Origin of the sequence: Cronobacter muytjensii ATCC 51329, assembly GCF_001277195.1 — a bacterium.
GTDB lineage: Bacteria > Pseudomonadota > Gammaproteobacteria > Enterobacterales > Enterobacteriaceae > Cronobacter > Cronobacter muytjensii.
This window is the reverse complement of record NZ_CP012268.1, coordinates 3,831,763-3,947,105: the sequence shown is the minus strand read 5'-3', so window position 1 is coordinate 3,947,105 and position 115,343 is coordinate 3,831,763. Positions and strand designations below refer to the sequence as shown.

The 115,343-nt window shown below is 57.2% G+C and carries 96 protein-coding genes and 3 pseudogenes (2 of these 99 only partly in view); 59 read left to right on the top strand and 40 right to left on the bottom strand.

Annotation, left to right across the window (positions count from 1 at the left end):
• The 35 genes and pseudogenes from AFK63_RS18045 to AFK63_RS17885 all read left to right on the top strand — a co-directional run.
• Positions 1 to 811, top strand: the 3' portion of a protein-coding gene (locus AFK63_RS18045; protein ID WP_082319602.1) for a type VI secretion system Vgr family protein. The gene continues 1,394 nt to the left of window position 1, outside the view; only the last 811 of its 2,205 coding nucleotides appear in the window; the start codon falls outside the window, past its left edge; it ends in the stop codon at positions 809 to 811.
• 1 nt (position 812) lies between these two features.
• Entirely contained in the window at positions 813 to 1,145 is a 333-nt protein-coding gene (locus AFK63_RS18040; protein WP_038866215.1) for a DUF3592 domain-containing protein, read from the top strand.
• A gap of 16 nt (positions 1,146 to 1,161) precedes the next feature.
• Entirely contained in the window at positions 1,162 to 1,527 is a 366-nt protein-coding gene (locus AFK63_RS20845) for a DUF3592 domain-containing protein (protein WP_071603754.1), read from the top strand.
• 147 nt (positions 1,528 to 1,674) lie between these two features.
• The gene (locus tag AFK63_RS18035) at positions 1,675 to 4,215 is read left to right on the top strand and encodes a DUF2169 family type VI secretion system accessory protein (RefSeq protein ID WP_038866214.1); all 2,541 of its coding nucleotides are present in this window, start codon (positions 1,675 to 1,677) and stop codon (positions 4,213 to 4,215) included.
• Positions 4,212 to 5,282, top strand: coding sequence for a pentapeptide repeat-containing protein (locus tag AFK63_RS18030; protein ID WP_038866213.1), 1,071 nt, complete (start codon positions 4,212 to 4,214; stop codon positions 5,280 to 5,282). The genes AFK63_RS18035 and AFK63_RS18030 overlap by 4 nt, the downstream gene beginning before the upstream one ends.
• Before the next feature lie 9 nt (positions 5,283 to 5,291).
• Positions 5,292 to 5,897: a DUF3540 domain-containing protein gene (locus AFK63_RS18025; protein ID WP_007679143.1), complete on the top strand. Its 606-nt coding sequence runs from the start codon at positions 5,292 to 5,294 to the stop codon at positions 5,895 to 5,897.
• Between the two features lie 5 nt (positions 5,898 to 5,902).
• On the top strand, positions 5,903 to 6,295 hold the full coding sequence (locus AFK63_RS18020) for a DUF4150 domain-containing protein (protein ID WP_007679141.1): 393 nt from the start codon (positions 5,903 to 5,905) through the stop codon (positions 6,293 to 6,295).
• Positions 6,296 to 6,472: 177 nt separating this feature from the next.
• The gene (locus AFK63_RS18015) at positions 6,473 to 6,919 is read left to right on the top strand and encodes a hypothetical protein (RefSeq protein ID WP_053531590.1); all 447 of its coding nucleotides are present in this window, start codon (positions 6,473 to 6,475) and stop codon (positions 6,917 to 6,919) included.
• Between the two features lie 156 nt (positions 6,920 to 7,075).
• Entirely contained in the window at positions 7,076 to 9,214 is a 2,139-nt protein-coding gene (locus AFK63_RS18010; RefSeq protein ID WP_053531589.1) for a type VI secretion system Vgr family protein, read from the top strand.
• Between the two features lies 1 nt (position 9,215).
• Positions 9,216 to 10,367, top strand: a complete 1,152-nt coding sequence (locus AFK63_RS18005; RefSeq protein ID WP_038866201.1) for a DUF2169 family type VI secretion system accessory protein — start codon at positions 9,216 to 9,218, stop codon at positions 10,365 to 10,367.
• Positions 10,360 to 11,655: a PAAR-like domain-containing protein gene (locus tag AFK63_RS18000; RefSeq protein WP_038866199.1), complete on the top strand. Its 1,296-nt coding sequence runs from the start codon at positions 10,360 to 10,362 to the stop codon at positions 11,653 to 11,655. The genes AFK63_RS18005 and AFK63_RS18000 overlap by 8 nt, the downstream gene beginning before the upstream one ends.
• 97 nt (positions 11,656 to 11,752) lie before the next feature.
• Positions 11,753 to 12,433, top strand: coding sequence for an ankyrin repeat domain-containing protein (locus AFK63_RS17995; protein ID WP_038866197.1), 681 nt, complete (start codon positions 11,753 to 11,755; stop codon positions 12,431 to 12,433).
• A gap of 221 nt (positions 12,434 to 12,654) precedes the next feature.
• Positions 12,655 to 16,620, top strand: coding sequence for an RHS repeat-associated core domain-containing protein (locus AFK63_RS17990; RefSeq protein ID WP_053531599.1), 3,966 nt, complete (start codon positions 12,655 to 12,657; stop codon positions 16,618 to 16,620).
• The gene (locus AFK63_RS17985) at positions 16,617 to 17,015 is read left to right on the top strand and encodes a hypothetical protein (RefSeq protein WP_038866186.1); all 399 of its coding nucleotides are present in this window, start codon (positions 16,617 to 16,619) and stop codon (positions 17,013 to 17,015) included. Before AFK63_RS17990 ends, AFK63_RS17985 begins: the two co-directional genes overlap by 4 nt.
• 166 nt (positions 17,016 to 17,181) lie before the next feature.
• Complete coding sequence (locus AFK63_RS17980; RefSeq protein WP_038866184.1) at positions 17,182 to 17,574, top strand: DUF2750 domain-containing protein; 393 nt, start codon at positions 17,182 to 17,184, stop codon at positions 17,572 to 17,574.
• Positions 17,575 to 18,617: 1,043 nt separating this feature from the next.
• Entirely contained in the window at positions 18,618 to 19,685 is a 1,068-nt protein-coding gene (locus AFK63_RS21690; RefSeq protein WP_236613127.1) for a hypothetical protein, read from the top strand.
• 90 nt (positions 19,686 to 19,775) lie between these two features.
• Positions 19,776 to 20,288, top strand: a complete 513-nt coding sequence (locus AFK63_RS17965) for a DUF4265 domain-containing protein (RefSeq protein WP_236613126.1) — start codon at positions 19,776 to 19,778, stop codon at positions 20,286 to 20,288.
• A 298-nt stretch (positions 20,289 to 20,586) separates the two neighbouring features.
• On the top strand, positions 20,587 to 21,024 hold the full coding sequence (locus AFK63_RS17960; protein WP_236613128.1) for a hypothetical protein: 438 nt from the start codon (positions 20,587 to 20,589) through the stop codon (positions 21,022 to 21,024).
• Positions 21,025 to 21,757: 733 nt separating this feature from the next.
• Positions 21,758 to 23,686: a type VI secretion system Vgr family protein gene (locus tag AFK63_RS17955; protein WP_053531598.1), complete on the top strand. Its 1,929-nt coding sequence runs from the start codon at positions 21,758 to 21,760 to the stop codon at positions 23,684 to 23,686.
• The gene (locus AFK63_RS17950) at positions 23,683 to 24,114 is read left to right on the top strand and encodes a DcrB-related protein (RefSeq protein ID WP_038866164.1); all 432 of its coding nucleotides are present in this window, start codon (positions 23,683 to 23,685) and stop codon (positions 24,112 to 24,114) included. The genes AFK63_RS17955 and AFK63_RS17950 overlap by 4 nt, the downstream gene beginning before the upstream one ends.
• Positions 24,115 to 24,116: 2 nt before the next feature.
• Positions 24,117 to 28,745, top strand: a complete 4,629-nt coding sequence (locus AFK63_RS17945) for an RHS repeat-associated core domain-containing protein (RefSeq protein WP_071882538.1) — start codon at positions 24,117 to 24,119, stop codon at positions 28,743 to 28,745.
• A 2-nt stretch (positions 28,746 to 28,747) separates the two neighbouring features.
• The gene (locus AFK63_RS17940) at positions 28,748 to 29,290 is read left to right on the top strand and encodes a hypothetical protein (RefSeq protein ID WP_038861128.1); all 543 of its coding nucleotides are present in this window, start codon (positions 28,748 to 28,750) and stop codon (positions 29,288 to 29,290) included.
• Between the two features lie 136 nt (positions 29,291 to 29,426).
• Positions 29,427 to 30,815 (top strand): annotated as a pseudogene (locus tag AFK63_RS17935) (RHS repeat-associated core domain-containing protein); the annotation flags it as partial.
• Entirely contained in the window at positions 30,789 to 31,208 is a 420-nt protein-coding gene (locus AFK63_RS21685; protein ID WP_282830769.1) for a hypothetical protein, read from the top strand. The pseudogene AFK63_RS17935 and the gene AFK63_RS21685, both read left to right, overlap by 27 nt.
• 11 nt (positions 31,209 to 31,219) lie before the next feature.
• Positions 31,220 to 31,756 (top strand): hypothetical protein, encoded by a 537-nt coding sequence (locus AFK63_RS17930; RefSeq protein WP_038866153.1) that lies wholly within the window; start codon positions 31,220 to 31,222, stop codon positions 31,754 to 31,756.
• A 238-nt stretch (positions 31,757 to 31,994) separates the two neighbouring features.
• A pseudogene (locus AFK63_RS20820) lies at positions 31,995 to 32,688 on the top strand (RHS repeat-associated core domain-containing protein); the annotation flags it as partial.
• 18 nt (positions 32,689 to 32,706) lie between these two features.
• Complete coding sequence (locus AFK63_RS17920; protein WP_038866151.1) at positions 32,707 to 33,060, top strand: hypothetical protein; 354 nt, start codon at positions 32,707 to 32,709, stop codon at positions 33,058 to 33,060.
• 203 nt (positions 33,061 to 33,263) lie between these two features.
• Entirely contained in the window at positions 33,264 to 34,211 is a 948-nt protein-coding gene (locus AFK63_RS21865; protein WP_456062136.1) for a hypothetical protein, read from the top strand.
• A 256-nt stretch (positions 34,212 to 34,467) separates the two neighbouring features.
• Positions 34,468 to 34,836: pseudogene (locus AFK63_RS21860) on the top strand (RHS repeat-associated core domain-containing protein); the annotation flags it as partial.
• A gap of 343 nt (positions 34,837 to 35,179) precedes the next feature.
• Complete coding sequence (locus tag AFK63_RS17910; protein WP_038866142.1) at positions 35,180 to 35,632, top strand: hypothetical protein; 453 nt, start codon at positions 35,180 to 35,182, stop codon at positions 35,630 to 35,632.
• Between the two features lie 239 nt (positions 35,633 to 35,871).
• Positions 35,872 to 36,822 carry a hypothetical protein gene (locus AFK63_RS17905; protein WP_038866140.1) on the top strand — a complete coding sequence of 317 codons (951 nt, stop codon included), beginning with the start codon at positions 35,872 to 35,874 and terminating at the stop codon, positions 36,820 to 36,822.
• An 89-nt stretch (positions 36,823 to 36,911) separates the two neighbouring features.
• Positions 36,912 to 37,271 carry a hypothetical protein gene (locus AFK63_RS17900; RefSeq protein ID WP_038866137.1) on the top strand — a complete coding sequence of 120 codons (360 nt, stop codon included), beginning with the start codon at positions 36,912 to 36,914 and terminating at the stop codon, positions 37,269 to 37,271.
• A gap of 140 nt (positions 37,272 to 37,411) precedes the next feature.
• Positions 37,412 to 37,828: a hypothetical protein gene (locus AFK63_RS17895; protein ID WP_038866117.1), complete on the top strand. Its 417-nt coding sequence runs from the start codon at positions 37,412 to 37,414 to the stop codon at positions 37,826 to 37,828.
• A 184-nt stretch (positions 37,829 to 38,012) separates the two neighbouring features.
• A complete protein-coding gene (locus tag AFK63_RS17890) occupies positions 38,013 to 38,453 on the top strand; it encodes an SMI1/KNR4 family protein (RefSeq protein WP_038866115.1) in 441 nt (146 codons plus the stop codon).
• Positions 38,454 to 39,043: 590 nt separating this feature from the next.
• Positions 39,044 to 39,451 carry a DcrB-related protein gene (locus tag AFK63_RS17885; RefSeq protein ID WP_038866112.1) on the top strand — a complete coding sequence of 136 codons (408 nt, stop codon included), beginning with the start codon at positions 39,044 to 39,046 and terminating at the stop codon, positions 39,449 to 39,451.
• A gap of 60 nt (positions 39,452 to 39,511) precedes the next feature.
• Here AFK63_RS17885 and tpiA read toward each other — a convergent pair whose 3' ends face one another.
• A complete protein-coding gene (gene tpiA / locus AFK63_RS17880) occupies positions 39,512 to 40,279 on the bottom strand; it encodes a triose-phosphate isomerase (protein WP_038866110.1) in 768 nt (255 codons plus the stop codon).
• Between the two features lie 106 nt (positions 40,280 to 40,385).
• Complete coding sequence (locus tag AFK63_RS17875; RefSeq protein WP_038866108.1) at positions 40,386 to 40,985, bottom strand: YiiQ family protein; 600 nt, start codon at positions 40,983 to 40,985, stop codon at positions 40,386 to 40,388.
• Positions 40,986 to 41,099: 114 nt separating this feature from the next.
• Here AFK63_RS17875 and AFK63_RS17870 point away from each other — a divergent pair, with 114 nt between their 5' ends.
• Complete coding sequence (locus AFK63_RS17870; RefSeq protein WP_038866105.1) at positions 41,100 to 41,519, top strand: DUF805 domain-containing protein; 420 nt, start codon at positions 41,100 to 41,102, stop codon at positions 41,517 to 41,519.
• Here the strand turns inward: AFK63_RS17870 and fpr are convergent, their stop codons facing one another.
• The 5 genes from fpr to AFK63_RS17845 all read right to left on the bottom strand — a co-directional run bounded on the left by fpr (position 41,520) and on the right by AFK63_RS17845 (position 47,320).
• Complete coding sequence (fpr, locus tag AFK63_RS17865; RefSeq protein WP_038866103.1) at positions 41,520 to 42,266, bottom strand: ferredoxin--NADP(+) reductase; 747 nt, start codon at positions 42,264 to 42,266, stop codon at positions 41,520 to 41,522.
• Positions 42,267 to 42,359: 93 nt separating this feature from the next.
• Positions 42,360 to 43,370, bottom strand: a complete 1,011-nt coding sequence (gene glpX / locus AFK63_RS17860) for a class II fructose-bisphosphatase (protein ID WP_038866101.1) — start codon at positions 43,368 to 43,370, stop codon at positions 42,360 to 42,362.
• Positions 43,371 to 43,480: 110 nt separating this feature from the next.
• The gene (gene mtlR, locus AFK63_RS17855; protein WP_038866099.1) at positions 43,481 to 44,020 is read right to left on the bottom strand and encodes a mannitol operon repressor MtlR; all 540 of its coding nucleotides are present in this window, start codon (positions 44,018 to 44,020) and stop codon (positions 43,481 to 43,483) included.
• A 48-nt stretch (positions 44,021 to 44,068) separates the two neighbouring features.
• A complete protein-coding gene (mtlD, locus tag AFK63_RS17850) occupies positions 44,069 to 45,217 on the bottom strand; it encodes a mannitol-1-phosphate 5-dehydrogenase (protein WP_038866097.1) in 1,149 nt (382 codons plus the stop codon).
• A gap of 186 nt (positions 45,218 to 45,403) precedes the next feature.
• Positions 45,404 to 47,320 carry a PTS mannitol transporter subunit IICBA gene (locus AFK63_RS17845; protein ID WP_038866095.1) on the bottom strand — a complete coding sequence of 639 codons (1,917 nt, stop codon included), beginning with the start codon at positions 47,318 to 47,320 and terminating at the stop codon, positions 45,404 to 45,406.
• A 533-nt stretch (positions 47,321 to 47,853) separates the two neighbouring features.
• Between AFK63_RS17845 and AFK63_RS17840 the strand changes: the two genes are divergently transcribed.
• The 4 genes from AFK63_RS17840 (at position 47,854) to yiaY (ending at position 53,179) form a co-directional block, all read left to right on the top strand.
• On the top strand, positions 47,854 to 48,462 hold the full coding sequence (locus tag AFK63_RS17840; protein WP_038866093.1) for a glutathione S-transferase: 609 nt from the start codon (positions 47,854 to 47,856) through the stop codon (positions 48,460 to 48,462).
• 119 nt (positions 48,463 to 48,581) lie between these two features.
• Complete coding sequence (selA, locus tag AFK63_RS17835; RefSeq protein ID WP_038866090.1) at positions 48,582 to 49,964, top strand: L-seryl-tRNA(Sec) selenium transferase; 1,383 nt, start codon at positions 48,582 to 48,584, stop codon at positions 49,962 to 49,964.
• Complete coding sequence (gene selB, locus AFK63_RS17830) at positions 49,961 to 51,808, top strand: selenocysteine-specific translation elongation factor (protein WP_038866088.1); 1,848 nt, start codon at positions 49,961 to 49,963, stop codon at positions 51,806 to 51,808. The genes selA and selB overlap by 4 nt, the downstream gene beginning before the upstream one ends.
• A 219-nt stretch (positions 51,809 to 52,027) precedes the next feature.
• Positions 52,028 to 53,179 carry an L-threonine dehydrogenase gene (gene yiaY, locus AFK63_RS17825; RefSeq protein ID WP_038866085.1) on the top strand — a complete coding sequence of 384 codons (1,152 nt, stop codon included), beginning with the start codon at positions 52,028 to 52,030 and terminating at the stop codon, positions 53,177 to 53,179.
• Positions 53,180 to 53,203: 24 nt separating this feature from the next.
• Here yiaY and AFK63_RS17820 read toward each other — a convergent pair whose 3' ends face one another.
• A complete protein-coding gene (locus tag AFK63_RS17820) occupies positions 53,204 to 54,076 on the bottom strand; it encodes an ROK family protein (RefSeq protein ID WP_038866083.1) in 873 nt (290 codons plus the stop codon).
• Positions 54,077 to 54,232: 156 nt separating this feature from the next.
• Here AFK63_RS17820 and AFK63_RS17815 point away from each other — a divergent pair, with 156 nt between their 5' ends.
• Positions 54,233 to 54,835 (top strand): LysE family translocator, encoded by a 603-nt coding sequence (locus tag AFK63_RS17815; protein ID WP_038866082.1) that lies wholly within the window; start codon positions 54,233 to 54,235, stop codon positions 54,833 to 54,835.
• Positions 54,836 to 54,857: 22 nt separating this feature from the next.
• Here AFK63_RS17815 and AFK63_RS17810 read toward each other — a convergent pair whose 3' ends face one another.
• On the bottom strand, positions 54,858 to 56,825 hold the full coding sequence (locus AFK63_RS17810; protein WP_038866080.1) for a glycoside hydrolase family 127 protein: 1,968 nt from the start codon (positions 56,823 to 56,825) through the stop codon (positions 54,858 to 54,860).
• 11 nt (positions 56,826 to 56,836) lie between these two features.
• Positions 56,837 to 58,240 carry an MFS transporter gene (locus tag AFK63_RS17805; protein ID WP_038866077.1) on the bottom strand — a complete coding sequence of 468 codons (1,404 nt, stop codon included), beginning with the start codon at positions 58,238 to 58,240 and terminating at the stop codon, positions 56,837 to 56,839.
• 261 nt (positions 58,241 to 58,501) lie between these two features.
• On the opposite strand from AFK63_RS17805, the gene AFK63_RS17800 reads away from it, so the two are divergent.
• Positions 58,502 to 59,326 (top strand): AraC family transcriptional regulator, encoded by an 825-nt coding sequence (locus AFK63_RS17800; protein ID WP_038866074.1) that lies wholly within the window; start codon positions 58,502 to 58,504, stop codon positions 59,324 to 59,326.
• 377 nt (positions 59,327 to 59,703) lie between these two features.
• Here AFK63_RS17800 and fdhE read toward each other — a convergent pair whose 3' ends face one another.
• The 4 genes from fdhE to fdnG are packed head-to-tail and all read right to left on the bottom strand — an operon-like array spanning position 59,704 to position 65,227.
• Positions 59,704 to 60,633, bottom strand: coding sequence for a formate dehydrogenase accessory protein FdhE (fdhE, locus tag AFK63_RS17795; RefSeq protein ID WP_038866071.1), 930 nt, complete (start codon positions 60,631 to 60,633; stop codon positions 59,704 to 59,706).
• Complete coding sequence (fdoI, locus tag AFK63_RS17790) at positions 60,630 to 61,265, bottom strand: formate dehydrogenase cytochrome b556 subunit (protein ID WP_038866069.1); 636 nt, start codon at positions 61,263 to 61,265, stop codon at positions 60,630 to 60,632. The genes fdhE and fdoI overlap by 4 nt, the downstream gene beginning before the upstream one ends.
• The gene (fdxH, locus tag AFK63_RS17785) at positions 61,262 to 62,164 is read right to left on the bottom strand and encodes a formate dehydrogenase subunit beta (protein WP_007711061.1); all 903 of its coding nucleotides are present in this window, start codon (positions 62,162 to 62,164) and stop codon (positions 61,262 to 61,264) included. The genes fdoI and fdxH overlap by 4 nt, the downstream gene beginning before the upstream one ends.
• 12 nt (positions 62,165 to 62,176) lie before the next feature.
• A complete protein-coding gene (gene fdnG / locus AFK63_RS17780; RefSeq protein WP_144420913.1) occupies positions 62,177 to 65,227 on the bottom strand; it encodes a formate dehydrogenase-N subunit alpha in 3,051 nt (1,016 codons plus the stop codon).
• A gap of 165 nt (positions 65,228 to 65,392) precedes the next feature.
• On the opposite strand from fdnG, the gene fdhD reads away from it, so the two are divergent.
• Together fdhD and AFK63_RS17765 are read left to right on the top strand one after the other, a co-directional pair.
• On the top strand, positions 65,393 to 66,238 hold the full coding sequence (gene fdhD, locus AFK63_RS17770; RefSeq protein WP_038866066.1) for a formate dehydrogenase accessory sulfurtransferase FdhD: 846 nt from the start codon (positions 65,393 to 65,395) through the stop codon (positions 66,236 to 66,238).
• Between the two features lie 127 nt (positions 66,239 to 66,365).
• Positions 66,366 to 66,575, top strand: a complete 210-nt coding sequence (locus AFK63_RS17765; protein WP_007711067.1) for a YdgH/BhsA/McbA family protein — start codon at positions 66,366 to 66,368, stop codon at positions 66,573 to 66,575.
• Between the two features lie 38 nt (positions 66,576 to 66,613).
• Here the strand turns inward: AFK63_RS17765 and AFK63_RS17760 are convergent, their stop codons facing one another.
• Together AFK63_RS17760 and AFK63_RS17755 are read right to left on the bottom strand one after the other, a co-directional pair.
• Entirely contained in the window at positions 66,614 to 66,937 is a 324-nt protein-coding gene (locus AFK63_RS17760; RefSeq protein WP_038866144.1) for an AzlD domain-containing protein, read from the bottom strand.
• Positions 66,937 to 67,599, bottom strand: coding sequence for an AzlC family ABC transporter permease (locus AFK63_RS17755; protein ID WP_053531588.1), 663 nt, complete (start codon positions 67,597 to 67,599; stop codon positions 66,937 to 66,939). The genes AFK63_RS17760 and AFK63_RS17755 overlap by 1 nt, the downstream gene beginning before the upstream one ends.
• A gap of 101 nt (positions 67,600 to 67,700) precedes the next feature.
• Here AFK63_RS17755 and AFK63_RS17750 point away from each other — a divergent pair, with 101 nt between their 5' ends.
• The 4 genes from AFK63_RS17750 (at position 67,701) to AFK63_RS17735 (ending at position 72,891) form a co-directional block, all read left to right on the top strand.
• Positions 67,701 to 68,249 carry a helix-turn-helix domain-containing protein gene (locus AFK63_RS17750; RefSeq protein ID WP_038866038.1) on the top strand — a complete coding sequence of 183 codons (549 nt, stop codon included), beginning with the start codon at positions 67,701 to 67,703 and terminating at the stop codon, positions 68,247 to 68,249.
• A 74-nt stretch (positions 68,250 to 68,323) separates the two neighbouring features.
• Positions 68,324 to 69,331: a substrate-binding domain-containing protein gene (locus tag AFK63_RS17745; protein WP_038866035.1), complete on the top strand. Its 1,008-nt coding sequence runs from the start codon at positions 68,324 to 68,326 to the stop codon at positions 69,329 to 69,331.
• A 117-nt stretch (positions 69,332 to 69,448) separates the two neighbouring features.
• Positions 69,449 to 71,572: an alpha-galactosidase gene (locus AFK63_RS17740; protein WP_038866033.1), complete on the top strand. Its 2,124-nt coding sequence runs from the start codon at positions 69,449 to 69,451 to the stop codon at positions 71,570 to 71,572.
• Between the two features lie 56 nt (positions 71,573 to 71,628).
• Positions 71,629 to 72,891: an MFS transporter gene (locus tag AFK63_RS17735; protein WP_038866053.1), complete on the top strand. Its 1,263-nt coding sequence runs from the start codon at positions 71,629 to 71,631 to the stop codon at positions 72,889 to 72,891.
• A 125-nt stretch (positions 72,892 to 73,016) separates the two neighbouring features.
• Here AFK63_RS17735 and rhaM read toward each other — a convergent pair whose 3' ends face one another.
• The 9 genes from rhaM to rhaB all read right to left on the bottom strand — a co-directional run bounded on the left by rhaM (position 73,017) and on the right by rhaB (position 82,897).
• Positions 73,017 to 73,331: an L-rhamnose mutarotase gene (rhaM, locus tag AFK63_RS17730; RefSeq protein ID WP_038866031.1), complete on the bottom strand. Its 315-nt coding sequence runs from the start codon at positions 73,329 to 73,331 to the stop codon at positions 73,017 to 73,019.
• Positions 73,328 to 74,476: a lactaldehyde reductase gene (gene fucO / locus AFK63_RS17725; protein ID WP_038866029.1), complete on the bottom strand. Its 1,149-nt coding sequence runs from the start codon at positions 74,474 to 74,476 to the stop codon at positions 73,328 to 73,330. Before fucO ends, rhaM begins: the two co-directional genes overlap by 4 nt.
• A 71-nt stretch (positions 74,477 to 74,547) precedes the next feature.
• A complete protein-coding gene (locus tag AFK63_RS17720; RefSeq protein ID WP_038866026.1) occupies positions 74,548 to 75,558 on the bottom strand; it encodes an ABC transporter permease in 1,011 nt (336 codons plus the stop codon).
• Positions 75,555 to 76,556 carry an ABC transporter permease gene (locus tag AFK63_RS17715; protein WP_162140037.1) on the bottom strand — a complete coding sequence of 334 codons (1,002 nt, stop codon included), beginning with the start codon at positions 76,554 to 76,556 and terminating at the stop codon, positions 75,555 to 75,557. Before AFK63_RS17715 ends, AFK63_RS17720 begins: the two co-directional genes overlap by 4 nt.
• Entirely contained in the window at positions 76,556 to 78,067 is a 1,512-nt protein-coding gene (locus AFK63_RS17710; protein ID WP_038866022.1) for a sugar ABC transporter ATP-binding protein, read from the bottom strand. Before AFK63_RS17710 ends, AFK63_RS17715 begins: the two co-directional genes overlap by 1 nt.
• Positions 78,068 to 78,245: 178 nt before the next feature.
• Positions 78,246 to 79,238: a rhamnose ABC transporter substrate-binding protein gene (gene rhaS, locus AFK63_RS17705; protein WP_038866020.1), complete on the bottom strand. Its 993-nt coding sequence runs from the start codon at positions 79,236 to 79,238 to the stop codon at positions 78,246 to 78,248.
• A 99-nt stretch (positions 79,239 to 79,337) separates the two neighbouring features.
• On the bottom strand, positions 79,338 to 80,162 hold the full coding sequence (rhaD, locus tag AFK63_RS17700; RefSeq protein WP_038866017.1) for a rhamnulose-1-phosphate aldolase: 825 nt from the start codon (positions 80,160 to 80,162) through the stop codon (positions 79,338 to 79,340).
• A gap of 9 nt (positions 80,163 to 80,171) precedes the next feature.
• Positions 80,172 to 81,428 carry an L-rhamnose isomerase gene (locus AFK63_RS17695; protein ID WP_038866015.1) on the bottom strand — a complete coding sequence of 419 codons (1,257 nt, stop codon included), beginning with the start codon at positions 81,426 to 81,428 and terminating at the stop codon, positions 80,172 to 80,174.
• Positions 81,425 to 82,897, bottom strand: a complete 1,473-nt coding sequence (rhaB, locus tag AFK63_RS17690; protein WP_038866012.1) for a rhamnulokinase — start codon at positions 82,895 to 82,897, stop codon at positions 81,425 to 81,427. Before rhaB ends, AFK63_RS17695 begins: the two co-directional genes overlap by 4 nt.
• 301 nt (positions 82,898 to 83,198) lie before the next feature.
• Here rhaB and rhaS (AFK63_RS17685) point away from each other — a divergent pair, with 301 nt between their 5' ends.
• Positions 83,199 to 84,035, top strand: coding sequence for an HTH-type transcriptional activator RhaS (gene rhaS, locus AFK63_RS17685; RefSeq protein ID WP_038866045.1), 837 nt, complete (start codon positions 83,199 to 83,201; stop codon positions 84,033 to 84,035).
• A gap of 71 nt (positions 84,036 to 84,106) precedes the next feature.
• Positions 84,107 to 84,958: an HTH-type transcriptional activator RhaR gene (gene rhaR, locus AFK63_RS17680; protein WP_038866010.1), complete on the top strand. Its 852-nt coding sequence runs from the start codon at positions 84,107 to 84,109 to the stop codon at positions 84,956 to 84,958.
• Here the strand turns inward: rhaR and rhaT are convergent.
• Positions 84,955 to 85,992: an L-rhamnose/proton symporter RhaT gene (gene rhaT / locus AFK63_RS17675; protein WP_038866008.1), complete on the bottom strand. Its 1,038-nt coding sequence runs from the start codon at positions 85,990 to 85,992 to the stop codon at positions 84,955 to 84,957. The two genes, rhaR and rhaT, sit on opposite strands and share 4 nt — an antisense overlap.
• Before the next feature lie 372 nt (positions 85,993 to 86,364).
• On the opposite strand from rhaT, the gene sodA reads away from it, so the two are divergent.
• Both sodA and yiiM read left to right on the top strand, forming a co-directional pair.
• Positions 86,365 to 86,985, top strand: coding sequence for a superoxide dismutase [Mn] (sodA, locus tag AFK63_RS17670; protein ID WP_032967551.1), 621 nt, complete (start codon positions 86,365 to 86,367; stop codon positions 86,983 to 86,985).
• 70 nt (positions 86,986 to 87,055) lie between these two features.
• Positions 87,056 to 87,733 (top strand): 6-hydroxyaminopurine reductase, encoded by a 678-nt coding sequence (gene yiiM, locus AFK63_RS17665; RefSeq protein WP_038866006.1) that lies wholly within the window; start codon positions 87,056 to 87,058, stop codon positions 87,731 to 87,733.
• A gap of 114 nt (positions 87,734 to 87,847) precedes the next feature.
• Here yiiM and lldD read toward each other — a convergent pair whose 3' ends face one another.
• From lldD to AFK63_RS17635, 6 genes are all read right to left on the bottom strand, one after another.
• Positions 87,848 to 89,053 carry an FMN-dependent L-lactate dehydrogenase LldD gene (gene lldD, locus AFK63_RS17660; RefSeq protein ID WP_038866004.1) on the bottom strand — a complete coding sequence of 402 codons (1,206 nt, stop codon included), beginning with the start codon at positions 89,051 to 89,053 and terminating at the stop codon, positions 87,848 to 87,850.
• The gene (gene lldR / locus AFK63_RS17655) at positions 89,050 to 89,838 is read right to left on the bottom strand and encodes a transcriptional regulator LldR (protein WP_038866002.1); all 789 of its coding nucleotides are present in this window, start codon (positions 89,836 to 89,838) and stop codon (positions 89,050 to 89,052) included. Before lldR ends, lldD begins: the two co-directional genes overlap by 4 nt.
• Entirely contained in the window at positions 89,835 to 91,490 is a 1,656-nt protein-coding gene (gene lldP / locus AFK63_RS17650; protein ID WP_038866000.1) for an L-lactate permease, read from the bottom strand. The genes lldR and lldP overlap by 4 nt, the downstream gene beginning before the upstream one ends.
• Before the next feature lie 368 nt (positions 91,491 to 91,858).
• Positions 91,859 to 92,221: a YibL family ribosome-associated protein gene (locus tag AFK63_RS17645; protein WP_038865998.1), complete on the bottom strand. Its 363-nt coding sequence runs from the start codon at positions 92,219 to 92,221 to the stop codon at positions 91,859 to 91,861.
• Positions 92,222 to 92,350: 129 nt separating this feature from the next.
• Complete coding sequence (glpK, locus tag AFK63_RS17640; RefSeq protein ID WP_404825896.1) at positions 92,351 to 93,868, bottom strand: glycerol kinase GlpK; 1,518 nt, start codon at positions 93,866 to 93,868, stop codon at positions 92,351 to 92,353.
• Between the two features lie 19 nt (positions 93,869 to 93,887).
• Positions 93,888 to 94,736: an MIP/aquaporin family protein gene (locus tag AFK63_RS17635; protein ID WP_038865996.1), complete on the bottom strand. Its 849-nt coding sequence runs from the start codon at positions 94,734 to 94,736 to the stop codon at positions 93,888 to 93,890.
• Between the two features lie 434 nt (positions 94,737 to 95,170).
• Between AFK63_RS17635 and zapB the strand changes: the two genes are divergently transcribed.
• Positions 95,171 to 95,410: a septal ring assembly protein ZapB gene (zapB, locus tag AFK63_RS17630; RefSeq protein ID WP_007667757.1), complete on the top strand. Its 240-nt coding sequence runs from the start codon at positions 95,171 to 95,173 to the stop codon at positions 95,408 to 95,410.
• Positions 95,411 to 95,460: 50 nt separating this feature from the next.
• Here zapB and rraA read toward each other — a convergent pair whose 3' ends face one another.
• From rraA to priA, 7 genes are all read right to left on the bottom strand, one after another.
• Positions 95,461 to 95,946, bottom strand: a complete 486-nt coding sequence (gene rraA, locus AFK63_RS17625; RefSeq protein WP_007729210.1) for a ribonuclease E activity regulator RraA — start codon at positions 95,944 to 95,946, stop codon at positions 95,461 to 95,463.
• A gap of 92 nt (positions 95,947 to 96,038) precedes the next feature.
• Positions 96,039 to 96,971, bottom strand: a complete 933-nt coding sequence (menA, locus tag AFK63_RS17620) for a 1,4-dihydroxy-2-naphthoate polyprenyltransferase (protein WP_038865990.1) — start codon at positions 96,969 to 96,971, stop codon at positions 96,039 to 96,041.
• A gap of 180 nt (positions 96,972 to 97,151) precedes the next feature.
• A complete protein-coding gene (gene hslU, locus AFK63_RS17615) occupies positions 97,152 to 98,483 on the bottom strand; it encodes an HslU--HslV peptidase ATPase subunit (protein WP_004385733.1) in 1,332 nt (443 codons plus the stop codon).
• A gap of 9 nt (positions 98,484 to 98,492) precedes the next feature.
• Positions 98,493 to 99,023 carry an ATP-dependent protease subunit HslV gene (hslV, locus tag AFK63_RS17610; RefSeq protein ID WP_032967548.1) on the bottom strand — a complete coding sequence of 177 codons (531 nt, stop codon included), beginning with the start codon at positions 99,021 to 99,023 and terminating at the stop codon, positions 98,493 to 98,495.
• A 91-nt stretch (positions 99,024 to 99,114) separates the two neighbouring features.
• Complete coding sequence (gene ftsN / locus AFK63_RS17605) at positions 99,115 to 100,149, bottom strand: cell division protein FtsN (RefSeq protein ID WP_038865987.1); 1,035 nt, start codon at positions 100,147 to 100,149, stop codon at positions 99,115 to 99,117.
• Between the two features lie 86 nt (positions 100,150 to 100,235).
• Positions 100,236 to 101,270, bottom strand: coding sequence for a DNA-binding transcriptional regulator CytR (gene cytR / locus AFK63_RS17600; protein WP_038865984.1), 1,035 nt, complete (start codon positions 101,268 to 101,270; stop codon positions 100,236 to 100,238).
• Positions 101,271 to 101,428: 158 nt separating this feature from the next.
• On the bottom strand, positions 101,429 to 103,624 hold the full coding sequence (gene priA, locus AFK63_RS17595) for a primosomal protein N' (protein WP_038865981.1): 2,196 nt from the start codon (positions 103,622 to 103,624) through the stop codon (positions 101,429 to 101,431).
• Positions 103,625 to 103,827: 203 nt separating this feature from the next.
• Here priA and rpmE point away from each other — a divergent pair, with 203 nt between their 5' ends.
• On the top strand, positions 103,828 to 104,040 hold the full coding sequence (gene rpmE / locus AFK63_RS17590) for a 50S ribosomal protein L31 (RefSeq protein WP_004385728.1): 213 nt from the start codon (positions 103,828 to 103,830) through the stop codon (positions 104,038 to 104,040).
• Between the two features lie 92 nt (positions 104,041 to 104,132).
• Here the strand turns inward: rpmE and metJ are convergent, their stop codons facing one another.
• The gene (gene metJ / locus AFK63_RS17585) at positions 104,133 to 104,450 is read right to left on the bottom strand and encodes a met regulon transcriptional regulator MetJ (RefSeq protein WP_038865977.1); all 318 of its coding nucleotides are present in this window, start codon (positions 104,448 to 104,450) and stop codon (positions 104,133 to 104,135) included.
• Positions 104,451 to 104,731: 281 nt separating this feature from the next.
• On the opposite strand from metJ, the gene metB reads away from it, so the two are divergent.
• The 5 genes from metB to AFK63_RS17560 all read left to right on the top strand — a co-directional run.
• Positions 104,732 to 105,886 (top strand): cystathionine gamma-synthase, encoded by a 1,155-nt coding sequence (gene metB, locus AFK63_RS17580; RefSeq protein ID WP_038865973.1) that lies wholly within the window; start codon positions 104,732 to 104,734, stop codon positions 105,884 to 105,886.
• A 9-nt stretch (positions 105,887 to 105,895) separates the two neighbouring features.
• On the top strand, positions 105,896 to 108,328 hold the full coding sequence (locus AFK63_RS17575) for a bifunctional aspartate kinase/homoserine dehydrogenase II (RefSeq protein ID WP_053531587.1): 2,433 nt from the start codon (positions 105,896 to 105,898) through the stop codon (positions 108,326 to 108,328).
• Between the two features lie 320 nt (positions 108,329 to 108,648).
• A complete protein-coding gene (gene metF, locus AFK63_RS17570; RefSeq protein WP_038865957.1) occupies positions 108,649 to 109,545 on the top strand; it encodes a methylenetetrahydrofolate reductase in 897 nt (298 codons plus the stop codon).
• 379 nt (positions 109,546 to 109,924) lie between these two features.
• Positions 109,925 to 111,589, top strand: coding sequence for a ShlB/FhaC/HecB family hemolysin secretion/activation protein (locus AFK63_RS17565; protein WP_038865954.1), 1,665 nt, complete (start codon positions 109,925 to 109,927; stop codon positions 111,587 to 111,589).
• A gap of 12 nt (positions 111,590 to 111,601) precedes the next feature.
• Positions 111,602 to 115,343 carry the 5' end (the start) of a hemagglutinin repeat-containing protein gene (locus AFK63_RS17560; RefSeq protein WP_050568187.1) on the top strand. 9,143 nt of this gene lie beyond the right edge of the window, so only the first 3,742 of its 12,885 coding nucleotides appear in the window; it begins with the start codon at positions 111,602 to 111,604; its stop codon lies off the right edge, out of view.

The window sequence follows — 115,343 nt, the reverse complement described above, 5'->3', positions numbered from 1 at the left end:
CATGGGCTTTATGACCCGCAGTAAAGACGGACATCGCGACAATGCCAGCTATCTTTTCTTTGAAGACAAGATGGGCGATGAGTTGCTGGATATGCATGCCGAGAAAAACATGAATATCTCGGTAGAAAACGACAAAACAGTCGCGATTGATGGCAGCCGCACCACCACTATCGGACGTGAGCAAAAAGACGAAGTGACGGGCGATGCTTCTTTCCATTATGGAAAAACGCGAACAACGACTGTTGAAGATGTTGAAACCAGAACATTAAATAATAGTGAAATCACTAAAATTAATAATGGACGTAAGCTTGAGATAACTAGTGGCGGGGATGAAAGCAAAATAACTGGGAATGCTACGTTGCATCTGGATGGCGATAAGAAAGAGACTGTGAATGGGAAAAAAGAAGAACATGTGACAGGTGCAGTCAATGTGAAAATTGATGGTGCATGGACACAGGTCACTCAAGGGGAAGTATTAATAAAATCTCCTAAATTGATTAAAATTCATAGTGATACCAAGGTCATGATTGAGGCACCTGAGTTTGAACATAAAGATAATAAGAAGACGCGAGAATCAAATGTTGTAATGGAGTTTATTAATCAAAGTTTTTCTACTCAGACGTTTGGTGCTTCCTATAAATTTGCAGATGCTGGAGTTACTCAATTTGGTGCTGAAGTAAAAGGAATAGTATATTCAGACACTTATTTTGATCTGGCTACTGAAAAAGGCAAGGTTACGCTTAATAGAGGGCTTCGCGTTGTAAACGACGTCCTAAGCATAAAACTAGCCCGATTAAATATTTGGAGTTGATATGACAACGAAAGTTATCGTCGCGATACTGTTAGTAGGTTTTTTTGTATACACGATTGGCAAGTCCTTTTATAACGATGCATTGATCCGAAAAAAAGGAACAATTGTTACAGCGGTGGTTTTAAAATCAGTGCAGTTAAGCAGTAACGAAACTGGTAATATAAACGGTTCTTTTGTCGTAAAGTTCAATGACCCTAAAAAAGGAGAAAGAGTGGTTGGATTCGAATCGACGATTCCCCAGTTATATGCGCCTCGTGTTCAACCTGGTTGTGAAATACAACTAAGATATCTCGGGGATGGCGATATAGTGAAGGCGAATTTCATTTTTGAATAAGGGATGAAGATAAAAAGTGCACTGGATTTTGTACGTTGTTTACGGCATTCCGATTGGGTTGTTTAGTTTTCTGATTGGTTATTTATTGATTCGGGACCGGAAGAGAAATCGCATTAAGCAGAACATACAGTGCAATGGTGTCGATACCACGGCGGTCATCACCAAAGCCCGGAGTCGTTCAGGTGGTGCGGGATGTCTCAACATTACGCTTGAAATTACCTACCGCACTGAAACAGGAGAAGAGGTTCGTAACCGGGCCGATGCGGTAATTAATGCTATGGATACGGCAAATTACCAGCCCGGAAAAACCGTTGCGTTGCGCTATCTGAAAAGCGATCCGTTAAAGGTAATTTTGGATATTCCTCATCCCTTGCGCCGTTGATTTACCGTTGCCGCCAGCGCGTACAGAGACTGAGAAAGACCTCATCCTCTGGTTAACGCACTTATAAAAATAAGGCGTCAGTCATTTTCCTTCAGGGCTGTTGAGCTCTGTCTCTGCTTTCTTTGTCGTTCATAAAGGACACATGGCATGAAAATCGTTAAGCCCCTGCGCCTGAGCGTACTGAACCGGCCTTTTCGCTGGGAGGGGAAAAACTATCTGGGCGTATCGGTTATTGCCCTCGCGGACATGGGGCCCAGCCCGAAACTGCGACCGGAGGTTGAACTCTGGCAACTGGCGGCGAGTGAGCTGCAAACCAGCGGTGGGATTATCGACATGGCCATCCCGAAAGTGCGCGCCGAGTTTCTGGCGACCGGCCATGCCTACACCCACCATCAGCAGGAAAAAACCGCCTGCGCGGTGCGTATTGATGTGGAGAACCTTAGTAAAACGCTGGCCGTCTTCGGCGATCGCTACTGGGCGGGCAGCAAGATGACGATGCCCCGGCCTTTTGATGAGATGCGTCTTGACTGGAGCCGCGCCTACGGCGGCGAAGGTTATGAAGAAAACCCGCACGGCGTCGGGTTCCGGCCCGAAATCCATCAGGGGCATGAGTTTCGTCGTCTGCCGAATATCGAACCTTTCGAAGGGCGCATGATATCGCCGAAACAGAAGCCGGAGCCTGCAAGCTTCGGGCCGCTGGATATTCTCTGGCCGCGCCGGTTCGGCCGCATGGGCAAAAAGTATGACGCCAGCTGGCTGCAGAACGATTTCCCCGGCTTTGCGAAAGATATCGACTGGAAAGTGTTTAACGCCGCAAGCCCTGACCAGTGGTGGCAGGATCGGGATACGCTGCCGCCGCAGGCAAAATGGCGCATCTGGAATATGCACCCTGAAAAGCCGCTTCAGGAGGGCGCGCTGCCGCCGTGGCAGGCACGCTGCTTTATCAATCGCCAGCGTGGCGATGAAACCCTTTTTGAAGAGGTGGCGCTGCGGGCGACCACCGTCTGGTTCTTCCCGCATCTCGAACAGATGATGCTGATCTGGCAGGGGCACATCCGCATTAATGAGGATGATGCGGCTGACGTGCTGCAACTTCTGCCAGCGATGGAAAAGGTGGGCGCATCGCGTTCGGTCAATCACTACCGTAAAGTGCTGGCCCAGCGTATGGATAAAGAGAAAGGGGCGCTGTTCGCCTTTCGCGAGAAAGATCTGGTGCCGGAGGATGCTATCGGTCCCTGGATCGACAGCGAAGTGGAAGAGTCCGCCAGCCCGATGCGCGACAACATGAATAATCGCGCCAGTCAGCTTCGCGAGCAGCACCGCGCCCGTATTGAAGCCAGCGGCGGTGACGTAAACGATCTGCTGGGAGATTTCGAAGAGCCCGCAATGCCGAAGCTGGATGAACTCCCCGAGTTTATCGAAAAGATGGAAAAGCAGGCCGCAGAGATGCAGGCGAAAGCCGAAGCGCGTAAACGTGAAATGGAAGCGCGTTTCCCGCAGGGAAATAACGAAGATGACCAGCCGCGCGGCCCGGAGGCCATGCACCGTATGCAGGAGATGCTATATCGCAACCGCGACAGCCTCGGTGAGAAGAAGCTGGCGCAAAGTCGCGACGCGCTGCATCAGATGTACCTGATGTCCGTTCAGCACCAGCCGCCGGCACGACGCCTGAAAGGCGATCTGGCGCAGATTATCCGTCAGCGCGCTGAACGTACCCTGGCGCAGGGCGGGGATTTCAGCGGTATGGATCTGACGGGCGTGGATTTCTCCGGTATGGATTTGCGTGGTGCGAATTTCAGTAAGGCGCTGCTGGAATGCGCCGACCTCAGTCAGTGCCAGCTGGACGGGGCGAATTTCCACGGTGCGGTACTGGCGCGGGCCGAGCTGCATCATGCCTCACTGCATGAGTGCAATTTCGAAGGCGCAAGCCTGTCGCTGGCCCAGTGCTGCCACAGCGATTTTAGCGGCGCACGTTTTAAAGACACGCAGTTGCAGGAGGCTCTGCTGGATGACTGCACGTTCGACGACGCCACGCTGGAAGGGCTTCTGTTACGGGAAACCTGGTTTACCCGCTGCCGGTTCCACCGGGCAACGCTCGACAGCTGCGTCTTCCTTGAGTTGACGTTGCCGGGGCTCGATTTCCACCAGGCGCGTCTGCATAAGACGACGTTTGTGAAATCAACGCTCGAAGCGGTGAATTTCAGCGAAGCGATGCTGGACGGCTGCTCCTTTGTGGAAACGCACGCCGACGAGGCCCGCTTTGTCAGCGCGACCTGGATAACCTGCGCGGCGGCATCGGAAAGCACGTTCAACCGTGCCGATTTCACCCATACGACGCTGCGGCAAAGCAACCTGCGCCAGACGGCGCTGTGTGGCGCAAGCTTTGCGCTGGCAAAACTTGAGAACACCGATCTCAGCGAAGCCGACTGCCGTGGCGCCAGTTTTGAGCGCGCCTGTATGGTGGGCAGCATGTTTATTCGTACGGATTTCCGTGGGGTGGATTTTACCAACGCCAACCTGATGGGGGCGTTGCTGCAAAAAAGCCAGCTGGGCGGGGCGGATTTTAACGGCGCTAATCTGTTCCGCGCGGATCTTTCCCAGTCGTTCACGAATGATGAGACCCGCATGAACGGCGCGTTTACCAAACGCGTAAAAACCCTGCCGAAGCGTGACGGAGAAGTGGTATGACAACGCTCAGCGCAGCGGAGCTGCAACAGAAAATCAAAAACGGCGAAGCCATCAGCGAACTCGCATTAGACGGGCTCGATTTACAGGGCTGCGATCTGTCGGGAGGGATTTTTCAGGACGTGTCGTTCACTGGCGCTAACCTTCGCGACGCAAAGCTACATGAGACGCTTTTTACCGAATGCACGTTGGATCAGGCGACTCTCAGCGGCGCGCATCTGGAGCAGACGGTCTTTAACCAGTGTGAGCTTAATAATATTCACGTGCGTGAAACGACGCTTAAAGAGTGTGTGTTCAACCAGTGCGCACTCAGTGGCAGCGATTTTTCACATAGCGCGTTGTTAAGCACGCAGTTTATGAACTGTACGCTTAACGACAGTCACTTCATGCAGGTGCAACTCGACCGTAGCGTCTTTTTTGAATCGCCACTGGAAAACGTCGTACTTAGCGGCTGCCAGAGTTTGATGGCCACGTTTTATGGCATCGATTTGCGTACCACGTCGCTGGAGCACGGCACGTTTGAGCGAACCGTGTTTTTTGACTGCGACCAGCGCGGCAAAAACTATTCGCAGCAGCAGTTTGTCGGTTGCCAATTTACGGACTGCCAACTGGAAGGCGCGCGGTTTGAAGGCGCGCAACTGCCGCAGTGCAATTTCAAAGGCGCAACGCTTAAAGGTGCTCAGCTTCAGCGCGTTAACGCCAGCCAGGCGCTGTTTATGGAAGCCGATCTGAGCGAGGCGCAGTGCCAGAACAGCGTGTTTGATCAGGCGATCTTTGTGGGGGCGTTGCTGCAACAGACAGACTTCAGCCACAGCCGGTTATTCCAGTGCATTTTCCAGCAGGCGAGTGCGGCGGGTGCCCGGTTTATCCAGAGTGACCTGACCTACAGCGACTTTTCCGGTGCCGATCTGCGTCTTGCCGATTTACGCGGCGCCACTTTTTCCCGCACCCGTTTACACCGGGCGCGCCAGGACAATGCCCTGTTTTCCAATCGTCAGGGCATTCTGGAATATGACGAAGAATTATTGACGGCTGAAGCCTGGAGCGCGCAGCGCCAGAGCCGTATCTAAGGAGAGAACATGAGCAATATTAATCACAAGCTGGCCCAGACGATTACACCGCCTGTTCAGGCGTCCGGCACCGTTACCCACTGTTTCGCCGACGGCAGTCTGATGGTGGAAAGTGAAGGCCGCGGCTGGCATTGCCGCCGCGCCGCCAGTTGCGTTATCGCGCCGCAGGCGGGCGATACGGCGCTGATTGCCAGCGTCGATAATCAGCTTTGGTTGCTGGCGGTGCTGGAGCGCGCCAATCCCCAAAGCGCGGAGCTTAGCGTACCGGGCGATCTGCATATCCGCAGCGCAGGTGAACTCAGCCTCAGCGGCGAGGCGCTACGCGTCAGCGCGCAGCAGGGCGACTGCCACATCAGCGAGATGAAATACAGCGGCGATAAGCTCTCGGCATGGGTAAGCCTTTCGCGCATCGTTGGCAAGCGCGCGGAGTCAGTCTGGCAGACGGTAACGCAGATAAGCCATAACCTGTTTCGCTCCACACGGCAGACAGAGCAGGTGCGCGCAGGCCAGCTGGATATGAAAGCTGAAGATTACGCACGACTGCATGCGCACAATACGGTGATTACGTCCAAAGCGATCACCAAAGTCGATTCTGAACAGATCCACATGGGGTAATCACTATGTTCGCTAACTGCCAGCTGTTTGGCATGGATTTGGCGTTTCCGGACGTCTGCCTGACGCCAATGCCTGCACCAACGCCGATCCCTTACCCTGATATCGCACTCGGCCCAACGGCCATCCCCAATGCGCTGAATATTCTCTTTATGGGTATGCCCGCGCATAACATGGCAACGGTCACGCCGCTCACCAACGGTGATAACCCAGGTGTAGCGACGGGTGTCGCCTCAGGTACGGTCATGGGACCGTCGCGCCACCTGACGGGCGCGTTTACCGTGCTGCTTAAAGGTACGCCCGCCACGCGCCTGACCAGCGTCAGCCTGCAAAACTCAACCAACGCTGTGGGAATGCGTATTGTCCCAAGCCAGTTCAAAGTATTAATGCTCGCCCCCTGATTCGGCGACTGGTCGCTCAGAGAAAAGTCCCCGGAGCCGGGCTTTTGCCGCAGGCAGGGGCCCGGCTTTTCTGCCTGAAGCCTGTGCAGAGCGCTGTTTTTAAGACCTAAAAAACGCGGGTGACGCGTGCTTTTATACAATTGACTGGCGATGACTTACGCTATCAGAGGCAACGGAATGTTCTTTGCAGTATTTGTTTTTTTCATGGCGTGTGCGCTGTATATCATCTGGAAAGGTAAAACGTCCTTTACCCGCAGGCAGTGGCTTTTCTTTGGTCTTAAGCTTATCGGCATTTTTATTCTTTTCGGCGTCGTCTCTTTCGTTTTTCTCGCGATGGCGCTCGTCTGGAATATTATCTCGCCTGACGCAGCTGAACATTATTCATGCACTGTGTTTCTGTCAGCCATGGTGCTGTGGGGATTACAGTTTGCTGCTGTGTGCATAAACACGCAGTTTTTTCTTATTATGAAATTTCATGAGAATTTCAATCAGGATAATTATCAGACAATACAGTCAGCCGTTAAAAATGTCCGCCCGCTGGCGCCATTACTACTCAGGGTGGCGCTTTCGCTGGGCGCCGCGCTGATTTATTACGGGATATGGCTAGACCAGTTTCATCCGTAATGACAGGGTACACAAATGGCCCTGGCAAAAGAAAAAGTAATCGTTTCTTAACGTCATCACGGTAAACAGGTAGCGCCTGGTTACTGGCCATGCGCGTATTCGCCAGTAAACCCCCTGGCGGACCTGTCATGTTCCCCTGCTATATGGACTGAAGTTATGCTCAACCGAATCACCGTTCAGCTCCCGGTCGAGGGGCTGCTTTTCTGGAAACTCTCCGGGCGCGAGTCGCTGTCGGAGCCGTTTTTATTCACCCTGACGCTGCTCGGCACCGACGCACGCGCCGAGCGCAGCGCGCTGCTGGGCCAGCCGGTGACGGTGACCATCCCGACCCAGGCGCTGATGACACCGCGCTACCTTAACGGCAAGGTCACCCGCGTGGCGGTGAGCGCGGTGGAGATATCGGGCACCCGCTACGCGGCGTACGAGCTGACGGTGGAGCCGGACCTGTGGCCGATGCAGCGCGACCGCAACCTGCGTATCTTCCAGGGCCAGACGGTGCCGCAGATAGTGAAGACGTTGCTGGGCGAGAGCCGGGTGAACGTCGAGGAGCGGCTGTCGGGGAGCTACCGGGTGTGGGAGTACTGCGTGCAGTACCAGGAGAGCAGCCTGGACTTCATGAGCCGCCTGCTGGAGCTGGAGGGCATCACGTATCACTTCCGCCACGAGCAGGACCGCCACACGCTCATTCTTACCGACGCGCCGGGGCAGTACGAGCCGTTCCCGGGCTACGAGACGATTCCGTACCACGTGACGCCGTCGGGCGGCACCACGGACGAAGAGGGCATCAGCCAGTGGGCGCTGGAGGACAGCGTGACGCCGGGCATCTACAGCCTGGACGACTACGACTTCCGCAAGCCGAACGCGTGGCTGTTCCAGGCGCGGCAGAACCCGAAATCGCCGCAGCCGGGGAGCATCGACGTCTACGACTGGCCGGGGCGCTTTGTGGAGCACGGCCACGGGGAGTTTTACGCCCGCATCCGCCAGGAGCGGTGGCAGGTGGAGCACCGCCAGACGCAGGGCACGGCGACGGCGCTGGGTATCGCGCCGGGGCACACCTTTGTGCTGCGCAACGCGCCGTTCTTCGGCGACAACGGGGAGTACCTGACCACCGTTGCGCATTACCACTTCGAGGAGAACCGCTACGCGAGCGGGGCGGACAGCAACACCATTCACGAGACGCGCTTTGAGGTGATACCGGCGGACGTGCCGTACCGCCCGGCGCAGAAGACGCCGTGGCCGCGCACGTACGGCCCGCAGACGGCGAAGGTGGTGGGCCCGCAGGGCGAGAGCATCTGGACCGACAAATACGGCCGGGTGAAGGTGAAGTTCCACTGGGACCGTCTGTCGAAGGGCGACGACACCAGCTCAAGCTGGGTGCGCGTGTCGAGCGCGTGGGCGGGCCAGGGCTTTGGCGGGGTACAGATACCGCGCGTGGGCGACGAGGTGGTGGTGGACTTCATCAACGGCGACCCGGACCGCCCGCTGATAACGGGGCGCGTGTACAACGAGGCGAGCATGCCGCCGTGGGCATTGCCGGCGGCGGCGACGCAGATGGGTTTCTTAAGCCGGTCCAAAGACGGCTCGCCGGACAACGCCAACGCCCTGCGCTTTGAGGATAAAGCGGGCGAGGAGCAGGTGTGGCTGCACGCGGAAAGAAATATGGATACCGAAGTGGAGAATGATGAAACCCATTCGGTCGGCAGCAACCGCACAAAAACCATCGGCGCGAATGAAACCACGACGGTGAAGAAAAACCGGACGGAAACGGTCGTCGAAAATGAAACCATCACGGTACACCAGAACCGTACCGAGACGGTGGACGGCAATGAGACGATCACTATTCATTCCAACCGGACCGAAACGGTCGATCAAAATGAAACCGTGCGTATCGGCCAGAACCAGAGCGTGACCGTCAACGGCGCGCAGACGCTGCGCGTCGATAAAACCAAAACGGAGACGATAGCGCTCGCCTCCATGCTCAACGTCGGGCTCGCGCAAAATACCAATATCGGCGCGGCGTATGTCCTGAACGTCGGGGCGGGCTGGATGACCAACGTCGGCGCGATGCAGATGCACAACGTGGCGCTCAAATATTCGGTGAATTCGGGCAAAGATCTCAGCCTGTCGGCCGGGACGACGGCAGATTTCAGCGCGGAAGAGAAAATAACGCTGGTCTGTGGGGAGTCGATGATTGTGCTGGAGCAGAACGGCACCATCACGCTGAGCGCCAATAAGATCAAGCTCGTCGGTGAAAAAGTCATCGATATCGACGGCACGGAAATCAACATCAACTGATATGGAAAACTTTACTAATCTCAGCGCCTTTCCGGCCATGCTGTTCGATTCGTTCGACCAGAACGACCACGGCTTCAGTACGGTGGTCGCCAGAGTCAGTTACGATCTTGATATCGCCACAGGCGCGCTGACGCTCTGTGACGATCAGGGCGAACTGATTGAGCAGGATATGCATTACGGCGAGCCGGGCTACAGCAGCGTAAGGTTTGAAAGCGATCTGGCGCCCTATAAGCCCTGGATGGATGTCGTGATTAATGCGAATGCCTGGGCACCGCAGGATAAGCCAGCGCGGAGCTTTACCGTCGGCGCGCAAATTGGCGACACGACGCGCCTGCTGCGCATCCACGGGCCGCGGGAGTGGTGGAAGGTCGTGGCGGGCTGGAGGCTGACGGATCCTGAGCCCATTCAGACACTGGCGTTACGCTATGAATACGCGGCTGGTGGCTTATACACGCTGCCTGACGGTCATGTTATCGCTGCCCAGGAAAATACGACCGGCATGGGGTGGTACCCGCGCGAGGTCAGAAAACATCTCAAAAAAGACAGGTTACCCGCTCCGCAGATTGAGTGGGTCACGCAGCCGGTGAAGAAAATCGATGAAGCCGGGCTTGCCGCCGGGTTTGGCTTTTATGGTCGCGGCTGGCAGGGACGCATTGAACATGCGGGCACCTATGATGAAGAGTGGAAACAGCACCGGCACCCTTTTTTACCGAAGGATTTCCGCTTTGATTACTGGTGCGGCGCGCATCCGCTGTTGCAGTTTCCTTTGCCCGCACCGTTAAGCGCGGTACCGGTGACGCTAAAATACCTTATCTCCGCGCGTGACAAAGCCGATCAGGAGATTCGTTTTCAGGTGCCGGTTGAAAGCCTGTTCGTTTTTATCATGACGCAGAAAGGCGCCGGGGTCGCGCAGGATATGGCGCTCGATACGCTGGTGGTGGATGTGCCTTCGCGTAAAGTGCATTGCAGCTACCGCACCGTCATGTCGGAGCTGATGGAGCCGGTGATGACCGAGCTACGCTTTATTGCCCGTGGCGAAAGAGCGGCGCAAATAGCGCGCGCGCGTCAGCTGAATAACGATCGTGAATCAGCGGATTTTGTCCCATTGCCCCCTTCATTATTAAACCTGAAGGAGAAAGGCGCCCATGGCTGAGAACTTTGCCGCCCGTAAAAACGGAAAATATAAGCTGGTTGGCCTGGCGCCCGATTTGTGTTTCACGCCGGGCATCCAGCCGCCGGTGCCGTACCCGGTCACGGCAACGCTTGACCCTGCTAAAAGCACCGTCGATTCGGTGAATTTTGGCAGTAAGCCCGCGTTTGTGTATAACCAGAGCTTTGTACCAACCACGATTGGCGATGCGGCCGGACGTAATAAAGGGGTGGTGAGCGGTACGGTGGAAGGCGACTGCTGGTCTATTGAACACAGCCCGGATACCAACGTCGGCGGGCACCCGCTTAACCGCGTACAGGATACGTTCGCCATGAACGGTAAAGCCAACGGCGGGCGCGGCGGGAACTACACCAAGAAAGAGACCTGGGAGCGGCGCAAGGCGCTTATCGCGAAGGGCAAGCAAAGCAGCGACCCTAAAGCGCAGGCCGCGGCGCAGCGGCTTGAGCAGAATAACGTCGCGGTGGAAAAGGCGCGCCTCGCTGATTACGTTTACGAACCGCGCGACCCGTCGAAACCGACGCCGGAAATCCCGACGGGCTGGAAAGATATCTCTAACGACCCGCAGGCGCTCGCAAAATACAACCTTTCGCCTAATGACTTACGCGAGAACGGCGCACCGCAGTTTCGCGCGCGGATGTATGAGCCAGACGAAGCCGTGTTCGGCAAAGATATGTCGCCCTCGGTGGTTTTCCGCGGCACGCAGTCGGGGCCGGACTGGGGCGTCAATGCTAAACAGGCGTTTGGGGTCAGCAACCCGTACTATAAAAAGGCGGTTGAGATTGGCACCTCGTTAAAAAGGGCGAAGACGCCTGTCGACTGTGTCGGGCACTCGCTGGGCGGCGGGCTCGCCTCCGCCTGTTCGCGCGCCAGCAACAAGCCGGGCTGGACCTTCAACGCGGCGGGCCTTAACGGCGGAACGGTGGAGAAGTACGGCGGTAAAATTCTTGAGAAGAATGTGACGTCTGAGAATATCAACGCCTACCGGGTTAAAGGCGAAGTGTTAACCGGCCTCCAGGAGCCCGGCGTGCTGGGCACCCTGGGCCTCGTGGGCGGGCTTGGCGCGCTGGGCGCAAAATTTGGCGGCCTGTTTGGCGGGCTCATTGGTGCCGGGCTCGGGCTGGTTATCGCCGCACTCCCGGCGGCGGTGGGTAAAAAACATGATATGTCGGGCGGCAAAGGCAACCCTGTGAATCGCCACTTTATGAGCGAGGTCATCCCCTGTATCGAAGCAGAAAAAGCAGAGGATGAGGCTATACTGATGGCTTTATAAGGAGCTCAAAATGAAAACATTTCGAAGGCTAATTTGCAGTCTCCTCGCAGGGCTGGCACTCTTCTCTGTTGTAATACCTGGTCACGGAAGCACGAATATGAAACAAGCAGCGCCGGAAGTTTATTTTAGCGGCACGCAATTACAGCTCGCTCAGGCGATTGCTGAGCATAATCTGTCTGAGGTAAACGCCTTATCAAAGAGCACGGATTTAAATAAACCCGGCAGTCAGGAAATGACCCTACTGATGTATGCGCTGTTAGAGGCGACTAACGGCGATGCGAAATCGCTGGAGATTGTGACGACGCTTGTGAAGGCGGGCGCGGATCCGCTACAGGATATCCCGGATTTCGGCAGCCCGGCGGCGGTGATGGCGAGCTCAAACAACCCTGCCTATATCAAAGCGCTGATTGACGGTGGCCTTAGCCCTAACGCCATGACCAACTACCAGCCATTAATTTTTAACGCCGCCTCAGACAATTCGTTTGCCGTCCTGAAGTATTTATTATCGGCGGGTGCTGATGTTAATAAAACCGACAGTGCCGGTAAAACGGTATTAATGTCTGCACTGGCTGGCATGGAACTGGATCAGGTTGAGTATTTGCTGAATTATGGCGCTAACCCCAATATTGAAAACCAAAATGGCTTAAATTTTGGAAAGATGCTTTCAGATGTTATTGAGCGCGAAAAAGACAGTAATAAAAGAACCATCGATAAATTAGAAGAGATTCGTCAGCTTGCCATTCGCAAAGGGTTACACTGGCCCCCTGCTGATGACTGAATGAAATCTCACAATCATTATCGCTCCTGTTCGGGGCGATAATTTCATTCCTGACTTATATCTACGCTTTATTGCCTTTAATAGTAAATGCGTCTTTTTCTATGGCGCAAAATAAAGGTATTGCGGCAATATCTGAAAACAAAGTATTCGTTATATTTTTTCAGAGCGATAAAAATTTCAACATTCTGTTAAGAACACGCAATCCATCGCAGGGAATTTACATGGCGACAGGAAATACTATCGGAAAACTGCAATATGCGCCCGCGCCGAAAGGCAGCGTAAAAGCGGGCAGCGCCAACCCCCCGAAAAAGAAAAGCTGGTGGGGCGAGTGGGGCGATATTGTTCATACCGGGCTGGATATCATAGGCGCGGTGCCGGTGCTGGGCGTCGTGGCCGATGGCGCGAACGCGGCGATTTATGCCGCTGAAGGCGACTATGGCAACGCGGCGCTATCCGCGGCCTCAGCGGCGGCGAACTTTGTGCCCGGCGGCGGTGCGGCGTTCAAAGCCGGTAAGATGGCGGCCAAAGCCGGTAAAGCTTTAGAAGCGGCGAGCGCGACAAAAGGGCTGGTCAAAGAAACCGCGCAGTTTGTCGAAAAATCTGCCGTCAAAGCCGAACGAAAAGCCGCTAAAGAAGGCGCGGAAGATGCCGTAAAAGCGAAAAAAGCGGGCAGTGAGAAGGGCGGCAGCGATAAAGGCAAAGCCAAAAAAGAGACCGAGCCGTGCAAAATACCGAATACCGCAGGCGTGACGCCGCTCGTCGGGAGCCCGGTCAACGCTATTCTCGGTATTAAAATTCTTTTCGGGGATGAAGATAACGACTTCGCCTTCCCGGCGTCGGTCCCGCTCAACTGGCAGCGCTATTACTTCTCTGATGAAACCGGTAATGGCTGGCTCGGGCAGGGATGGTTTTTACCCCTCTCGCTGGAGGTTCGCGCGCAGGATGACGTGCTGTTGTTTATCGACGAGCAGGGGCGCGAAATCGAGTTCCCGTGGCCGGAGCCGGGACACCCGCCGAAACTGCACCGCTACGAACAGCTTTCGCTTTCGCAACCGCTGCCCGGCGAGTTCTGCATCGCGACCGCCGATGAAGCGAGACGCTGGCATTTTACGCATCAGGCGCAGCCGGGCCGCTGGCTGCTCTCAGCGATAAGCGACCGCCACGATAACCGGTTAACCCTGCATTACAACGCGCATCATCAGCCCGAGCAGGTTATCGACAGCGCCGGGCGGCGGTTCATTATTCATTTCACCCGGCTCGCGCTTGCCGGTGACGACACGGCAGACCGCATCACCGGCGTCAGCGTCTGTCACCCTTCCGACCCGCTCCATGCTGAAAACCTCTGCCGCTATGACTACTCGCCGCAGGGCGATTTAATCGCCGTCAGGAATGGCCAGGGTGAGGTGCTGCGTGAGTTCCGCTACCGTAACCACATGATGGTGGCGCATCGTCTCGCCGGTGAGATGGAGTGCTTCTACCACTACGACAAACATGACCCTTCCGGCAAAGTGCTGGCGCATCGCGACAGCCTGGGCGGTGAATGGCGGTTTGAATATGGCGCCGACAGCACGACGGTGACCGACGCGCTGGGGCGCGTCACGCGTTACGATTTTGACGATAACCATGAGCTGCTGGGCTACAAAGACGCGGCTGGCGGCTACACCCGGTTTCGTCGCAACGTGCGCGGGCAGATGACCCACTTCACCGATCCGGCAGGCAGAACCACGCGTTACCGCTACGATGAGCGCGGCAACTGCACCGCCGTTACCGGGCCGGACGGGCAGATGACGCGCATCGACTACCACGAACGCTGGAACCTGCCGGTGCGCGTCACCGATATGCAGGGCGGCACGCGGGAGTTCGCCTATGACGTGGCGGGCAACCTGATCCGCGAGATGGATGAGCTTGGCCGCATTACCGAATATAACCATGACGATCGCGGGAACCTGGTGCGCGTGCGCGATGCCGCATCAGGCATTCAGCGCCTCGTCTGGAACAGCGCCGATTTTCTTATCAGCCACACCGATTGCTCCGGGCGTACCACCACCTTCGGCTATGACAAATATGGCTGGCTGAAAGAACAGACGGACGCGGCGGGCAACCGCACGCTGATAAACAACCGGCAGGATGGTCTGCCGCGCAGCATTGTTCACCCGGATGGCGCGACGGAGACGTTTGAGTTTGACCGCTGGCAGCGTCTTACCGCCTGGCGGGACGCGCAGGGGCAGATGACGCAATGGCAACTGGCGCCGGATGGCCTGCCGCTGGCGCGTACCGATGCGCTGGGCCACCAGGTGAAATATGAATACGATCTGGCGCGCCGCCTGACCACGCTGGTTAACGAAAACGGCGCGCGCTACGAGATGGAATATGACGCGCGCGATTATCTGATCCGCGAAACCGGGTTTGATGGCTGCACCACGCGCTACCGTTACGATGCAGGCGGCTTCCCGACGGCGCGGGAGGAAGAAGGCAACGGAGACGGCAGCGTCATCCGCACGCATTACCAGCGTGACGACGCCGGACGGCTGGTGGAAAAACTGGTGGCGCGCGGCGGCGAGGCGCAGTGGCAGCGCACGCGTTACTGGTATGATTCACTTGGGCGGCTGATTGCCGGCATCAACCACGGCGGGCGCGTGGAGCTGGAGTGGGATGCCGCCGGGCAGCTGACGCTTGAGCGCAACCTCATTCGCGGCGTCAGCCATGAGCTACGTCATCAGTACGATGAGCTCGGCAACCGCACCGTCACCACCCTGCCGGATGGCCGCGAGCTGAAAAACTTCTACTACGGCAGCGGCCACCGTATTCAGGTGAACCTCGGCAGCCGGGTTATCAGCGAAAGCGAGCGCGACGTGCTGCACCGGGAAGTTCGCCGCACGCAGGGCACCCTCAGCAGCGAGTATGTGCATGATGAGATGGGGCGGCTGGTCAGCCAGCGCGCCGGGCGCAACGGGAAAATCGCGGTGGCGCGTGATTACGCCTGGCGGCGCGACGGCCAGCTGTTGCAGATGGTGGATAAATACACCGGCGAGCATCGCTACGACTACGATGCGCTGGGCCGCCTGACCCGCGCCCGCGATGAGCATTTCGCCTTCGACCCGGCCCATAACCTCCTGAGCGACACCGCTGCGGCGCCGCTGCACGACAACCGCCTGCGAGTTTATGAGGACAAACGCTGGGAGTATGACAACTTCGGCAACGTCACTACCAAACTGACGGCGCGGCACACGCAGCAGCAGTTCCGCTGGAACGCGGAGCATCAGCTGGCGGAAGCCGTCACGGTGCGTAACGGCGCAGAGCAGCGCACCACGTATGGCTATGATGCCTTCGGCAGACGCAGCTGGAAGCAGGACGCCTTCGGCGTGACGACCTTTGTGTGGGACGGCAACCGCCTGCTGAGTGAAACGCGCGGCGGGCACAGCCATCTCTGGATTTACGAAGACGACAGCTTCGCGCCGCTGGCGAAAATCAGCCTTCGCAGGGGCGACACCGAACACGACGCAGAGGTGTACTGGTATCACAACGATGTATCCGGCATGCCGCGCGAGCTGACGGGCGCGGGCGGTGAAATCGCCTGGCGGGCCGAATACCGCGCGTGGGGCAATACGCTACGCGTTGAGCATATCGCAACCCGGACCGGCGAGCCGGTATATCAGCCGTTACGCTACCAGGGGCAGTATTTCGATGCCGAGACGGGTTTGCACTATAACCGTTTCCGCTACTATGATCCTGACGCGGGGCGCTTTATCAGCCAGGACCCGATAGGGCTCGCGGGCGGGATAAATCTTTACCAGTATGCGCCGAACCCGCTGGTGTGGGTGGATCCGCTGGGGTTGGCCTTTAGACATGTACCTTTGACAGAAGGCGTGGTTTACAGGCAAGGTAGTAATACGCCAGCTAACATGACTCCCAGACCAGGAAAAGATACGAACCCGTTAAAAAAACCTGGGTTGAGCACAACAATAGAAAAACCCTCTGGTAAATCGATACCTCTTGATGTGGCTAAATTAAATGAAGCCGGTTTCGATGTGATACAAGATGATATCGATCATGCATCCGTTAGGCCTAAAGGTGATGCTGATTTGAATAAACTAAATGATTGGGCGAACAGCCGCCCCGGAATAGTCGATGGCGGTAGTGGACCCATTCATGAAAACACTAATAAAGTCAGGAAATGTATTTTATGAGAAAAGAACTCTATCAATCCGTAATTAATGTAATTCTTCAAAAGTTGTCTTTTTATGACTTCGTTTTTAGCTCTTATGATGAAGTGTGTTTAATAGATATAGGGTGTAGATCAAAATCAGATAATCGCACTTTGTATCTTAGCTTATTATTGAAATCTGACTTGGTTGTGGATGATAAACCGGATGAAATTGTATACGAAATAATGTGTATTAAAGACAATTCACACTCCATTTGTATATCTGCTGATTTAACCTATGGTGATGGCGCTTATCATAAAAAGTGGGATAGAATTTTGATAGATGAATCGGGCAATATAAATAATGTTTTTGATGATTTTTTTTCAGGGGTAGAAAGTGAAATCACCATGATGATTTCTTCTGTTACAAAAATATAAATAGTCTTGTTAAACTTGTGCTTTTTCGGTAGAGGTTATTACGTGTTTATTTAAAAGAGGTGCAATGTATTGTTAATTATTTTTACTTTCATTATTTTTAAAATAAACATATGCATTAATAATGATTTTTAACAGCTAAATTCAACTGGCGTGGATTGCCCGAAACATGAAACTTTTAGAACAAGAAATTAAAGCTTTATTAAATAAAAATGCCAAGGAACGATATGTATATTTCGTAAAAAAAGTGGTTGACTGGGAGTGTGCATGGTCTTTAGGCGATGAATCAGGTTATGCAACCACAGAAGATAACAAAGCACAAACATCACTGCCTCTTTGGCCAGCGAAAGAGTACGCTCAGGAATGTGCAATAAATGAATGGAAAAACCTTTCAGTAAAGAAGGTTCACCTGAACGAACTTCTTGATGAGCTGCTTCCCCAATTAATTGATGATGAGATTGATATAGCGGTTTTTATGGCACCCAATGAAACCTGCGTCCCTGTGCTATCAGCCATGAATGTATTAACCGATTTATTGAAAGAGTGCGAGAAATATAAATAATTAGAAAGGGAAGTAGTCCAATAATCTGGATGCGAGAGCAGTAAAAATGCGTAGGCTTAATAATCTGTTAATTAACAGGATGTCAGGATGATTTCACGAAATTATTCGAATGCTATTATTTCTCTTCTATCGCTTTGCTCCGAATCTACTTTAAACTCTTGGTCTTTCCAACAGCAAAATTTAATTGTTAATCTAGCAACTTATAATGATGAGAAACTGATTATTACAATAAAAACTGATACGGTTCAATCCGCGAACATATCAACAAATACTATTTTAAATACATGCATGCTAAAGATAACTGATATGCATGAGATGCTTGAAACCAGTAATGGTTACTATATTCAACCAAAAAGATTCTGTGATTTAATGAAACAGTGTGAAAGCAGTTACTCTCTGTTTTACGGCAGGAACAAGACCTTTCGATATCGTCTTGCATTTATAGGTAGCATCACTTTTCTAAGTTGCCCTGTAAGTTCTTTAGAGCATTGTATAAATTGGGTGTCAACATAACTCCAGCAATTTTTAAAGTTATTGTTTGAACGTTGATATTTATTTCGGCTTCTTCCTCGTTTGAATAAGCGGGATGACTTTCTTCGTATAGTCAGTATGAAAATAGAGGTTCTATATGTCTCTGGATTTCTTTGCAAGCGAGCACCAGAGTTTGATTAGTAAAGACACGCCTTGTTATTGCATGGATGAAAAGATTCATAAAGAAATATTTTCCTCACTCAAGGCTAACGAATCATATAAAATACTTTCCAGATTCAAAGATTATTATCATGATTGTATTATTCTTTTTAATCAACTGGATACATTGTTGATAGAATTAAAAGATGTTAATGTCGATGATGATTTAGCTCATGAACAAATCATTAACTTTATTGATTTTATAAATAGTGCGAAGAAACACAGGCATAACATATATGCATATAGCGACTAGTAAAATTATTACGGCTGTTAATGAAAATATTATTATAAAATGGATCATATAACTCTATATCCAGTTCATATTTAAATTTAGCTCTCATGAAGGATAGTTTATGAAGAACGAAATGGATTTCGCTTTTTATTTACCGATAGTTGATGGTTTGCTACAGGGGGGGAATAACCTTTCCACTAAATTTGATTATTTTTATTGCAATGATGGAACAGTCCAACTCTTTTTTAGTAAAAGTGAAGATGAAACTTTTTGCGAGTGGGATTTGAATCTTCAACCTGAAGATCCCCATTATAAATCTAACCCTGACTCGATAATACTTTTAAAAAATAAATTCCCTCTTTTGAGCGTCTATGATGAACAAGTTTTCCATCATATCATTTTTGCGATTAACTCGATTACAACGGTGCCGAAATTAACAAAACACAATTCTATAAATGCATTTATGAAGTTATATTGTTTTTTTCAGTTATCAAATAGCAGAAGAGATGAAAGAAATTCGGCTCCAGAGATAAATAATAATAACTTTTTATTCCGACTTTTCATGTTCACACACCCTGTGAATGAAGAAACTTTAAATGCGTTCACGTTAGACAATTCAGGTAAGATCGTTCATATCCCCTCAGGCATATTGTTAAGAGATTATGCATCAGCGTATTACGATTATTTTATAGAGCACTATGACCAACTATCTTCGCAGATAGTAATTGAAGCCAAGGAGATTGAAGCGGCTAAGATACTCCATCTTTCTCTGGTAGATATAATTGAAATGGGGAGCTCTAACTTGAAAATACCCGCCCCAGCACTGCGGGTTGACATGAAATTAATCAATGACGCGCTTTTTTTTACAAAGGTTTACTCTGACGACAGAGAACGTATAGTGCGTACTATTACCACCTTTCTACAAGGAAAAAATACTCACGAGGAGACGTGCCTGAACTTCCTTTTGCAAAACTTCGTGGTTTATATTCTACGTATGGATTTTAAGGAAATATATAACCTGTTAAATTCATTCTCGCAGGCAGAGCAAAAACAGCTACTTATCAATCAACTCTTCAAACGAGCTACATTCATTAAATGGATAATGGATGAGAAAAGTATTTCTTTTGATAGAATTAAAGATATAACCTGCTTTTTTGATGACGAAGCGAAGAAGATGTACAGGATCTAATTTTCAGGTTATAAAATCATTAACGACGTTCGATTTGTCTCCACGATGTTGATGTTTGGAACACCTGGAAACGTGTCTATGGAGGCGTATTTGACAAGCAAAAGTGAATTCATAAAAGTCACGTTTCGTCTTATTCAGGATGAGGACGGCTATCCGCCGGTATCTTATGAATCGGTTTGGTTGCAAAGAAATAGTAATGGCGAGTATGAACTTGATAACATACCCCTCTATATCTATGGCGTCAGTAAAGGCGATGTGATTACTTTTCAAAAAAGCAATGATGAGTATGTGGTTAGTGGAATAGCAAAGCGAAAAGGGCATTCTACACTGCGTATTTATATTAATGAGGCGCAGCAGAAAGAGATCGTGATTTCTGCGTTACAGAGCCTGGGCGGACATATTGGCACTTCAGCATCCGCCGCATTATTTAGCCTCGATATACCCAGTGATATTCCTTTTTTACGTATTGATGCATTTTTGAAAAGTAAATATGACGACGGAATTCTTGATTACGAGGACGCCTGCCTTCAGCATGGCGATATAGATCCAATAAGAGTGAGCGAATGCGAGAGTGTGTTTAACATCGCCTGTACAACGCCCTGACGGACAAGGCGACGGGTATGCCAGAGATTTTAAAGCCATTTGTATCACTCACGTCCGAGCGTAAAGATACAACAGTGGTATGCTTCTCAGATAACCATTTTAAGCAAATTGATTCAGGAAACGTTTTCAGCGCTATATGCAGATTTACGGCATGGTTTGAGTGCCGGATGACGACGCGCTTTCAGGCTCTTCAGCGATGAGCCACCTTAATACATACAGAGTAAACATGGGAATAAATAAAACTACCGTTGCCGTCGCCTTCCTGGTGGCGTTGAACTCTGCCAGTGCCGTGGCTGATATGCGCCCGGCTTCGCTGTGGGATTTTATTACCGTGATGCGCTCATCCTTAGCGGATATCAATGTCGCGACGCTTAACCGCGCGCCTTTAAAATTTCATCTCATCTCGCAGAACGAGTACATCAATTTTTACGGCGCTGACGATGTCGCGTTTGCGGCGGCGGGAAGGGCTACGGATATTGAATTAAGGCTCAGTAGAGATCCGCAGGAGAAAACGCTGCTATGGATATCGCACTGGCAGGGCCCGTGCCTGACGCTTAGTGAAATCAAAAAGCACTACCCGACGCTCACAATTACAGACACCCCACGCGGCCACTCGGAAAACGAAGTGACCAGCTACACCACGCCTGCCGGTGCGTCTGGCGAGGCCGTGACGTTCAGCTTCACCGTCAAAGTGCCTTATTGCCTGAGCGATGTCATTATTAGCCGGGGGGCGTAACGGCGGGCGCGCGTGCCAGCGGTATCGATTCGGCGTAATGCGTGCGCATAAAACCCCTCAACACCCATCGCCACACGCCGCAGACGTATCCGTCTCACCGCTCCAAAACGCGCCTCGCCATACAATGAGCGGTAAAATAAGCCGGTATTTTCCCGACCCACCATAATTAGGGGTTCCCTTAAGTGAAATATTATTCTTTCTTATAAAGAACCCTTTCGCTGTGCGGTATTGCAAAGCTAAACCTCTTTCCTTTATGAATATTTCAGCGCGTTATTAATGACACGTTCTATAAAAACCTCCCGCCTTTATTCCGATTTTATCCCAGCTTTCAACTCGACCAAATATTGGAATAGGAATAGTCTGCATATGAAAAACAATGGCGGTTTTTTGCCGGGCGACTTATTGGTATATTTACACAGCGAGCGCGCGTCGGTTTCTATAACCCCTAATAGCCGCTTCGTTATCTGACATTTCCTGATACGACTGGCCGCAGGCGACGTGTACGACACGAGCGTACCTGCGTCGGCGGTAGCCGTAGCCGTATTATGAAATTTCATGCAACCTGCGACGTGAATTAACTAAAACTGCAAAGTGTTTCTGGCAGAGTGTCTCCTGCGCTGTCAGAGCCCTGAAAATAGTGCGTCATTTGCTGCTGTGCTGTGATTGATGTAGAGCATAGCCTGCTGGACTCCGGCTCTGGTTTGCACCGCACAGACACATAGGGATGGAAGTTATGCTCAACCGAATCACCGTTCAGCTCCCGGTCGAGGGGCTGCTTTTCTGGAAACTCTCCGGGCGCGAGTCGCTGTCGGAGCCGTTTTTATTCACCCTGACGCTGCTCGGCACGGATGCACGCGCCGAGCGCAGCGCGCTGCTGGGCCAGCCGGTGACGGTGACCATCCCGACGCAGGCGCTGATGACGCCGCGCTACCTCAACGGCAAGGTGACCCGCGTGGCGGTGAGCGCGGTGGAGATGTCGGGCACGCGGTACGCGGCGTATGAGCTGACGGTGGAGCCGGACCTGTGGCCGATGCAGCGCGACCGCAACCTGCGTATCTTCCAGGGCCAGACGGTGCCGCAGATAGTCAAAACGCTGCTGGGCGAGAGCCGGGTGAACGTCGAGGAGCGGCTGTCGGGGAGCTACCGGGTGTGGGAGTACTGCGTGCAGTACCAGGAGAGCAGCCTGGACTTTATGAGCCGCCTGCTGGAACTGGAGGGCATCACCTACCACTTCCGCCACGAGCAGGACCGCCACACGCTGATTCTCACCGACGCCCCCGGCCAGTACGAACCGTTCCCGGGTTACGAGACCATTCCGTACCACGTGACGCCGTCGGGCGGCACCACGGACGAAGAGGGTATCAGCCAGTGGGCGCTGGAGGACAGCGTGACGCCGGGCATCTACAGCCTGGACGACTACGACTTCCGCAAGCCGAACGCGTGGCTGTTCCAGGCGCGGCAGAACCCGAAATCGCCGCAGCCGGGGAGCATCGACGTCTACGACTGGCCGGGGCGCTTTGTGGAGCACGGCCACGGGGAGTTTTACGCCCGCATCCGCCAGGAGCGGTGGCAGGTGGAGCACCGCCAGACGCAGGGCACGGCGACGGCGCTGGGTATCGCGCCGGGGCACACCTTTGTGCTGCGCAACGCGCCGTTCTTCGGCGACAACGGGGAGTACCTGACCACGGTTGCGCACTACCACTTCGAGGAGAACCGCTACGCGAGCGGGGCGGACAGCAACACCATCCACGAGACGCGCTTTGAGGTGATACCGGCGGACGTGCCGTACCGCCCGGCGCAGAAGACGCCGTGGCCGCGCACGTACGGCCCGCAGACGGCTAAAGTGGTGGGCCCGCAGGGCGAGAGCATCTGGACGGACAAATACGGCCGGGTGAAGGTGAAGTTCCACTGGGACCGTCTGTCGAAGGGCGACGACACCAGCTCAAGCTGGGTGCGCGTGTCGAGCGCGTGGGCGGGCCAGGGCTTCGGCGGGGTGCAGATACCGCGCGTGGGCGACGAGGTGGTGGTGGACTTCATCAACGGCGACCCGGACCGCCCGCTGATAACCGGTCGCGTGTACAACGAAGCGAGCATGCCGCCGTGGGCATTGCCGGCGGCGGCAACGCAGATGGGCTTTTTAAGCCGCTCGAAGGACGGCTCGCCGGACAACGCCAACGCCCTGCGCTTTGAGGATAAAGCGGGTGAGGAGCAGGTGTGGATCCAGGCCGAGCGCAATCTTGATACGAAAGTGAAAAAAGATGAGACCCACAGTGTCGGTGGCTCGCAAATACTTGCCATTAAGCAGGATTACACCGGCAAGGTGGAAGGCAAACACGAACACGCCATCCAGATGACGCGCAACGAACTGGTGGGTGGGCAGTACGACATCAAAGGCCAGGGCACGGTGACCGTTTCTTCCGCGACCGGCATCCGTCTGGTCACGGGCGATACGGTACTGGAGCTGGGTGCGAACGGCGAGGTCAATCTTTACTGCTCGAAATTCGCGATCAACGCCAGCGGCACAGGACAAATCAATACCGGCGGCACGCTTGATCTCAACCTCAAGGATCCGGACAAAGCGCCAAACGTCGCGCCGACGCCCGCAGACATTCAGAACGAAGTGGCAAAAACATTTAACCCCGACGGAGAAGGGCAGGCATGAGCGACGTGAAATATACGCTATCAGAAGGGACGCTGACGCTGCCGGAAGCCGTACAGGATCGCAGCATGACAATATTGTCACTGCCGAAAGCGGGCGCGTCGCTGGTGCTGACCCGCGCGTGGGACGTGAAGCCTGGCGACGAAGAGGCGTACCTGAAAAGCCAGGTCGCCAAAATCAAACGCGACATGAAGAAGTTTACCGGCGGCGAGGTGCAGGACACCCAGGTCGGTGGCCGGCCCGCACAGGAAGTCGCCATGCGCTTTGAAAACCACGGCGTGACGGTTCATGAACAGCTGGCGACCACGATGCTGGACGACCATCTGCTGGTGATGGCGATGAGCCGCACCGCGCCGTTTGATGAAGACGCGCTGGCGTTATGGGAATCCATTAAAGCGGGTCTGGAGTTTACGCCTGGAGAGGGAGCATAAGCGTGTCCGAACCGTTAGCTGCCCGTTATCAGGACCCGCTCATCCACAGCTCTCTGCTCGCCGACGTTGTCAGCGGTGTGGTCGAAGGGGCCATCTGTCTTGCCGCGTTTACGGCGGGTATGGCGATGATGACGACCGGGCTTGGCACGGTCGCGGGCGTTGTACTGATTGCCGCGGTTTTTACCAGCGGCGTCGCGGAAGACGCAGGCGATCTGGTCGGCCAGGGGGTCGATGCCGTGCTGGATTTCTTCGGCTGGCGTGGGCCGCCGGATGCCATTATCACCAGCGGCTCGCACAATGTTCATATCATGGATCTCCCTGCCGCCCGTGCGGCGGGTACGGTCGATCATGATTATCTCAATACGCCTATCCCGGCAGAGAGCTTTGCCGATAAGGCGAAGGCGTTCGCGATAAACACGGCGGTGACCATTCTCGAAGTGGCGCAGTTTACGCTGCACCCGCTTGATAATCTGGCGGCGGGAGCCAACGGGATTGCCAGCAGCGGCTGGCAGGGCGTGAAAAATTTCGCGGGCAGCGTCTGGGATAACTTAACCCAGCCGGTCGTGGCGGGGGCCAGCCCTTTTGCTAAAGAAGCGCCGCTGGATACCGTCGAATGCACCAAAGGCCATACGGTCACTGGCGGTAACTTCCTGGCGGAAGGTTCGAAAAAAGTGCTGATCAACGGTCAGCCCGCGTGCCGTGACGGCGATCGCAGCACCTGCGAAGCAAAGATAAAAGTTAAAGAAAACACGCGCGTGCGCATCGGCGGCGAGAGCATTGTGGTGCGCGATATCCGCAGCGGCAAAAATTTCTGGGCGCGGCTTATCGGTAACGCTATCGGCAGTCTCGGGCCTGGGATCGTGCGCAACCTCAGCGCAGGCTTACTGAAGACCCTCTTCAGCCGCCAGATACTCAAAGCGTTTTGCTGTCAGCTTGCCGCCGATCTCGCAATGGGATTAACCACGCTCGGGCTGATCCAGGCCGGGAAAGTCGGCAGTGAAGCGCGCCATACGCAGCACCCTGTCGATATCGCCAGCGGCGCGAAAATCCTCGCGGGCGGCGAAGACCGCGATTTCACGCTGGAAGACCGTATTCCGCTCATCTGGCAGCGCATCTACAACAGCCGTAATCTCGCGACCGGTATGCTCGGCACCGGCTGGCTGCTGCCGTTTGAAACCCGCTTCTTCCGCCTTGAGGACAATACGTTTATCTGGCGCGACATGTCGGGCCGCGATCTGGGCTTTGGCGAGCTGAACCCCGGCGACGTGGTGGATTATCTCGAAGACGGTATCACGCTCTATTACACCGTGACCGGTACGCTGATGCTCCAGATGGCGAGCGGTGAATACCATGTCTACGAGCCAGACCCGACGAGCCCTGGCGAATGGCGTCTGTTTCGCATCTACGATCGCCACGAGAACTGCCAGTACTACAGCTGGGACGAGCACGGCAGGCTGGTGCGTATTTCCAGCGACAACGAGGCGCTGGATGTCGAGCTTGCTTATGAGAACGCGCATGGCCGTCTCGCCAGCGTGCATCAGGTTTGCGCCGGCGAGCGCCGCCTGCTGGTGACTTACGGCTATAACGAACACGGCCAGCTAACCGACGTGACCGACGCCGACGGCATCGTCACGCGCCGCTTCGGCTGGGACCGCGCCAGCGACATGATGGGCTGGCACAGCTACTCCACCAACCTCAGCGTGCATTATCAGTGGCAGCCCGCCGCCGATGCGCCCAACTGGCGCGTGTGCAGTTATCAGGTGCTGGATGACCAGGATAACGTGCTGGAGCGCTGGCGCATCGACGCCGACGAGGCGAAACGCTGCGCGACGGTGAGCTGCGACGCGGGCTTCTCAACGCGCCACTGCTGGGATTTCCTCTACCGCATCACCGAGTTTACCGACCGCAACGGCGGCGTGTGGCGCTACGAGTGGGCGGACTACGCCGAACTGCTGAAGGCGGCCACCACGCCGGACGGCAGCCGCTGGGAATATGGCTACGACGAGCACGGCAACCTGACGGAAGTGCGCGACCCGCTCGGCAACAGCACGTTCACCACCTGGCACCCGGTATTCGCGTTCCCGCTGAAGGAAGTGCTGCCGGACGGCGGCACCTGGCAGTATGAGTACAACGCGCGCGGGGACGTGGTCTCGCTCACCGACCCGAAAGGCGGCGTGACGCGCTTTGAGTGGAACGAGCAGGGCGACCTCGTTAAGCAGACGGACGCGCTGGAGAACACGCACCGTTTCTGGTGGAACGAGCGCGGACAGCTGGTGCGCGACGAGGACTGCTCCGGCAACCAGAGCCACCGGCTGTACGACGCGGCGGGGCGACCGCTGAGCGCGGCCGATGCCGAAGGCAACACCGACCGCTGGACGCTCACCGCGGCGGGGCGTCTGCGCACCTGGCGGCGGGCGGACGGCCGCGAGACGCACTACGAATATGACAGCGCCGGGCTGCTGTGCGGGCAGGACGATGACGGGTTGCGCGAGCGCAAAGTCACGCGCAACGCGCGCGGGCAGGTGGTGAGCGCCGCCGACCCGGCGGGCCACCTCACGCGCCTGCGCTACGACCGCTTCGGCCGCCTGACGACGCTGATTAACCCGAACCGCGAGAGCTGGCGCTTTGAGTATGACGCCACGGGCCGGCTGACGGGCCAGCGCGACTACGCGGGCCGCCTGACGGAGTACCGACACGACGCGCTGGGCCAGGTGACGGAGGTGATTCGCCATCCGCTGCCGGGCAGCGGAGAGGCGCCGCTGGTCACCGCGTTTGAGTATGACGTGCTGGGGCGCCTGACTGCGCGGGAAACCGCCGACCACCGCACCGAGTACCGCCACGACACGCTGTCGCTGGAAATCCGCCGCGCCACCCGCGCCGAATGGCGCAGCGCGCTGCTGGAAGAGCGGGAGCCTGAATGGGATGCTGTGCTCATCTTCACCCGCAACGCGGCGGGCGAGCTGGTGAGCGAGGAGAACCACGGCGGGAAATTTGAGTACGAGTACGACGCGCTGGGCAACCTCAGCAGCACGCGGTTCCCGGACGGTCGCGAGCTGGCCAGCCTGCGCTACGGCACCGGGCACCTGCTGGAGATGCAGCTGCGCCACGGCGGGGCGACGCACACGCTGGCGGCGTACGGTCGTGACCGCCTGCACCGGGAAATCTCCCGCAGCCAGGGCGCGCTCTCGCAGGAAACGCGCTACGACACCGCAGGACGCGTCACGCAGCGCACGGTGCTGGACGCCCGCCGCGAGCTGGTGTTTGAACGCCGCTACCGGTGGGACCGCACCGACCAGATAGTCCAGCAGATACACACCGACGCGACGCCCGCCACGCCGGGCGAGAAGTACAGCCAGTACCTGTGGGGCTACGACGCCGCAGGCCAGGTCACAAAAGCCGTCGAACCGCAGAAAGAAGAGCGCTTCTTCTGGGACCCGGCAGGCAACCGCACGGAAGAGCACCGCAACCCGGTGTGGCACAACCTGCTGCTGCGGCTCGACGGGCTGAAGCTCGATTATGACGGGTTCGGGCGGCTCACGCGCCGTCAGGATAAAAACGGCGTGGTGCAGCATTTCACGTATGACGATGAGCAGCGGGTGAAGGAAATCACCTTCACCGGTCATGCCGAGTTCAGAAAGGTCGAATACCGCTACGACCCGCTGGGGCGCAGGACGCACAAGATTCTGTGGCGTTACGCTGAGAAAGACCCGGAAACCATTCGTTTCGACTGGCAGGGGTTACAGCTCGCCGGTGAACAGAGCGACCGCGAGCCGGACCACTACGTCCAGTACATCTACACCGAGGGCAGCTACGAGCCGCTGGCGCGCGTCGACAGCGTCTTCGACGACTGCGAGATTTACTGGTACCACACCGAACTCAACGGCCTGCCGGAGCGGGTAACGGACGCCGACGGCCAGACCGTCTGGCGCGGGCAGTTCAGTACGTGGGGCAAAACGGAGCGCGAGCTCAGCGTACCGCAGTGGCAGGTGCCGCAGAACCTGCGCTTCCAGGGCCAGTATCTCGACCGCGAGAGCGGCCTGCACTACAACCTGTTCCGCTACTACGACCCGGTCGCGGGGCGTTACACCCAGATGGACCCGATAGGGTTAGCGGGCGGGATTAATACCTATTCTTACGTAGGTGATCCGCTGGTGTGGGTGGATCCGTTGGGGTTGGCAGGATGCTCTACAACCCTTGGTAAAAATATGATGCAAAAAATGGGGCTGTCTCGTTCCACTTCCTGGAAAGGCTATCAAGCGCATCATATAATTCCAAAAGAGCTGGCTAATCATCCAGCGTTAAAAAAGATAAATTATTATATAGATGACGCCGGCAATGGGATTTTTTTGCGTAAAGCAGACGATGCTACAAGTGCTATGTCTAGACATCAAGGCAACCATCATGGTTATACCGACGCCATTAGCGATGCTCTCAATAGAATTGACTTAAATCAGTCGAAAAAAGCAATCACGCAGCAAGTAAATGATATCCAAAATACAGCTAGAAAAGCGATGGAAAACGGTACACCTATACGCTCTAAAGACATGTATAACAGAGACATTTTTGGACCAGATACAGAGAAGCTCGGTAGGGCGCGCGTCTATAATTTGTGGACTAATATATTGAGGTGAATATGCAAGTTGATGTGGCCATTTACATGGAACCTATGTTGTTTTCCCGCAATCCTGAATTTCTTGCTGGAAGCGATGGAGATGTATTAAAATTAAAAAATATTAATGATGAGAAGTTGGCTTTGCATCTTCTTTTTGATCAAGACTTGCCTAAAGAGTATATAGTATGGAGTGATTTCTTTGCTGAGATTACTTCTGAATTGTTTTTAAATCCGCTTTATAAAGAATCACAGGAAGCTATTAAAGATCAAATGATGATTTCAAAAGGGGATGCATTGAAAGAAAATATCAGAAAACGGAAAGCATATCTTTTAAAGAAAAAAATGGGTCTTGCGGAAAACAAAAGATATGAGGATTTTATTAGTGAGGTTAGTGACGAGGCAATATATATGTTGAGTATGATTTCTACTCAACGATATATTAGTGGAGTTATATTGGGCTCGCCCCTTGAAGAAGTTTATGAGATATTTAAAACTGGATGTATGCCTTGTGGTGTTAAAAAAAACAAGGATATTGTAGTATTCAATCCTGCTGTTTTGAAGTGATGCCAATTTCGCTTTATTAAATGCATTGCCTTACCTAAGGCAATGCATTTTTATACGGTTAACTCTGTAGTTTTATGTTTTCAAGAAGAGTTCTTTAGTTGGCAATATTAAATCCACATTTGTAAAGAAAATTTATCTCACCGCGCGGGAAACCGCCGACCACCGCACCGAGTACCGTCACGACACGCTGTCGCTGGAAATCCGCAGGGCCACCCGCGCCGAATGGCGCAGCGCGCTGCTGGAAGAGCGCGAACCCGAGTGGGATGCCGTGCTCATTTTCACCCGCAACGCCGCGGGCGAGCTGGTGAGCGAGGAGAACCACGGCGGGAAGTTTGAGTATGAGTACGACGCGCTCGGCAACCTCAGCAGCACGCGGTTCCCGGACGGACGCGAGCTGGCAAGCCTTCGCTACGGCACCGGGCACCTGCTGGAGATGCAGCTGCGCCACGGCGGGGCGACGCACACGCTGGCGGCGTATGGCCGCGACCGCCTGCACCGTGAAATCTCCCGCAGCCAGGGCGTGCTCTCACAGGAAACGCACTACGACACCGCGGGGCGCATCACGCAGCGCACGGTGCTGGACGCCCGCCGGGAGCTGGTGTTCGAGCGCCGCTACCGCTGGGACCGTACCGACCAGATAGTCCAGCAGATACACACCGACGCGACACCGACAACTCCCGGTGAAAAATACAGCCAGTACCTGTGGGGCTACGACGCCGCGGGGCAGGTGACAAAGGCCGTCGAGCCGCAGAAAGAAGAACGCTTCTTCTGGGACCCGGCGGGCAACCGCACCGAGGAGCAACGCAACCCGGTATGGCACAACCTGCTGCTGCGTCTCGACGGGCTGAAGCTCGATTATGACGGGTTCGGGCGGCTCACGCGCCGTCAGGATAAAAACGGCGTGGTGCAGCATTTCACGTATGACGATGAGCAGCGGGTAAAAGAAATCCGCTTTGAGGGGAACAGCGAGTTCCGCAGGGTGGAATACCGCTACGACCCGCTGGGGCGACGCACGCACAAGATTCTGTGGCGCTACGGTGAGAAAGAACCGGAAACCATCCGCTTCGACTGGCAGGGACTGCAACTGGCGGGTGAACAGAGCGACCGCGAGCCGGACCACTACGTCCAGTACGTCTGTACCGAAGGCAGCTATGAGCCGCTGGCGCGGGTCGACAGCGTCTTCGACGACTGCGAAATTTACTGGTACCACACCGAACTCAACGGCCTGCCGGAGCGGGTGACCGACGCTGACGGCCAGACCGTCTGGCGCGGGCAGTTCAGCACCTGGGGCAAAACGGAGCGCGAACTCAGCGTACCGCAGTGGCAGGTACCGCAGAACCTGCGCTTCCAGGGCCAGTACCTCGACCGCGAAAGCGGGCTCCACTACAACCTGTTCCGCTACTACGACCCGGTCGCCGGGCGTTATACGCAGATGGACCCGATAGGGTTAGCGGGCGGGATTAATACGTATTCCTACGTGGGTGATCCGCTGGTGTGGGTGGATCCGTTGGGGTTGAATGCGTGCAAACCTGATAGCGGTATAGCTAGAGGTGACAATCCTTACCAAACTCGTGTTGATCCGCGTTTTCCAGAAAGGCCTGATCCGGCATATTCTATTGACACTACAACTTTTAATAGCGGAACCCCCACATCAAAAGGTGGCATAAGAAATAACAAAGAATTCTGGCAACAGTGGAGCGAGTTACAACCTGATTCTTTAAGTAAAAACAATCTGTACAGGATTCAGGAGTTAGGGCTTTCGCCGAAAATCGACGATACTTGGATAAAAGTATTCCCCGAGCATGTCAACTATAAGGGTGATACACTGATTCATCATCATGTGGATTTTGGTCCCTATGCTATACCTGTACCTGGCAAGACGCATGTCGGTAGTGGTGGTGTGTGGCATACTAAATAGTAGGAGATGAAATGTTATTAACAATTCCTGAGATTGAAAAAAAATTACATGAGAAGTTCGATCCGTTTCAAGGTGAAATGGATGATTTAATTCTGAAAAAAAGAAGTAGTGCTCTTGCTAACATTACAATACTTGAGACAAAGCTTAATATTAAAATATGCAATGACTTTCTGTCATTTTTAAACACCTACGATCTTGATAACTTTTCTCTCGGGAATGTTGCTTTTGGTTCCGGTGATAATTATATCAACACCTTGATTGAACTAAATGAAGACAATGGTTTTAATCATTGGTGGGTTGGTAACAAAAGGCCTGAAGGCGTTATTTTAATTGCGATTTCTGACCCCTACAGCATTTTATTAAATAATAACGATAATAAGGTTTATGGTATTACTGGGGAATCCTATCAATATCAGGAAAATGAGGTTTCAATAAATTTTGAATTATTTGTAAGAGGGGTCGGCACACTCTTTTTGAAAGAAGGTACTGCTTCAGAGGTTGCATCTGCAGTTGGTGCCGTAAATCTAGATTTTTGGCAGAGTCTGTAAAATTACAACTGCCATCATAAAGTATGGCAGTTATAGATTTTTGATATAAAAACATTTTCAAAGGGTTGTTGTGTTTTTTTATATTGTTTCGTTTTCACTCTTCTTAAGAAAATTAATCTTTCGGCATATTTTTTAATAAAGTTGGTGACAAGAAATTTGTCTAGGCCAAGACGCCGACGGCCACACCGTCTGGCGTGGGTATTTTAGCACCTAGGGCAAAACGGAGCGCGAACTCAGCGTGCCGCAGAACTTACGCTTCCAGGGACAATATCTCGACCGCGACAAATTTGTCGGGAACAAATTTGAATACGCGTAGCGTACCCCGGAGGGGCGAGCCACAGGGATGTGGCGAGTAGTGTAGGCTGCACTACAACCTGTTCCGCTACTACGACCCGGTCGCGGGGCGTTACACCCAGATGGACCCGATTGGGTTAGCGGGCGGGCTGAATACGTATTCCTACGTGGGTGATCCGCTGACGAGCGTTGATCCATGGGGCTTATACATTTGTAAAGCTCCTCCTGGATATAAACGCGGTGATGTTGACCTTCATGGTAACTTATCTCCTAACGGTCACCGTGCTCCGGGCCATGGTAATAATCGTGCAGATGGCTTTATTCAAAGCCATCATCCTATTCAGGATGCATGGGCGCAAAAGTGGATTGAGGGCTATAAACGTAATGATGCCCCTGCTGTATTATTGCAGTCATCTTCAGGTGCGCCTCATGCCGCTATTAGTGCAGCGCAGCGCTCAAGAAGAGCTAAACCTGGCGGATGGAATACAACTTTACGAGACGAATTTAATAAAGGCTTCGAAGAGATGATTAAAGCCGGAGTTCCTGTTGGTCAGGCGAAAAAGGCGTTTAAAGATGCGTATTCATATTTCGATACATTAAGAGAAGCAAATAAAAACAACCCTTACTTTGACATTTAATGATTCTTAAGGAATTGTATGAATAAACATATTGAAAACATTGAAACTGATAGAAAAATCAAGTTTCCTCCGTTATACAAGCAATTCTTGGCAAATGAAATAAAAGATAGTGATACCTATGAAATAAATAGCAAGGATGATGGGACTATATATTTGTATAGCTATATAGACCTTGTGGAAAGGAATGAAACCTATGATATCCAAAGCGTTGAGCCTTTTTATTTTTTGATTGGGCAGGATGGAGATTTAGGTTACTTTATCTATGTCGAAAGTGGTAAGGAAAGCGATGTAATATTTAGCGTGGACCTGGGGGCGTTGGGTAGTTTGGAAATGAATGAAGAGGCTAAGGACATATATTCTTTAAGTGCCTAAACTATTTGTTAAAAGCCGAGATTGTTTTAATCTCGGCTCTGTATTAATAAACCTGGCAAGCTATAACGTGGTTGGCTATTAAGTTTGATTTCATGGGTTTATTTTTTAATATCGAAAGTAATTTAAGGTACTTTTTTGGGCTAGAAGTCAGAACCGCCATCTCTGTTGTACATTAGAGCATCAACCTAAAGATATGTGGTCAGGTGGTTAGCGCCGCCGACCCGGCGGGCCACCTCACGCGCCTGCGCTACGACCGTTTCGGTCGCCTGACGACGCTGATTAACCCGAACCGCGAGAGCTGGCGGTTTGAGTATGACGCCACGGGACGGCTGACGGGCCAGCGCGACTACGCGGGCCGGCTGACGGAGTACCGTCACGACGCGCTGGGCCAGGTGACGGAGGTGATTCGCCATCCGCTGCCGGGCAGCGGAGAGGCGCCGCTGGTCACCGCGTTTGAGTATGACGTGCTGGGCCGCCTGACCGCGCGGGAAACCGCCGACCACCGCACCGAGTACCGTCACGACACGCTGTCGCTGGAAATCCGCCGCGCCACCCGCGCCGAGTGGCGCAATGCGCTGCTGGAAGAGCGCGAACCGCACTGGGACGCCGTGCTCATCTTCACCCGCAACGCGGCGGGCGAGCTGGTGAGCGAGGAGAACCACGGCGGGAAATTTGAGTACGGGTACGACGCGCTGGGCAACCTCAGCAGCACGCGGTTCCCGGACGGCCGCGAGCTGGCGGCGCTGCGCTACGGCACCGGGCACCTGCTGGAGATGCAGCTGCGCCACGGCGGGGCGACGCACACGCTGGCGGCCTATGGCCGCGACCGCCTGCACCGGGAAATCTCCCGCAGCCAGGGCGTGCTCTCGCAGGAAACGCACTACGACACCGCCGGGCGTATCACGCAGCGCACGGTGCTGGACGCCCGCGACGCCGGGCGAAAAATACAGCCAGTACCTGTGGGGCTACGACGCGGCGGGGAAGGTGACGAAAGCCGTCGAGCCGCAGAGGGAAGAGCGCTTCTTCTGGGACGCAGCAGGCAACCGCACGGAAGAGCACCGCAACCCGGTGTGGCACAACCTGCTGCTGCGGCTCGACGGGCTGAAGCTGGACTACGACGGGGTCGGGCGGCTCACGCGCCGTCAGGATAAAAACGGCGTGGTGCAGCATTTTGCCTATGACGATGAGCAGCGGGTAAAAGAAATCCGCTTTGAGGGGAACAGCGAGTTCCGCAGGGTGGAATACCGCTACGACCCGCTGGGGCGCAGGACGCATAAGATTCTGTGGCGTTACGCTGAGAAAGACCCGGAAACCATCCGCTTCGACTGGCAGGGACTGCAACTGGCGGGCGAACAGAGCGACCGCGAGCCGGACCACTACGTTCAGTACGTTTACACCGAGGGAAGCTACGAGCCGCTGGCGCGCATCGACAGCGTCTTCGACGACTGCGAGATTTACTGGTACCACACCGAACTCAACGGCCTGCCGGAGCGGGTAACGGACGCCGACGGCCAGACCGTCTGGCGCGGGCAGTTCAGTACGTGGGGCAAAACGGAGCGCGAGCTCAGCGTACCGCAGTGGCAGGTGCCGCAGAACCTGCGCTTCCAGGGCCAGTACCTCGACCGCGAGAGCGGCCTGCACTACAACCTGTTCCGCTACTACGACCCGGTCGCGGGGCGTTACACCCAGATGGACCCGATTGGGTTAGCGGGCGGGATGAATACCTACAGCTATGTGGGTGATCCGCTGACGTGGGTGGATCCGTTGGGGTTGAATCAAGGTTGTGGTCTAGCAAAAGGCATTGAGCATGAAAAAACCTTTAATACTTTGAATGAAGCTCGTGACCACGCAAGGAAAATGTCAGGGATCGGAGATGATGCGGTTGACTTTATTCAAGAGATTGGACCTTCAAAAGGTAGAGTTTCAGGACGTATGTCACCTGATGGTAAGCAAGGATGGCGCTTAGATTATGATGACAAAAAAGGCTACCATGTGAATTGGTGGGACCAACGAGGTGGGCCGAAGCGCAAAGACTGGTTATTTGGTGCTAATAAAATTGAGAACGGGACACTTGATGATTACTATTCATTGCTTGAACATTTTCCATAAGGATTGATTTATGAGGTTTATAAATTTAGATTTACTAAAAGAGTGGGTGAATAATGGAGCAATTATCAGTGATATCACTTTCTCCAAAAAATTATCGCAAATACTTAATGAACTACCATGGCTGGCGGGGCACGTGGATTTTAATAAAATTGAAAACGTGACCGCTTCTATAAGTGATCTGTTAAATGATGAAAGTGAACTTTGTTTTGAGAAAATTTGTCAATGGCTTGGTCAATGTAAGATAAATCATAGCGAATATATTGCATTTTGGTACTCTGAGGATCAGCCGTGCGTTGTATGCGAAAGAGAGTTTGCATTAGCGAATATTGATTCTGCTTACTGGGGAGTTCCGGGATGGAATTATATGTTTGGTTGCGCAGTTAAAGAAGGCAAAATTATTGCTGATTATAATGAGATTCTTTGTTATGACTCTGCAGATACTTTGGTGATTTTAAAAAAATAGTTACCTAAAAATATATTGGTGTTTAACTTGCGCAGTTTAATTTTTTTTTGAAATGTAAACACCTTTTTTAATATGATGCAGCCCTACTAGCTGAAGATTCATTAAATTTTCAGCCTGATCGCTACACGAGTTATCTGTTCGATAATGCAGAGGTTGTTGATAATCCTGAAAAAAACAAGTATCGTTTTTTTATATAGTCATTTAATGAATGCAGGTTAATTTTCGAATGATCGACTGACATGCTAAAATTTATTAAAGAAATTCAAAATCGTGCACACGTTATTGAGACGGATGAGAAAGGAATATACGGAAGTGCCAATAAAAATGTACAGCTTTTCCTTAAAGGCGAGAATGACTTTTCGTTCGAATATTATGTAAATCCAAAAGTCGGGTACAGGAAAGTACAACAAGATATCGGTGATGTTTTAGATACAAAGTCAAGTGAAATGGCTTTATTTGCAAGGGATTTCTTTAATGAAAGTACCAAAGAGAATTTCCATGAGCTTATTAACAGTTACTACGTAGAGTTTTTAGCATTACTTGCAGCTAGCCGTAAAGGGACAGAGTTACCTGCGCGATTAGATACAAATTTGGCATCTCTGGGCCTTTTTTCTTCATGTTTTCTTAGTAAGCAAGATCAGGTTATTATTGCCCAGTATTTTAAGTCTTTTTTGGAAAAGCAAATACAACTTGCTGACCAAGAGGACTATATAGCGCATAAAAGGTGTTATGGTGCGCATACATTGTTGCCTTTATATATATGTATGTCTGACTGTGCACAGAATGAGTTCGAAACTTTTAATGAATTTAATCTGCTAGTAGATGGTGAAGATACACCTCTACGTACTGAAATCAAGGAAAACTTTACGGCATTATATTGCAAAGCATATGAAAATTATTTAAGTGATGATGAGGTAATGGTTAAGGATTTATTTCAAAGTTTAGGTGATTTTCATTTAAATAATTGCCGTAGCGACGATGAAGATTTCTATGTATTCGATTCTATCGAATGGCAGTTTATGCCTAGTGAGATGTTGGCTCTTATTAAGGGAAGACATCTTAGCGGCAAAAATATTGATTTTATTAGTCATGAATTGGTCGATAAATTCCTGCCATTTATTTCTTATGGTGAGGAGATTATTACTAAAGAGAATATACTTTTAAAAAAGGAGATATTAAATCGGTTGTAATGTGTCCAGAGGGCATGAAAATGCCCTATATGATTATTAAGTTTAGCTGTTGTTGTCAAAGAATAAATAAAATTCATGATTAGGTAATTATGAAAGTATCACTAACAATTGCTGTTGACGATAGGAAGCTATCTAAAGCTTATAATAAGCTTTATCCAGAACTTAAAATTTTGATGACACAGTTATCTTTATATGAGCCGCAACATCCCATAGGTGAAATGATAACCGTTATAGTAACAGACACAGAGAAAGATGGGTATATTAGGGAAGATAGCAAGGATGGCGCTTATACTTATTTTATGGGTATGGAGCCTGTACATGATGAGGCGCTGCTGAGAACTAAACTTTTTGGTTATCTTAAAAAAGGTATTGAGAACACGCCCTTCACAATACCTGACCATGAAAATTATAAAAAAATACTTTCTCAGTGGGCAAAAGAATATATTTAGCATCTGAGGGTGACCGAGAAAGGTTACCCTACATTTTTAAATGACAAAGAATATGAAGTCATAAAGTAGTGCTTTAAAGAAGTGCTCTTATCAAAGATGAATATCTGGCCCAATTGACCTTCCATTCTAAAGGTGAGCTTATGGAACTTACTGAAAGATATGCTGTATGGTATTCGACTTGCTCAGATTATAACTTGATTCAAGACTATTTTAACAAAGGGGATGGATTATCCAAATTTGAAAAAGATTTTGGCTTAAAAAATCGATTTATAGATTACGATCATGCTGTTTCAATATGGTATGGAAAAGAGCATGGGGAGTTGGGTGAGGTGAGTACTGATAATCCAGCCATTGATGATGGTTTTCAGTTTATTACAGCGCCTGTTGCAGATAAACTTTACTCGTTAGGAGTGGGGGAAATTAGTTATATTTTTGCTATACCTGATCTTGAATATAATAAACCCGATGATAAGGCAAGTGTTATGAAATTCCTGGATAATGTCGTGTCTTCTCAAAATTCCTCCTCATGGCTAGATGATATTTTGAACGATATGTAAAACTGGATATGATCCTATACAAAACTCTATGAGTTCCGCTGAAGTATAATCATAGATGAATAGAGTAGTCACAGTATTTCCATTTTAGGAAAAGTAATGAAAAGAAGTATTTAAAAACTTTCTGGATAAAAACCTTTTAAAAGCAGGTTTTTTTAAATATGACCCTCCTCAGGAGCAACACTATATGGTTGAGTTAGTCGATGCTGAAAAGCACATTGATGAAAACGAATTTATCGAATTTGCAAAGAGCTTTACCGGGCCATTACCAGATTCCTTCAAAGACCATTACTTACGGATTAACGGCGGTTATTTAGGCGAGGAGGATGTTGAGGCGGGCCGGTGGGGAATACCGATCGGTGGTTTTAATCCCGTAAAATATGGCGAGCTCACCATTGAGGAACTCATTACGGATATCGGAACTATTTCTCCTTCTGACAGTGATTATGGCCCCTGGCATGAAAAGGAGTTTGTTCCGTTCGCTTACGATAACGGCGGTAACACCGTTTTCCTGTCACTAAAAGAAAGCGATTACGGCTGCATATATATCTATGCGCAAGATGGGGATGATCTCTTTGAAGTTGCAGATTCTTTTGATGAATTTATAAGCGCGCTATACCGGCGCTGAACGGGGTTAACGGGGTGGCGATGCGCCCCGGGCGAATGCCGACATAGCTGTTTGCGGCGAGTACTACGCGAAGAGGCTTATACTTTTGCGTGCCCCAAAAAAGAGTTTAACCCTTCGCGAGTGCGCCAACGCGTTAAGTTATCGCCTTAATAAGGCTATTCACCTGGTTTTTTTAACACTCATAGCAGGGGTTTTCTGTTATTACTCATATTTTGAAAGCGAACATTCTGTTAACGGCATCTTATAATTTATCAATTAATGCTTATCTTTCACCGTATCGCTTATTTATCCTGATCGTATGCACAGTAAAACGAAATGACAGGCTGAATTTGTCCTGTCCTCATACATAAAAAAATTCAGTAACTTACTGTCTATAAACAACAAATTTCACATAAGGCAGGAAATTGCCGTCAGGTCTTTTAATTGCCTGACGAAACGCGTTATCCTCTGCCGGAAATGAGTTCTGTCTTAACTCAAATACACCCATTAGAAATGTGCGATTTTTATTATGGCGGTCACCCGTGCGGTGTCGTGTTCTCTTTTTTACAGGTAGCAAAGTGTGTTACGCACGAAATAGATAAAGATAAGTTATGAATTTATTCCCCGTTAGTGACAGTAACGTTAGTGAATTAACCTTTGTGGTTTCCCGAGCCTCTGCCAATGCGGATGATAAGGTTCATGCCGTCGCCGCCCGCATCGTCAGAGAAATGGAAACGTCCCTGCCTGAGTTCCGCCTGATCTCCACGGAGATGACGCTCATTGACGGCGAGCCGGCCGTCGATATGTTCTGGCAGTATCTGGAGGACAATGCGACGGTGTATCAGCGCCAGACGGTGATCCTGTTAAACGATCCGCCAGAGGGCAAAAAAATGGTGTGTTATAGCGGCACCTGCGTTGGCGAATTCCTTGAGTCGCATCACCAGCAGTATCAGGAAATCCTGCAAAGCATTAAGTTTCATCGTCAGCAGGCGTCGCGCGTGCAGACGGCAGAGCGGTAAAACAGAGGGAAGCGGGAAGGGCAGAGTGAAAACGCCGCCCCGAAGGAGCGGCGTTATGGCTTAGGCTTTTTTCGCTTCTTCAGCGGCTTTCACGATAACCGCGAAAGCGTCCGCCTTCAGAGAAGCGCCGCCAACCAGCGCACCGTCGATGTCCGGCTGGGTGAACAGCTCTGCCGCGTTGGACGCGTTAACGGAACCGCCGTACTGAATGATAACCTGCTCGGCGATTTTCGCATCGGCTTTGGCAATGTGGTCACGAATGAATTTGTGAACCGCCTGGGCCTGCGCCGGGGTCGCGGATTTGCCGGTACCGATAGCCCAAACCGGTTCGTAAGCAATCACTGCGCCTTCAAAAGCAGCGGCGCCCTGAGTTTTCAGGACGGCGTCAATCTGGCGCGCGCACACTTCTTCAGTTTTACCCGCTTCGTTTTCCGCTTCAGTTTCACCGATGCACAGTACCGGGATCAGACCCTGCTCTTTCAGCACGGCGAATTTCTTCGCGATCAGCTCGTCAGATTCCGCGTGGTAGGTACGACGCTCAGAGTGGCCGATAATGATGTATTTCGCGCCGATATCTTTGAGCATTTCAGCGGAAGTTTCACCAGTGAACGCGCCGGAGAGGTTAACGTCGACGTTCTGGGCGCCAAGAATGATGTGGCTGCCTGCGGCGGCCTGCTTAGCCAGATCCAGATACATCGCCGGCGGGGCGATAGCAACGCCGCAGCCGCTCACGCCAGCCAGTTCTTTACGCAGGTTAGCTACCAGCTCGTTCACCATGTGGCGGCTGCCGTTCAGTTTCCAGTTACCCATCACTAAAGGATGTCGCATTTTCATTCTCCACGCGCTAAGCGAATTAAGGAATATTGCTGCCCCGTGGGCAGCGCGGTCTGTGAAACAGTATAGAGATTCGTCTCTGGAAAGGCTTTGCTTTTTGTCATTTATTGCTCCCTTCCAGCGTTTGCGATAGCGCCAGCTTAATCGGTTCAACAGCGAAGGTCAGCCCTTTTTCGCCGCTGTCCGCTACCACATAGCGTATCGCGCCTTCCGCCTGGCTGAAGTAGCGTTTACCTTTGCCTTCGGTAAGCAGCCGCGTCAGCCGCTGCTGGCTCTGCGCTTTGCCCATTTTGGGCGTAAAGCTCCTGAGCAGTGCCGCCATATACTCCAGCGCTTTCGCCTTCGCGGCCTTTTGCTCCGGCCCCTGAATGGGCAGCCAGGTCATTTGTATGCTTTTGATTTTCAGCGTGCCGCGCTCCAGCGCCGTCGAGGCGTAGAGGTTTTCGTTGATCTTACTGGCCGCGCGCATCAGGTTAACCTTATCGCCTTTCACGTCGATGGCACGGAATTCATTCAGCGGCAGCGTAGGGTTATCGGCGTTAAAGTGCTCGCGAAACTGCGAGATGGAAAGGTCAAACGTGGGCGAGCCGGGCAGGAGATAGGGCGCGGTCGGCGTCAGGGTCTCCGGGTCGGTTTCGGCATCGGCGAAGCGCGCTACCAGCGGCAGCGTCAGAAAAAGAAGATAAAACAGCGGCTTCATGATTCACCTTTCCCGGTTGCGTATCACAGGGATTAAAACGATATCGGGCTGGCTTGTCAAAACCCGTCCGCACCAGGGTAAACTGTGCGCCACGCACACAGTAAGGTTTAGGTTATGACCCTTCAGCAGTGGTTGTTCTCATTTAAAGGCCGTATTGGCCGCCGTGATTTCTGGGCCTGGATGGCGCTCTGGGTGGCGTTGATGATTATTCTTTTCACCCTGACCGGTAACGATTTGCTGAACACGCAAATGGCAGCATTTATGCTGGTCTGCATGTTGTGGCCAACGGCGGCGGTGGTGGTAAAACGCCTCCACGATCGCGGTAAATCGGGCGCCTGGGCGCTCCTGATGATCCTCGCGTGGATGCTGCTCGCCGGGAACTGGGCGGTGCTCGGCGGCATCTGGCAGTGGGCCGTGGGACGCTTTATCCCGACGCTCATTATGGTGATGATGGTGCTGGACCTGGGCGCGTTTCTCGGCACCCAGGGCGAAAATAAATACGGGAAAGAGACCCGCGAGGTGAAGTACCGCTGATTACCAGTAGTGCTCCGCCGTCATATGGCCCGGACGACGGCGCAAATGCTTCGCCATCTGGCGGGTATCTTTCAGCAGTTGCTGAGTGTCGCGCACCATCTGCGGGTTCCCGCACAGCATCACGTGGCTGGTCGCGGTGTCCATCGGCAACCCGACCGCCGCTTCCAGCGCGCCGCTTTCAATCAGCGCCGGCACGCGGCCCGTAAGCGAGCCGGAGACCGTTTCACGACTCACGACGGTCTGTATCCGCAGCTTACCTTCGTAGCGCTGTTGCAGCTCCAGCATCAGCGGCAGATAGCTTAAATCCCGGGCGTAGCGCACCGCGTGGACCAGCACGATGTTTTTGAAACGCTCAAGATCGCTGCCTTCCTGGAGAATCGACAGGTAGGGGCCGATAGCGGTGCCGGTCGCCAGCATCCATAACGTCTCGCACTCGGGGATTTCTTCCAGCACGAAAAAGCCCGCCGCGTCGCTCACCACCATTATTTCATCGCCGGGCTGCATCGCGTGCAGTCGCGGGCTGAGTTTGCCCTCCGGCACCGTCACCAGATAAAACTCCAGATCCGGGTTGCCCGGCGCGTTGACGTAAGAATAGGCGCGCTGCACGCGCTCGCCGTCTATCTCAAGGCCAAGCTTGGTGAATTGTCCGGCGGTGAACGGCGCGACAGGGGCGTGAACAATGAGACTGAAGAGAGAATCGGTCCAGTGCTGAACCCGAACCACTTTACCTGTAACCCAATCCGCCATGTTTCGCTCCTGTGTTAACTGTTGCTTTATCTTCGCCAGAGAAGCGCGCCATTTCCAGCCCGGGCGGGCCGGAAAGCTCATTCAGACAAACTTTCAGAGGATGTGCGTCTGGATCTCCGGATCTTTGCGATCGAGATAGTGAATGGACTGAATGCGACGAATGGTGCGCGATTTGCCGCGAATCAGCAGCGTTTCGGTGGTGGCGATGTTGCCCTTGCGGGTAATGCCGTCCAGCAGGTCGCCTTTGGTGATGCCGGTCGCTGAGAAAATCACGTTATCGTTGCGCGCCATGTCGTCAAGTTTCAGCACGTTGCCCGCCCCGATGCCCATCGCCTGGCAGCGCGCCAGTTCCTGCTCGCCGATGCGACGGTTTTCCGGCGTGTCGCCCTTTACCACGTGGCGCGCCAGCAGACGGCCCTGCATGTCGCCATCCAGCGCGCGGATCACGGCGGCGGAGACCACGCCCTCCGGGGCGCCGCCGATGCCATACAGCACGTCCACTTCGCTGTCCGGCATACAGGTCAGGATAGATGCCGCCACGTCGCCGTCAGGAATGGCGAAGACGCGCACGCCAAGCTGCTGCATCTGCGCGATGACGCTATCGTGACGCGGTTTAGCGAGAATAGTGACGGTGAGCTCGTGAAGGGGTTTATTGAGCGCGACGGCGATGTTTGCGAGGTTCTGCTCAAGCGGCAGATTAAGATCGATAACGCCTTTCGCGCCGGGGCCGACGATGAGCTTTTCCATATACATATCGGGCGCGTTCAGGAAGCTGCCTTTATCGCCCACGGCCAGCACCGCCAGCGCGTTGGCCTGGCCCATCGCCGTCATGCGCGTACCTTCGATAGGATCTACGGCAATATCTACGGCGTCGCCGGTGCCGGTGCCGACCTTCTCGCCGATGTAGAGCATCGGCGCTTCATCGATTTCCCCTTCGCCAATCACAATCTGCCCGTCGATATCGACTTTATTGAGCATAATGCGCATGGCGTTGACGGCAGCGCCGTCAGCAAGGTTTTTATCGCCGCGTCCCAGCCACTTGTACCCGGCCAGCGCCGCCGCTTCGGTGACGCGTGAAAATTCGATGGCAAGTTCTCGTTTCATGACTCTTTTCCGCAAGATTAACTGCGTCGGAGTGTAGCACAGAGCGGATAGCGGCTGTTACGGACGGGCTGGCCGGTGGGGAAGTCAGAAGCGCTACGCGGCCCTCGCGGCTACTTCTGGAAGGCTTTTTTTAAGCTGATCCTCGACAGTAGCTCGGTCAGGGAAAGTACCATGGTGGAGCGCACCACCTGCTGGTAACGCTGTTTTTGCATCTGGAGCAATTGCGGATCGCTGCTTTCCAGCGCGGGCGGCGCAGGAGGCAGCGCGACGACGCAATGCAGCTCGCCAAACGGGCCGAGGATTTCATCATCGGTAAAGGCGTAGTCGTTGCCGTCGTGATTCAGCTCTTCACGCAGCGCCATCAGCAGTTCGCAATCTTCATACTCGGCGCGGCTGATTACGCCAAGCCCATAAATCAGCTTCAGGCGCACGGAGAGATCGCCCAGCGGGCCGCTGCCGTCGAGCAGCGGCTCAACGGCATATTTGACCGCATAGTCGTCTTTGCGAAACACCTGCAATACCAGAATGTTGACCGCCTCGGTGAGGAGTTCAACGGCGGCGATCAACAGGCTTCTTACGGTTTTGCCAGCATTCAGACGCTCAAGCACACGGTTTTCAAAGGCCTGGGTTTCTTCCATCATTGCCTGCATATCTGACAAGTCATCAGCGGGCGCAGACTCAGCCGCGCCCGTTAGTTATTACGCTTTTGCGTTATACGCGTTTACCGCCTCGGCGACGACGTCGCTGTTCGCGTCCAGACCAGACACCTGCGCCAGCGCGGCCTGCGGGCCTTTATCGGCGATAAGCTGCGCGAGCTCCTGCGCCTGCGGATCGTCTGCGCTGCGGAAGTGCATGGCAGCGGCGATGCCCAGCACCAGATTCTGATGCGGCAGGCCATATTCCAGGGTGCCCAGCAGCGGCTTAATCAGGCGATCGCCCGCGCTCAGTTTGCGCAGCGGCTGACGGCCCACACGCTCCACGTCATCTTTCAGGTACGGGTTTTCAAAGCGGCCAAGGATTTTCTCGATGTAAGCGGCATGCTTCGCGTCGTCAAAGCCGTAGCGTTTAATAAGTACCGCGCCGCTCTCTTCCATCGCGCCACGTACCACCAGACGAATTTTCTCATCCAGAATGGCGTCGCGAATGGTCTGATGACCGGCCAGTTTTCCGAGGTAGGCGGTTATAGCATGCCCGGTGTTCAGGGTGAAGAGCTTGCGCTCAACAAAAGCCATCAGGTTGTCGGTGAGTTCCATACCGGCGATGGCCGGCAGCTCGCCCTTAAACTGGGTTTTATCGACAATCCATTCGCTGAACGTTTCAACGGTCACTTCAAGCGGATCGTTCGCGGCGGATTCCGACGGCGGCACGATACGGTCAACAGCGGAATCCACGAAGCCGATGTGGCTTTCCACCCACGCTTTGTCGTCTTGCGCCAGCGCGTTAAAAACGTGCGTTTTCAGCTGGCTGGTGCCGCGCACCATGTTTTCGCAGGCGATAATATTAAGCGAGCGCGCGTTGCCCTGGGATTTACGCAGCGCCAGCCCTTTGGCAATCGCCGGAGCGATACGCTCCAGCACGACCGGACCAACAGCGGTGGTCACGAGGTCGACCTGCGCGATGAGCGTTACCACGTCGTCGCTGGTGCTGTTGACCGCATCGACGCCGGAGACGGTATCAATCTGCTCCTGTTCGCCCACCACGCGCACCTGGTAGCTGTGGCGCGCGTTCAGCGCATCCAGCACCGTCTGGTTAACGTCGGCGAACGTCAGGCCGATGCCCGCGTCCGCGAGCAGTTTGCCAATAAAGCCACGACCAATATTACCTGCGCCAAAATGTAATGCTTTCATGGGAATACCTTCTTACTTAAAGCGGAAACTGTATCACCCGAGAGGGCGGGGGAAAGGGTGCTGCGTGCGACCTCCCTTTCCCTTGCCCTCTCCCTGTGCGGGAGAGGTAAGGTTGCCCTGGTGGAGCACAAACATCTCAATAACGTCTCAATAGCGAAGAGAGGGACTGTGCCCTCTCTTCCGGCGTTACGCCACGTTTTTACCCGACAGCAGCGCCAGCACTTCGTCCACACTTTCGGTGTGCGCCAGTCGCTCAATCACGCTTTCATCATCCAGCGCGTTGGTCAGGCTGGTGATGACCTGAATGTGTTCGTTGTTGCGCGCGGCGATACCGATAACCAGACGGGCGATATCGTCTTCTTCTTCGCCGAAACGCACACCCTGTGGATACTGACAGAACACGACGCCGGTTTTCAGTACACGGTCTTTCGCTTCAACGGTCCCGTGCGGAACTGCGATGGACTCGCCGAGATACGTCGGGGTGAGTTTTTCACGTTCCAGCATCGCCTCCACATACTCCGGCTGCACGTAGCCGCCTTTTACCAGTTGCTCACCGGCAAAGCGAATCGCGTCTTCTTTATTGCTCGCCTGACGGCCGAGGAAGATGTTTTCCGCACCGAGCTTAAACAGGTGGCTGTCGCTCGTATCGAAGCTGTCCTGCAGGCTGGTGCGCACTTTCTCTTCGTTCTGGGTGTGGCGCTGCGCGGCGACCAGACGCTCGGTCAGGCCCGCATACAGGCCGCTGTCCAGGAAGTTGGTCAGCGAAATATGCTGCGCATGCGGCGCCTGACGCATCGCGCGCTCGGTGAGGTCGCGGTGGGTGATCACCAGATCCACATCGCCCGGCAGGCTGTTGATGGCGCTGTTGGTGACAGAAATCTGGCTTAAGCCCGCATCCTGCACTTTCTTACGCAGCACGCCCGCGCCCATCGCGCTTGAACCCATACCGGCGTCGCAGGCGACGATGATTTTACGCACGTGGCTCAGGTCGTTGCTCAGATCAGCAGCCGGTGCGCCAGCGCCTTTAGACTGCGCTTTCATATCCTGCATACGACGAGTAGCCGCATCGATATCGTCTTCTTCTTTCACTTTGCTGGTTTTCAGCAGGATAGCCGCCACCACGAAGGAGACCGCCATCGCGGCGAAAATCGCCACCAGGTTTGCGAAATACGCGCCTTTTGGCGTCATCGCCAGCACCGCGAGGATAGAACCCGGAGAGGCCGGAGAAACCAGGCCGCCGTTCAGGATGGTCAGGCAGAACACGCCGGTCATACCGCCCAGGATAACGGCGATAATCAGACGCGGGTTCATCAGCACATACGGGAAGTAAATCTCGTGGATACCGCCCAGGAAATGGATGATAGCCGCGCCGCCCGCAGACTGTTTCGCGCTGCCGCGACCAAAGAACATGTACGCCAGCAGGATGCCCATGCCCGGGCCCGGGTTGGCTTCAATCAGGAAGAAGATAGATTTGCCAAGCTCATGCGACTGCTGAATACCCAGCGGCGAGAAAATGCCGTGGTTGATGGCGTTGTTCAGGAACAGGATTTTCGCCGGTTCAACGAAAATCGACGCCAGCGGCAGCATGTCGTGAACCACCATGAAGTTCACGCCAGCGGCCAGCACTTTGGAAAGCACTTCTACCGCCGGGCCAATGCCGAGGAACGCCAGAATCGCGAGGATCATACCGATGATGCCCGCGGAGAAGTTGTTCACCAGCATTTCAAAGCCGGATTTGATTTTGCCGTCGACCGAGGCGTCGAACTTCTTAATGCAGAAGCCGCCCAGCGGGCCTGCGATCATCGCGCCCAGGAACATCGGGATGTCCGCGCCGACGATAACGCCCATAGTGGTAATTGCGCCCACCACGCCGCCGCGCTCACCGCCGATCAGCTTACCGCCGGTATAACCAATCAGCAGCGGCAGCAGATAAGTGATCATCGGGCCAACCAGCTTCGCCAGCGTCTCGTTGGGCCACCATCCTGTAGGAATAAATAACGCGGTGATAATACCCCAGGCGATAAACGCGCCGATGTTAGGCATTACCATATTGCTGAGAAAACGACCAAAGCTTTGCACTTTGATCTTGATATCGGATGACATAGAACACCCCTTCTTATGTTTACGCGCAGGCTTGCGGCCCGAGGTTTATTGTTAACGTGGCGGCAGAGGTAGCCGGACCCATGCTCTGATGACGCGAAATCTGGCACTGAATTGCGATGGTGTCCAGACAGGTGCTTTTAGTGTGATCTCGATCACGTGAAGCTGGGGTTATCGGGGTATGGTTGCGTGATTCAAATCACAAAATCGGCGTGTAAAAAAAAGACAATGCGCAAAATATCGCCGCAACCACCCGATAAATGTGAATAAAATCACATTTTGTTGCGGGGGTTTTGTTATTCATTTGTGATGTAAATCACAAAATATTTCCCAGGAAAAATCCGAACAAAGGCCGTTCATTTTTTATCCATGACACAAAGCATAGCCTGTAAGAAAGTTACAGCAGCCAGATGACAACAAAACCTCGCTTGTACAGCCGTTCCGCCTGTGCGTTTTACCGCGCCGCTGCCCGCCTTTTTCGCGTATCCTGACCCATACTTACCCTTCCGTTGGCGTTAACGTAAAAGGACCCGGTCATGAAACTTGTCGGTAGTTACACCAGCCCGTTTGTGCGCAAAATCTCCGTGATGCTGCTCGAAAAAGGCATCACGTTTGAATTCATCAATGAGCAGCCGTATGCCGAAGAAAACGGCATGGCGCAGTACAACCCGCTCGGGAAAGTGCCGGCGCTGGTGACTGACGAGGGCGAGACCTGGTTTGATTCGCCGATCATCGCGCAGTATATCGAGCTGCTGGATGCCCCACCGGCGCTGCTGCCTCAGGCGCCGCTCGCGGCGCTGAAAGTGCGTCAGCTGGAGGCGCTGGCGGATGGCGTGATGGACGCGGCGCTGGTATCGGTGCGCGAACAGGCGCGTCCGGCGGCGCAGCAGTCGGAAAACGAGCTGTTGCGCCAGCGCGAGAAAATCAACCGCAGCCTGGATGCGCTGGAAGGCTATGTCGCCGACGGTACGCTGAAGGCTGATGAACTGACGCTCGCCACCATCGCTGTCGGCTGCGCCATCGGTTATCTTAACTTCCGCCGCGTGGCGCCGGGCTGGTGTGCGCAGCGCCCGCATCTGGTGAAGCTGGTGGAGGCGCTGTTTGCCCGCGAAAGCTTCGCGCGCACCGAACCGCCGACCGCCTGAGCCGCCGCGTACAAAGGGCGGCGAAACCGCCCTTTGTTGCGCTTGCTGCAAGCGGGGACTGAACTGCCGCACGATTCCTGCTAAATTATCGCCACGTTTTATCCAGGTTTATGCACGCCATGACGACCGATTCCCGTCTGCTTTACAGCCAGCTTCCCGCTACCGACCGCCTGCTGCGCGACCCCGCATTCCAGCCGCTGCTGGATACCTACGGCCATACGCGCGTGGTCAACACCCTTCGCGCGATGCAGGACGAGGCGCGCACGGTTATTCGCGAGCATCAGGCGCTGCCGGCGTGGTGCGACGGCTGGCCCACGGAGGCCGCAGCCCGGCTGCGACGCGCCGCGCAGAGCGCGCTGCGCCCGGTCTTTAACCTCACCGGGACGGTGCTTCACACCAATCTTGGCCGCGCGTTACAGGCGGAAGAGGCGGTGGAGGCGGTCGCCCGCGCCATGCGCTCGCCCGTGACGCTGGAGTATGACGCTGATGGCGGCGAGCGCGGTCACCGCGACCGCGCGCTGGCGGATCTGCTCTGCGAGCTGACCGGCGCGGAAGACGCCTGCATCGTGAATAACAACGCGGCGGCGGTGTTGCTGATGCTGGCGGCGCTGGGCGCGGGCAAAGAGGTTATCGTCTCGCGCGGCGAGCTGGTGGAAATCGGCGGCGCGTTTCGCATTCCGGATGTGATGCGCCAGGCAGGCTGCCAGCTGGTGGAAGTGGGCACCACCAACCGCACGCACCTGAAAGATTATCTTGAGGCCGTCAACGAGCAGACCGCGCTGCTGATGAAAGTCCACACCAGCAATTATCAGATTGAAGGCTTTACCAAAGCGGTGGAGGCGGGCGAGCTGGCGCAGGCGTCGACGGTTCCGGTGATTGTCGATCTCGGCAGCGGTTCGCTGGTGGATCTCAGCCTGTATGGCCTGCCGAAAGAGCCGATGCCTCAGGAGGCGCTCGCCGCCGGGGCGAGTCTGGTGAGTTTTTCCGGTGATAAACTGCCGGGCGGGCCGCAGGCGGGGATTATCGTCGGCAGGAAAGCGCTGATCGCCGCGCTGCAAAAGCACCCGCTTAAGCGCGCTCTGCGCGCCGATAAAATGACGCTGGCGGCGCTCGACGCCACGCTGCGTCTTTATCTGCACCCGGAAAAACTCGCGCAACGCCTGCCGACGCTGCGGCTACTGACGCGTCAGGCGGATGACATCAGCGCGCAGGCGCAGCGCCTGCGACCGGCGCTCGACGCCCGCTATGGCGACGAATTTCTGGTTGAGGTGATGCCCTGCCTGTCGCAGATAGGCAGCGGCTCGCTGCCGGTAGACCGGCTACCCAGCGCCGCGCTGACGTTCACCCCGCGCGACGGGCGCGGCAGTCGTCTTGAGGCGCTGGCGGCCCGCTGGCGTCGACTGCCCGTGCCGGTAATCGGCCGGGTGGGCGAGGGGCGCTTATGGCTCGATTTACGCTGTCTTGAAGATGAAGCAGGAGTGATGGAGATGTTGTTGCAATGATTATCGCCACCGCCGGTCACGTGGACCACGGCAAAACGACGCTGCTTGAAGCGCTGACCGGCATCAACGCCGACCGTCTGCCGGAAGAGAAAAAACGCGGCATGACTATCGATCTCGGCTACGCCTACTGGCCGCAACCGGACGGGCGCGTTATCGGTTTTATCGATGTGCCGGGCCATGAAAAGTTTCTCGGCAATATGCTGGCGGGCGTCGGCGGCATCGATCACGCGCTGCTGGTTGTGGCGTGCGACGATGGCGTGATGGCGCAGACCTGCGAGCATCTCGCTATTCTGCAACTGACCGGCCAGCCGACGCTCACCGTGGCGCTGACCAAAGCCGACCGGGTGGATGAGGCCCGCGTGGGGCAGGTGCGGGAAGAGGTACAAGCGACGCTGCGGGCGTCTGGCTGGCACGACGCCTGCCTGTTTGTGACGGCGGCGACCGCAGGCGCAGGCGTGGACGCGCTGCGCGACCATCTGCGCCAGTTACCGGAGCGCGCGCACCCTGGCGGACAGCGTTTTCGCCTGGCGGTCGATCGCGCGTTTACCGTTAAAGGGGCGGGGCTGGTGGTGACTGGCACCGCGCTTTCCGGCGAAGTGAATGTCGGCGATACGCTGTATCTGACCGGCGCGAATACGCCGATGCGCGTACGCGGCCTGCATGCGCAGAATCAGCCGACGGAGCGCGCGTTTGCCGGGCAGCGCATCGCGCTCAACATCAGCGGCGACGCGCAAAAAGCCGATATACGGCGTGGGGACTGGCTGCTGACTGACGCGCCGCCGCAGACCGTGGAGCGAGCCATTGTCACGCTCGACCGTCACGCGCCGCTCCAGCAGTGGCAGCCGCTGCATATTCACCATGCCGCGAGCCACGTCACCGGGCGCGTCTCGCTGCTGGCAGATGATCTGGCGGAGCTGGTGCTCGACATGCCGCTGTACCTTGCCGACAACGATCGGCTGGTGCTGCGCGATATCAGCGCGCGGCAGACGCTGGCGGGCGCGCGGGTTGTCACGCTGGAAACGCCGCGCCGCGGCAAACGCCAGCCAGAATTTCTCGCGTTCCTGGGGCAGCTTGCGGGCGCGCAGAGCGACGCCGACGCGTTGCGGCTTCACGCCGCGCGCGGCGCGGTGGCGCTTGCGACATTCGGCTGGGCGCGCCAGCTGTCCGCCCCTGCGCTCGATACGCTGGCAGGCGGCGCGGATTATCTCCAGGCGAGCGGCTATCTGCTGAGCGGCGAACTGGCCTCACGCTGGCAGGAGAAGCTGCTTGCGACGCTCGCCCGCTACCATGACACCCACGGCGAAGAGCCCGGCCCTGGCCGCGAACGCTTGCGGCGTATGGCGCTCCCTTCCGAGCCGGAGCCGCTGGTACTGGCGCTGACAGAGAGAATGCGCCGCGACGGGCAGATAGCAAGCCGTGAAGGCTGGCTCCATCTGCCGGGCCATAAGGCGGGCTTTAGCGAGGCGCAACAGGCGCTGTGGGCGAAAATCCACGGCCTGTTTGGCGATGAACCCTGGTGGGTGCGCGACCTGGCGCGCGAAGCGGGTGAAGAGGAGCAGGCGATGCGCCAGCTATTGCGGCTCGCCGCCCAGCAGGGCTTTATCACCGCGATCGTGAAAGATCGCTACTACCGTCACGATCGCATCGTGGCGTTCGCCGATCTGATCCGCACGCTCGATCGCGAAAAAGGCGCGACCGTCGCCGCCGATTTTCGCGACAGCCTGAACGTGGGCCGTAAACTGGCAATTCAGATTCTGGAATATTTCGACCGCATCGGCTTTACGCGTCGTCGCGGTAATGAACATCTCCTGCGCGACAGCGCGCTGTTTAATTCCACGTTATAACACGGGAAATATCGCGAATTTTGGGGAATATATATTGGATAAATATATATTCCTCTTCTTTTAATTATCGCCTGAATAATCATTACTGGTTTCGGTAACTGTTTTATTTTATGGTGCTTTTTATCTGCTAATTGCCGTTTATTCACGGCGTCTCGCTTTTTTCACATGGCTATGCGGTGTATTTTCTCAGACTCATTTCATTCATTAAGGATAATGAGTATGACGGCGTCTGTGTTTTATATTCCCTCAGTTAATATGATTGGCATGAACAGTCTCGACGAGGCTTTAAAAGCCGCCAGCGAATATGGCTATCGCAATGCGCTGGTAGTGACGGACGGTATGTTGTCGGCGCTTGGTATGGCGGGCCAGTTGAAAGAGATGCTGGCGCAGAAAGGCATTCACAGCGTGATTTTCGACGGCACGCACCCGAATCCGACCACCGAGAACGTTGAAGCCGGTTTAACTCTGCTACGCGCCCACCGCTGCGACTGCGTTATTTCACTTGGCGGCGGCTCGCCGCACGACTGCGCGAAAGGCATCGCGCTGGTGGCCACTAACGGCGGCGATATCCGCGATTACGAAGGCGTCGACCGCTCCCGCAAACCGCAACTGCCGATGATTGCCATCAATACCACGGCGGGTACGGCGTCTGAGATGACGCGCTTTTGCATCATCACCGATCCGGAGCGGCACGTGAAAATGGCGATTGTCGATAAGCACGTGACGCCGGTAATGTCAGTCAACGATCCAGCGCTGATGATGGGCATGCCGAAATCGCTCACCGCCGCGACGGGCATGGATGCGCTGACCCACGCGATTGAAGCCTATGTCTCTACTGCCGCCACGCCGATTACCGACGCCTGCGCGCTGAAAGCCATCACCATGATTGCCCAATCGCTGCCGCAGGCGGTGGAAGAGGGCGATAATGTCGAGGCGCGCGAAGCGATGGCCTGGGCGCAGTTTATGGCCGGTATGGCGTTTAACAACGCGTCGCTGGGGTATGTGCATGCGATGGCGCATCAGCTGGGCGGCTTTTACGATCTGCCGCATGGGGTGTGCAACGCGGTGCTGTTGCCGCATGTGCAGCGTTTTAACAGCCGCGTGGCGGCCCACCGGTTGCGCGACTGCGCGGCGGCGATGGGCATCGACGTGCGCCGCCTGAGCGACGCCGAAGGGGCCAACGCCTGCGTCGCCGCCATTTGTCAGCTGGCCCGTCAGGTAAATATTCCCGCCGGCTTGCGGGAGCTGAAAGTGCGCGAGGAGGATATCGCGCAGCTGGCGCATAACGCGCTCAAAGACGCCTGCGGGTTAACCAATCCGGTTCAGGCGAGCCACGCGGAGATCATGGCGATTTACCGCGCGGCGATGTAATGCTCATGCCCCGCTGCGGCGGGGCTACGATTTCTGTTTCGCCAGCCACACCGCGCCGAGGCGTCCAGCCTGGTTGCCGAGCTGGCAGGGCTGAATCGGCACCTGGAGCGCATCCCAGAAGTTGTATTTTTCAAGGCTGCGCCCGAGCATCGGATAGAGATCTTTTTGCTGACTGATACCGCCGCCAATCAGCACCACCTGCGGATCATAGAGCGACACCACGCTGTAGACGCCGCGCGCCAGATAATCGACCCAGCGCTCCACCACCTCTCGCAGATGCACATCGTTACCCATGCGCTCAAAAATCTCTTTGCCGTGCAGCGGCGCGTCGGAAGGCAGCGCAAGCGCCTGACGGCTCGCCTCCACCAGCCCGCGCGCCGAGGCGATCTGGTGCATGTTTTCGCCGTTATCGCCCACCGGGATCACGCCGAACTCGCCTGCGCGAAAGTGCGCGCCGCGCAGCAGCTCGCGATTCAGAATAAGACCGCCGCCGATGCCGGTGCCGATGGTCATGCAGATAAACGAGTCGTAACGCTGGCCCGCCCCGCGCCACATCTCGCCGAGCGCCGCGCAGTTCGCGTCGTTTTCCACCGTGACCGGCAGCGACGTCAGTTCGCCGAAGAGCTCCAGCAGATTACAGTCGTCGAGAAAATCGAGCGCGCCCGCTTTCGGCACATGGCCGGTGCCGGGGTTGATATAGCCGGGAAAACTGACGCCGATGCCCGCAATCTCCTCCTGCTGCTGATAATGCTCAACCACATTGCGCCAGGCGTTTTTAAAGGCTTCGGGATCGTAGTGGGTGTCATATTCGTCGCTGGAAAGTTCTTCGCCCTCTTCGGTTATCAGGCCGTGTTTGATATGGGTGCCGCCTACGTCAAAGCCAATAAATTTACGCATGGGTTTTCCTTGTATGACCAACCGGGTTCCATCTTTGAGTATGGCGCACCTGACAAAACGCAACGTAAAGGAAGGTAATGGACCGCAATTTCTGGTGAATATCGCGCGCGCCGCGATTGTGGTTAAGTAACGGCGGATGTGAACAGAGGCGGACGTGTGGATATTTCAGGTTTCGTGCTGGCGATTGCGCCGGTGGCGCTCTCTCCCGGCGCCAGTTTTACGCTTGCGATGAACAATGTGATTCACCGGGGGCTTGCCGGCGTGTTCAGCGTTATCACCGGGACGATGGTCGGGATCTACATTCACGCCTCGCTGGTGGGGCTTGGCGTGACGCAATTGCTGGTACGCTACCCGCCGGCGATGAAAGCGTTACAGCTGGCGGGCACGCTCTGTCTGCTCTGGCTGGCGCTGCGGCTTATCGTCAGCGGCATTCAGGCCTGGCGCCGCCCTCAGCGCAGCGTGGAGATCCGCGGCGCGGGCATGAAAGAGGCGCTGTTCGCGAACCTGTTTAACATCAAGGCCATCCTGCTCTGGCTGACCGTGGTGCCTGCCTTTGCCGGCCCGGCCTTTGCGCATTATCTGGTGCTCGCCAGCGTGCATGTCGCCATGATGGCGACCTGGCTGCTGATGTGCGCCGGGGCTATCATCTTCACCGCCCGCCGCTTTTCGGTGCGCTGGCTGAAAGTCGTCGTCGATACCGGCGGCGGCGCGTTTCTGCTGGCGCTGACGCTCTCGTCCGCGCTCGCGCTGTTGAAATAAGCGGGGCCATGCCCCGCCTGCGTTACGGGCGCTCGTCAACCCAGACGCGCATCTCGCCCTCTCCCCGGTTGGCCCAGCTGAACCACGGAATAAACGTGAGTGTCTGCGGCGTGGCTTCTGTCGGCGCGCGATCATAGTGCCAGAGCGGCTGCGATTCTGGCTCTGCGCTCGCCTGACGCCAGCCTTCGGCCTGAATCAACACCTGCCTGGCGAAAATGCCTTTTCCCGGCATTTCACGAAAGGCGGCCGTGGCGGGCAGGCGCAGGTTATGCAGTTCGCTGCCGTTGTCAGCCTCTTCCAGGCAGTAGATCAATGGCCCACGCTGAACCGCCACTTTGCCCGCGACGTGGCGCGCCAGCGGATTGCCGTAAACGCGTCGCACGGGCATCGGCAGCGTCAGCGTCAGGGTGTCGCCCTCCTGCCAGGCGCGACGCAGCCAGAGATAGCCTTTACGCGTGTCGCCTTCGCAAGGGCTGCCATTCAGCATAACGCGCGGCGCGTCGCACCAGTCCGGCAGGCGAAGCGCCAGGGTGTGCTCTACCGGCTGCGGTGAATCGATATGGATCTGCACTTCTTCATGCCACGGAAAATCGCCGCTGACGCGCAGGCGCAGCGTGCCCTCACCCACTGGCAGCTCGACGCGGTTGCCAATATAGAGGTTGATAAACAGCGCGTCCTCCCGCGCGGTGTAGAGATAATGGCCGAGCGACGTCAGCAGGCGCGCAATGTTCGGCGGACAGCAGGCGCAGCCGAACCAGCGCTGGCGCACCGGTTTGACGTGGTCGTAGATATGGTTGAATTTGAGCGTTTTCGGATGCACTTCCAGTGGATTGACGTAAAAGAAGTGTTTGCCGTCCAGCGCCATGCCGCCCAGTACGGTGTTATAGAGCGCGCGCTCCATGACGTCTGCGTACTGGCTGTCGCCTTCCATCTCCAGCATCCGGCGCGCAAACATCATCAGGCCAATCGAGGCGCAGCTTTCCGCATACACCGTGTCGTTGGGCAGGTCGTAGTCGGAGCTGAACGCTTCTCCGCTGCTCTGCGCGCCGATACCGCCGGTGATATAGAGCTGACGGCGCGCCATGTTCTCCCACAGCCGCAAACAGGCCTGACGTTTTTCTTCATCGCCGCTCAGGCGCGCCAGATGGGCGACGCCCGCCATCAGGTAGACGAAACGCACCGCGTGGCCCACCGCGCGATCCTGCTCCGTCAGCGGCTGATGCGCCTGACTGTAGGCTTTGTCCTGCACCATCCAGGCCGGGCCGTAGGTGTTCCAGTATGAGGTACGGCCGCGCTTTTCATATTCGATATCGTAAAAGTGCGGCTGCGTCCCGCGCTGCTCGATAAAGTAGCGCGCCAGTGCCTGATAGCGCGGCTCCTGCGTGGCGTCGTACAGGCGCATCAGGGCCAGCTCTATCTCCGGATGTCCCGGATAACCGTGGAGCTGGTTTTCGCCTGGCCCAAACACGTCGCTGATATGGTCCGCCAGACGACACACCACGTCCAGCAGGCGGCGCTTGCCGGTGGCCTGCCAGAAGGCGACGCCTGCTTCAATCATATGGCCCGCGCAATAGAGTTCATGGCATTCGGCAAGGTTTGTCCAGCGCTCGCCGGGCGCCTTCACGGTGAAATAGGTATTCAGATAGCCGTCATCGCACTGCGCCGCGGCAATCAGCGCAATCACCTCATCCGCCGTTTTTTCCAGTTCCGCGTCCGGCTTCTGGCACAGCGACCAGGCGACCGCTTCCAGCCATTTCGCCACGTCGCTGTCCTGAAAGACCATGCCGTAGAACTCGCCGTGATCAAGGCCCGCGGCGAGGCGGAAGTTGGCGATGGCATGGCTCGGCTCCGCCTCGGGTAGCCTGTCGTTCAGCGCATCCCACTGATAAGGAATGACCACATCGCGCACCAGTTGCTGATACTGGCCGAGAAAAGGGTCGGTGATTTTCAGGTGATGCAGATCCATTTCCCGCACGTCTGGCTGAGTCATTACGTTCTCCTTCAGGACTGTTGCACGTGGCGCTGACGCAAATCGCCGGAAATGCGCGCCATGAGCGGATTATTGAGTTTGCACCAGCGAATCGAGATCGCCAGCAACAGGTGGAACAGGGCAGGCAGGAGGCTCTCCATCGCGGTCATCCCCTGGAGCGAGGCCGCAGTCTGGTTGCCTGCGCCGGGCTGGTAGGCCACCAGAATAAACACCAGGCTGATAATGCCGGCGCTGGATGCCCAGGCGAGCTTGATGAAAAAGAGGTTAAAAGCGAAATTCATCCCGGAGGAGCGCACGCCGGTTTTCCATTCGCCATAGTCGTCGGCAAACGCCATCAGGGCGAAGTGCAGCGGCAGCGTAAAGCCAAGAAGGATGCCATTGCCGAGGATCACGCCAAGCCACAGGCTCTGATGCGCCGGGCCTGCGGGCAGCAGCCACATCATCGCCGCCAGCGCCGCCAGGATAAGATTGGTGTAGAAATAGAGCCTAACGGTGTCGAAACGGCGCGAAAGTGGGCTGATTATCATGGCGCCCAGAATGGCGGCGAACGTCACCATAGTAAAAAACAGCGAGGTATACGCGGTGCTGCCCTGGAGCACATACGTGATGAAATACATATAGCCGCCGCCGCGAATGTTAAACACGTTAATCAGCAGAAATGACATCACCAGCATCAGCAGTAGTTGATCATTATTACGCAGCCCGGCCAGATGCTCGCGCAGCGTAAATTTGCCCATCAACGCCAGCGATACGCGTTCGCGTACCCAAAAAAAGCAGCACAGGAACATCACCACGGCCAGGCCGCAGAGTACGCCTACCCCGAGCTGCCAGCCACGGGCAACATTGCCGTCGCCCAGCGCTTTCACCAGCCACGGCAGCCCCACCGAGACCAGAAACCCTGCCACGCCGCACAGCACAAAACGCCACGACTGGCAGGCCAGCACTTCGTGGTGGCGCGTGGTCATGGTGTTGATGAGCGCGCAGTACGGCACGTTAATCGCGGTATACCCGACAGAAAGCAGCAGATAAGTGCCGAACGCCCAGGCGATTTTGACGCCCATGCCCGCCTCCGGCACCGTGAACGTCAGCACGCCGATAATGCCGATGGGCAACGCTACCCATAGCTGCCACGGGCGGAAGCGGCCCCAGCGGCTCTGGGTGCGGTCGGCGATGACACCCATTACCGGGTCGGAAACCGCATCAAAAATGCGCAGGGCGATGAACAGCGTCCCCACCAGCGCGGGCGTCAGGCCGAAGACGTCGGTGTAAAAGAAGGTTAAAAAATTCATGATCAGGCAGGTGATAATCGTGCCGCCCGCATCACCTAATCCGTAGCCGATTTTTTCCCGGAGCGACAGCTTATCGTTAATGGCCGTGACGGAAATATCCGCTGTCGTAGCAGAGGTAGCATTCATGAGTAACGCCTCGCGTTATCGGGTGAGTTATGCCAGAAATAAAACCGCGTCATTTGCTGGGTTAGCGTGTCACTGGCCAGTAACGTTATTTATTCTGCACGCGATACGCGGGGTAACAAGGCAACGAGAAAGTATAAAAAAGGGACGATTCCGACCTGGGTGCAAATTTGTGAGGCAGATCCCTCCGTGCGCAAAAAAATCAGGCCGCAGGCCGCTTGCCGCTAAAATCAGGAAGCAGATACTGTCGTCGGTGGGTTCTATATGTTTGATATTTTGTTAAATATTCCGGTGAGGGTACAAAACGGCGGACGGTTTATCTCCCGCGGCGTCGGCCAGCATCCGGCGCGCAGGCTCGACTCATGGGAAATTATCTTTGTCGAAAAAGGGACGCTTACGATCCGCGAAGAAGAGACGGTATTTGAGGTCAATGCCGGAGAAAGTTTACTGTTATGGCCGGGCAGAAAGCATCAGGGCGTCGGTATTTTCCCGCCCGAGTTGAAATTTTACTGGCTGCATTTTGAGTATCATCCTACGGCTGAAAATAACCCTGGATGCGATTTATCTTTATTGTCGATTCCCCAACACTGCCGGGCGCGCGAGCCGCAACACATTATTTCACTGTTCCGCCAGTTTCTGAATGAACAGGAGAATATCGCGCGCACGCTGGCGCTGGAAATGATCCTGCTGCTGATACTCCAGCAATTGGGCGTCGGCGCGGGCGATGCCCAGCCTGCCGAGGGCAATGGCGCAGCGCTCGCCTGGAAGGCGCAGCAGCTTATCCGTACGCAGTATCATCTGCCGCTCTCTACCTCGACGCTCGCCGCCAGCCTGCACTGTAACGCTGACTATCTGGGCCGCGTCTATCGTCAGACATTTCATCTGACCATTACCGCGGCGCTGCAGCGTCAACGTGTAATCGCTGCGGAAAAACGGTTGATTAACGATTCTCTGTCGCTGTGCGAGGTGGCGAAAAGCTGCGGCTTCCCGGACGTCGGGTATTTCCGTCGGGTCTTTCGCCGCCACCACGGCCTCACGCCCGCCGCGTGGAAAAAACGCTACTGCAAAGAGCATATCAATTCCGACTAAATATTTGTCCCGATGATGTCACAGTAAAAATCATTCCAGAAGGCGGCCCGCAGAAGGGAAATTCCCCTTGTGCAAACGTTGCCGCGCATGTTTCGACACGCCAGCGTGTTGCGTTAATGGTACGCCGTTGACGTACTTTTCTGTGGGGCTAACACCGTTCAGTGGCGTAGGCGATATGCTCTTTATTGAAACGGAAATCTTTACCCGGGCCGTTACAAACCCTTCTTAATGATCCGGGGCCTGCGCGTGCGTTGCCGCGCGCCATCGCCAGAGGCCCACAGCGCGTGATTTCAGCCCTGGCTTCGGAACGCTTAATCGTGATGTTGTTTCAGGGAGAAGTGAAGTAGCCCGCCCTGAAAGCGCGGGCTACAGGCAAGTTACTCGCCTTCGCCGGGGAACAGGAACGGGTTGATGGAGCTTCGGGCGAAGCCTTCTTGCTCCATGCGGGCGTCAAGCACCAGCGAGGCCAGGTCATCCGCTACCGCTTCGACGTTCGGGTCTTTTTCCTGGTAGAGAATTTTCAGGTAAGTGCCGCAGTCGCCGCAGCTTTCGGCTTTGATCGACGCCTGCTCGCTCTCCAGTGACCAGTAGTGCAGATCGCGGGTCTGCTCGCAGTTGCTGCACTTGATGCGCACCACGTGCCATTCCGTTTCGCACAGATTGCAGTGCAGGTAGCGCAGCCCCTGGCTTGAGCCGATATGCACCATGCTTGAAACCGGCATGCTGCCGCAGACCGGGCAGAACTGCCGCGCTTCGCCATATTCCGCACGGGCTTTGCCGGGAATGAGGCTTGCCATCTGCGCCCAGTAGAGCGAGAGCGCGGCCCAGATAAACGGCGCTTTATCGCTGCTTACCGCGCTGAAGTCAGCGCTGAACAGCGCGCTTGCCATCGCTTCCAGCTCCTGCGCGGAGGCTTTTTCGAGATTCTCGATAACCGCCAGCGCCGGGCCGCTCATCTCCGGCTTCAGCTCGGCAATCAGCGACTGCAACAGCTTCTGCCAGTGCGCATCGCGCGGCAGCACGTGAATATCCAGCGGGGGTTTGCCCTGTTCCGCCGCTGCTTTAATGCGGGCCGTTAAATCCATCTCCAGCGGGTGGTCATACAGCACCACTTCCTGGGCATGTGCGATCAGCGCGGCAAAACGCAGGTAATCGCCCAGAGGGTTGTTTTCAGCCAGCTCGCGCAGACGGGCGGCGCGGCGGTTATACAGGTTTTTCAGTCTGGGGAACAATAACGGCGGAATCACTTCCGCCGTGCGTTTATCGCTCTTCTCCAGCTGGTCTTGCGGGATGATGCGAATACTCATTCAGTCGATTTTTCCTGTTTCTCGCGCACTTCGCGATACCAGCGCGGGTGATGTTTCTTCGCCCAGGTTTTGGTAACCCAGCCTTCCACCATGGCGGTAATGGTGCCTTTGACCCACAGGGCCGCGTAAATATGCACCATGATAACCACAATCAAGGCCACCGCGGCAAATGAATGCGCCAGCAGCGCCAGGCGAATCACCGGGATGGGGAACATCGGCGCGAACCACGGACGCCAGATAACCACGCCGCTTGCCAGCAGCAGCAGCAGCAGCAGGATGGCCGCCCAGAAGACGCACTTCTGACCGAAATTATAGCGCCCGGTATCGCCCACTTCCTCGTTCATGGCGATTTTGTGGATATTTTTCGCCCACAGAATATCGTCACGGTTAATGAGGTTGTGGTGCCAGTAACGCAGGAACATCAGCATGAACGAGGCGAACATCACCACCCCAACGAAGGGGTGGAGGATGCGCGCCAGCTGCGGCGTGCCGAGAATGTTCATCAGCCAGTTGAAGGAGGGGAAAAAGAACCCCAGCCCGCTCACCGCCGCCAGCACGAAGGCGAAGGCGGTGATCCAGTGGTTGATTCGCTCTGGCGCGCTGTAGCGCACGATGGTGTCACGTCTTTTCATTTACGCACCTCATCATCGTCATGGTGCAGGTTTTCATCATCTTCCTCGGCGCGGTTCGGACCGATACCGACGTAGTGGAAGACGCTGGCTGCGAAGGTCGCCGCGAAGCCGATGGCCGCGAGCGGTTTCCAGATGCCTTTCCAGAACTTAACGGCTTCACTGATTTCCGGGTTCTCCGGCAGACCGTGATACAGATTCGGCTTGTCGTTGTGGTGCAGCACATACATTACGTGCGTACCGCCAACGCCTGCCGGATCGTACAGGCCCGCGTTTTCGTAACCACGGGTTTTCAGCTCCGCCACGCGCTCGCCGGCCAGCTGTTTCATATCCTCTTTGGAGCCAAAGTGGATAGCGCCGGTCGGGCAGGTTTTCACGCATGCCGGCTCCTGGCCCACGGTCACGCGATCCACGCACAGGGTGCATTTGTAGACGCGGTTATCTTCCGGGTTCAGGCGCGGTACGTCGAACGGACAGCCTGCGATGCAGTAGCCGCAGCCGATGCACTGTTCAGACTGAAAATCGACGATGCCGTTAGCATACTGAATGATAGCCCCTTCCGACGGACACGCCTTGAGGCAGCCCGGATCGGCGCAGTGCATACAGCCATCCTTGCGGATAAGCCATTCCAGTTTGTCGTTCTGCTCGACTTCCGAGAAGCGCATCACGGTCCATGACTTGGCAGTCAAATCCGCCGGGTTGTCATACACCCCGACGTTATGACCGACCTCGTCACGCAGATCGTTCCACTCCGAGCACGCCACCTGACAGGCTTTACAGCCGATACAGGTGGTCACGTCGATAAGCTTCGCCACTTCCTGCTGGTGGTCCCGCGCCTGAGGCGCGGGCGTGAAACCGTTAGTCGCGGAACGACGGATAATGTCTTGAGATTGATAAGCCATAAGTCGTCTCCGTTACACCTTTTCCACGTTCACCAGGAACGCCTTAAATTCCGGCGTCTGTGTGTTGGCGTCGCCCACAAACGGCGTCAGCGTGTTGGCGATAAAGCCTTTCTTCGCGACGCCTTCGTACCCCCAGTGGATCGGAATGCCGATGGTATCTACCTGCTTGCCGTCCACGTTAAGCGTGCGAATACGCTTGGTCACCACCGCCTTGGCTTTGATATAGCCGCGGTTGGAGGAGACTTTCACGGTGTCGCCCTGCGCGATGCCAAGCTTGCCGGCGAGTTTCTCGCCAATCTCCACAAACTGCTCCGGCTGCGCGATGGCGTTCAACAGCGCATGCTTGGTCCAGTAGTGGAAATGCTCGGTCAGACGGTAGGTCGTACCGACATACGGGAATTTATCGGCTTTGCCCATCGCTTCCAGATCGCCTTTGAACACGCGCGCCGCCGGGTTAGACACCACGTTCGGGTGCAGCGGGTTGGTGCCAATCGGCGTCTCGAACGGCTCGTAGTGTTCCGGGAACGGGCCTTCGGCCATTTTATCGATGGCGAACAGGCGGCCCATGCCTTCCGGCTGCATGATAAACGGACCGACATCACTGCCCGGAGGCGCGGTGCTGTAATCCGGAATATCGGCGCCGACCCACTTGCCGTTGGCGTAAGACAGCAGCTGACGTTTCGGGTCCCACGGTTTGCCCTGCGGGTCCGCGGAGGCGCGGTTATACAGGATGCGGCGGTTAAGCGGCCATGCCCATGCCCAGCCCAGCGTATTGCCAAGGCCCGACGGGTCGGCGTTGTCGCGACGCGCCATCTGGTTGCCGTCCGGCGTCCAGCTCCCCGCGAAGATCCAGCAACCGCTCGACGTCGTGCCGTCATCACGCAGGTGCGCGAAGGTGCCAAGCTGATCGCCTTTTTTCGCCAGAACCTTGCCGGTAACCGGGTCAATGATGTCCTCAAGCGCTTTACCGTTGCTCTCCATGGCCACTTCTTCCGGCGACGGGTTTTCCGGCGTCGAATAGTTCCAGGTCATATTGAGCACCTGTTCCGGACAGGCGCCGCCCTCTGCGGCATACATCTTGCGAAGGCGCAGGAAAATACCGGCCAGGATTTCGCCGTCGTTCAGCGCTTCGCCCGGCGCGTCCTGACCTTTCCAGTGCCATTGCAGCCAGCGGCCAGAGTTAACGATAGAGCCGTTCTCTTCAGCAAAGCAGGTGGAAGGCAGGCGGAACACTTCGGTCTGAATGCTCGCGGTATCGACATCGTTCTGCTCGCCGTGGTTCTGCCAGAACGTGGCCGTTTCGGTGTTGAGCGGATCGATAGTCACCAGGAATTTCAGCTTAGAAAGCGAGGCGACCACTTTGTTTTTGTTCGGGAACGAGGCGACCGGGTTAAAGCCCTGGCAGATATAGCCGTTGACCTTGCCCTGATGCATCATCTCGAAATATTGCAGGACGTCGTAGCCTTTGTCCCACTTCGGCAGCCAGTCGAAGCCCCAGCTATTCTCGGCCGTCGCTTTATCGCCATAGAAGGCTTTCATCAGCGAGACGAAGAATTTCGGGTAGTTGCCCCAGTAGTTCACCTGGCCTTCCAGCAGCGGTTTCGGCGTGTTGGCGGTCAGGTAAGTCTGCAGATCGGCTTGTTTTTCGCTTGGCAGCGTCATGTAGCCTGTCAGGCTCTGGGTCAGCAGGCCGAGGTCGGTCAGGCCCTGAATGTTGGAGTGTCCACGCAGCGCATTCACGCCGCCGCCCGCCATGCCCATGTTGCCCAGCAGCAGCTGGATCATAGCCATAGTACGGATGTTCTGGGCACCAACGGAGTGCTGCGTCCAGCCGAGCGCATACAGGAACGACGCGGTTTTGTCGTGCACGCTGGTTTCGGCGATGTATTCGCAGACTTTCAGGAAGTCGGCTTTCGGCGTACCGCAGATATTTTCCACCACATCCGGCGTATAGCGGGAGACGTGCGTTTTCAGCAGGTTCCAGACGCAGCGCGGATGAGAAAGCGTGGTATCGCGTTTGGCGAAGCCTTTTTCGTCCAGCTCATAGTGCCAGCTGGTTTTGTCATATTTGCGTTTTTGCGCGTCGTAGCCGGTGAACAGGCCGTCATCGAAACCGTAATCCTCACGCACGATCAGGCTGGCGTTGGTGTAAGCCTCGACATATTCGCGGTTAAACTTGTTGTTGTTCAGCAGGTACAGCAGTACGCCTGACAGGAAGGCGATGTCAGTACCGGAGCGGATAGGCGTATAGAAATCGGCCACCGACGCCGTGCGCGTAAAGCGCGGGTCAATTACGATAAGCTTCGCGCCATTGTGGATCTTGGCTTCCATCGCCCAGCGGAAACCCACCGGGTGCGCTTCTGCCGCGTTCCCACCCATCACAACGATGAGGTTGGCGTTCTTCATATCAACCCAGTGGTTGGTCATCGCACCGCGACCAAATGTTGGAGCAAGACTTGCTACCGTTGGTCCGTGTCAGACACGCGCCTGGTTATCCACGGCTAACATGCCGAGGGCGCGGGTAAATTTCTGGGTTAAATAGCCGGTTTCGTTACTTGACGCGGAGGCGCACAGCATACCGGTGGAGAGCCAGCGGTTAACGGTGGTGCCTTCAGCATTTTGCGCGATGAAGTTAGCGTCGCGGTCTTCTTTCATCAGTCTGGCGATGCGATCGAACGCGTCTTCCCAGCTGATACGCTGCCATTTGTCGGAGCCTGGCGCGCGGTATTCCGGGTACTTAAGACGGGATTCAGAATGGATAAAATCCACCAGACCTGCGCCTTTCGGGCAAAGCGCCCCGCGGTTTACCGGATGATCCGGATCCCCTTCGATGTGGAAAATCGTGGATTTTGCGTTTTTCGCGCCGTCGCCGAGGCTATACATCAAAAGCCCACAGCCAACGGAGCAGTACGTACAGGTATTACGGGTTTCGCGGGTGCGCAGCAGTTTATATTGCCGTGTTTCCGCCAGCGCGACGCTGGGGGCAAATCCCAGTGCGGCTGCCGTGGTGCCTGCCATACCGCCAGCGCAGATCTTAAAGAACTGCCTTCTGCTGACCTGCATGGATTGCTCCTTGTTCAGACATTGTCACAAAGTAAGTCGTATGGTTTTTCTTTTGCGGATGCCGCCGCATCGGTTCACAATCGTAATTCCCTTCTTAACGAGGAGGGATTAGGCGCAACAGAATACCACAATGTTGCTGAGGCTGTTTCAGACGGTTAATAAAAAGTGAATAAGAACCATCCAGAACTGTTGCAAAACGTGACCGACGTCACCGCCGCTCGTTCCCTTCCGCTCTGGAAAAGAGAGAATCTCACCACCACACAGCCGGACTGGCTGGCGGAAGAAGTGCCGGTAGCGCTGGTCTACAACGGTATATCCCACGTCGTGATGATGGCGTCTCCCAAAGATTTGGAAATCTTCGCCCTTGGATTTTCTTTATCGGAAGGAATTGTCGAATCTTCACACGAAATTTACGGCATGGATATTATCCATGGGTGTAATGGTATCGAAATTCAGGTGGAACTTTCCAGCCGTCGCTTTATGGGGCTTAAAGAGCGGCGGCGCAATCTGGCCGGGCGTACCGGCTGCGGCGTCTGCGGTGTGGAACAGCTGAACGATATCGTGCGGCCTCTGGTGCCGCTGCCGTTCACGCAAACTTTCGCGCTTGATAATCTCGACGGCGCGCTGCGCGCGCTTGCGAGCGTTCAGCCCGTTGGCGAGCTGACAGGCTGCACCCACGCCGCCGCCTGGCTCACGCCGCAGGGCGAGATCGCCGGCGGGCATGAAGATGTCGGGCGTCACGTCGCGCTCGATAAACTGCTGGGCCGCCGCGCGCGCGAAGGCTGGCAGCAGGGCGCGGTATTGGTTTCAAGCCGCGCCAGCTATGAAATGGTGCAGAAAGCCGCCACCTGCGGCGTGGAGATCCTCTTTGCGGTCTCTGCCGCCACCACGCTTGCGGTAGAGGTCGCCGCGCGCTGTAACCTGACGCTGGTGGGCTTCTCGCGCCCCGGCCGCGCCACGGTGTATACGCATCCGCAGCGCCTGATGATGGGGAATGCAAACGGGCAATAATTGTTCAGTTTTTCTGACAAACAATGGCAAATCCTTCCGCTTTTGGTTTGCGGTGTGCAGGGCTAGTATTACACACATCGAAGGCAATGCGCCTTCTCACTTAAAACAGACCTGAAGGAATATTGCCATGAAAACTATCAAATCTTTTGTTGCAGTTATGACCCTTGCTACCGCTTTCGGCGCGTTCGCTGGCCAGTCCGTCACCGCGACCGACACCACGCTCTCCGGCGCTGAAGCCAAAATCGCCGCGCAGGCGGAGCAGCTCGGTGCGACGTACACCATCACCGAAGCGTTCACCGGCAACCAGGTCCATATGACCGCCGAACTGAACAAATAATCAAGAAGTTGTCGAAAGAGCGCCTGCGGGCGCTTTTTTTATGGCATGCCCGCCAGGCGCAGCAGCGCCGTCACCACTGCCGCGGCGACGATCACCGCAATTAAAGGCGCTTTACGCCAGGCCAGGAAGACTGCGAACGCCACGCCCAGTACTCTCGCCATCCCCGCAACGCTTTCACCTTCATAAAAGGTGGCCGCCAGCGCCACAGCAAATAACAGCGTCGTCGCCGCGTCAGAGAGCAGCGCCTGCGCGCGTTCGCTCAGCGCGAGCTTATTGCCAAGCTTCGCCCCGCCAAAGCGCATCAGATACGTGCCGACGGAAAGCACGGCGATACCGGAAAGCGTCATCATGGTGCTCGCCATTATTTCCTCCTCATGAGTAAACCGGCCAGAGAGAGCAGCACCGGCAGCCCTACCGGGGCGAACGGCACGGCGGCGAGCGAGAGCGCCGCGCCGCTGCCCGCGCGGATAAGCGTGGTCTTATTCTTCAGGGCGGGCAGCACCAGCGCCAGCAGGATTGCCGGGAAAACCGCATCAAGGCCGATAGTTTCCGGCGCGGGCAGCAGCGCGCCCATCGCCACGCCGATAATCACGCCGAGCGGCCAGCATAGCGCCACGCCAAGCCCGCACAGCCAGTAGGCGGCTTTGCGCGTCTCGGGCGTCGCCTGCGATAAACCGAACACCACGCTTTCGTCATTCATAATGTGCGAGCCGAGCAGCCGCATCGCGCCTTTACCGACCAGATCCCGCACCGTGATGCCAAACGGCAGATGGCGGGCGTTAACCAGCAAACCCGCCGCCGCCGCGGCAAGCGGGCTGCCGCCGCTTGCCACAATGCCGATAAAAATAAATTCTGACGCGCCCGCCAGCACAGAGACCGACAGCAGCAGCGGCACCCACAGCGCGAAACCGTACGCCATCGCCAGCGTGCCGTAAGAAATGCCGACCACGCCGACCGCCAGACAGACCAGCGCAATAGCCTTTATAATGTCGCCTTTCAGGCAGGCGAAACGTTGCATCACCATACTTTTTCACCCATAACGAACGAATGACCATTATAATGAACACACCGCTGCCAATTTTCAACGCGAACGTTCGTTCATTTTAACGAACGATGGAGCCATACATGACACAGCCAATCAGCGTGATCGCTAAAAGCCTGGTGCGCGAACGCACGCGCGCCGGGTTATCGCTGGCCGAAGTGGCCCGCCGCGCCGGGATCGCTAAATCCACGCTTTCCCAGCTTGAGGCTGGCAACGGCAACCCGAGCCTGGAGACGCTCTGGGCGCTTTGCGTGGCGCTGGATATTCCTTTTGCGCGCCTGATGGAGCCGCAGGTTAACAAAACGCAAGTGATCCGCCGGGGCGAAGGGCCAAAAGTTGTGGCGGAGCTTGCTAATTATCAGGCGATTTTGCTGGCCACCTGTCCGCCGGGCGCGCGGCGCGATATCTACCTGCTGCTGACCCAGCCGGAAGGCGAACGGTTCTCGCAGCCGCACCCGACGGGCTCAGTAGAACACATCATCGTGACCCAGGGGCGCGCGCTGGTGGGGCTTGCGGAATCACCGGAAGAGCTCAACGCCGGGGATTACATCTGTTATCCCGCCGATCAGACGCATATTTTCCGCGCGCTGGAGCCGGATACGCAGGCAATTCTGGTGGCGGAACAAAATTAGGCCCTGAAGAATTTGTGGAAATGGGCGAAACCCCGGTTACACTCTTATGCACTTTGCAATCAGGCACCTAACGTATGTCGCTTAAAGCTATCGCCGCACAACTTGGCCTCTCCGTAACGACCGTCAGCCGCGCGCTGAATGGCTATGACGATGTTTCTCAGGAAACCCGCGCGCGGGTAGAGGCTGAGGCGCAGCGGCGAGGCTATCGTCCCAACACCTTCGCCCGCCGCCTGAAGATGGGTAAAATCGACGCCGTCGGGCTGGTGTTCCCGGTGCATCCGGTGCCGCTTAATAACAGCGTTTTTATGGAAATGGTCGGCGAAATCAGCCGCGAACTGGCGCAGCATGAAGTCGATTTGCTGCTGATTGCCGATGACGATCTCGCCGACAGCCATAGCTATATGCGGCTGGTGCAAAGCCGCCGCGTGGATGCCCTGATCGTGGCGCATACGCTCGATAATGACCCGCGACTGCAGCAGTTGCAGGCCCTGAACTTTCCTTTTCTGGCGCTCGGGCGCAGCCAGCTGCCGCAGCCTTACGCCTGGTTCGATTTCGACAACTACGCCGGTACGCATCAGGCCACCGAGCGGTTAATCGGGCTCGGCCACCGGCGCATCGCGATGCTTGGCGAAAACAACAGCCAGGCGTTTATCACCCAGCGCCGGGAAGGCTGGCGCGACGCGCTACGCGCCCATCAGCTTGATGAAAGCGGGCTGCGGATGCTGCCGCCCACCCGCCGCGCAGGCTATAAGGCGGTGCTTGAACTGATGGCGCAACCCACGCCGCCTTCGGCCATCGTGACCGACTGCAACTCGCTGGGCGATGGCGCGGCGATGGCGCTCCAGACGCTTGACCGGCTGCACGGCGTGCGCGCCGTCTCGCTGGTGGTGTATGACGGCCTGCCGCCCGACAGCATTGTGGAGACCGACGTGGCGGCTGTTATCCAGTCCACCCGCGAAGGCGTAGGCCGCCAGATTGCCGATATGGTGCAGCGTCTCATTGCCGGCGAGCCTGTGGCGCAGTTACAGGTGCTCTGGCAACCCGATTTTCTGCCTGGCGCCACCCTGCATGCCGCGCCCTGAATCGGGGCGAATTCCTCAGTAAATTTCCGCCCGGATCACACATCCGAAACGTTTTGGTTGGCATCCGAAACGTTTCGGATCAACAGTAAAAGCATTCCCGCAACCGGAGATGCTTTTATGGAAACCCACATTCATCGTCTTACCAGCCCCGTTACCGACGTTATTATCAAAACGCAGCCGTTCGCTGAAATTGTCTACTGGGGGCCGCATCTTGCCCACTTTTCGCCGCAGGATTGCGCCAGCCTGCTACGCCCGGTCGCCAATGGACGACTGGACGTCGATTCGCCAGTCACCCTGATGGCGGAAAACGGCCACGGGCTGTTCGGCGCGCCGGGGCTGGAAGGGCACCGCAACGGCCTTGACGCCTCGCCGCTGTTCACGACCTGTAACGTGACGCAGGACGGGCAGACCCTGACCCTCGTCAGCGAAGACGCCACCGCCGGGCTGCGGCTTGAGAGCGAGCTGGCGCTTAGCGACAGCGGCGTGCTGAAGGTGCGCCACGGGCTGACGAATCTGCGCGCCGGCGCCTGGCAGGTAGACCGTTTCGCCGTCACGCTGCCGGTGGCGGAGCGGGCAGGCGAAGTGATGGCGTTTCATGGCCGCTGGACACGCGAATTTCAGCCGCATCGTGTGGCCTTAAGCCATGACGGCTTCGTGCTGGAAAACCGTCGCGGGCGAACGTCGCACGAGCATTTCCCAGCGCTTATCGCAGGGACGGCGGGTTTTGGCGAGCAGCACGGCGACGTCTGGGGCGTGCATCTTGGCTGGAGCGGCAACCATCGGCTGAAGTGCGAGGCGAAAACGGATGGACGCCGCTACCTGCAGGCCGAGGCGCTCTACCTGCCGGGCGAAATAGCGTTACAGGAAGGCGAAACGCTCCACACGCCCTGGCTCTATGCCAGCCACTCCACGCGCGGCCTCAACGGCATGAGCCAGCAGTTCCACCGCTTCCTGCGTGATGAGGTCATCCGTTTTCCCGGCAACAAGCCGCGGCCGGTGCATCTCAACACCTGGGAGGGGATCTACTTCGACCATAAGCCGGAATACATCATGCAGATGGCAAGCCAGGCGGCCGCGCTTGGCGTGGAGCGTTTTATCATCGACGACGGCTGGTTTAAAGGCCGCAATGACGACCACGCGGCGCTCGGCGACTGGTATCTGGATGAGCAGAAATACCCGGACGGCCTGATGCCGGTTATCAATCACGTGAAAGCGCTCGGCATGGAATTCGGCATCTGGGTGGAGCCGGAGATGATCAACCCTGATTCCGATCTCTACCGCGCGCATCCGGACTGGGTGCTGGCGCTGCCGGGCTACCCGAAAACGACCGGCCGCCACCAGTGGGTGCTCAACCTGAATATTCCCGAGGCGTTCGATTACCTGCTGGAGCGCATGAGCTGGCTGCTCGGCGAACACCCGGTGGATTACGTGAAATGGGACATGAACCGCGAGCTGGTGCAGCCAGGGCACGCAGGCCGGGCGGCGGCGGACGCCCAGACGCGCCAGTTCTACCGCCTGCTGGACCGGCTGCGCGAGCGCTTCCCGCACGTTGAATTTGAATCCTGCGCCTCCGGCGGCGGGCGTATCGACTATGAAGTGCTGACGCGCACGCACCGCTTCTGGGCCTCCGACAACAACGACGCGCTGGAGCGCAATACCATTCAGCGCGGCATGAGCTACTTCTTCCCGCCGGAAGTCATGGGCGCGCACATTGGCAACCCGCGCTGCCACGCCACGTTCCGCCAGCACAGTATTGAATTTCGCGGCCTGACGGCGCTGTTCGGCCATATGGGGCTGGAGCTGGATCCGGTTGCCGCCGGTGCCGACGAGGCGGCGGGCTATCGGCGCTACGCCGCGCTTTACAAGCAGTGGCGCGGGCTGATCCACACCGGAAATCTGTGGCGGGTGCCGATGCCGGACGCCGCCACGCAGGTGCAGGGCGTGGTAAGCCAGGACAGCGCACAGGGGCTGTTTCTGGTCAGCCAGCTGGCGATGCCGGATTACACGCTGCCGGGCGCGCTGCGCGTGCCGGGGCTGGATCCGCAGGCGCGCTACCAGGTGCGGCTGGTGGATCATCCGAATATTCAGCTCACCGGCGCGGGCGGCCACACCATGCGTCAGTTGCCGGGCTGGATGAACGAGCCTTTGAGCGCGACGGGGGAGTGGCTGGCGCAGGCCGGTCTGCAACTGCCGGTGCTGGACCCGGAAACCGCCATATTGATTGCTTTTGAACGCGTGTGATGGTGGAGGCGCCGCGCGTGCGGCGCCGTAATGGTGTGCCCTGCGAGGATACGATAATGACAACAACCGCCTGTACCTACAAAAATAACGCTAACTTCTGGATTTTCGGTCTCTTTTTCTTTTTCTATTTCTTCATTATGGCCACCTGCTTTCCGTTTCTGCCTATCTGGCTGTCGGACGTCATTGGCCTGAATAAAACCGATACCGGCATTGTTTTCTCCTGCATGTCGCTGTTTGCTATCGCGTTCCAGCCGGTGCTGGGCGTGATTTCTGACAAGCTGGGGCTAAAAAAACATCTGCTGTGGATTATCACCACTTCGCTGGTGCTGTTCGCACCGTTTTTCCTGTGGGTCTTTGGGCCTCTGCTGAAGGTCAATATCTGGCTCGGCGCGCTGGCGGGCGGGCTGTATATCGGCTTCTGCTTCTCGTCCGGCTCAGGGGCTATCGAGGCGTATATTGAGCGCGTGAGTCGCAGCAGCGCGTTTGAGTACGGCAAAGCGCGTATGTTCGGCTGCCTCGGCTGGGGGCTGTGCGCCTCGACGGCGGGAATGCTCTTTAACGTGAACCCGGCGATGGTGTTCTGGATGGGCTCCGGCGCGGCGCTGGTGTTGATGGGGCTTCTGGTGATCGCCCGCCCGCGGGCCAACCCGACGGCGCAGGTGATGAACGCGCTCGGCGCGAACCAGCCGCAGGTGACCGCGAAGATGGCGCTGGGCCTGTTTCGCCTGCCGAAGCTGTGGATGTTTATCCTCTATGTGGTGGGCGTGGCCTGTGTTTATGACGTTTTCGACCAGCAGTTCGCGACGTTCTTTAAATCGTTCTTCCCGACGCCGCAGGCAGGCACCCAGGCGTTCGGCTTCGCCACCACCGCAGGCGAGCTGTGCAACGCCATTATCATGTTCTGCTCGCCGTGGATAATTAACCGCATCGGCGCGAAAAACACGCTGTTGATTGCCGGCGCGATTATGGCGACGCGCATTATCGGCTCGGCGTTTGCGACATCGGTGTATGAAGTGATCGCGTTGAAGATGCTGCATGCCCTGGAAGTGCCGTTCCTGCTGGTGGGCGCGTTTAAATACATCACCGGCGTGTTCGACACGCGGCTCTCGGCGACCATCTACCTGATTGGTTTTCAGTTCGCCAAGCAGATGGCGGCGATTTTCCTCTCCGCCTTCGCCGGCAATATGTATGACCGCATCGGTTTTCAGGATACCTACCTGATCCTCGGCGGCATCGTGTTAGGGATAACCGTGGTCTCCGCGTTTACGCTCTCCAGCCACCGGCCTGGCGTGGCTTTGAAAGAGACGGTGAAAGCGTGAGGCAAGCAGCGGATGAATAACGGCGGGCGCGCTGCGCTTACCCGCCTTACATGGATGAGGCAGAACAGGGCGGGTAAGCGTCAGCGCGCCCGCCATCTCAACACTCTTCCATTCACACAACCCCTTTAATCCAGGTAAAACACCGCTTTTAACTCACGGCTTACCGGGCTGTTGTCCGGGTTGCTCGGCATAATGTCGCGCATATGCCGCCACCAGCGCTGGCACACCTCGGTTTGCGCCACGGCGTTCCAGCGCGCCTCACTTTCGATTTCTACGGTGGCAAACAGCAGGTGGCGCTCAGCGTCAAGATAAATGGCGTAATGGTGCGCGCCGTGCTGTTTAAGCACCGCCTCCAGTTCCGGCCAGATCGGCGAATGGCGGCGTTCATATTCTTTGTGGGCGTCAGGGTTTACCTGCATCACAAACGCTTTGCGGATCATAACGCCTCCAGATAGAGTTCGCGGACCTCATCGCGCGAGGCGGTGCGCGGGTTACACGGCGCGCACGGGTCGGCGAGCGCTTTATCCAGCCAGCCTTCGATATCCGCTTTGGTCACGCCAAGCTGGCGGAAACCGGAAGGAATACCGACGCGGGCCGACAGCGCGCGAATGGCGTTGATGGCTTCATGGCTCGCCTGTTCGTCGCTCATGCCGCGGGTATCGACGCCCATCGCCTGCGCCACGCGGGCGAACCGCTTCACGGCGTGCGGGCGGTTAAAGTTTTCAATCACCGGCAGCAGAATGGCATTACAGACGCCGTGAGGCAGGTTATGCGTCGCGCCTGGCTGATGGGCCAGCGCGTGCACCAGCCCCAGGCCTGCGCTGTTAAAGGCCATACCCGCCAGATACTGACCGCACGCCATCTGTTCGCGCGCCTCAAGATCATGGCCATCTTCCACCGCTTTTGGCAGCCACTGGTGAATCAGGCGAATCGCCTCCAGCGCGTTGGCGTCGGTCAGCGGATGCGCGCCGACCGAGACAAACGCCTCCACCGCGTGCGTCAGCGCGTCCATGCCGGTCGCGGCGGTGACGGCGGGCGGAATATCGAGCATCACGCTCGCGTCATCCACGGCGATATCCGGGATCAGGTTCGGGTCGATAATCACTTCTTTTACGCGCCGCGCTTCGTCGGTGATCACCGCGTTGCTGGTCATCTCGGCGGCAGTGCCTGCGGTGGTGTTGATGGCGACCAGCGGCACGCCGGGGTTTTTGACTTTGCCGACGCCGGAGTAATCGGTAGAGGCGCCAGGGTTGGCGGTAAGAATTTTAATGGCTTTGGCGGTATCTATTGGGCTGCCGCCGCCGAAGGCTATCAGATAGTCGCACTGCGCGCGCCGCCAGGCCGCGTAGCCTTTTTGCACCAGCGCCTCGGTAGGGTTGGGGAAAACCTCGTCAAACAGTTCATAAGAGAGCTGATGCGCGTCGAGCGCGGCAAAGAGGCTCTCCAGCAGGCCGAGTTTCACCAGTTGCCCGTCGGTGACAATCAGCGCCTTGCCCCAGCGCTTGTTCGCCACCAGCTTCACCATGTCATCGATAGCGCCCGCGCCGTGCAGGCTGATTTTGGGAAGGGCTAACATAAAGCTCATGATAATTCTCCTTAACGTTGATATTGGGAAATCTTCCTCTCACCCTGGCGGCTGGCGCTTCGTTGACTGCGCTACATTTTCTGCGGTTTTCGCGCCATCAGGCGGCGGGTCATAATCGGCAGCGAAATCACGGCAATCAGCATCAGGCCGACGATAATCGACATCACGATGCCCGGCACGTTGAGCAGGCTGAGCCCGAACGTCACTAGCCCCATCAGGAATGCGGCGATAATTACGCCGCCCATGCTGCCCGAGCCGCCCAGAATGCTGACGCCGCCCAGCACCGCCATCGTCACCACGCTCAGCTCCCAGCCGAGCGCGATAGTCGGACGCGTACTGCCAAGCCGTGAAGTCAGCAGCACGGCGGCCAGCCCGGCCATCAGCCCCACCACGGCGAACAGGATCAGGTTGTGGCGCTTCACATTGATGCCCGAAAACCAGGCGCCGGTGGGGTTATTGCCGATGGCGTAAGTGCGGCGGCCAAAGTTGGTTTTATGCAGCACGAACCAGAACACGGCGGCGAGCGCAAGGAACAGCGCGAACTCAAACGACAGCGCGCCCCAGACGTAGCCCTGCCCGAACCAGGCGAAACTTTCCGGGTACTGGTTCAGCGCCTGGTCGCCCAGCAGAATGTAGGTCACGCCGCGATAGAGGCTCATGGTGCCGATGGTGATAACAATCGACGACAGGTTAAAGCGCGTCACCAGCACGCCGTTAAACACCCCGCACAGCAGCCCCACGCCAAGCCCGACGCCGACCAGCAGCGGCGTGTCCATGCCCGCCTGGGCGCAAAAACCCATGAGGGTCGAGCTGAGCGCCATTGTCGACGCCACCGACAGATCGATTTCGCGGGCGATAATCAGCATCGCCATCGGCAGTACGATGATCGCCTTTTCGGTGAAATTGAACGTGGCGTCTGACAGGTTCCAGATATTCAGGAAATAGGGCGACGCCCAGACGTTGGCGATAAACACCAGCAGGGTCACCGCCAGCAGAAACCCCTCCCAGCACAGCAGCCGACGCAGCGGCGACGGCGTAGCGGGCGTCGGGGCGGAAGGTTCAGTAATCAGCGTCTTGCTCATGGTTTCACCGCCTGTTTTTGTCGGGCCAGCGCGACATCGCGCAGGATGAGCCGTCCTTTGCGTTTGTTACCGCGCTCGTTCAGCAGCACCGCCACCACAATGACCACGCCGGAGACGGCCATCTGCCAGAACGGCGAGACGCCGATCACCGGCAGCGCGTTATTGATAACGCCCAGGAACAGCGCGCCGAGCAGGCACCCGGCGACGCGCCCGATCCCGCCCATAGTGCTGATACCGCCGATGACGCACGCGGCGACAATTTGCAGCTCGAAGCCGTTCGCCACGTCGACGTAAGCCACGGCGAAGCGCGAGATCCACAGATAGCCGCAGAACCCGGCGAGCGCGCCGGAAAGACAAAAGCTGATGAACTGCATTTTTCCGGCGTTGATCCCGGTGTAGTACGCCGCCGTGGCGTTGCCGCCTGCGGTATAGAGCGCGCGGCCCGTGCGGCTGTAGCGCAGGAAGTAGCTCACCAGGAGCAGGGCGGCGATAGCGCACCAGCCGAGCAGCGGCAGGCCCAGCACCGGCGTGCGCGGCAGACCGAGGAAATTACCGCTCATCTGGTGCGCGTTCACCCAGGCCCCGTCGGAGAGCAAAAAGATAATGCCGCGGTAGACGCTCATGGTGCCGAGCGTCACCACAATAGCCGGGATGCCGAGCTTCCAGACCAGCAGACCGTTAATCGCGCCCATCAGCAGGCCCAGCAGCGTGGCGAGGATGAGCAGCAGCGCGACGGATATGTCCGGATGATGGGCGTTAATCAGCGCCACGATCATGCCGGTCAGCGCCAGGTTGGCCGCCATCGACAGGTCGATGCCTTTAGTGAGCAGCACCATCATCTGGCCGAGCGCGAGGATTATCAGAATGGCGGTGTCGTTGAAGATCTCCACCAGGTTAGCTGGCGCGAGAAACGACGGCATGCGGCTGCCTGTCATCAGCAGCATTAACGCAATCACCAGCGCGAGCAGCGCTTCGCGATGTTTTAGCAACGTTTTCATTATGCCGCCTCCCGGCCCGCGCCGCTGGCGGCGCTGACGATACTTTCGGCGGTGGCTTTCCCGGCGGCATATTCCGCCACCATCAGCCCTTCGTGCATCACGATGATGCGATCCGCCATGCCCATCACTTCCGGCAGCTCGGACGACACCATAATTACCGCCAGCCCCTGACCCACCAGCTCGGACATAAACTGATGCACCGCAGCTTTGGAGCCGATATCGATGCCCTTGGTCGGTTCATCGAGAATGATGACGTCAGGCCGGGTGGCGAGCCATTTGCCGATGACGACCTTCTGCTGATTGCCGCCGGAGAGTGTCTCAACCGGCTGACGCCAGCTAAACGCCTTCACCTGCAGGCGCTTTGCGTACTCATCGGCAAGCGCCCATTCGCGCTCGTCATGCAGAATGCCGTTCGGGTTGAGACGGCTTAACTGCGGCAGGCTGATGTTCTGGGCGATGGGCAGCGCGATAATCGCGCCCTGTTTCTGACGCTCTTCCGGCACGCAGACAATCCCGGCATCTATAGCGTCTGCGGGCTGGCGGAAGCGCACCGTTTTGCCGTTGAGGATAATCTCACCGGCGGAGGGTTGCGTGACGCCGCACAGCGCCTGCATAAGCTCAGTGCGCCCGGCGCCGACCAGGCCGTAAAAGCCGAGGATTTCGCCTTTACGCAGCGAAAAATGGATATGCGCAAATTCGGTCGGGTGGCAGAGATCGCGCACCTCCAGTACCCTGTCGCCCGGCTCGCAGGCCACTTTCGGGTAGGTCTGCGTAATGGCGCGTCCGACCATCATCGCGACCATGCGCTCTTCGGTGATCTCCGCGATGCTGCCCGCGCTGACGAAGACGCCGTCGCGCAGGATGGTGTAGTGATCCGCCAGCTCGAAAATCTCGTCGAATTTGTGAGAGATAAACAGGATGGCTTTGCCTTCGTACTTAAGGCGCTCGACAATCTGATAAAACTCCAGGATTTCATGCTGAGACAGCGCGGCGGTGGGCTCGTCAAGGATGACGACCTGCGCGTCGAAAGAGAGCGCGCGGGCGATCGCCACCATATGGCGCTGGGCGATGCTCAGGGTTTTCAGCACCGCATGCGGGTCGATGTTGACCTCAAGGCGGTTGAGGATCTCCCGCGCCTGGCGGTGCATGGCGGGCCAGTCGAGGGTTTTGAAAAGCCCTTTGACGAGGTAGTGGCCGGTGAAGATGTTTTCGGTGACGGTGAGTTCGTCAAACAGCACCGTTTCCTGATGAATGGCCGTGATGCCCACCTTATGCGCCGCCTCCGGGTTGGGCAGCGCGATGGGGATGGCTTTATACAAAATCTCGCCGCCATCCGGCTGGTAGATGCCGGTCATCACTTTGACCAGCGTGGATTTGCCCGCGCCGTTTTCACCGATAAGCGCGGTGACACGGCCAGGCCAGAGCTCAAGTTGCACATTTTCCAGCGCACGCACGCCGGGAAAGGTTTTGCAGATCCCCTTGAGCGAAAGCAGAGGGGTGGATGCCGACATGATTAGTCTCCTGGCAGGGTTCCGGGTGTTGTGACGCAGCGGGATGGCGGCGGTTTTAGGGTTACGCTGGCGGGGCGCTTCAGCGTGGCGGGTGCGCTGCGCGTACCCGCCCTGCAAAACAGCCCGTTCAACGTCCCTCTGGCTCACCATCAAAAACGTCTTACTTGCCTGTTTACACTCAGAAAATCTTCGAAAACTTATCAATATTGCTGGCATCGTAGATAAACGGCTCTGCCATTGCGCCGTTGCCGTCGGCATCCAGTTTCACCGTGCCAAGCTTGCCCATGCTCGCTTCGGTTTTGGTGGCGGTGCCTTTGACGAGATCATCCGCCAGATAGGTCGCGGCGTATCCCAGATCGATGGGGTTCCAGATGGCAAAACTTTTGGTCGCGCCCGATTTCACCGCGCCTGCCATTTCAGACGGCAGCCCCAGGCCGGTTACGTAAACCTTGCCGATTTTGCCCTGGTCTTTCACCGCCTGCGCCGCCGCCACAATGCCGACCGACGACGGCGACACAATCACTTTTAAATCCGGGTAGGACTTCAGCAGCCCCACCGCCTCGCGGTAGCTCTTATCCGAGAGATCGTCGCCATACGCCACCGTCACCAGGTTCACCGACGGGTACTTCGGCAGCACCTTTTTCATCTCGGCAATCCAGGTGTTCTGGTTGGTCGAGGTTGGCGTGGCGCTTAAAATCGCCACGTCGCCTTTCTCGACGTTCAGCGCTTTCAGCGCGTCGGCGGCAAGCCGGACGTTGGTGTCGCCAATCAGCGCGTTGTTGGAAGGGTTAAGATGGATCTGGCGGCCCTGTTTCGCGACGCCGGAATCCCAGGAGACAACCTTAATGCCGCGCTGCATTGCCTTTTTCAGCACCGGCACCACGGCGTCCGGGTCGTTGGCGGAGATGGCGATGGCGTCCACGCCCTGGGCGATCAACCCGTTAAGCACTTCGATCTGCGCCTCGGCGGTGGTGGTGGTCGGGCCGGTATAGATAACTTTCACATCCCCGAGTTCTTTAGCGGCTTCCTGAGCACCCGTGTTCGCGGCTTCGAAAAATCCATTGCCGAGCGATTTCGCCACCAGCGCGATTTTGACTTCCGCAGAGACGGAACCTGACAACGCCCAGGCGGCGACAGCGAAGGTACAACCTAAAATGGCTTTTATTTTCATTGCTTGTACTCCACGTAGTGACTCAGTTTGCAGGTGTAAGAGGTTCACGATCGCGCCAGGCCGCCCGTGGGCGACCTGAACGTCGTGCGATGTTGTTATTTAAAGGGCGATGGCGCCGGCGTGCGGCGTCACGCCGAAACGTTCGCCGAGCGCGATTAACTCGTCACGCGTAATGGTCTGTTTCATGCCTCCCATAGAAATCACTTTGACCAGGATCTCTGCCGATTTCTCGGCGGTGTCGATAAGCCCGAACGCCTCATCAAGCGTTGGCCCGGTGCCGAAAATGCCGTGATGCGGCCACAGCACCAGGGTGTGGGTTTTCATCTGCTCTGAGGTGGCGCTGCCGATGCCGTCGGTGCCCGGCACCATCCACGGCACGATGCCGACGCCATCCGGGAATACCACCAGGCACTCGGTGCTGCCTTCCCACAGCAGGCGGGTAAAGCGCGCTTCGTCAAGCTCCAGCACGAAGCTCAGCGCGATGAGGTTAGTGGCGTGGCAGTGCATGATGACCCGGTCTTTGCCGCCGGAGACCGCCTTGCGCACCGCGTGAGACTGGAAGTGCGACGCCAGCTCCGAGGTCGGCAGGCCGCCGTGGGTCAGCCCCCAGTGAATGTGGTACGCCATGCCGTCGTCGGTGATTCGCAGCAGCACCAGTGTGTCCGCCGGGTCGAGCTGCACATTGCGGAAAAATTTCCCGGAGCCGGTGACAAGAAACCAGCAGCCAGCTAATTCAGCGCGCGGCTGGCTCAGCTCCACGCAGCGCGGCTCCGGGTAAAATTCATCGCGGTAAGGCTCTACGTCGGCCGCGTCAAGGCGCAGGCTCACGTTGCCGCCGTTACGTTCATCCCAGCCTTTCAGCCACATATCGCTGGTGGCTTTCACCATACCCTGTACGAACCAGGAAGAAAGAATGCGTTGCATGAGTGCTCCTTAGCGCTTGCTTAAAACGTGTTGTTCATAATGACGGACCGTGGTGAGCCACGAGGCATCGGCTGGGGTGTCGTGGCGCAGGCAGTACATTTCCCAGACCGCCTGCCACGGCAGCGATTTTTGCTCTTCAAGCAGGGCCAGCCGGGCGGTGTAGTCGCCTTCCTGCTCCAGCTGACGCAGCTGTGCGGTAGGCTCAAGCAGCGCGCGCAGCAGCGCTTTTTTCATGTTGCGGGTGCCAATCACCCATGCGGCGATGCGGTTGATGGAGGCATCGAAGAAATCGAGCCCGATATGCACGCGGTCGAACAGATCGTGGCGGATGATTTCACCGGCGATGGCCTGGGTTTCGTCATCCAGCAGAACAACGTGATCGCTATCCCAGCGCACCGGACGGCTGACGTGCAGCAGCAGGCGCGGCACATAGAGCATGGCGCTGGAGATCTTGTCGGAAATCACTTCGGTCGGGTGGAAGTGCCCGGCGTCGAGGCAGAGCGCGGTCTGGCGGCTGGCGGCGTAGCCGAGATAAAACTCGTTAGAACCGACGGTGTAGCTCTCCGCGCCAATGCCGAACAGCTTGCTTTCTACCGCGTCGATATGGTGTGCCGGGTTAAGTTTCTCGCTGATGACCTCATCAAGCGCTGACAGCAGGCGTTGACGCGGCGCGAGGCGGTCTACCGGCGTATCTTTCATGCCGTCCGGGATCCAGATATTCATCACCGACGGCGTGCCGAGCTGTTCGCCGAACGAGGCCGACACGCGGCGGCTCGCCTGACAGTGTTCAATCCAGAACTGGCGGATTTCCGGGTTGGCGTGCGACAGCGTAAAGCCATCGGCGCTCAAGGGGTGCGAGAAGCAGGACGGGTTGAAATCAAGCCCCAGGTCGTTTTCACGCGCCCACGCGACCCAGTTCGCGAAATGGCCTGGTTTAATTTCATTGCGCGCAACCGGCGTGTCAGATTCCAGGTAGATGGCATGCAGGTTCACACGTTTCGGGCCGGGGATCAGGCTCAGGGCCTGGCCGAGATCGGCCCGCAACTCTTCGGCGTTACGCGCCTTGCCCGGATAGTTGCCAGTGGCCTGGATGCCGCCGGTCAACTGCCCCTGCGGATTTTCAAACCCGGCCACGTCGTCGCCCTGCCAGCAGTGCATCGATACCGGCAGGCGGTCGAGCTGGCGCAGCGCGGCGTCAGCATCGACGCCCACGGCGGCGAAGCGCTGCTTCGCCAGTTCCCATGCCTGGTTGATTTGAGTGGTCATGCGTAAAGCTCCTTCCTGGTTTGGCGATACGGCGAAACTCGCGCCGCATGGCGGGCAATCTCGCTGTCAGTCTGAGGTTGAAAATGGGTCAGCGGCTGGCTGGCGGTCACCACGCGGCGAAACGCGTCGACGTCGGTTATTTCGTCGAGCGCCATCAGCTGGCAGCCGATATTGCCAAGCGTGGAGGCTTCCACCGGGCCCGCCATCACCGGAATGCCGCAGGCGTCGGCGCAGAGCTGATTAAGAAACGGGTTCTGGCTGCCGCCGCCCACGATATGCAGCACCGTAAATGACCGCTCGCGCAGGGCGGTCAGCTCATCCAGCACGCGGGCGTAGAGCAGCGCCAGGCTGTCGAAGATGCAGCGCGCCAGCTCCGCCGCGCTTTCCGGCGCAGTCTGGCCGTTCTCACGGCATGCGGTTTGCAGCTCGCGGCTCATGTTGTCCGGGTTGATAAAGCGGTCGTCGTTAGGGTTCACCACAAAGCGGCAGGCGGGAAGCGCGCGGGCCGCGTCGATAAGCGCAGGGAGGTTGTCGACCCGCTGCTCTTTGCAGACGCGCTGCAACAGCCACAGCCCCATAATATTTTTCAGCACCCGATAGCGGCCCTCGGCGCCGCCTTCGTTGGTGATATTGGCAGCCAGCGCGCGGTCGCCGGTGTAGGGCGTTTTGCTCTCAAAGCCCATCAGCGACCAGGTGCCAGAGGAGATCCAGGCGGCGTCATTGCCCTCCAGCGGCGCGGCGATCACGGCGCTGGCGGTGTCGTGCGTCGCCACGGATACCACCGGAATATCGATGCCCTGCGCGCTGCGCCAGCGGCCGATGACATTACCCGGGTGCGTCGGCACTCCCAGCCAGTGTTTCGGCACGCCCGCCCAGTCGAGCAGCGTCTCGTCCCAGTTATCGGTGTCGATATTAATAAGCTGCGTCGTGGTGGCGTTGGTGTAATCCCAGTTCAGCGCGCCGGTCAGCCGGTAGCAGAGATAGTCCGGAATGAGCAGCGCATGCGCCACACGACCGACCAGCTCCGGCTGTTGTTCCACCAGCGCGCGGAACTGATAAAGGGTGTTGAACGGCAGAAACTGAATGCCGGTGCGGCGGTAGATAGCCTCCCGGCCCACCTGCTGCTGCGCGCGGGCCATCACGCCGTCAGTGCGGCTGTCGCGGTACGACACCGGCAGGCCGACGCGCTCGCCGCGCTCATCCAGCAGCACATAATCAACGCCCCAGGTGTCGATGCCGATGCTGTCGATGACGACGCCGCACCCGCAGGCTTTTTCCAGGCCGAGGCGCACTTCACGCTCCAGCGCATCCACATCCCAGGTGTCGAAACCGTCTACGCGGCGCAGGCCGTTGGCGAAACGGTGGATTTCCTGAAGCGTCAGGCGCTGTTCCTGGCTGTCGTAGCGGGCCAGCATCACGCGGCCGCTGGAGGCGCCCAGGTCGACCGCGACGCTATGGCGAATAGTCATGGTAGGGGTCCTTGTTGAAATCTCTGACGCCAGTCTAGGGAGCGGCGCGGCGGCGCACCTTCATCCCACTGACAGCGCGTTACCGGCGCTGGCAAGGAAGCAAAGATGAACGTGAGGGAGTTCACAGAACGGCGTTTGCAGGCCAGGCGTGGGCGCATGTGAGCCGCGCCGCATTTCCAGAAATTTCACGACGTTTCTTAAAAATCCGACGGGCTTTGCGCGTTTTGACGTCGAAAATTGAAGGTGTAGTTGAGAACCGTTATCTACTATCAGGCAGGTTTTACTGAAAGCGGGGGCGATGATGACGGTACTACAGTGCGTTGATTTTTTCCCAACCGGCGCGGCGTCGGTAACCATTGAACCGCGTCTGCCGCAGGCGGCTTTTCCTGAACATCACCATGATTTCTATGAAATTGTCATCGTCGAGCACGGCACGGGCACGCATGTCTTTAACGGCCAGCCGTACACGTTAAGCGGCGGTTCCGTCTGTTTTGTGCGCGACCACGACCGCCATCTGTATGAACATACCGAAAACCTCTGTCTGACCAACGTGCTGTATCGTTCGCCGCAGGCGTTCAGTTTCCTGTCAGGGCTTGAAAAACTCCTGCCGCAGGAGCAGGACGGCCACTATCCGTCGCACTGGCGCGTCAGCCAGCAGACGCTGCATCAGGCCCGTCCGCTGGTGGATCAACTGGAGGCGCTGCGCGAGAGCAGCGACGTGCACGCCATCGCCAGTATGGAAATGCTGTTTATGCAACTGCTGATCCTGCTGCGGCGCGGCAGCCAGGCGCAGGGCAGCGGCCATGCCGACGAGCGGCTGAATCAGCTGATCGCCTGGCTTGAAGATCACTATGCGGAGGATGTCTGCTGGGAACAGCTCGCCGGGTGCCACCGGCTCTCGCTGCGCACGCTGCATCGGCAGCTGAAGCAGCGCACCGGCCTGACGCCGCAGCGCTATCTCAACCGTTTACGCTTAATGAAAGCGCGCTATCTGCTGCGCCACAGCGAAGAGAGTGTGACGGAGATTGCCTACCAGTGCGGTTTTGGCGACAGCAATCATTTCTCCACGCTGTTCCGGCGCGAGTTTTCCTGGTCGCCGCGCGACATTCGCCTCGGGCGCGACGGGCAGATGCAGTAACGCGAAGAGAATCACCGTTTTCTGGGGCAAAAAATTGCATACTTTGCAGCTATTTGTCCCGGAGAAGCCCAGTGGCCCCTCAGTTAGTGCTCAGGAAAGCGGACTTTTTCGCCACGCCTACCCAGCCGGTGGTGGTGGCGGATCGCTACCCGCAAAATGTCTTTGCCGAGCATACCCACGAGTTCTGCGAACTGGTGCTGGTCTGGCGCGGCAACGGCCTGCATGTGCTGAACGACCGGCCTTATCGCATTACCTGCGGCGATCTCTTTTATATTCGCGCCGAAGACCGCCACCGCTACGAGTCCGTGAACGATCTCGTGTTGCATAACATCATTTATTGCCCTGAACGGCTGCAACTGAACGTGAACTGGCGCGATCTACTGGAAAACCCGCGTGGCCCTGGCGGCGATCCGCGCTGGCGGCTCAGCAGCCACGGCATGGTGCAGGCGCGGCAGGTTATCGATCAGCTGGAACATGAAAGCCCGAAGCACGATGCGCTGTCGCACTGTTTAGCCGAAAGCCTGTTTTTACAGCTGGCGATTACGCTGCGTCGTCATCGCTACCAGCCGTCGAGCGGGGCCGGGCCGGACGAGGGCGAAAAGCTCGATCTGCTGATGGCGGCGCTTGGCAACAGCCTCGACGTGCCGTTCGATTTGCAGCATTTTTGCAGCCATTATCAGATTGCCGAACGCCCGCTGCGCCAGCTCTTTCGCCAGCAGACCGGTATGACCATCAGCCAGTACCTGCGCCAGCTGCGTATCTGTCAGGCGCAGTATCTGCTGCGCCACTCCGATCTGCTGATTAGCGATATCGCCGCGCGCTGCGGCTTTGAAGACAGCAACTACTTCTCGGTCGTGTTTACCCGCGAAACGGGCGTGACGCCACGGGTGTGGCGTCAGCAGTGCGGGGTGGTGACCGGTTAGTTGGCCGCCATCCCCAGCCCGACAATATTCGCCGCCACGATAATCACCACGCAGCCCAGGCTCAGTACGCTGACCGGGCGGCGGCCCGCCGCTTTCCACTCGCGTAGCACCAGTCCGACCAGCCCGCCGCACAGCACGTAGAAGCTCATATGCAGCATCCAGCTGATGTAGTCATACTGCGCCGGAATGCGCGCATGGCCCCAGGCGTAGAAGAAAAACTGTAAATACCACATCAGCCCGCCCAGCGCGGAGAGCAGCACGTTGGCGATAATCAGCGGTTTCGCCAGCGAGAAATCGGCTTTTAGCGACAGGTTGCGGACTCTGGCAAGACGGATAAAACAGAAGCCGAGATTCACCAGCGCGCCGCCGCCCATGATAACGACATAGCTCGGCAGGCCGACGTAAAGCGGGTCGACGCCGAGCGCGGCGGCGGCCTCATGCATTGGCTTTGCCGCGTCCATCGCAAACGACATGCCTGCGGAGAACACGCCGCACATCACCGCCAGCAGCAGCCCTTTTTTCAGGTTAAATTCTTCGGCTTTGATGCCCATCTGGCGCTCTTTCAGTTGACCGGCGCGGGTCACGATGCCGACGCCAATCAGCGCCACGAAAACGCCCAGCAGCGTCATCCGCCCGCCGGGCGTACCGATAAGCACCGCGAATTTGCCGTTCAGCAGCGGCGTCATCAGCGTGCCGACAATGAGCGTAATGCCGATAGCGATGCCGATGCCCATCGACATGCCGAGATAGCGCATGGTCAGGCCATAATTAATATTGCCGATGCCCCACATCGCGCCGAACAAAAACACCGGCAGCAGCGTGGTGGCGCTGAAAGCGCCGTAGTAGGCCCAGAAATCGGGCAGAAGCAGGGCGCTTACCGCCCAGGGCAAAATCAGCCACGAGACAATACCGCCTACCGACCACATGGTTTCCCATGACCAGTGCCGGACTTTTTTAAACGGCGCGTAAAAGCAGGCGGCGCTCGCTGCGCCAATCAGGTGCCACAGTATCCCCATGGTTATCGCGTTATTCATGCTTAGCGTCCTCGTTTCCGTCGTAGGGCAGGCGGGAGCGAAAGCCGCTCCCTAACCCAAACGAGTCTATGGAGGCGCGTTTTTATTCACCTTCGACGCGCTGCCGCTGCGGCGCAACGGGTGGCAAAAAACAGCGGGTAAGCCGAACGGCGATCACACTTTGCGGTGAATTCAGACAATGCCTGACGCATGGATATCTGTGCGAAAATCGCCGTCAGATGTCCATTTTTAGCCGTTAGTGCGTTAAGTTATAACCATATAAAAACTGCGGCATTGATAAACATTTTCAATATCATTTAATTAACTATAATGAACCCACTGCTTACGCGGCGTTAACACCTCTGCCGCCCGACAATAATGGAGATGATGAATATGAGCTATACACTGCCATCCCTGCCGTACGCATACGACGCCCTGGAACCGCATTTCGACAAGCAGACGATGGAAATCCATCACACCAAACACCACCAGACTTACGTTAACAATGCTAACGCTGCGCTGGAAAGCCTGCCGGAACTGGCGAACCTGCCGGTTGAAGAGCTGATCACCAAACTGGATCAGGTTCCGGCTGACAAAAAAACCGTGCTGCGCAACAACGCAGGCGGCCATGCTAACCACAGCCTGTTCTGGAAAGGCCTGAAAAAAGGCACCACCCTGCAGGGCGACCTGAAAGCGGCTATCGAGCGCGATTTCGGCTCCGTTGAGAAATTCAAAGAAGAGTTCGAGAAAGCCGCAGCGACCCGTTTCGGCTCTGGCTGGGCGTGGCTGGTGCTGAAAGGCGACAAACTGGCGGTGGTGTCTACCGCAAACCAGGATTCCCCGCTGATGGGCGAAGCGGTCGCTGGCGCATCCGGTTACCCGATTCTGGGCCTGGACGTGTGGGAACACGCCTACTACCTGAAATTCCAGAACCGCCGTCCGGACTACATCAAAGAGTTCTGGAACGTGGTTAACTGGGACGAAGCCGCAGCGCGTTTCGCTTCTCAGAAATAAGGTTGCAACCTGACCTGTAAAAAGCGAGCCTGACGGCTCGCTTTTTTTATATCCGCAAAAGGAGGCGCGCATGTATTTCCCGGTTCAGGTTTATCTTGGCAAAATCCGCGACTACGAGGGCAGCCGGCCCAGCGCTATCGGCAAAGTGCAGGCAGAAGGGGAGTTATCGCTCACCAGCCGCGGGCTGGTCGGCGATCAGCAGGCGGAGAAGAAAATCCACGGTGGGCCGGATCGCGCGCTGTGTCATTATCCGCGCGAACATTACGCCATCTGGGCGCGGGAATACCCGGAACAGGCGGCGTGGTTTGCGCCGCCCGCGTTCGGCGAGAATCTCTCGACGCTGGGGCTGACCGAGGATAACGCGTTTATCGGCGATATCTTTCGCTGGGGCGAGGCGCTTATCCAGATTACCCAGCCGCGCTCGCCCTGTTTTAAGGTGAATTTTCACGCAGGCATCAGCGAGCTTTCCGGACGGATGCAGGATACCGCGCGCTGCGGCTGGCTGTATCGGGTGATTGGCGAAGGCAAAGTCTTTACCGACGCGCCGCTGGAGCTGGTGTCGCGCGTGAGCGCGATATCGGTGCGGGAAGCCGCCGCCATCGCCTGGCATACGCCGTTTGATGACGAGCAGTATCACCGGCTGTTAAGCGCCGCCGGGCTTTCCGCGAGCTGGGCGAAAACGCTGCAAAACCGCCGGTTAAGCAGGAAAATCGAGAGCTTTTCGCGCCGGTTGTGGGGGCGCGGGTAAGCGGGCGCGCGTCTTACCCGCCCTGCAGTATCGGCGACATCAGGTCGTGTTTTCAGCAAGACAGGTAAGCGCGTCCGCTATCAAACGCTCTTTCAGCGGCGAAGCGCCATCCGCTTACGCCGCGTCGTCCCGTTTGGGCTGCGCGCTGGCGGCGGGCAGCTCCGCTAACATGGACGTGAATTCCGGTGCCGGCACCAGCGACTCGCGGGTGATCGCTTTAATCGATTTCGCGCCGGTCAACGTCATCGCCACGCGCATCTCTTTCTCAATCAGGTTCAACAGGTTCGCCACGCCTTTCTCGCCGTGGGTCGCGAGCGCGTACAGATAGGCGCGGCCCAGCAGCACGGTGTCAGCGCCGAGCGCAATCATCCGCACCACATCCAGGCCGTTGCGAATGCCGCTGTCGGCGAGGATCGCGATATCGCCTTTCACCGCGTCGGCGATGGCGGGCAGGGCGCGGGCCGAAGAAAGCACGCCGTCGAGCTGTCGGCCGCCGTGGTTCGACACCACAATGCCGTCGGCGCCGAAGCGTACCGCGTCGCGCGCATCTTCCGGGTCGAGGATCCCTTTAATCACCATCGGGCCGTCCCAGAACTCCCGGATCCACTCCAGGTCTTTCCATGAAATAGACGGATCGAAATTGTTCGCCAGCCAGCCGATGTAATCTTCAAGACCGGTCGGTTTGCCAAGGTAGGTGGAGATATTGCCGAGATCGTGCGGGCGGCCATGCAGGCCCACATCCCACGCCCACTGCGGGTGTGTGACGACCTGCCAGTAGCGGCGCATGGCGGCATTGGCGCCGCTCATGCCGGAGTGGGCGTCGCGGTAACGCGCGCCGGGGGTCGGCATATCCACGGTAAACACTAGCGTTGAACAGCCCGCCGCTTTGGCGCGCTCCAGCGCGTTGCGCATAAAGCCGCGGTCGCGCAGAACGTAGAGCTGAAACCACATCGGGCGGTTGATGGCGGGCGCCACCTCTTCTATCGGGCAGACCGACACGGTGGAGAGCGTAAACGGAATGCCCTTCGCCGCCGCCGCCCGCGCGGCCTGCACTTCACCCCGCCGGGCATACATGCCGCACAGCCCGACCGGCGCGAGCGCGACCGGCATAGAGAGCGTCTCGTTAAACAGCGTCGTCTCAAGGCTCAAATCCGACATATTCTTCAGCACACGCTGGCGCAGCGCGACCTGCGAGAGATCGTCCACGTTGCGTTTAAGGGTATATTCAGCGTACGCCCCGCCGTCGATATAGTGGAACAGAAACGGCGGCAGGATACGCTGGGCCGCCGCGCGGTAGTCGCTGGCTGCGGAAATAATCATTCATCATTCTCCCTGGAAGGTTTCATCACATCGTCGGGCAGGCGGGTGACGCGCGCCTGACGGGCGACATCTTCATCAAGCTGTTTAATGGTCGAGTGGACAAAGCCGAGGTGACGCAGCGTCGCTTTGCGCGCGCGCTCGGCGTCGCCCGTCTCGATGGCCTCCAGCATCTCGCGGTGCTGGCCGGTGAGCTGGGCAAAAATCGGCTGCTGCTGATACATGCGCTGACGGCTCTCCATCACCGACGACTGCAACAGATCGAAAAAGCCGCGCATGGTCTGGAGCAGCACCACATTGTGCGAGGCCTCGGCAATCGCCAGGTGAAAGCGCACGTCGGCCTGGGAGGCGAGATCCGGGTCGTCGCGCTCGGTAAATTGCAGCATCGCGTCAAAGCAGTAGCGCAGCTTTTCTTTATCCTGCGCGGTGGCGCGCAGCGCCGCGTACCAGGCGGTGCTGGCCTCAATGGCGTGGCGCGCTTCTAAAATGTCGTAGCGATAACCCGGATCGTCGGCCATCAGGTTGCGGATGGGCTGAACGATACGTTGTTCCGACCACGGCTCCAGCTGATAGCGCACAAAGGTGCCGCCGCCACGACGGCTTATCAGCAGCCCGTCTCGAATCAAAATCTGCAACGCCTCGCGCAGCGAATTGCGCGACACGCCAAGCTCTTGCGCCAGCTGTCGCTCCGAGGGCAGGCGCATTCCCGCTTCCAGGCCGCGCTCGGCGATAAGCGCGCGGATGCGCTCCACCAGATGGTCGGCCAGCCGTCGGGTCATTAATGTCATGGGATCATCCAGGTAAAGTAGTAAGCCTGCAGTAACGTAATCAGCCCCACCATGCAGGTGAATGCCAGGCTGTGCTTCACGGTGAAGCGGAACAGATCGGACTCTTTACCGACCAGCCCCACCGCCGCGCAGGCGATAGCGATAGACTGCGGCGAAATCATTTTGCCGGTCACGCCGCCAGTGGTGTTCGCCGCGACCATTAAAATATCGGAGACGCCGGTCTGCTGCGCCGCCGTCGCCTGAAGCGCTGCGAAGAGCGCGTTCGACGAGGTATCTGAGCCTGTCAGGAACACGCCGAGCCAGCCGAGGAACGGCGAGAAGAACGGAAACGCGCTGCCGGTATGCGCCAGCGCCAGCGCCAGCGTCGAAGACAGCCCTGAGTAGTTCGAGATAAACGCGAAGGCCAGCACCATGCCGATGGAGTAAATCGGCAGCATCAGCTCTTTCATCGTCTGGCCGAAGGTTTCCACGGCGGCTTTTGGCTTCATGCGCAGCCAGAGAATCGAGATGATGGCCGCCACGAAAATCGCGGTGCCGGTGGCGGAGAGCCAGTCGAATTTATACACGGCGGCATAGGAGGTCGCCTGCGCGACGACGGGCGGCATGCGCGCGACCAGGCCATCCAGGAACGGTACGGAGACGTTAAATACCAGATCCGCGAGCGGGCCGCCTTTGGCGAACAGCGCTTTAAACGGCGGAATGCTCCAGAGCGTGACCGTGGCGGTCAGGAACAGGAACGGTGTCCAGGCGCGCACTACCTGGCCTGGGGTGTAATTTTTGCGCGCCAGCGTCTGATCGACCACCGAGGCGCCCACGTCGCCGAAGCGGAAAATGCGCACCGGCTGCCAGCGTTTGAGAAACAGCGTCAGGCAGACCAGCGATACCAGTGAGGAGATGATGTCCGGCAGCTCCGGGCCGATAAAGTTCGAGCTTAAATACTGGGCGATGGCGAACGAGCCGCCCGCCACCAGCACTGCCGGCCAGGTCTCTTTAATACCGCGCCAGCCGTCCATAATCGCCATGATCCAGAACAGCACGATAATGGTCAGGAAAGGCAGCTGGCGGCCCACCATCTGGCCAATCGCAAAGCTGTCGAGGCCGGTCACCTGGCCTGCCACCAGAATCGGAATGCCCATCGCGCCAAACGCCACCGGCGCAGTATTTACTATCAGGCACAGGCCTGCGGCGTAAAGCGGGTTAAAGCCAAGCCCCACCAGCAGCGCCGCGGTGATTGCGACCGGCGCGCCGAAACCTGCGGCCCCTTCGAGAAACGCGCCGAACGAGAAGCCGACGATGAGCATTTGCAGGCGCTGGTCGGGCGTGATGGAGAGAATCGAGGAGCGGATAATGTCGAACTGCCCGGTTTTCACCGAGATTTTATAGACAAACACCGCGGCGATAATAATCCACGCGATCGGCCACAGGCCGTAGAAGAAGCCGTAGACGACAGACGCGAACGCGCGTTCAACGGGCATTTTATAGAAAAAGAGCGCCACCAGCAGGGCGATGACGACGGTAATGGTCGCCGCCAGGTAGCCTTTCAGCTTGAGCTTAATCAGCGCGAAAAAGAAAAACAGGATTGGCAAAGCGGCTATCAGGCTTGAGAGCCAGATATTCCCTGCCGGGTCGTAATTCTGCTGCCAGAGGTGCATAGCGAATCTCCTGCGGGCCGGAAAACGTGCCGGAAGTCTGTGCTTCTTATGGCGCGGATTTTGTAAAAGTGGCCCAACCAATCGGTGGATGTAGGGTGAATGACAACAAAAGGTTAACTATTTGTTAGGCATCAGCAACAGAGTGGTTGCGTTTTTTTGGGGTTTTGTGAGAAGGCGGTAAGTTTGCGGGAGGATTGGTAGGACCAACAGCCAAATTTCAGAGAGCGTAAAAACGTGCCGGAAGGTGCCTCGCAAAGACGCAACGTGTCGGGGTTTTCATGATTGGCACCGCGTTATACTTCACTGCGTTACTGTATTCGCGCCGATGAGCAACGCGACGGGCTGGCATGCCAACCCGTGATAAATCCTTAAAACGCGCTCTTTGCAAAGCCGGTCATTTCTTTCAGGCCCATTTCACGGCCCAGTGCGGTCATGGGGTGAACGACAACCAGCCCGCGCACGCTTTTCTTCAGCTTGCCCATGTCGGCCTGCTCTTTTTTAGTGATGGGGCGTTTAAACGGCATCGCCATCAGTTTCTGCGCCTCTTTGCTGAGCTTATCGGTGCGTACATCTTTCAGGCGTGCGATTTCCGCTTCCAGCGTCGCTATCTCCTGCTCAAGCTCGGCGTATTTGTCGGCCGCTTCCGTCAGGGAAACAGCAGCCTGCTGGTGACGCGCGGCATCAAGGCGGTCGCTCAGGCGTTTGATTTCAGCTTTTTCGATTTCTTTCATTTATAACGAACCATTAAAAAGGGGGAGATTGCTGCAAAGGATACACTATTGCGGAGGGTGAATGAAAAAACGGGGAAAAGTCTCCCGCCCGAAGGCGGGAGAAAAGGGGAATACCAATGAGGTTAACGCTTACTCTTTATCATGCTCTTCCCAGGCCATGGCGCGTTTTACCGCTTTGCGCCAGCCTTCGTAACGGTAGTTACGCTCGGTGGTTTCAATACCCGGGCGGAACTCACGCTCAATCACCGCTTTTTCCTGCAGCTCATCCAGGTTCTGCCAGTAGCCGACCGCCAGACCAGCCAGATAGGCTGCGCCCAGGGCTGTGACTTCACGGACTTCCGGGCGCTCCACGCGGGTGCCGAGAATGTCAGACTGGAATTGCATCAGGAAGTTGTTGGCCACTGCGCCGCCGTCCACGCGCAGGGCGTGCAGACGAATGCCAGAATCCGCCTGCATCGCTTCCAGCACGTCACGGGTCTGGAAGGCAATCGATTCCAGCGTCGCGCGGATGATGTGGTTCGAGTTCACGCCACGGGTCAGGCCGAAAATCGCGCCGCGGGCGTACGGGTCCCAGTACGGCGCGCCGAGGCCGGTAAACGCCGGTACCACGTAAACGCCGTTGGTGTCTTTCACTTTGGTCGCGAAATATTCGGAGTCAAACGCGTCGCTGATAAGTTTCATCTCGTCGCGCAGCCACTGAATGGACGCACCCGCCATAAACACGGCGCCTTCGAGCGCGTAGTTCACTTCGCCGCGAGGGCCGCAGGCGATGGTAGTCAGCAGACCGTGGGTAGACGCCACCGCTTTTTCGCCCGTGTTCATCAGCATAAAGCAGCCGGTGCCGTAGGTGTTTTTCGCCATCCCTTCCTTCACGCAGAGCTGGCCGAACAGCGCCGCCTGCTGGTCGCCCGCGATACCGGCGATAGGAATACGGGTGCCGCCTTTACCGCCGATGTTGGTCTGGCCGTAAACTTCTGACGATTTACGCACCTGCGGCAGCATGGCGCGCGGGATATCCAGCACGTCGAGCATTCTGTCATCCCAGTCAAGCTCGTGGATGTTGAACAGCATAGTGCGCGAGGCGTTGGTGTAGTCGGTGACATGTACGCGCCCCTGGGTCATTTTCCAGATAAGCCAGGTATCAACGGTACCGAACAGCAGTTCGCCGCGTTTGGCACGCTCGCGAGAGCCTTCTACGTGATCCAGAATCCATTTTACTTTGGTGCCGGAAAAGTACGGGTCGATCACAAGGCCGGTCGTCTCACGCACGTAATCTTCCATGCCGTCGCGCTTCAGCTTCTCGCAAATCTCCGAGGTACGGCGGCACTGCCAGACGATCGCATTATGAATCGGCTTGCCGGTTTCGCGCTCCCAGACCACTGCGGTTTCGCGCTGGTTGGTGATGCCGATAGCGGCAATCTGATCGGAACTGATGTCTGCTTTGGCCAGTGCTTCCACCAGCGTGGAGCTCTGGGAGGCCCAAATCTCCATCGGATCATGCTCTACCCAGCCCGGACGCGGATAGATTTGTTCAAATTCACGCTGGGAGACGCTGACAATGTTTGCGTCATGATCCATCACCACGGCGCGGGAGCTGGTCGTGCCCTGGTCGAGTGCAACGATATATTTTTTTTCTGGAGTCATCATTTTTTATCCCGTAAATCGGTTACAGCGAAGCTTTCTGTTGTGCGCTGGCGGCAGAAGCGTTGTCCACGTCTTCCTCGCGAGTATCGCACGGTAAATGGCGGCCAATCAGTTTGCGGTAGCCGAACGCGCCAAGCGCCGCGCCAACCACCGGACCCAGTGCCGGCACCAGGAAGTAAGGAATGTCGCGTCCGCCGGTAAAGGCAACGTTGCCCCAGCCTGCGAGCCACGCGAACGCCTTCGGCCCTAAATCGCGCGCCGGGTTCATGGCGAAGCCGGTCAGCGGGCCCATCGACGCGCCGATAACCGCAATCAGCAGGCCAATCAGGAGCGGTGCCAGCGGGCCACGCGGAATGCCGTTGCCATCATCACCCAGCGCCATAATGACGCCCATCAGAATAGCGGTAATCACCATTTCAACCGCAAAGGCCTGAATCAGGTTGATGTGCGGGTTTGGATAGGTAGAGAAAATACCGGCCAGATCGAGACTTTCGACGCTGCCGCGAACCATGTGGTGAGTCTGTTCGTAATCGAGGAAAAGATTGTAATAAAGCCCGTAAACTAACGCCGCTGCGCAAAAGGCGCCGGCAAACTGAGAAATAATAAAAGGAACAACTTTACGCCCGTCGAAACAGGCAAACAGCCACAACGCGATGGTTACCGCCGGGTTAAGATGCGCGCCGGAAACGCCTGCGGTCAGGTAGATGGCCATCGCCACGCCCAGACCCCAGATGATGCTGATTTCCCACTGACCGAAACTGGCTCCTGCCACTTTCAGCGCCGCCACGCAGCCCACACCGAAGAAAATCAACAACCCGGTACCGAGGAATTCAGCGATGCACTCGCCTTTTAAGGTTGATGTTTGACTCATAATCGGGTCCTGAAGGCTAATTGATGATTATTGTATGCACGGTGTCGAAGACGACCATGATGTCTTGTAGACATGGTGTTAACTTATCGTTAACGAACAAAAACGAGAAATATCGAAATTGAAATGTGTGTGTTACGTCAAGAAAATGAGCGTTTTCGCGCTCAACAGCGCGTTTTTCGGGCAGGGGAAAGTGAGAGCTGAATCATTTCATTAACTAACATGTTAACAATTTACCGCTTCATGAAGCGAATACACTCGGTTTAGACTGAAAAAGCGCGCAAACCGCAATCCGTGCGGGTTGTCGCTGGACAGGGGCACAAGGGCTTCATACAATCGGGATTAGTGTTGTGCGCACAGATTACTTAAGGCGTCGCCGGGCACCGGGACGAGGATAGTCATCCATCAACGCCTTGCAATTCAGGAGAGGTAGTACGATGTCATTTGAAGTGTTTGAAAAACTGGAAGCGAAAGTACAGCAGGCTGTTGATACCATCACCCTGTTGCAAATGGAAATCGAAGAGCTGAAAGACAAGAACAATCATCTTGCTCAGGAAGTGCAGAACGCGCAGGGCAGCCGCGAAGCGCTGGAGCAGGAAAACCATCAGCTGCGTGAACAGCAGCATGTCTGGCAGGAACGTCTTCAGGCGCTGCTGGGTAAAATGGAAGAAGTGTGATTACCGCACATTGACCAAAAAAGAACGGGCGCTCAGGGCGCCCGTTTTTATTACTCGATATCCAGCGGATCTTCAGAAAGGATAATGCCGGTGTTGTCGGCGTAGAGATGGTCGCCGGAGAAGAAGGTCACGCCGCCGAAATTAACGCGCACGTCGCTTTCGCCGATGCCTTCGCCTGCCGCGCCTACCGGGATCGCCGCCAGCGCCTGGATGCCGACATCCAGCTCCGCGAGGTCGTCAACCTGACGCACGGCGCCATAGACCACAATGCCTTCCCATTCGTTCTGCACCGCAAGGCGCGCCAGTTCAGCATCAATCAGGGCGCGGCGTACCGAACCGCCGCCATCAACCAGTAAAACGCGTCCGCGGCCATTTTCTTCGAGCAGCTCATACAGCAACCCGTTGTCCTCGAAACATTTCACCGTGATGATTTGCCCGCCAAAAGAAGAGCGACCGCCGAAGTTGGAGAACAGAGGCTCCACAACGTTGACCTCTTCCTGGTAGATGTCACAAAGCTCAGAAGTATCGTATTTCATAGGTTTAACGTTCAGTTGCTGCAAGAGCTGTCAGTATATCGCTTAACGCGCGCTGTTGGCAAAATCATCAATTGTTAATTGATGCGGGTCAGTTAACCCAGACGCTGGCTGAGGACCAGCCCGACGATAAACAGCAGGTTCACCAGCAGGGCCGCTTTCACGGTGCGTTCGAGCATCGGGCGCATCGCCGCAGGATCCGTATCGCGCAGCACAACGCGCGCCTGACGCGCCAGCAGCGGTGTAGCCAGCAGGAACGCCCAGCCCCACGGGCTTTGCAGCCAGAGCAGATTAAACGCCGCAAGACAGCCCAGCGCGCCAGCCAGCAAACCCACATGGTAACGGCGGGCGGCGACGGGGCCGAGGCGCACCGCCAGCGTGTTTTTGCCGTTGCGCCGGTCGCTGTCGATATCGCGCAGATTATTGATATTCAGCACGGCCGCCGCCAGCAAGCCGCAGGCGGTCGCTGGCAGCCAGAGCGGGGAGATCAGCGTATGAGCCTGCAAATACCAGCTACCCAGCACGCTCAGCCAGCCGAAGAACACCAGCACCGAAATATCGCCAAGGCCCATGTAGCCATACGGGCGCGTGCCGACGGTATAAGTAATCGCGGCGAGAATCGAGAGCGCGCCGAGCGCGAGAAACCCGAGCACATCGGTAAGGCTGTGGCAGGCCACTTTGACGAGCGCCAGTCCGGAAACGCAAATCAGCGCCACGGTGAACAAAATGGCGCGCTTCATCTGCGGCGCGGTGATAGCGCCTTTCTGCATACCGCGCAGCGGACCGAGGCGATCGGGCTGGTCGCTGCCTTTTACGGCGTCGCCATAGTCGTTGGCAAGATTGGAGAGGATTTGCAGCAGCCCGGCGGTCAGTAGCGCCAGGAGCGTGATAACCGGATCGAAATAGCCCTGCCACCAGGCGAGCGCGCTGCCTACCATAATGGCGGAAAAAGCCAGCGGCAGCGTGCGCGGGCGCAGGCTTTCAAGCCAGGCCTGGGTACGGCTTACCGAATGCGTGTGTGTATTCATAGACGGATCTGAGCCAATAAAAATGAGGGCTTGCCTGCCTGATGAAGCTGCGGGTTGCCGGCGTTGCCTGAATATCCCGGCGTTTTAACGCCGCCGGGAACAGGCTGACCGCCTTACCGCACCTCACATCGGGCGGGGCAAAAACCCTCACCAAAAGTGATGAAAATGCGTTGAGCGCGATTATAAGATAAAACGGCTCAGATCTTCATCTGCCACCAGCGCATCCAGGTGTTTGCTCACATAATCGGCGTCGATAGTAATCGTCTGGCCGCCCAGATCGCTGGCGTCATACGAGATATCTTCCATCAGACGCTCCAGCACGGTGTGCAGGCGACGCGCGCCGATGTTCTCGGTGGTTTCGTTCACCTGCCACGCCGCCTGCGCGATACGCTTGATACCATCGTCGGTAAATTCAATATGCACGCCTTCGGTTTCCATCAGCGCTTTGTACTGCACGGTCACCGACGCGTTCGGCTCGGTGAGGATGCGCTCGAAATCTTCCGCCGTCAGCGCCTGCAGCTCAACGCGGATCGGCAGACGGCCCTGAAGCTCAGGGATCAGGTCAGACGGGCTCGCCACCTGGAAAGCGCCAGAGGCGATAAACAGGATGTGATCGGTTTTCACCATGCCGTGTTTTGTGGAGACGGTGCAGCCTTCCACCAGCGGCAGCAGGTCGCGCTGAACGCCTTCGCGGGAGACATCCGGGCCGGAAACGTTGCCGCGCTTACAGATTTTATCGATCTCATCGATAAACACGATGCCGTGCTGTTCAACGGCTTCGATAGCCTGCTCTTTCAGCTCTTCCGGGTTTACCAGCTTCGCCGCTTCTTCTTCCACCAGCAGCTTCATCGCGTCTTTGATTTTCAGCTTGCGCGGCTTCTGTTTCTGGCCGCCCAGGTTCTGGAACATCGACTGCAGCTGGCTGGTCATCTCTTCCATACCCGGAGGCGCCATAATTTCGACGCCCATCGGCGCGGCGGCCAGGTTGATTTCAATCTCTTTATCGTCAAGCTCGCCTTCGCGCAGCTTTTTGCGAAACGCCTGACGCGCGGCGGACGGCTCCTGCTGCTGTTCCGGCTGGCCCCAGTTGTTTTTGGCAGGCGGGATCAGCACGTCGAGAATGCGCTCTTCGGCCATCTCTTCGGCGCGGTAGCGGTTTTTCTCGATCGACTGCATGCGCACCATTTTAATCGCGGAATCGGTCAGATCGCGGATGATGGAATCCACTTCTTTACCGACATAGCCCACTTCGGTGAACTTCGTCGCTTCGACTTTGATAAATGGCGCATTGGCAAGCTTCGCCAGACGACGGGCGATTTCGGTTTTACCGACGCCGGTCGGGCCAATCATCAGAATGTTTTTCGGTGTGACTTCATGTCGCAGCTCTTCATTTAACTGCATACGGCGCCAGCGGTTACGCAGCGCGATGGCGACAGAACGTTTCGCCGCGTCCTGGCCGATAATATGTTTGTCGAGTTCGCTGACAATTTCGCGTGGAGTCATTTCAGACATAGGAGATCCTTACGCTTTAGAGGAGAGTTCTTCGATGGTGAGGAAGTGGTTGGTGTAGATGCAGATATCACCCGCGATCCCCAGCGACTTCTCCACGATGTCACGAGCGCCGAGCTCGGTGTTTTCCAGCAGCGCGCGTGCCGCAGCCTGCGCGTAAGGGCCGCCGGAACCAATGGCGATCAGATCGTTTTCCGGCTGCACGACATCGCCGTTACCGGTGATAATCAGCGAGGCGTTTTCATCCGCCACCGCCAGCAGCGCTTCAAGGCGGCGCAGCATACGGTCGGTACGCCAGTCTTTCGCCAGTTCAACGGCGGCTTTTACCAGGTGACCCTGGTGCATTTCCAGTTTGCGTTCAAAAAGTTCAAAGAGGGTGAAGGCGTCGGCGGTGCCGCCCGCGAAGCCCGCGATAACTTTGTCGTTATACAGACGGCGGACTTTTTTCACGTTGCCTTTCATTACGGTGTTGCCCAGGGTGGCCTGGCCGTCGCCACCGATCACTACCTGGCCGTTGCGGCGCACACTTACTATTGTTGTCACGAGCAAACCCCTTATTGCATAAGCTGAAGACAGCGCCCCGCGAGTGATGCGGGGCAGAATGCAATTATAGATGGGGGGCGTTTCGGGGGTTTCAACCCCCGGAGGCGAGACGAATGCAGTTTGAATGGCCCGCCATCTTCAGGCGGTTGAGGGTGCCGTCGGCGTTATCTTTGCCTTTAATCGGGCCGATAACGACGCGGTTCCAGCCGTTGTTGGACGTAATGCGCGAGTCAAAACCTTCAAACGCCAGCTGGGCGCGAACGGTTTCGGCCTGCTCGGTGCCTTTGAACGAGCCGCACTGCACCATCCAGCGGCGCTCGTCTTTCTTCTCGGCCGGCTTCGCGGTTTCCGCCTCGCGCGTGACCGGCGCGGTTTGCGCAGGCTTGCTCTGGACAGTTTCACGCTGCGTAGTATGCGGCGGCGTTTGCAGCAGATCCTGATACGGCGCGTTGCTCGTCTGCGCCTGGCGCGTCTGGGTTTGCGTTTGCTGCATGGCGCGCGCTGGCTGCTGCGTCTGCACCGTGCGGGTCTGCGGCGGTTGGTAAGCCTGCGCCTGACGGGTTTCAACGCGTGGCGTTTCCGTGCGCGGCGCGGTGCGTGTCGGCTGCTGCGCGGTGTTGTTCCACTGCTGCATTTGTTGTTGCTGCTGAAGCTGTTTCTGGCGTTGCAGCGTCTGCTGGCGCTGCGCCGGCGTCTGTTCGTTCCACGGCACTTCGCTGAGCTGCGTCGGCTGCTGGCGCATATCCGCCTGCATCTGATCGAGCAACTGACGCTGTTCGTCGGTCAGTTGATCCTGATTCATGATTTCGCCGCCTGCGGAAGGTTCGGTGGGTTTCAGCACGCCTGGCTGGCGGCTTTCCAGCTCTTTGATATACCGCCAGCGTTCTTCCGGCTTCGGCGGCAGGCCATTGCCGGTGACTTTATGGCCCGGCAGGGTTTCCGACTCTTCTTTTTTATGATGCGTAATAAAGTACAGACCGCCAATAAAGGCGACCAGCGCCGCCGCTGCGATAGCGACCATCGCCGGTGAAACAGCAGGCAGGTTACGTTGCTTTTTGCGGGTGTTGGTTTTCTTGCGCCGCGCGGGCGTCGGTTGTCCGCGGCGTACATAATCTCGTTGTGCCACTATCGTTTCGCTGTATCCATTCGTTATCAGCCCGCCATGTTACTTAAGGGACGGGCCTTTGACCAGATAAGGAGTCTTAAAGGCGGTTAATTTCGCGGCTTCGGGGCGCGGGTGGTGCCGCGCAGCACCAGTTCGCAATCCAGCAGACGCGAACCGCTGCTGACGGTGTGGCCGTTGAGCTGGCTGAGCAACAGCAGCATGGCTTCACGGCCAATATCAAAACGCGGCTGCGCGACGGTGGTCAACGGCGGATCGCAGAACTCCGCTAACGCGATGTTATCAAAGCCGATGATGGAGAGATCGTCCGGTATGCGGTAGCCGCGACGTTTCGCCATCGACAGCGCGCCCAGCGCCATTACGTCACTGTGGCAGAAAATCGCCGTCGGCGGCTGTGGCAGACTCAGGAGCTGTTCAAGCGCGCTGGCGCCTGCTTCAAAGGTAAAATCGCCGCGGGCGATATAGTGCGGGTCTACCGTCATGCCGCAACGGCGTAGCGCCTGAACGTAGCCCTGCAACCGGTAGTGGCACAGCGGCATCTCTTCCGGGCCTGCGATGCAGGCGATGCGCTGATGGCCCAGCTCGTGCAGATAGTTTACGGCGTTAAACGCGGCGGTGAGGTTGTCGATATGCACCGTCGGCAGCTCCAGCTCCGGCGCGAATTCGTTTGCCATCACCATCGGCGGCAGGTTGCGTTGCTCCTCTTTGCTGGCGTCAAATGGCAGACGCGAGCCCAGCAACAGCATGCCGTCTATCTGTTTCGTGATGATAAGGTCAATGAAGGTTTTTTCCTGCTGGTTCTGATGCGCGCAGTCGCCAATCAGTACCAGATAGCCTTGATCCGCCGCGGTGACTTCGATGCCGCGAATAATTTCGCTGAAAAACGGGTCGCAGATGTCCGGGACAATCACCAGAATGGTGCGGGATTCGTTGCGCTTCAGGTTGCGACTGAGCGAGCCTGGCAGATAACCTACGTCGATGGCGGCCTGCTCCACACGGTTGCGGGTGGCCTGTGAGACTTTTTCCGGGTTCATTAAAGCACGGGATACCGTCGCGGTAGATACCCTGGCGCGAACGGCGACATCTTTCATGGTTGCGGCGGCAACCTGCTTTTTGGACTTCACTTCATCTCCTCGTAGCGGTCCGCAGGCGCAGACTCGTCCTGTAATCTGACACGCCTCACATTCTTAACAGATCTTGAGCGCGGCGGTTACAAAAATTACATCGAAGATGTGATGGATATTAAATTTTACGATCCGTTTCGCAGAAGCGGGCGGGGCGGTCAGCCTTCGGTCGGGTCAACGTCGAGCGTCCATTTCACCTTGCGCGCGGCGGGCAGCGTCCCTACCAGCGGCAGGCTGCCCGCGACGATGCGCTGGAGCTGCAAACGCGAAGGATGTTGCAACAGCAACTGCCAGCGGTAACGGCCGCCGCGTTTGGGCTGCAACGCCGGAACCGGGCCGAGCAGCCAGAGTTTGTCATCCGCCAGCGGGCTTGCCTGGAGCAAATTGCGCAACTGCTGCAGAAACGCCGGCGCGTCCTGGTTATGGTGATCTTCCGCGCGAATCAAAATATGGCTGCTGTAAGGCGGCAGCCAGACGCTGCTGCGCTCCGCCAGCGCCTGGTCAGCGAAAGCGTCATAGCCCTGATGAAGCAACGTCTGGAGCAACGGATGTTCCGGATGATGCGTCTGAAGCACCACTTCGCCCTGTTTGCCCGCGCGTCCGGCTCGGCCCGCCACCTGGGTGTAGAGCTGGGCGAAACGCTCCGCCGAGCGGAAATCGGCGCAAAACAGCGCGCCGTCGACATCCAGCAGCGCCACCAGCGTGACGTCAGGAAAATGGTGCCCTTTAGCCAGCATTTGGGTGCCAATCAGGATACGCGCGCCGCCGCGATGCACTTCGGCGAGCTGTTGTTCAAGCGCGCCCTTGCGGCTGGTAGTGTCGCGGTCGATGCGCGACAGCGGCACGCCGGGAAAAAGCGGCGCCAGGCTCTGTTCAAGCTGTTCGGTGCCAAGCCCCACCGGCACCAGGTGCGTGGAGCCGCAGCCCGGACACTGGCGCGGCACCGGGCGCTGGCTGTCGCAATGGTGGCAGCGCAGCTGATGTTGCGCCTGATGTAGCGTGTAGTAGTGATCGCAGCGCGGACATTCGGCTATCCAGCCGCAGTCATGACACAGCAGCGCGGGCGCAAAGCCGCGGCGGTTAAGAAACAAAATAACCTGATTATCCGCCTGTAAATGCTGGCGCATGCGGGCCACCAGCGCGGGCGCGAGGCCGGCCTGCAACGGCTGGCCTTTAAGATCGAGCACGTGCTGAAGCGCCGGGCGCGCGTTACCTGCGCGGTGGGTCAGTTTCAGCACGCGGTATTTACGCTGACGCACGTTATGCAGGGTCTCCAGCGCTGGCGTCGCTGAGCCTAAAATAATCGGGATCTGCTCGCTGTGCGCCCGGTAGACTGCCAGGTCGCGCGCGTGATAGCGCCAGCCTTCCTGCTGTTTATAGGAGCTGTCATGCTCTTCATCGATAACAATCACGCCGAGATTTTTAAACGGCGTGAAAAGCGCCGAGCGCGTACCAATGACGATGGCCGCCTCGCCGCTTTTGGCTTTCAGCCAGGCCGCCAGCCGTTCGCTGTCATTCAGCGCCGAGTGCAGCACCTCAACGGGCGCGTTGAAGCGCTCGCGAAAGCGGGCAATGGTCTGGGGCGTCAGGCCGATTTCCGGCACCAGCACCAGCGCCTGTTTACCCTGCGCCAGCGTGTTTTCGAGTACGCTTAAATAGACTTCGGTTTTGCCGGAGCCGGTGACGCCCGCAAGCAGCCAGGCGCAGAAATTGTCGGCTTCGCCGCGAATGGCGCCCACGGCAGTGGCCTGTTCGGTGTTCAGCCGCAGCCGGTCGCCCGCGACGGAGAACTGGCCGCGCCAGTCGGCGACGGGCGGCAGTTCGCTGCCAAGTTCGCACAGGCCCTTCGTGCGCAGCGCCTGAAGCGCGGCGTCGTTGAACGCCATCTGCGCCACTTCATGTCGCCATAACCGGCCATGACGCAGCGCCGCCAGCGCCTGTTGCTGTTTCGGCGACCGCTTCAGGCTGTTGAGCTCGACCGCCCGGCCCTCTTCGGTGGCGAACCAGTACCAGAGCGGCGCCGGACTGGCGGGTTTCCCCTGACGCAGCAGCACCGGTAGCGCGTGAAACAGCACTTCGCCGACCGGGTGGTGATAATAGTCCGCCGCCCAGAGCAGCATCCGCCAGAGCGTCGTCGGGTAGAGCGACGCGCCATCCAGTACCTCCGCCACGCTTTTCAGCTCGCTGCGCGGCAGCTCGCTCTCTTCGCCCACCGCCACCACAACGCCGACGCGCTGCTGGCGGCCGAACGGCACGCGCACGCGACAACCCGCCGCCGCCGTCATGGTGTCGGGCAGCAGGTAGTCAAACGTGCGGGCAAGCGGAACGGGCAGAGCAACGCGGGCTACAGGCATGAAGGTATCCGGGCTGAGAAAAGAAGCGTCATAGTGTACACTGTGTGTTCATAAATTTGCGGATCAGTTTGCATGGGGCGGTTATTTTCTGTATGATTCGCCGCCTTTGATGCCCTTTAAAAGTATCAAACCGACTTTATCAACATCGCGTGGTGTCTGGCGTAAGGGCCGGAAGAGCGACGCGGCCTTAACTGAGGTTTCCCATGAAAAAAGATATTCACCCGAAATATGTTGAAATCACCGCTACCTGCTCTTGCGGTAACGTGATCAAAACTCGCTCCACCGTTGGCCACGACCTGAACCTGGACGTGTGCGGCAACTGCCACCCGTTCTTCACTGGTAAACAGCGTGTTGTTGATACCGGTGGTCGTGTTGAGCGTTTCAACAAACGCTTCAGCATCCCGGGCAGCAAATAAGTTTCCCGAAAAAAGGCGCCCAACGGCGCCTTTTTTGTTGCTCTCAAGCATAAAACAAAGGCGCCGATGGGCGCCTTTGTCATTGATGCGAATCAGTATTCCCAGGTATCCGGGTCGATACCCATTTCACGCATGATTACCTTCGCCTCTTCCGGGATCTCGTCGCTGCGCTCTTTACGCAGGTCGTTATCGTCCGGCAAGGGTTGGCCGGTAAAGGCGTGAAGGAAAGCCTCGCACAGCAGCTCGCTGTTAGTGGCATGGCGCAGGTTATTCACCTGACGACGGGTGCGTTCATCGGTGAGGATTTTTAACACCTTCAGAGGAATGGAAACCGTAATTTTTTTGACCTGTTCACTCTTCTTGCCGTGCTCAGCGTAGGGGCTGATATATTCGCCGTTCCATTCAGCCATGAGATACCTTTAATCCTCTCAGTCATTAGAAAAAGATTAAAACCGGATAGGTCTCACGGTCTTAACCCGATAGTCTGTTGTTCAGCAGCCCGGAATAATACCGTGACTTCGGCACCGATGCTGCATCACTACCCTATAAAACACATAATTTTAACGGCTAATCCTGTTTTGCTCAATCTATACGCAAAGAAGTTTAGATGTCCAGATGTATTGACGTCCATAATGGCAATGTTTACTCTGTCACCTGACTTTTCTCCGATAATGCCAGGAAACGACTCATCATGACGCGTAAACAGGCCACCATCGCAGTTCGCAGCGGGCTCAACGACGACGAGCAGTACGGCTGCGTCGTCCCGCCGATTCACCTCTCCAGCACCTATAACTTCACCGGCTTTAACGAACCGCGCGCCCATGATTATTCGCGCCGCGGCAACCCGACTCGCGATGTCGTGCAGCGCGCGCTGGCGGAACTGGAAGGGGGCGCTGGCGCCGTGCTGACCAACACCGGCATGTCCGCGATTCATCTGGTCACCACGGTTTTCCTGAAGCCCGGCGATCTGCTGGTCGCGCCGCACGACTGTTACGGTGGCAGCTACCGTCTGTTCGACAGCCTCGCAAAACGCGGCTGCTATCGCGTGAAATTCGTCGATCAGGGAGATGAGGCGGCGCTGAAAGCGGCGCTTGCCGAAAAACCCAAACTGGTGCTGGTGGAAAGCCCGAGTAATCCCTTGTTGCGCGTGGTGGATATTGCGAAAATTTGCGAACTTTCGCGCGCGGCCGGAGCCATAAGTGTGGTGGATAATACGTTCCTGAGCCCGGCGTTGCAGAACCCGCTGACGCTGGGCGCCGATCTGGTCCTGCACTCCTGCACCAAATATCTCAACGGGCACTCCGATGTGGTGGCGGGCGTGGTGATTGCGAAAGCGCCGGAGACCGTGACGGAGCTCGCCTGGTGGGCAAATAATATTGGCGTGACCGGCGGCGCGTTCGACAGCTACCTGCTGTTGCGCGGCCTGCGCACGCTCAGCCCGCGTATGGAAGTGGCGCAGCGCAATGCCAGCGCGATTGTGGATTTTCTCAAACAACAGCCGCGGGTGAAAAAGTTGTATCATCCGTCGCTGCCGGACAACGCGGGCCATGAGATAGCCGCGCGCCAGCAGAAAGGCTTCGGCGCGATGCTGAGTTTTGAACTGGATGGCGACGAGCAGACGCTACGCCGTTTCCTTGGCGCGCTGGAGCTGTTCACGCTGGCGGAATCTCTGGGCGGGGTGGAGAGCCTTATTTCCCACGCCGCGACGATGACCCATGCGGGCATGGCGCCGGAGGCGCGCGCCGCCGCGGGCATTTCCGAAACGCTGTTACGCATCTCGACGGGTATTGAAGATAGCGAAGATTTAATTGCCGACCTGGAAAAAGCGTTCCAGGCGGCGAGCTAAGGGGTAAGCATGAGTGTTACAGCGCCTGCAGGGACGAACGGTCGTCAGCTGCATAAATTTGGCGGCAGCAGTCTCGCCGACGTGAAATGTTACCTGCGCGTGGCGGGTATCATGGCCGACTATTCCCGCGCCGGGGATATGATGGTGGTGTCGGCGGCGGGCAGCACGACCAACCAGTTGATCAGCTGGCTGAAGTTAAGCCAGAGCGATCGTCTCTCCGCCCATCAGGTGCAACAGGCGCTGCGCCGTTATCAGAGCGAGCTTATCTCCGGGCTGCTGCCAGCCGCCGTCGCCGACGGGCTGGTCAGCGAATTTATCCGCGATCTGGAGCGTCTCGCGGCGCTGCTGGATGGCACCATTACTGACGCGGTCTACGCCGAAGTGGTCGGCCACGGTGAAATCTGGTCGGCGCGTCTGATGGCTGCGGTGCTGAACGAGCAGGGGCTCGACGCCGCCTGGCTTGACGCGCGCGATTTCCTGCGCGCTGAACGCGCCGCGCAGCCGCAGGTTAATGAAGGTCTGTCTTTCCCGTTGTTACAGCAGCTGATGGCGCAGCATCCGGGCAAACGTCTGGTGGTGACCGGCTTTATCTGTCGCAACGACGCCGGTGAAACGGTTCTGCTGGGCCGTAACGGTTCCGACTACTCGGCGACGCAAATCGGCGCGCTGGCGGGCGTTTCCCGCGTCACCATCTGGAGTGATGTAGCGGGCGTTTACAGCGCCGACCCGCGCAAAGTCAAAGACGCCTGCCTGCTGCCGCTGCTGCGACTCGACGAAGCGAGCGAGCTGGCGCGTCTTGCCGCGCCCGTTCTGCATGCGCGTACTTTACAGCCCGTTTCCGGCAGCGATATCGACCTGCAACTGCGTTGCAGCTATAGCCCGGAGCAGGGGTCTACGCGCATTGAGCGCGTGCTGGCTTCCGGCACCGGGGCGCGCATCGTCACCAGCCACGACGATGTCTGCCTGATTGAATTTGAAGTGCCGTCGCATCAGGATTTCAAACTGGCGCATAAAGAGGTGGATGCGTTGCTTCGACGCGCCCAGCTGCGCCCGCTGTCGGTCGGCGTACACCCTGACCGCCGCCTGCTGCAACTCTGTTATACCTCAGAAGTCGTCGGCAGCGCGCTGACGCTACTGGAAGACGCCGCGCTGTCGGGCGAGCTGCGCCTGCGCGAAGGGCTGGCGTTAGTAGCGCTGGTCGGCGCGGGGGTCTGCCGCAATCCGCTGCACAGCCATCGCTTCTGGCAGCAGCTTAAAGATCAGCCGGTGGAGTTTATCTGGCAGTCGGAGGAGAGCATCAGCCTGGTGGCCGTGCTGCGCGCAGGGCCGACGGAGAGCCTGATTCAGGGGCTGCACCAGTCGCTGTTCCGCGCGGAAAAACGCATCGGCCTTGTGCTGTTCGGCAAAGGGAATATCGGTTCTCGCTGGCTTGAGCTGTTCGCGCGCGAGCAGGAGACGCTTTCTGCCCGCACCGGCCTTGAGTTTGTGCTGGCAGGCGTGGTGGACAGCCGCCGTAGCCTGCTGAGTTATGACGGCCTGGACGCGAGCCGCGCGCTGGCGTTCTTTAATGATGAAGCGGTGGAGCAGGATGAAGAGTCGCTGTTCCTGTGGATGCGCGCGCACCCCTACGACGATTTAGTGGTGCTGGACGTCACCGCAAGCCAGGATCTGGCGGACCAGTATCTTGATTTCGCGAGTTATGGTTTTCACGTCATCAGCGCCAATAAGCTGGCGGGCGCGAGCAACAGCCAGAACTATCGTCAGATCCGCGATGCTTTTGCGAAAACGGGCCGCCACTGGCTCTATAACGCGACGGTCGGCGCGGGCCTGCCGGTCAACCACACGGTGCGCGATCTGCGCGACAGCGGGGATTCCATTCTCTCAATCAGCGGGATTTTCTCCGGTACGCTCTCGTGGCTGTTTTTACAGTTTGACGGTACGGTGCCGTTTACCGAGCTGGTGGACCAGGCGTGGCAGCAGGGGCTGACGGAGCCAGACCCGCGCGTGGATCTTTCTGGTAAAGATGTAATGCGCAAGCTGGTTATCCTGGCGCGCGAGGCGGGCTACGATATCGAGCCCGATCAGGTGCGCGTGGAGTCGCTGGTGCCTGCCGGGTGCGAGGAAGGCTCGGTGGATCACTTCTTTGAATATGGCGACGCGCTGAACGAACAAATGGTGCAGCGCCTTGAGGCGGCGCGCGAGATGGGCCTCGTGCTGCGCTACGTGGCGCGTTTTGACGCTAACGGTAAAGCGCGCGTCGGCGTTGAGGCGGTGCGTCCTGAGCATCCGCTGGCCTCGCTGCTGCCTTGCGATAACGTCTTCGCCATCGAAAGCCGCTGGTATCGCGATAACCCGTTAGTTATCCGCGGGCCGGGCGCGGGGCGCGATGTGACCGCCGGGGCGATTCAGTCGGATCTTAACCGTCTGGCGCAATTGCTCTGATTTCGTCGAGTGGTGGGGGCGCTTCGCTTACCCACCACTGGCGTTGAATGCCTTTTACTGGCAGGGCGGGTAAGCGAAACGCACCCGCCATTAACCGCACCCGTCATCAGCTGACGCCCGCAACACCCTTCCGCACCGCTGTACAATCTTTCTTCATTTTTCTGTCATGAACTTTTTTCATCTTCGCTGAAAAATACTCACATCCAGTGATGATTTACCTGTTGACGCCACCCGGCTTTTCCGTCATTTTTACATCTGGACGTCTAAACGTATAGAAGTCAACACACGCGACCACGACACAGCGATTGATGAGGTAAGGTATGAGCTTTTTTCACGCCAACCAGCGGGAGGCCCTGAATCAGAGCCTCGCAGAAGTGCAGGGACAGATTAACGTCTCGTTTGAATTTTTCCCTCCGCGCACCAGTGAAATGGAGCAGACCCTCTGGTCCTCTATTGATCGCTTAAGCAGCCTGAAGCCGAAATTTGTGTCGGTGACTTACGGCGCCAACTCCGGCGAGCGCGACCGCACCCACAGCATCATCAAAGGCATTAAAGACCGGACCGGTCTTGAAGCGGCCCCGCACCTCACCTGTATTGACGCCACACCCGACGAGCTGCGTACCATCGCGCGTGACTACTGGAACAACGGCATTCGCCATATCGTCGCGCTGCGTGGCGACCTGCCGCCGGGCAGCGGCAAGCCGGAAATGTACGCCAGCGATCTGGTGGCGCTGTTAAAAGAGGTCGCCGATTTTGATATCTCTGTCGCCGCGTACCCGGAAGTGCACCCGGAGGCAAAAAGCGCGCAGGCGGATCTGCTGAACCTGCGTCGCAAAATTGATGCAGGCGCAAATCGCGCGATCACCCAGTTCTTTTTTGATGTCGAAAGCTATCTGCGCTTTCGCGACCGCTGCGCGGCGACCGGTATTGATGTCGAAATTATTCCCGGCATCCTGCCCGTCTCCAACTTTAAGCAGGCGAAAAAGTTCGCCGACATGACCAACGTGCGTATTCCGTCCTGGATGTCGCAGATGTTTGCGGGCCTGGATGACGACGCCGAAACCCGCAAGCTGGTCGGCGCTAACATTGCGATGGACATGGTGAAAATACTAAGCCGTGAAGGCGTAAAAGATTTCCACTTCTATACGCTCAACCGCGCGGAAATGAGTTATGCCATCTGCCATACGCTGGGTGTTAGGCCGGCGGTGGCGGCATAAGCCGGAAATATATACATGCTAAGGAGGCCTTTGCCTCCTTTATTATTTCACCGGGAAATTATTTCATTTCGCCTGAACGTGATCCGGCGCAGTATAAATAAAACAGATGGCTTCACGTTATCTGCAAGATTCTCTACTTTTATATTAATTATTGTTCATTTTCGATTTAATCTTTTTTTGATTTAATTTAAGTACGCAAATGAAGTTATCTTAAACTAAATTTGCCATAATAGATTAATGGAAGGATATATCTTTCATTACTATATTGCCGTCATAAAAAAGAATGATATTATATCAGAAAAGTCTCTTGTTTAAATTTTAACGCCATTTAATTTCGGCGCGTTATTATTTGTTTTCGATCATGGGAAGAATCCAGAGAATGTTTTCTCGTTATTTGGCTTTATTATTCGCAGCAGGCCAGATCTGTACTGCGTTAGCTGCGCCTTTATCGCCAGCGGACCGCGATACTATTCGCCAGCAGCAGGAACAATTATTATTACAAAACCAGCAGCAGCGCGAAGAATTAGAGCGCAGCACGCCGCTGCCGCGCGCGCCTGCGTCTGAGCCATCTGCGCCTGCGACAGGGCCATGCTTTCAGATCAACGAAATAACGCTGTCCGGCGCAACGTTAATTTCCCTTAAGGAACAACAAAAGCTAACGGCGCCCTGGCGCGACCACTGTCTGGATATGCGAAAAATAACCGAGCTGACGGCAGCGGTTTCCGACTGGTATATAAGCCGCGGCTATATTACCAGCCGCGCTTTTTTAACTGAGCAGGATCTCTCTGGCGGTAAATTAACGCTCGCCGTGCTGGAAGGGAAATTAAGTGATATTCGCCTGGAAGGCGAAAAGCCGCTGATGCTGAAAATGGCCTTTCCGCGTCTCGAAGGCCGGGTGCTTAATTTACGCGATATAGAACAGGGCATGGAGCAAATAAACCGTTTGCGTACCACGCCGGTTCAGATAGAAATTTTGCCTGCCGAACAGCAGGGATATTCTGTCGTCAATTTAACCGCCACGCCGGAATTTCCGTTAAATGTTAGCGTTGGGCTGGATAACAGCGGACAAAAAAGCACGGGCGAAGAGCAGCTCTCCGGATCGCTGACCGCCAATAACCTTTTAAGAATTGCCGACAAATGGTTCGTGAGCGGCGGGCGCAGCAGCGATTTCGCCACCGCGTACGACGCGCAGAATTTTCAGGCGGGCGTGAGCGTGCCCTTTGGCTACGGTTTGCTGGACTACAGCTACGCCTGGAGCAACTACCGCACCACGCTGGACAACATGGGGTACAAATGGATCTCCACGGGCGACACCAAAACCCACCGCGTTAACGCTTCCTGGGTGGTGTTTCGCAATGGCGATATCAAAACCGGCATTGCGGCGAGCGTTACCCAGCGCAGCAGCCGCAACTGGCTTAACGATGCGCCCCTGACCAGCAGCACCCGTAACCTTTCCAGCCTGACCCTTGGCATTAACCACACGCAGAAAATGCTGGGCGGCGTCGCCACCTTCAACCCCAACTACAGCCACGGCACCCCCTGGTTTAACGCCGAAACCGACGAGAACAAGCACGGCGACGAGCCGCGCGCGCTGTTTCGCAAATGGAGCCTCAGCGCCAGCTTTCAGCGGCCGGTTACGAATAGCCTGTGGTGGCTCGCCAGCGCTTATGGCCAGTGGTCGCCCGATCGGTTGTACGGCTCAGAACGCCTGACGCTCGGCGGCGAAAGCTCGGTGCGCGGCTTCAAAGAGCAATATCTCTCCGGCGACAACGGCGGCTACCTGCGCAACGAACTCAACTATGCGCTTTTCACACTGCCGGTTATCGGCCAGGTCAGCGCCACCGTTGCGCTGGACGGCGGCTGGCTGGAGAAAGATCGCGAAGACCGCTACGCCTCCGGCACCTTGTGGGGCGCGGCGGCAGGCCTTGGCAGCGCTAACCGCGTGTACAGCAGCCAGATTTCCATCGGCACGCCGCTGCGCTACCCCGACTGGCTCGGCCCGGATCACCTCAGCGTCAACTGGCGCGTCATGTTTACGCTTTAAGAGATAACGATTATGGATAACCGTCACCCTCCCGTGAGTCTTTCTAAACGCCTGCTGAGCTGGACCATTAGCGTTCTGCTGGTGTGGCAGCCGGTCGCGCCCGCCTTTGCGGCGGCGATGACGCCGACCGGGCAAACCACCATGGACCAGGCGGGCAACGGGGTGCCGGTTGTCAACATCGCCACGCCGAATGCGGCGGGGCTTTCGCATAACCAGTTTCAGGATTACAACGTCGGCAAAGAGGGGCTCATCCTCAACAACGCCACCGGGCAGCTGACCCAGACCCTGCTGGGCGGGCTTATCCAGAACAATCCGCATCTGAAGGCCGGGCTGGAAGCGAAGGGGATTATCAACGAGGTGACGGGCGCCAGCCGCTCCCAATTGCAGGGCTATACCGAGGTCGCGGGCAAAGCGGCCAATGTCATGGTGGCGAACCCCTACGGCATCACCTGTAACGGCTGCGGATTTATTAACACGCCGAATGTGACGTTAACCACCGGCAAGCCGCAGTTCGACGCCAATGGCAACCTGATGGCGCTGGATGTCACAAAAGGCGCCATCACTGTGGAAGGGCAGGGGCTGGACGCCAGCCAGAGCGACGCGCTTTCCATCATCGCCCGCGCGACCGAAGTGAACGCCGCTATCCATGCGAAAGATCTCAGCGTAACCGCAGGCGCGAACCGCGTCGGAACAGACGGCAGCCTTCAGGCGACAGCGGGCGAAGGCCCGGCGCCGACGGTAGCGGTGGATACCGGCGCGCTCGGCGGCATGTACGCCAACCGCATTCGCCTGGTGTCCAGCGAAAAAGGGGTCGGGGTCAACCTTGGCAACCTTAACGCGCGCCAGGGGGATATCCAGCTCGACGCCAGCGGCCGGATGACGGTGAAAAACAGCCTCGCCAGCGGTTCGCTGAATGCGAAAGGCGAAGGGGTGACGCTGGCGGGCAGCCACCAGACGGGCGGCGCGCTGAGCGTCGCCAGTACGCAGGCGATGACGCTCGATAACGCCACGCTCGCCAGCGGCGGCGATGCGCGCCTGACCAGCGACGGCCGTTTGCAGATTAACGGCGGCGGCGTGACCAGCAGCGGCGCGCTTGATGTGGCGAGCGGCCAGGATGCGGCGCTCGCTAACGCTACGCTGGTAGGCCAGGGCAACACCACGCTCAGCAGCCATGGCGGGCTGAACATCAACGGCGGCGGCGTTTCCGGCAACGGCGCGCTGACTGTCGCCAGCCAGCAGGACGCCACCCTCAGCAACGCCACCCTGGTGGGCCCTGGCGAAACCCGCCTGCACAGCAACGGCGCGCTGAAGGTAGAGGGCGGCAGCCTCGCCAGCCGGGGAGGACTCAACGTTTCCGCAAGCCAGAGTATGCGGCTGGAAAACACCACCGCAGGCGGCGAAGAAAAAGCCGTTTTCACCAGCGGCGGGCAAATCGCTTCTTCCGGCAGTACGCTCACCGCAGGCAGCGATCTGGCGCTCAGCGGCGGCTCGCTCGCCATTTCCGGCGGCGCGCTGTCGGCTCATGGCGCGCTCGATCTCACCGGCCTCCAGGGGCTGTCGCTTGAAAACGCCAAAGCGGGCAGCGGCACTTACGCTACCCTGACAAGCAACGGCCAGCTTGCGGTGACGGGCGGCTCGCTCACCGCAGGCAGCGACCTGCTGCTGAACGGCGGCGCGCTGGCTGTTCGCGGCGGCTCGCTTTCCGGCAAAGGCGCGCTGACGCTCTCCGCCGGGCAGGATTTACTGCTTGAGAACGCCACCGCAGGCAGCGGCCTGAGCGCCACGCTCAGCAGCGGCGGCGCGCTTGACATAACGGGCGGCTCGCTCATTGCCAACCGCGACGTAACGCTGACCGGCAATGCGCTGGCAGTGCGCAACGCCAGCCTCTCCGGGCAGGGCGCGCTGAGCCTGACGGGCGGGCAACGCCTCCTGCTGGATAACGCCACGGCTGGCAGCGGCGCAAATGCCCTCTTTACGAGCAACGGCGAACTGACCGCAACCGGCAGCGCCCTCACTGCGGGTAACGATCTCACCCTCACCGGCACGCAAATGTCGCTGGACGCTGGCAGTCGCGCCGGGGCGAAAGCAAACGTGCGCCTGAACGGCGGCGATATTCACAACCAGGGAGAGGTAAACGCAGGCAACGACGCGCTTATTACAGGCCGGAAGGTGGTGAACGAAGGCCAGCTGGCGGCCAATGGCCGTCTTGATGCGCAGACCACCAGCCTTAACAACAGCGGCTTATTGCAGGGCAACGGCGTTACCCTGAAGGGCGACGCGCTGGAAAACAGCGGCACGCTGCAAAGCGGCGGCGCGCTGGATATCCATGTCAAAAACCTCGCCCAGCAAGGCGCGCTTGGCGCGAAAGGCGACGCCCGGATCACCGCGCAGGAGACGCTGCGCAACGGCGGCAGCCTGCTCGCCGACGGCGCGCTTGCGGTGAACACCGCCACGCTTGAGCAAAACGGCACGCTTTCCGGCGCAAAAAACCTGACGGTGGACGCAGAAGAGATTGCCAGCGGCAAAGGTTCGCTCGTCACAAGCCAGGGCGACGTGCGCCTGGCGGCAGGGCAGAAAGCCGACATCAACGGCCAGGTGATTGCCAGCGGCGCGCTCGACGTGCGCGGCGAGACGGTTACTACGGGCGCGGACGCGCATCTGCAAAGCGATAACGACCTGACGCTACAGGCCGCGACGGCCCAGCTTGGCGGCACCCAGGCGGCGAAAGGCGCGTTCGGCGTGACGGCGCAGCAGATTGACCACAGCGGCAAATCCAACGCCAGCAGCATCACTTTCACCGCGCCGCAATCGGTGACCAACAGCGGCACGCTGGAATCCACCACCTTAACCCTGAGCGGCGACAGCATAACTAACCGCGGCGCGCTGCTGGCCGATACGCTGGCCCTGGGGGCGCAAACCCTCATTAACAGCGGCGGCGTAAAGGCGGGCGCGCTCACGCTGGATGGCGAAAGCCTCACCAACAGCGGCACGCTGGCGGCCGATACGCTGGCGCTACGCGGCAACCATTTTACCAACAGCGGGCTGGTGCAGGGCGCCGACCTGCTGAACCTGCAAACCGATACGCTGGACAACCTCGCGGGCGGCACGCTCTACAGCGCGCAGAACCTGACGCTGAGCCTGCCGACGCTGAATAACAGCGGCCTGATCACCACCGATCGCGACCTGATCCTCAAAGGCGACCAGCTGATCAATTCAGGCGAGATCAACGGCGTTAACCTCCGCAGCGGTTACGCCACGCTTATCAACAACGCGGACGGACGCCTGCTGGCGGATAATAACCTGACCCTGAATGGCCTGTTGATTGATAACAGCGGCCTGCTGGCGGCGAAAACCCTCTCCCTGACGACCGATACGCTGACGAACCGGGGCGAAGCCCAGGGCGACGGCGGGCTGACCGTCACCGCGCAACAGACCAGCAACAGCGGCGCGCTGCGCACTGGCGGCACGCTCGATTTACAGGGCGCGACCCTTGGCAACGATGGCGAACTGAGCGCCACCGACCTGCTGCTCAACCTGAGCGGCAAGGCCGCCAACACCGGGCGGATAATTGCCGACAACGGCTTCACGATCGCTGCGCCGGAGCTTATCAACAGCGGGCTGCTGGCAGCGAGCGACCTGCGCGCAGACGCCTTCGCTATCACCAACAGCGGCACGTTGCAGGGCGCGGCATCCCTTAATGCGTCGGGCAAAACGCTGGATAACCAGCAGGGCGGGGCGCTGCTTTCTGGCGGCG

What these genes read in the sequence shown, in the direction of transcription:
- AFK63_RS18040 (WP_038866215.1), top strand. Translation starts at nt 813, where the DNA reads ATGACAACGAAAGTTATCGTCGCGATACTGTTAGTAGGTTTTTTTGTA.
- AFK63_RS18035 (WP_038866214.1), top strand. Translation starts at nt 1,675, where the DNA reads ATGAAAATCGTTAAGCCCCTGCGCCTGAGCGTACTGAACCGGCCTTTT.
- AFK63_RS18030 (WP_038866213.1), top strand. Translation starts at nt 4,212, where the DNA reads ATGACAACGCTCAGCGCAGCGGAGCTGCAACAGAAAATCAAAAACGGC.
- AFK63_RS18025 (WP_007679143.1), top strand. Translation starts at nt 5,292, where the DNA reads ATGAGCAATATTAATCACAAGCTGGCCCAGACGATTACACCGCCTGTT.
- AFK63_RS18020 (WP_007679141.1), top strand. Translation starts at nt 5,903, where the DNA reads ATGTTCGCTAACTGCCAGCTGTTTGGCATGGATTTGGCGTTTCCGGAC.
- AFK63_RS18015 (WP_053531590.1), top strand. Translation starts at nt 6,473, where the DNA reads ATGTTCTTTGCAGTATTTGTTTTTTTCATGGCGTGTGCGCTGTATATC.
- AFK63_RS18010 (WP_053531589.1), top strand. Translation starts at nt 7,076, where the DNA reads ATGCTCAACCGAATCACCGTTCAGCTCCCGGTCGAGGGGCTGCTTTTC.
- AFK63_RS18005 (WP_038866201.1), top strand. Translation starts at nt 9,216, where the DNA reads ATGGAAAACTTTACTAATCTCAGCGCCTTTCCGGCCATGCTGTTCGAT.
- AFK63_RS18000 (WP_038866199.1), top strand. Translation starts at nt 10,360, where the DNA reads ATGGCTGAGAACTTTGCCGCCCGTAAAAACGGAAAATATAAGCTGGTT.
- AFK63_RS17995 (WP_038866197.1), top strand. Translation starts at nt 11,753, where the DNA reads ATGAAACAAGCAGCGCCGGAAGTTTATTTTAGCGGCACGCAATTACAG.
- AFK63_RS17990 (WP_053531599.1), top strand. Translation starts at nt 12,655, where the DNA reads ATGGCGACAGGAAATACTATCGGAAAACTGCAATATGCGCCCGCGCCG.
- AFK63_RS17985 (WP_038866186.1), top strand. Translation starts at nt 16,617, where the DNA reads ATGAGAAAAGAACTCTATCAATCCGTAATTAATGTAATTCTTCAAAAG.
- AFK63_RS17980 (WP_038866184.1), top strand. Translation starts at nt 17,182, where the DNA reads ATGAAACTTTTAGAACAAGAAATTAAAGCTTTATTAAATAAAAATGCC.
- AFK63_RS21690 (WP_236613127.1), top strand. Translation starts at nt 18,618, where the DNA reads ATGAAGAACGAAATGGATTTCGCTTTTTATTTACCGATAGTTGATGGT.
- AFK63_RS17960 (WP_236613128.1), top strand. Translation starts at nt 20,587, where the DNA reads ATGCGCCCGGCTTCGCTGTGGGATTTTATTACCGTGATGCGCTCATCC.
- AFK63_RS17955 (WP_053531598.1), top strand. Translation starts at nt 21,758, where the DNA reads ATGCTCAACCGAATCACCGTTCAGCTCCCGGTCGAGGGGCTGCTTTTC.
- AFK63_RS17950 (WP_038866164.1), top strand. Translation starts at nt 23,683, where the DNA reads ATGAGCGACGTGAAATATACGCTATCAGAAGGGACGCTGACGCTGCCG.
- AFK63_RS17940 (WP_038861128.1), top strand. Translation starts at nt 28,748, where the DNA reads ATGCAAGTTGATGTGGCCATTTACATGGAACCTATGTTGTTTTCCCGC.
- AFK63_RS17930 (WP_038866153.1), top strand. Translation starts at nt 31,220, where the DNA reads ATGTTATTAACAATTCCTGAGATTGAAAAAAAATTACATGAGAAGTTC.
- AFK63_RS17920 (WP_038866151.1), top strand. Translation starts at nt 32,707, where the DNA reads ATGAATAAACATATTGAAAACATTGAAACTGATAGAAAAATCAAGTTT.
- AFK63_RS17910 (WP_038866142.1), top strand. Translation starts at nt 35,180, where the DNA reads ATGAGGTTTATAAATTTAGATTTACTAAAAGAGTGGGTGAATAATGGA.
- AFK63_RS17905 (WP_038866140.1), top strand. Translation starts at nt 35,872, where the DNA reads ATGCTAAAATTTATTAAAGAAATTCAAAATCGTGCACACGTTATTGAG.
- AFK63_RS17900 (WP_038866137.1), top strand. Translation starts at nt 36,912, where the DNA reads ATGAAAGTATCACTAACAATTGCTGTTGACGATAGGAAGCTATCTAAA.
- AFK63_RS17895 (WP_038866117.1), top strand. Translation starts at nt 37,412, where the DNA reads ATGGAACTTACTGAAAGATATGCTGTATGGTATTCGACTTGCTCAGAT.
- AFK63_RS17890 (WP_038866115.1), top strand. Translation starts at nt 38,013, where the DNA reads ATGGTTGAGTTAGTCGATGCTGAAAAGCACATTGATGAAAACGAATTT.
- AFK63_RS17885 (WP_038866112.1), top strand. Translation starts at nt 39,044, where the DNA reads ATGAATTTATTCCCCGTTAGTGACAGTAACGTTAGTGAATTAACCTTT.
- tpiA (WP_038866110.1), bottom strand. Translation starts at nt 40,279, where the DNA reads ATGCGACATCCTTTAGTGATGGGTAACTGGAAACTGAACGGCAGCCGC.
- AFK63_RS17875 (WP_038866108.1), bottom strand. Translation starts at nt 40,985, where the DNA reads ATGAAGCCGCTGTTTTATCTTCTTTTTCTGACGCTGCCGCTGGTAGCG.
- AFK63_RS17870 (WP_038866105.1), top strand. Translation starts at nt 41,100, where the DNA reads ATGACCCTTCAGCAGTGGTTGTTCTCATTTAAAGGCCGTATTGGCCGC.
- fpr (WP_038866103.1), bottom strand. Translation starts at nt 42,266, where the DNA reads ATGGCGGATTGGGTTACAGGTAAAGTGGTTCGGGTTCAGCACTGGACC.
- glpX (WP_038866101.1), bottom strand. Translation starts at nt 43,370, where the DNA reads ATGAAACGAGAACTTGCCATCGAATTTTCACGCGTCACCGAAGCGGCG.
- mtlR (WP_038866099.1), bottom strand. Translation starts at nt 44,020, where the DNA reads ATGCAGGCAATGATGGAAGAAACCCAGGCCTTTGAAAACCGTGTGCTT.
- mtlD (WP_038866097.1), bottom strand. Translation starts at nt 45,217, where the DNA reads ATGAAAGCATTACATTTTGGCGCAGGTAATATTGGTCGTGGCTTTATT.
- AFK63_RS17845 (WP_038866095.1), bottom strand. Translation starts at nt 47,320, where the DNA reads ATGTCATCCGATATCAAGATCAAAGTGCAAAGCTTTGGTCGTTTTCTC.
- AFK63_RS17840 (WP_038866093.1), top strand. Translation starts at nt 47,854, where the DNA reads ATGAAACTTGTCGGTAGTTACACCAGCCCGTTTGTGCGCAAAATCTCC.
- selA (WP_038866090.1), top strand. Translation starts at nt 48,582, where the DNA reads ATGACGACCGATTCCCGTCTGCTTTACAGCCAGCTTCCCGCTACCGAC.
- selB (WP_038866088.1), top strand. Translation starts at nt 49,961, where the DNA reads ATGATTATCGCCACCGCCGGTCACGTGGACCACGGCAAAACGACGCTG.
- yiaY (WP_038866085.1), top strand. Translation starts at nt 52,028, where the DNA reads ATGACGGCGTCTGTGTTTTATATTCCCTCAGTTAATATGATTGGCATG.
- AFK63_RS17820 (WP_038866083.1), bottom strand. Translation starts at nt 54,076, where the DNA reads ATGCGTAAATTTATTGGCTTTGACGTAGGCGGCACCCATATCAAACAC.
- AFK63_RS17810 (WP_038866080.1), bottom strand. Translation starts at nt 56,825, where the DNA reads ATGACTCAGCCAGACGTGCGGGAAATGGATCTGCATCACCTGAAAATC.
- AFK63_RS17805 (WP_038866077.1), bottom strand. Translation starts at nt 58,240, where the DNA reads ATGAATGCTACCTCTGCTACGACAGCGGATATTTCCGTCACGGCCATT.
- AFK63_RS17800 (WP_038866074.1), top strand. Translation starts at nt 58,502, where the DNA reads ATGTTTGATATTTTGTTAAATATTCCGGTGAGGGTACAAAACGGCGGA.
- fdhE (WP_038866071.1), bottom strand. Translation starts at nt 60,633, where the DNA reads ATGAGTATTCGCATCATCCCGCAAGACCAGCTGGAGAAGAGCGATAAA.
- fdoI (WP_038866069.1), bottom strand. Translation starts at nt 61,265, where the DNA reads ATGAAAAGACGTGACACCATCGTGCGCTACAGCGCGCCAGAGCGAATC.
- fdxH (WP_007711061.1), bottom strand. Translation starts at nt 62,164, where the DNA reads ATGGCTTATCAATCTCAAGACATTATCCGTCGTTCCGCGACTAACGGT.
- AFK63_RS17765 (WP_007711067.1), top strand. Translation starts at nt 66,366, where the DNA reads ATGAAAACTATCAAATCTTTTGTTGCAGTTATGACCCTTGCTACCGCT.
- AFK63_RS17760 (WP_038866144.1), bottom strand. Translation starts at nt 66,937, where the DNA reads ATGGCGAGCACCATGATGACGCTTTCCGGTATCGCCGTGCTTTCCGTC.
- AFK63_RS17755 (WP_053531588.1), bottom strand. Translation starts at nt 67,599, where the DNA reads ATGGTGATGCAACGTTTCGCCTGCCTGAAAGGCGACATTATAAAGGCT.
- AFK63_RS17750 (WP_038866038.1), top strand. Translation starts at nt 67,701, where the DNA reads ATGACACAGCCAATCAGCGTGATCGCTAAAAGCCTGGTGCGCGAACGC.
- AFK63_RS17745 (WP_038866035.1), top strand. Translation starts at nt 68,324, where the DNA reads ATGTCGCTTAAAGCTATCGCCGCACAACTTGGCCTCTCCGTAACGACC.
- AFK63_RS17740 (WP_038866033.1), top strand. Translation starts at nt 69,449, where the DNA reads ATGGAAACCCACATTCATCGTCTTACCAGCCCCGTTACCGACGTTATT.
- AFK63_RS17735 (WP_038866053.1), top strand. Translation starts at nt 71,629, where the DNA reads ATGACAACAACCGCCTGTACCTACAAAAATAACGCTAACTTCTGGATT.
- rhaM (WP_038866031.1), bottom strand. Translation starts at nt 73,331, where the DNA reads ATGATCCGCAAAGCGTTTGTGATGCAGGTAAACCCTGACGCCCACAAA.
- fucO (WP_038866029.1), bottom strand. Translation starts at nt 74,476, where the DNA reads ATGAGCTTTATGTTAGCCCTTCCCAAAATCAGCCTGCACGGCGCGGGC.
- AFK63_RS17720 (WP_038866026.1), bottom strand. Translation starts at nt 75,558, where the DNA reads ATGAGCAAGACGCTGATTACTGAACCTTCCGCCCCGACGCCCGCTACG.
- AFK63_RS17715 (WP_162140037.1), bottom strand. Translation starts at nt 76,556, where the DNA reads ATGAAAACGTTGCTAAAACATCGCGAAGCGCTGCTCGCGCTGGTGATT.
- AFK63_RS17710 (WP_038866022.1), bottom strand. Translation starts at nt 78,067, where the DNA reads ATGTCGGCATCCACCCCTCTGCTTTCGCTCAAGGGGATCTGCAAAACC.
- rhaS (WP_038866020.1), bottom strand. Translation starts at nt 79,238, where the DNA reads ATGAAAATAAAAGCCATTTTAGGTTGTACCTTCGCTGTCGCCGCCTGG.
- rhaD (WP_038866017.1), bottom strand. Translation starts at nt 80,162, where the DNA reads ATGCAACGCATTCTTTCTTCCTGGTTCGTACAGGGTATGGTGAAAGCC.
- AFK63_RS17695 (WP_038866015.1), bottom strand. Translation starts at nt 81,428, where the DNA reads ATGACCACTCAAATCAACCAGGCATGGGAACTGGCGAAGCAGCGCTTC.
- rhaB (WP_038866012.1), bottom strand. Translation starts at nt 82,897, where the DNA reads ATGACTATTCGCCATAGCGTCGCGGTCGACCTGGGCGCCTCCAGCGGC.
- rhaS (WP_038866045.1), top strand. Translation starts at nt 83,199, where the DNA reads ATGACGGTACTACAGTGCGTTGATTTTTTCCCAACCGGCGCGGCGTCG.
- rhaT (WP_038866008.1), bottom strand. Translation starts at nt 85,992, where the DNA reads ATGAATAACGCGATAACCATGGGGATACTGTGGCACCTGATTGGCGCA.
- sodA (WP_032967551.1), top strand. Translation starts at nt 86,365, where the DNA reads ATGAGCTATACACTGCCATCCCTGCCGTACGCATACGACGCCCTGGAA.
- yiiM (WP_038866006.1), top strand. Translation starts at nt 87,056, where the DNA reads ATGTATTTCCCGGTTCAGGTTTATCTTGGCAAAATCCGCGACTACGAG.
- lldD (WP_038866004.1), bottom strand. Translation starts at nt 89,053, where the DNA reads ATGATTATTTCCGCAGCCAGCGACTACCGCGCGGCGGCCCAGCGTATC.
- lldR (WP_038866002.1), bottom strand. Translation starts at nt 89,838, where the DNA reads ATGACATTAATGACCCGACGGCTGGCCGACCATCTGGTGGAGCGCATC.
- lldP (WP_038866000.1), bottom strand. Translation starts at nt 91,490, where the DNA reads ATGCACCTCTGGCAGCAGAATTACGACCCGGCAGGGAATATCTGGCTC.
- AFK63_RS17645 (WP_038865998.1), bottom strand. Translation starts at nt 92,221, where the DNA reads ATGAAAGAAATCGAAAAAGCTGAAATCAAACGCCTGAGCGACCGCCTT.
- glpK (WP_404825896.1), bottom strand. Translation starts at nt 93,868, where the DNA reads ATGATGACTCCAGAAAAAAAATATATCGTTGCACTCGACCAGGGCACG.
- AFK63_RS17635 (WP_038865996.1), bottom strand. Translation starts at nt 94,736, where the DNA reads ATGAGTCAAACATCAACCTTAAAAGGCGAGTGCATCGCTGAATTCCTC.
- zapB (WP_007667757.1), top strand. Translation starts at nt 95,171, where the DNA reads ATGTCATTTGAAGTGTTTGAAAAACTGGAAGCGAAAGTACAGCAGGCT.
- rraA (WP_007729210.1), bottom strand. Translation starts at nt 95,946, where the DNA reads ATGAAATACGATACTTCTGAGCTTTGTGACATCTACCAGGAAGAGGTC.
- menA (WP_038865990.1), bottom strand. Translation starts at nt 96,971, where the DNA reads ATGAATACACACACGCATTCGGTAAGCCGTACCCAGGCCTGGCTTGAA.
- hslU (WP_004385733.1), bottom strand. Translation starts at nt 98,483, where the DNA reads ATGTCTGAAATGACTCCACGCGAAATTGTCAGCGAACTCGACAAACAT.
- priA (WP_038865981.1), bottom strand. Translation starts at nt 103,624, where the DNA reads ATGCCTGTAGCCCGCGTTGCTCTGCCCGTTCCGCTTGCCCGCACGTTT.
- rpmE (WP_004385728.1), top strand. Translation starts at nt 103,828, where the DNA reads ATGAAAAAAGATATTCACCCGAAATATGTTGAAATCACCGCTACCTGC.
- metJ (WP_038865977.1), bottom strand. Translation starts at nt 104,450, where the DNA reads ATGGCTGAATGGAACGGCGAATATATCAGCCCCTACGCTGAGCACGGC.
- metB (WP_038865973.1), top strand. Translation starts at nt 104,732, where the DNA reads ATGACGCGTAAACAGGCCACCATCGCAGTTCGCAGCGGGCTCAACGAC.
- AFK63_RS17575 (WP_053531587.1), top strand. Translation starts at nt 105,896, where the DNA reads ATGAGTGTTACAGCGCCTGCAGGGACGAACGGTCGTCAGCTGCATAAA.
- metF (WP_038865957.1), top strand. Translation starts at nt 108,649, where the DNA reads ATGAGCTTTTTTCACGCCAACCAGCGGGAGGCCCTGAATCAGAGCCTC.
- AFK63_RS17565 (WP_038865954.1), top strand. Translation starts at nt 109,925, where the DNA reads ATGTTTTCTCGTTATTTGGCTTTATTATTCGCAGCAGGCCAGATCTGT.